The following is a 115,343-nucleotide window of genomic DNA, read 5'->3' on the forward strand; positions in this document are numbered from 1 at the left end:
AAGAGCCAGGCACCAGGTGAGAAGAACCCAACCACCGCAACGCGGCACCGTCGAGACTGACACTGAGTGTTTGCACAGCGACACGCCGCAAATGGTGGCATTCTGCGCACGCTCGCGGCCGCGATCAGAGCCGCCCGGCGGCCTTCATCGCCAGATAGGCATCGGCCAGCGCCGGCGCCAGGTCCTCCGGTGGGGCGTCGATGACCTGCACGCCGCTGCGGCGCAACTGGGCCGCCGCCGCACGGCGATCGTTGCGGGCTCGCTCGGCGGCCCCGGCGTCATAGACAGCGGCGGCGTCGCCGCGGCCTTGCGCCAGCCGTTCCACTCGCGGATCGGCGACCGCGGCCAGGATCACCTGGTGTGCCGCAGTCAGTTTCGGCAATACCGGCAGCAAGCCTTCTTCCAGGGCGGAGGCGTTGAGATCGGTCAACAGCACCACCAGGTTCTGTCGGCGCGCCCGCCGGGACAAGGCGGCGACCATCGCCGCGGCGTCGGATTCGACCAGCACCGGCTGCAGCGGCGCCATCGCGTCGACCAACTGGGCGAACAACCGGGTTCTCGACGCCCCGAACACCTCGGCCCGGGTCACCTGATCGTGGGCGAGCAGATCGACGTGGTCGCCGGCGCGTAATGCCAATGCCGCCAACAACAGTGCGGCGTCCATCGACCAATCCAGCCGCGGCCAGCCCGCGGGGTCCCGCGCGGTCGGGTCGACCCCGATCCGGCCCGCCGCGGTCCGGCCGGTGTCGAGCACGATGACGACCCGCCGGTCACGCTCGGGCCGCCAGGTGCGCACCACGACGTCGGCACGCCGCGCGGTGGCCCGCCAGTCGATCGAGCGCACGTCGTCGCCGACGACGTATTCGCGCAGTGAGTCGAACTCGCTGCCCTGACCGCGCACCAGCGCCGGAAGATTCCCGTCGATCTCGCGCAGCCGGGCCAACCGTGCCGGCAGGTGCCGGCGCGACAAGAACGGTGGGAGCACCCGCACCTTCCCGGGCACCTGCCGGGATCGCTGGCGTCCGGCCAGCCCCAGTGGTCCGATCGAGCGCACGGTGACCCGGGCGGCCTGTTGGTCGCCGCGGCGGATCGGCCGAAGCTCGGTGCGCAGCCGGTATTGCTGTCCGGCTGCCAGCTCCAGCGGATGGGAGCGCGGCGTGGCACAAGCGCTGGGCGACCAGGAGTCCCGTACCTGACCGCGGAATCGGCTGCCACCGTTGCCGACCCACAACGTGGTCAGCACCGTCTGGCCGAGCCGTACCGCGTTGTCCATGGACCGCTCGATGCGCAAGGTCGCGGGATCGGTCGTCAACGCGACGTCGAGCACCACTGCCGCGATGAGCCCGGCCAGCAGCACCGTAAACGCCGCCGCCGGCCAGGGCGCCACCGTGATCGGCACGGCGCAAAGCAGTGCGATCAGCGCGGTGCGGCCCGTCAGAATCACCAGCGGGGCACCGGGACCGAGGCCAGGATGGCATCGAGAACGCCGTCGGCGGTGGCGCCCTCGAGGTCGGCCTCCGGGCGCAACATCACCCGGTGCCGCAGCGTGGAGCGGGCCATCGCCTTGACGTCATCGGGCGTCACGTAGTTGCGCCCGGACAGCCACGCCCACGACCGCGCCGTGGCCAGCAACGCGGTCGCACCACGCGGTGAAACACCCAGTTGCAGGGCGGGGGAGTGCCGGGTCGCCGCGACCACGTCGACGATGTAGCCCAGCACCTGGTCTGCCACCAGGACCTGGCGCACCGCGGCGCGACCGGCCGCCAGGTCCGGCGCGCCGGCCACCTGGGCCACCGCGGACAGATCGTGCGGGTCAAACCCCTGCGCATGCCGAGACAAGATGTCGATCTCGGCCTCGCGCACCGGCAGCGGCACGGTCAACTTGAGCAGGAACCGGTCGAGCTGGGCCTCCGGCAGCCGATAGGTGCCCTCGTACTCGATGGGGTTGGCGGTGGCCGCGACGATGAACGGGTCGGGTAGCGGCCTGGCCGCACCGTCGACGCTGACCTGCCCTTCCTCCATCGCCTCCAACAGCGCCGCCTGGGTCTTGGGGGGCGTCCGGTTGATCTCGTCGGCCAGCAGCAGATTGGTGAAGACCGGGCCGGGGCGGAACACGAACTCCGCGGTGTGGGTGTCGTAGACCAGCGAGCCGGTGATATCCCCGGGCATCAGGTCCGGGGTGAACTGGACCCGTTTGAAGTCCAGCTGCAACGCGGCGCTCAGGGTGCGGACCAGCAGGGTTTTCGCTACGCCGGGGACGCCTTCGAGCAGCACGTGGCCGCGGCATAACAGCGCGATCACCAGGCCGCTGACCACGGCGTCCTGGCCGACAACAACCTTGGCGACTTCGCTGCGCAACGCCAGCAACGCCTGACGGGCCGCGGCAGCAGCCGGATTCTCGGCGGGAGTGTGAGTCACGAGTGGGTGACCTGCCTTTCGATGTCGTCGAGTGCGTGGGCCAGGGCGACCAGGGCCTCGTCGGAATCCGGAGGTGGTCCGAACAGTAAGTGCCCCAGCCAGTCCGGGTGGGCGCCAATCCGCGCCGACACTGCGGCGATCAGCGCGGGTGGCTCTGGCCCCGGGCCCAATCCCAGTCGGGGAGCCAGTCGGCGCAGCGCCGCAGTACGCAGCGCGGCGGCGGCTCGGTCCCGGGCGCGGTGGGAGCGGTAGAGCCGGCCAAGCCCCTCGACGGTCTCCGACGCGCGGACGACGACGGGCAATGACTCGGCGACCAGCGGGCCCAGTCGGCGGCCCTTCCACAAGGCGGCCAGTGCCAGTGCCACACACAACTGCCAGAACAGCCATCGCACGTTTGACGGGATCAGGCCGGAAATCGCTGCCTTTCCCGACTTTGCGCCTTGAACATGTTGGGGCGCATACCAGATCAGGCGATTTGAGGTGCCGGCAAGATTCATCGCCAGTGCGGCGTTGCCCGCGCGGGCCAGGTCGGCGTTGGTCATGAAGGTCTCACTGCCGATCACGGTGATGGTCCGCTTGCCGTCCCGATAGCGCACCAGGGCGCCGTCATAGCAGCTGTCCACCGAATGACCTTGGATCGCAGCGTAGGTCGCGGTGGTGCGCAGGTCCACTTCGCCGGCCCGTTGCGCCTCGCGCAGGCTGCAACCGGGCCGGTGGGTGTATGCCCGGGCCGGCCCGGACCGGATGCCGGGTGCCAGGGCCTTGCGGGCCAGGGCATCGGGTGCCACCAGTAGCAGGTCGCCCGGCAGATCGGCCAGCCGGTTCATCAGCTCACTGCCGGCGATGCGTGGGGTCTGGGCCACCAGCACCAGCGTGTCGGGACGCGCCTGCAGCGCGACGTCATCGACGGTTCCGGCGGGCACAACCTCCACTCCGCGGTGACGCAGCAGCGCCACCAACGCGTGCGCGCCCTCGGGCCCGGTGGCATTGGGATCCATTCGGCCGCCCGGCCGCGGCGTGGTCAGGTAGGCGCCCACCGCCGAAACCGCCACGATCACAGCCAAGGCCGCCGCGACCCACAGCCACGTCCGCCGCCGGCTTGTCATCGGAACTGCCGCGCCGGCGTTGTGGCCCGCACCCGTTCGTCGAGGTCTGCGACGATCCGATATCCCTCCGGGGTCGCGGGCAGCTCGCCGTAGCTGACGTCGTTGAATGTCTCGGCGGCCCGGAACAACTCACCGGCCAGGCCCGGTAGCGCCGTACCGGCATCGCGGGCCAACTCGGTGGCGGTACGGCCCGTGGCGGGATGCAAGACGCCGGTCTCCTCGAGTTGGCGGGCCACCGCCCGCAGTCGGTGCCGGATCGCCTCGACCCAATCCCCCGCTGCGGCGTGCCGTTGCGCAGCGGCGCGGTGTTCGGCGGCGCTGAGTTGTGTTGCGCCGTACAACGGGTCGCCGCGGCGGCCGTCGTGCAGCATCCGGCGGCTGACGTGGACGGCAGTCACCACGGCCGCCGCGAGGACGATCAGCAACAGGCTGATGGTGAACCACCCGCCTGGCAACTCCGCACCCTTGAGCACCAGCCGCCGTACCAGCGTCTCGATGAAGTCGAGGAACTGTTGTTTGGGTGACGGCCGCGGGTACATCGGTTTTGCCAGCTCGCGTTCGGCCGCCTCGCGGGCGGCTTCGCGGTCGACGTCGACGGTGGGCACCGGAGAATCCTTACCCCGGGGGCCGGGTCAGCCAGAGGTTGTCGGTCCACCCGGCGCCGTACGGCCCACCGGTTGCGCCGGTGCGCAGCACCAGGTCGAACGCCTCGCCCCGGATACGGCGGTCGGTGTACAGCAGTACCGACACCCCGGCGCTGAACGGCAGCACGATGATCTGACCGAGCGTCGTTCCGATCCGGGAGAACAGGCTCAACTGTGCACCGCCGGTCAGGGCGTCGGTGCCATGGGTGACGATCATCCCGAAGATGTTGAAGGGAAACGCCACTGCGCTGCTGATCAGGGAGACGATCAACGCGGTCAGCGCCATGATGCCCAGCACCCGCCAGAAACTGTTGCGTACCAAGTAGAACGAGCGGCGCATCGCTTCGAACACGGGTTGGCGCTCCAGCACGATCACTGTTGGCGCGAAGACCAGCACGGTGTAGCCGTAGGCCAATGCTGCGATCAGCGCCGGTACCAGCGGCACAGCGATCAACACTGCGGCGCCGGTGCCGCCGGCCCCGGCGGCGAAGGTGACCAAGGCGGCCGCGAAGCCACACAGCACCGCCGCGGCCAGGCCGATCAGGGCGGTCAGGCCGATCAGCGGACCGAAGCGGTCGCGCACGCTCGCCCAGGCTTCGGCGATGGTGATCGGCGACCCGAACACCGCGCGACCGACCACGACGGTCAGCAGTCCGGTCAACACGATGGTGCCCAGGGCGGTCACGATGGCCGCGCCGACAGAACCGGTCAGCCACGCCGCCACGTCGCCGCCGGACAGCTCCGAGGACGACCTTCCCGGGCCCGACGGGCCGAGCGCCGACAGTAGGCCGAACAGGGCGATCCCGCTGATGATCTGGGTGGCCACCACGACCACGGCGGTGAGCCCGAGCACGGTCTTGGGGTTGGCCCGGATGTAGCCGACGGCGCCGTTGTAGATGTCGGTGAGGCTCAGTGGGCGCAGGGGAATGATGCCGGGCTTGAGTTCCGGCTGCGGATAGCCCTGCGGGGGGCCGTATCCCGGCGGCGGCCCGTAGCCGGGTGGGGGACCATAGCCCGGAGCCGGGGGACCATAGCCGGGCGGCGGGCCGTAGCCCGGCGGGGGTGGGCCGTGACCCGGCGGTGGCGGTCCGTAGCCGGGCGGGGGGCCGTAGCCGGGCGGCGGACCGTAGCCCGGAGGTGGCGGGCCGTAGCCGGGAGGCGGAAAACCGGGTCCGGGGTAGCCGGGCGGAGGCGGATTCACCATGTGGCTGAGCGTAGCGTTATGGGGCATGGCGGAACTCAAATCCCAGTTGCGTACCGATCTGACGGCGTCGATGAAGGCGCAGGACAAGCTGCGCACCGCAACCCTGCGAATGTTGTTGGCCGCGATTCAAGCCGAAGAGGTCGCCGGCAAACAGGCCCGGGAACTGACCGACGAGGACGTCTTGAAGGTGCTGGCGCGCGAGGCCCGCAAACGTGCGGAGTCCGCGACCATCTACACCCAGAACGGCCGGGGCGACCTCGCCGCCGAAGAGCACGCCGAGGCCCGGATCATCGACGAGTACCTACCTGCGCCGCTCAGCGACGCCGAACTGGCCGACGTCGTCGACACCGCGCTGGCGCAGGTCGCCGAGGCGATCGGGGAGCGGCCGCACATGAAGCACATGGGCCAGGTGATGAAGGCCGCCACCGCGATCGCCGCGGGCAAGGCCGACGGTTCGCGGCTGTCGGCCGCGGTCCGGGACCGGCTCTAGCGATTGACCGCGGCATCGGCGCCGATCAAGGCGGTAGCGCTCAAACCATTTTCGGGGCACAAGCCGTGATTGATGTAACCAGCACGGAGCACGCGAGCCCGGACTGGCCGCCATCGAGGCCGAATTTCGGTATCGATGGCGCCGAGTCGTCAACACCGCTCAGTCGTGGTTGAAATGTGCCGAAAGCGCAATCAGGATCGTCACGATGACGAGAATGACGATGATGGGAAGCGCCCACGGGAGTACCGCTTCGATCACCACACCAGCATAGGCCGGTTTCGGCTGGCGGTAGCGCGGCCGAGTGGAAGCACATGGGCCAGGTGATGAAGGCCGCCACCGCGATCGCCGCGGTCCGCGACGGGCTCTAGGAACCGGTTGCCGGCAGCTGCCAGCCCGTCAGAGCGGCGATGAAGCTGTCGGGGTCGGTAACGCTGACGTAGAGAACGCGGACCGGCCTGTTGAACCAGCCGGCCGTCGGCGCTTTGCTCGGTTTGACGGCGTGGGTCAGCCGTATCTGGACCACGCCGTGCCGGGATCCGTTGACCAGCCAGCCATTACACGCCTGATGGACCCCCCAGCCCCACATGCGTTCCGGTGCCGGCCGGGCGGATTCGATGTTGTCCAAGGCGATGTCCATGGCGAAGGCCCATCCGCTGCGGACTTGCAGCAGACCGTCGGCCACCCGGATGCTGGCGCGCCCGGGCCCCAGGCCGAACACCGTCGCCAGCGGTCGATACCACCGGTCATAGCGCATCGGGAAGTCCACAGCAGACATTGTCTACGGCCAAGGAGGCTGGGGGACTGGTTTCGATGCAACCAGTAACCGAAGGGCGTCCGCTATTCCGCCTGGCGGAAGTAGGGCTCAACCGTGCCGCTGAGCTTGACGACCATCGGATTTCCGCGGCGATCCTTGGCGGTAGGGACTTCCACACGCACCCAACCCTCGGCCACGTTGTATTCGTGCACGTTCGTTCTCTCGACGCCATTGAAGCGAATACCGACATCGCGGCGGAGAGTCTCTTCGTCATAGAAGGCGCTGCGCGGATCGATGGAGAGCTGATTCGGCGGAACGTCTGTGTTCGGATCCTCGGACAAGATGATGGCCTTCGTCGAATGCTGCGTGAAGTTCGTGGATTTGATTCGCTAAGAACCTACGCGACCAAGGCTGGCTGGATGAAATCACGGCCAACGCAGGTCACCGCGACATACGTCGCCCCCGACGAGAAAGGGCTCCGACTGGATTGACCAGTCAGAGCCCTCTACCGGCAACAACCTGAGTCGGGGTGGCGGGATTCGAACCCACGACCTCTTCGTCCCGAACGAAGCACGCTACCAAGCTGCGCCACACCCCGTGTGAAGCCACGACAGCGTATCGCACCGCGCGGCCGGTCACCCAAACGCCCAGTTCAGCCAACATCGAGGCCCAGCTCACTAGCTCCCGAGAGCATGAAACGCCCCACATTCCGGCGTGTGGAGCTCGCAAACATAGGCGGACTTAGGCAGACTGACTAATAAGGTTTAGTGCAAAGGGAGTCGAATCATGACGCTGTTAGGCGGAGCGGTGTATGCCGGTTTCTTCGCTCTGGCTGCGGTGTGGCTGGTAGCCACCAACCCCGACGCAGCCGAAGAGCGGGCTCAGGCGAACGCGAACCGGCAGGACCTCTCGAACTCGGCCAGAACGGCCGCCGGGCCCGTCGGATCGAGCCCTTGCTGCGCCAGCCAGTCGTCGTTGTAATAGGTGTCGGCGTAGCGGTCGCCGCTGTCGGCCAGCACGGTGACCACCGACCCGCTGCGCCCGTCGGAAACCATCTCGGCCAGTAGCGCAAAGGCACCCCAGACATTGGTGCCGGTCGAGGCACCCACCCGACGGCCCAGGACCGCGCTGACGTGCCGCGCAGTGGCCACCGAGGCGGCGTCGAGCACCGCCATCATCCGGTCCACCACGTCGGGCAGGAACGACGGTTCCACCCGCGGCCGGCCGATGCCTTCGATCCGCGACGATTCCTCGACCACGACGTCGTAGCGGCACTGTGAGTAGGCCCGGTAGAAGGCCGAGTTCTCCGGGTCGACCACGCACAGCCGGGTGGCGTGCCGGCGATACCGGATGTAGCGGCCGATCGTCGCGCTGGTGCCGCCGGTGCCGGCCCCCACCACGATCCACTCCGGGATGGGGTGGGCTTCCTCGCGCATCTGGGAGTACATCGACTCCGCGATGTTGTTGTTGCCGCGCCAGTCGGTGGCGCGTTCGGCGTTGGTGAACTGGTCCAGGTAATGCCCGCCGGTGTCGGCGGCGATCCGCTCCGCTTCGGCGTAGACGTCGGCCGAATGCGCCACGAAATGGCAGCGCCCGCCCTGCGCCTCGATCAGCGCCACTTTCGACGCACTGGTCGAGGACGGCATGACCGCGACGAACGGTAGCCCCAGCAGGGCCGCGAAGTAGGCCTCGGACACCGCGGTGGACCCCGACGACGCCTCGACCACCGTGGTGCCCTCGGCGATTCGGCCGTTGCACAGCCCATAGAGGAACAGTGAGCGGGCCAGCCGGTGCTTGAGGCTGCCGGTGATGTGGGTGGTCTCGTCTTTGAGGTACAGCGCTACGTCGGCTTCGGCGGCCCACGCAGCGGGCAGCGGGTAACGCAGCAGATGGGTGTCGGCGCTGCGCCGTGCGTCGGCTTCGATCAGCCGGATCGCGTTGTCGGCCCAGCGCCGTGGATGCCCGTGGTCGGCGATCCGCCCAGTCAACGGGCCGACACGGAGGGCTGGGTCGAGCCGCGGATGAGCTGCGAATCGTCACCGCCGGTCGGGGCGGCCACCAGGGTCAGCAGGCTCGCCTCGGGGCGGCAGGCGAACCGCACCGGCGCGAATGGCGAGGTGCCGATGCCCGCCGAGACGTGCAGGCGCATGTGCGCACCCCACTGCGAGGGTCCCTTCACCCGAGAGCGATCCAGTCCGCAGTTGGTCACCAGTGCGCCGTAGAACGGCACGCACAGCTGGCCGCCGTGGGTGTGACCGGCCATCACCAGCTGATACCCGTCGCCGGCGAATCGGTCGAGCACACGTGGCTCCGGCGAATGGGTCAACCCCAAGCGCAGATCGGCGGTCAGGTCGGACGGACCGGCGATGGTGTCGTAGCGGTCCCGCTCGATGTGCGGGTCGTCGACGCCGGCCGCGGCGATCCGGTGTCCGGCCACGTCGAATTCGCGACGGTTGTGGGTCAGGTCCAGCCAGCCGCGCTCGGTGAAAGCCGCGCGCAGGTCCTGCCACGGCAGCGGAACGCCGTGGACCCGATGCGTTGGCTTGGTCAGGTACTTCGCCGGGTTCTTCAGCCGCGGTCCGAAGTAGTCGTTGCTGCCGAACACGAACACTCCCGGCACCGACAGCAGATCACCCAGGGCCTGCACCACCGCTGGCACCGCCTTCGGATGCGCGAGGTTGTCGCCGGTGTTGACCACCAAGTCCGGCTCCAGGCGCACCAGCTCCCGCAGCCAGGCCTGTTTGCGGCGTTGGCCGGGACGCATGTGGATGTCGCTGATGTGCAGTACCCGCAGCGGTGAGGAGCCGGGAGCCAGCACCGGCATCGTCGCCTCGCGGACCACGAATGCGTTGCGTTCGATGATCGCGCCATAGCCGATAGCGAGGGCCGCCGGCCCGAGCGCCGCCGAAGCGGCGACGACGGACCGGGTCAGAGCAGGTGAGGCAGCCATGGCGTTCAGACTACTGCGCCCGGACCGTGTGGCCGCGATTACGGCGGCGGCGCAGGGGGCGGCAGCAGCGGAATGGTGATCGGCGGCAAGCCGGGAATCTCCACCACCGTCGACCCGACCGGGCCCAGCGGCGGCAGGCCGTCCGGCGGCGGTGGCGGTGGCGGTGGGATGCCGTTGCTGACGTCGATGGTGATGATCGAACCGGGAATGGTCTGCCCACTCGGTGACGTACCGACGACGGCACCGGAACGGGCGCTGCTGTTGACCCAGTTCGGCTGGTCGGCGACCTGGAACCCGACTTCCTTGAGTCGCGCCCGGGCGGCGTCCACGTCCAGGCCGGTGACGCTGGGCACCCGTGAGTTGGGGCCGCCGTCGACGTACCGGGGTTCGGTCGGCGGCATGATGACGTCGCCGAAGTCGGTGGCGATCGGTTTCATTGCCGCAAACCAGGTCCGGGCCGGCTCGTTGCCGCCGTAGAGGTCGCCGTCTCCGCAGTGCCGCAGCGGAAACGAGCACAGGTCCGACGGTGAGCTGGAGTCGTCGAAGATGTAGTTGGCTGCGGCGTACCGGTTGGTGAAGCCCAGGAAACCCGACGAGCGGTGCGCCTCGGTGGTGCCGGTTTTGCCCGCCATCGGCAGATCCCAGCCCACCGAACCCGCGGCGGGCGCCGCGGTGCCGCCGCCTTGGATGTCCTTGCTCAAGGCGTTGGCCATGGTGTTCGCGAGCCCTTCGGGAACCACGCGCTCACAGGTCTCGGTGGTCACAGCCACCTCGTTGCCGTTGCGGTCGAAGACCTTGTCGATCGGGTTCGGCGGGCACCAGACGCCGCCGGAGGCCAAGGTGGCGGCAACGTTGGACAGCTCCAGCGCGTTGACCTCGATCGGGCCCAGGGTGAACGAGCCCAGGTTCTGTCGCTTGACGAAATCGGCCAGGCTCTCGTTGCTGTCCGGGTCGTAGTCGCGGGCGGTGCCCGGATCGGCGTAGGAACGCAGGCCCAGCTTGATCGCCATGTCCACGGTGCGGCCGACGCCGACCTGGGAGATCAGCTTCGCGAACGCGGTGTTGGGCGAGGTCGCCAGCGCGGTGGAGACGTTCATCGGCGACCGATAGGGGGCGACGTTGACCACGCACCAGGTCTCCTTGGGGCAGCCCTTGGCGCCGCCGGAGCCCATGCCCTTGGTCTGGAACCGGCCGGGGACTTCGAGATCGGCGCTGATCCCCATGCCCATCTCCAGTGCCGCTGCCACGGTGAACGTCTTGAAGATGGATCCGGCGCCGTCGCCGACCAGTGAGAACGGTTGCGGCCGCATGGTTTCGCCGAGGTCGGCGTTGAGCCCGTAGGTACGGTTGCTGGCCATGGCCAGCACCGGGTGTGCGTCGCTGCCGGGCTTGATCACGCTCATCACGCTGGCGATGCCCTGCACGTTGGGGTTGGCGAAGCTGTCGATCGCCTCTTTGATCGGCGCCTGCACGTCGGGGTCCAGTGTGGTGTGGATGACGTAGCCGCCGCGGGCTACCTGCTCCTTGCTGATCCCCGCGCGCGTCAGGTACTCCTGCACGTAGTCGCAGAAGAAGGCCCGGTCGCCGGCCGCGATGCAGCCCCGCGGCAGCTCGTTGGGCTGCGGCAGGATGCCCAGTGGCTCGGCCTTGGCCGCTCGCAGTGCGTCGGCCTCGCCGGGGATGTTTTCGATCATCGTGTCCAGCACCAGGTTCCGTCGCGCCAGTGCGCCCTCGGGATTGGTGTAGGGGTTCAGCGTGCTGGTCGACTGCACCATGCCGGCCAGCAGGGCCGACTGCTGCCAGTTGAGGTCTATGGCGTCGACACCGAAGTAGGTCTGGGCGGCGTCCTGGATGCCGAACGAGTTGTTGCCGAACGAGACCAGGTTCAGGTAGCGGGTCAGGATCTGCGGCTTGGTGAAGGTCCGGTCCAGGGTGAGCGCCATCCGGATCTCGCGGAGCTTGCGCGCGGGGGTGGTCTCGATCGCGGCGCGCTTCTCGGCATCGGTCTGGGCCAGTACCAGCAGTTGGTAGTTCTTGATGTACTGCTGCTCCAGTGTCGACCCGCCGCGAGTGTCGATGTCCCCGGAGGCGTAGCCGGCCAGCCCGGTCAGCGTCCCCTTCCAGTCCACCCCGCTGTGCTCGGCGAACCGCTTGTCCTCGATGGAGACGATCGCCAGCTTCATCGTGTCGGCGATCTTGTCGCTGGGCACCTCGAACCGGCGCTGCGAGTACAGCCACGCGATCGTGTTGCCCTTGGCGTCGACCATCGTCGACACCGCGGGCACGTCACCGCTGACCAGCTGGGCCGACCCGTTGGCCACCACGTCGGAGGCGCGGTTGGACATCAGGCCGACACCGCCGGCGACGGGGAACAGCAGCGCCGCGAGCAGCACGGCGGCGAGCAGACAACACCCGGCCAGTTTGAGCACAGTAGGGCCGGTCGGGGGGCGCTCCGACATGGCTACACACTAGCGGTGGTCGCAAGCGCGGCTGAGCCGGGCGATGGGGGCGGCTCCCGCTTGCGGGGGACGGGCCACCGCCATCAACCCAGCCCCGGGGCAGGCGGGCGCTCGCCGAAGACGCCGAACACCGTGGGCGCCCCGGGCCGATTTAACTGACATAGGCGTCAAAAACTGTCGTGTTCAGGCAAGGCTTTGCTGCTGATCGCGGCGCAGATCATGATCGGACGGCACGGTTGTCCCAAAAATGTGCCGATCAACCTGTTGCGCAGACAGCACCTGACCACCTAACTTGGACATCAAGTGCGATTCAGGTAACACTGATGACACGATGTGGCGTAGATCGCAATGTTGGATCGCGTCGATGTTGAATAGGTGGCTGCCGGGGCGGCCGGGACGGAGGATCGTCAGTGTCTGTTACGGGGACAGCGGTTCATAACGCCAGCATGCCAACGGATTCATCCCAACCCCCCCGAACCGTCCTGCGCGGCGTGCAGGACGAGGGGCGAATCGCCTGGGTTTCCAAGGCCGTATGCCGCGGTGCGGATCCCGACGAACTCTTCGTACGTGGTGCGGCACAACGCAAAGCGGCAGTGATCTGTCGGCACTGCCCGGTTGTGCTCGAGTGTTTGGCCGACGCCCTCGACAACCGGGTCGAGTTCGGTGTGTGGGGCGGCATGACCGAGCGGCAGCGCCGAGCACTGCTCAAGCAGCACCCCGAGGTGACCTCCTGGGGCGAGTACTTCGCAGCTCAGCGCAAGCAGCGTGACGCCGGCTGACGCCCGGCTGAGTCCCTCTTCGCTTCTACTTCTACTTCTTCGCCGTCAGCTGATCGGCGATCGCGCCGAGCGCCTCCAGATCGGAGACGTCGAACGGCAGTGACGGCACCCCCACGATGGGAACCCGCGGGTTGGCCCGGGTGAAACGCGACAGCAGTCGGATCTCACGCTTGGCGGTAGCGCCGCGTTCGGCGTGAATCTGCAGCGCCGCGGTGGTGAGCGACTTCGTCCCCTCGGGCAGCGACGCGCTGACCTCGGGCTCCTGCAGCGTCTCGATCGCGTCGATGGCGCGCTCGATGGGCAGGTCGCACAGCATCGGATGGGTGCGGTTGAGGATCAGCCCCGCCAGCGGCATGTGCTCTTGGGAGAGCCGGTCGACGAAGAACGACGCCTCCCGCAACGCGTCAGGTTCGGCCGCCGACACCACTACGAACTGGGTGCCGCGGCGCTTGAGCAGGTCATAGGTGCGGTCGGCCTTCTCCCGGAAGCCGCCGAAGGTGGCGTCGAGGGACTGCACGAAATTCGCTGCGTCGGAAAGCATTTGCGAACCCAGCACGGTCGAAAGGGCTTTCATCGCCAGACCGACAGCGCCGGCGACCAGTTTGCCGATGCCCCGGCCGGGGCCCAGCAGCAGCTTCCACAGCCGGCTGTCCATGAAGCTGCCCAGCCGCTTGGGCGCGTCCAGGAAGTCCAGGGCGTTGCGCGACGGCGGGGTGTCGACGACCACCAGGTCCCAGCGGTCCTCGCTCAGCAACTGGCCGAGTTTCTCCATCGCCATGTACTCCTGCGTGCCGGAGAGCGAGGTGGCCACCGTTTGGTAGAACTGGTTGCCCAGGATCGCCTCGGCCCGCTCCGGGCCGGAGTACTGCGTCACCATCTCGTCGAAGGTGCGGCGCATGTCGAGCATCATCGCGTACAGCTGACCAGGTACTTCCGCAGGCAGCGTCACCTGCTGCGGGTTGTTGCCCAGGTCGTCGATGCCCAGCGCCTGCGCCAGCCGGCGGGCCGGGTCGATGGTCAGCACCACCACGGTGCGGCCGTATTCGGCGGCCCGCAGCGCCATCGACGCGGCGGTGGTGGTCTTGCCGACGCCGCCGGCGCCGCAGCACACCACCACACGGTTGGAGGTGTCGGCCAGGATGGCCGCCAAGTCCAGCGCCAGCGGCTTGCCGGTCGTATCGGGTGTCATCGAACCCCCTGTTGGCCGAGAACTTCGGAGAGCTCATAGAGGCTGCCGAGGTCGACCCCGTCGGTGATCGTCGGCAGATGCAGGCGCGGCACGTCCAACTGCTGCAGCTGCTCGGCCGTTTCGGTCCGGGCGCTGATGCGGGTGGCGTGCTGGATGGTTTCGGTCAGCAGGCCGGCGAAGTCGTCGTCGGTCAGCGTGATCCCCGCCGCGGCCAGTCCGCTGCGAAGCGCGTCGGCGTCGACGACGCCTTCGGCTGCCTTGGCCAGATCGGCGGGATCCAGGTGTGCGGGGATGTCGCGGTTGACGATCACGCTGCCGATCGGCAGGTCCAGCGCCCGCAGCTCGTCGATGGCCTCCAGGGTCTCCTGCATCGGCAGGGCCTCCAGCAGCGTCACCAGGTGAATGGCCGTCTGATCGGAGTGCAGCAGCTTCACCACGCCGTCGGCCTGGGAGTGCACCGGGCCGCCCTTGGCCAGCTGCGACACCGCCTTGGTGACGTCGAGGAATCGGGAGATCCGGCCGGTCGGCGGCGCGTCCACCACGATCGCGTCGTAGACCGGCTTGTTGTTCTTGTCGGTCTGGATCACGTGGTACTTGATCTTGCCGGTGAGGATGACGTCGCGCAGGCCGGGCGCGATGGTGGTCGCGAACTCGACCGCCCCGACGCGCCGCATCGCCCGCCCGGCGATCCCCAGGTTGTAGAACAGGTCGAGGTATTCCAGGAAGGCGGCCTCGATGTCCATCGCCAGCGCGTCGACCTGCCCACCGCCCTCGGCGGTCGCGACCTTGAGTGGGGTGATAGGCAGCGGCGGTACGTCGAAGAGCTGCGCAATGCCTTGGCGCTCTTCGACTTCCACCAGTAGGACCCGACGTCCGCCGGCCGCCAGCGACAACGCCAACGCGGCGGCCACGGTCGATTTGCCGGTACCGCCCTTGCCGGTCACGAAATGCAGCCGGGCCTTCGTCAATCGCGAAGGCCAGCCGAGAGCAGGCTCGCTGCTGGATGTGGCTGTCACCACTGCATGCTAACCAAACGCTTGGACGTCCTAGCGATAAGCTCGCTCCCATGAGTGAACGCACGGTCTGGGAGTACGCCACGGTCCCCTTGATCACGCACGCCACCAAGCAGATCCTCGACCAGTGGGGCGAAGACGGCTGGGAGCTGGTCTCGGTGCTGCCGGGGCCGTCCGGTGAGCAGCTCATCGCCTTCCTGAAGCGCCCGAAATGAGCTGGCGGGCCCGGCTGACCGAGCTCGGGATCGAGCTGCCCGACGTGGTGGCGCCGCTGGCGGCCTACGTGCCGGCAGTTCGCACCGGCAACCTCGTCTACACCTCCGGTCAGCTGCCGATGCAGTCCGGGGCGTTGCCGCACACCGGCAAGGTCGGTGCGCAGGTCAGCCCGGAGGAGGGCCACGCGCTGGCGCGGATCTGCGCTCTCAACGCGCTGGCCGCCGTGGATGCCCTGGTCGGGCTCGACGCGGTGGCCCGGGTGGTCAAGGTGGTCGGATTCGTCGCGTCGGCGCCGAACTTCAACGGGCAGCCCGCCGTGATCAACGGGGCCTCCGAGCTGCTGGGTGAGGTGTTCGGCGACGCCGGCAAGCATGCCCGCTCGGCGGTCGGCGTCTCCGAGCTGCCGCTGGATGCCCCGGTGGAGGTCGAACTGATCGTCGAGCTGAAGGCCGCGGCGGAGTAGTCGAGCGGTGTCCGCCAGTCACCCCGCCTACGGTCGGTTGCGGCCGGTCACCCAGACCGCGTCGGTGCTGTTGGCCGACAACCCGGGCTTGATGACGCTGGAGGGCACCAACACCTGGGTGTTGCGTGGCCCGGGCAGCGACGAGGTGGTGATCGTCGATCCGGGGCCCGACGACGACCAGCACATCGGCCGGTTGGCCGAGGTCGGCAAGATCGCCCTGGTGCTGATCAGTCACCGGCACTTCGATCACACCGACGGCATCGACAAGCTGGCCGACGCGGTCGGTGTGCCGGTGCACTCGGCGGGCAGCGGATTTCAGCGCCGGCTCGGCGGCGGCCTGGCCGACGGTCAGGTGATCGACGCAGCCGGACTGCGCATCAAGGTTTTCGCCACCCCCGGCCACACCGCGGACTCGCTGTCGTTCGTGCTGGATGACGCCGTCCTGACCGCCGACACCGTGCTGGGCCGCGGCACCACCGTCATCGATACCGAAGACGGCGACCTGACGCACTACCTGGACTCGCTGCGGCGCCTCCGCGGTTTGGGTGGGCGCACGGTGCTGCCCGGGCATGGGCCGGAGCTGCCCAACATCGAGGCGGTGGCCACCGGCTATTTGGAGCATCGCGAACAGCGGCTCGACCAGGTGCGCTCGGCGCTGGCCGCGCTGGGTGAGGACGCGACCGCCCGTCAGGTGGTCGAACACGTCTACACCGACGTCGACGAAGAGCTGTGGGGTGCCGCCGAATGGTCAGTGCAGGCCCAGCTGGACTACCTGCGGGGCTGACTCACCGCCGCGAGCCTGTAGTTAACGCGGGAAAGTGCGAGCAGCGGCCACGCTAACTACAGGCTCGGCGAGCAGGTACCTAGCGCGCCCGGCGGGCCAGCCGCTCGGAGTCGGAGATCAGCACGCTCTTGCCCTCGAGCCGGATCCAGCCGCGGTGGGCGAAGTCGGCCAGTGCCTTGTTCACGGTCTCCCGCGAGGCCCCGACCAGCTGGGCGATCTCTTCCTGGGTCAGGTCGTGGGTGACCCGCAGGGCCCCGCCTTCCTGGGTGCCGAACCGTTGCGCCAGCTGCAGCAGCTGCTTGGCGACCCGGCCGGGCACGTCGGTGAAGATCAGATCGGCCAGGTTGTTGTTGGTGCGACGCAACCGGCGGGCCAGCACCCGCAGCAGCTGCTCGGCGATCTCGGGCCGATCGGAGATCCACGACCGCAGGGCGTCACGGTCCATCGAGACCGCGCGCACCTCGGTGATGGTGGTCGCGCTCGAGGTCCGGGGGCCCGGGTCGAAGATCGACAGCTCACCGAACATGTCCGAGGGGCCCATGATGGTCAGGAGGTTCTCCCGGCCGTCGGGAGACCGTCGGCCGATCTTCACTTTCCCGGAGACGATGATGTACAGCCGGTCGCCGGGCTCTCCCTCGGCGAACACGGTGTGTCCGCGCGGAAAGTCCACGGGCTGAAGCTGCTTGGTCAGCGCGGCTACGGCGCTGGGCTCAACTCCCTGGAAGATTCCGGCCCTCGCCAGGATCTCGTCCACGATGCCCCTTAGATGTTTTTGATGAAGGTTTGAAATCGTAAGTGCGGGCCGCTACCCGGCCAGCCACCTGAGTCTAGAGCCACGCGTCAAGCGAGATTACAACGCTATACACGGTTGGCATGCCGATTCGGAGGAAACTGCGGATTGGCCTTCTGCTCCTGGCTCAGCCCCGTTTCGATGCGTTCCAGCCCGACTGCTGACAGCATCAGCAGCGTCGGGATGGCGGTGATCAGCAACCAGGACACAAGTCGTCAGTAAACATGGGCAAGATCTCGTTGGGGTCACAAATTAGTACCCTGTCGGAGGTGACAGTGGACAAAGCCTCCCGCGGGGCGCGGACGGAGACCCGGACCGGACTGGTCCGGCGTGCTCGTCGGATGAATCGGACTCTGGCGCAGGCCTTTCCCGACGCCCACTGCGAGTTGGACTTCACCACGCCGCTGGAGCTGGCCGTCGCGACGGTGCTGTCGGCCCAATGCACGGACGTGCGGGTGAACCTGACGACGCCGGCGTTGTTCGCCCGGTATCCGACGGCGCTGGACTACGCCCAGGCCGACCGCACCGAGCTGGAAGAGCTCATTCGGCCCACCGGCTTCTACCGCAACAAGGCGTCTTCCCTGATCAACCTCGGCCAGATGCTGGTCGAACGCTTCGACGGGGAACTGCCCGACACCATGGAAGAGCTGGTGCGCCTGCCCGGAGTGGGCCGCAAGACCGCCAACGTGATTCTGGGCAATGCGTTCGGGGTCCCGGGCATCACTGTCGACACCCACTTCGGCCGGCTGGTGCGGCGCTGGGCCTGGACCAGCGAGGAAGACCCGGTCAAGGTCGAGCATGCGGTTGGTGAGCTCATCGAGCGCAAGGAATGGACGTTGCTGTCCCACCGGGTGATTTTTCACGGCCGACGGGTCTGTCACTCCCGCAAACCGGCCTGCGGAGTGTGCGTGCTGGCCAAGGACTGCCCGTCGTTCGGGATCGGGCCTACCGCCCCGATGGAGGCCGCTGCGCTGGTCAAAGGCCCCGAAACCGAGCATCTGCTGGCTTTGGCCGGGTTGTAGGGGTCCCTGGATCAGATGGCGCCGATGAGCGGGTCGCGAGGATGGACCCTGACCGGGATAGCGGTCCTGGCGGTGGTGGCCGCGCTGCTCACTGGGCTGGTGACCGAACTGCGCCGTGAGCCGACCGCCGTGCGGGCCGACCCGCATCGATCCAGCACAGCCGTGGCCGCCGGCGCGGACCTGACCTCGCTGCGGCAGCGCGCCGACCTGCCGCCCTGTCAGGTGGGGCCGGGAGACACCGGGCCGAGCGCCCTGCGCGGCGTGACCGTCGAGTGTGCCGCCGACGGTTCGCCCGTCGACGTGGCTGCGATGTTCGCCGGCCGCAAGGTGGTGCTCAATCTGTGGGCGTACTGGTGCGGGCCCTGCCGCGACGAATTGCGGGCGTTCGCCGAATACCAGCGCCGGGTCGGGCCGACCGTGACGGTGGTGACGGTGCACCAAGACGACAACCAAGCGGCGGGCTTGGCCCTGCTGGCCGAACTGGGCGTGCGGCTGCCCACCCTGCAAGACGGCCGCCGGCAGCTTGCGGCGGCGCTGCGGGTGCCCAATGTGATGCCCGCGACTGTGGTGCTGGCCGCGGACGGTAGCGTTGCCCGCATCCTGCCGCAGCCCTTCGCCAATGCCGAAGAGATCGCCGCTGCCGTCGAGAACAGCGGCCGCTGATGTGGGGCGATCAGGATCCGGCACGCAAGGGAGGCGCGGTGAGCGCTGGCGAGTCCCAGTCGTGGGCCCCGTCGCGCGCCCCGTCTTGGCTCCGCCCGCTCGTCGACAACGTCGAGAAGGTGCCGACGGCCTACCTGCACCGGCTGCCCGCCGATGTTCGCGCGATGATCACGGCGGCCAACGCCAAGGCCAGCGTCACCGGTCGCGGGCGCGACGCGGCCGTACTGGTGCTGTTCTCCGGGCCGCCGGGAGGCCCACCGGAGGCGATATCGGAATCGGCTGACCTGCTGGTCACGGTGCGGGCCTCGACGCTGCGCCACCATGCCGGCCAGGCCGCGTTTCCGGGTGGGGCAGTCGATCCCGGCGACGACGGGCCGGTTGCCACGGCGCTGCGGGAGGCCAACGAGGAGACCGGAATCGATCCGGTCCGGGTGCATCCGTTGGTCACGATGGACAAGATCTTCATCGCCCCCTCGGGATTCCAGGTGGTGCCGGTGCTGGCGTACTCCGAGGATCCTGGGCCGGTGACCGCGGTGGACCCCGGCGAGACCGCTATCGTCGCTCGCGTTCCAGTCCGGGCATTCATCAACCCGGAGAACCGGTTGATGGTTTACCGTGATGCGCGCAGTCGGCGATGGGCCATGCCGGCGTTCCGGCTCAACCAGATGCTGGTCTGGGGATTCACCGCCCAGGTGATCTCGGCGATGCTGGATGTGGCCGGCTGGGCACAGCCCTGGGACACCAGCGAGGTGCTTGGGCTGGACGAGGCCATGGCGCAGGTTGGAGGAGAAGGCGAGATATGACGTCGTCGCAGTGGCTGGACATCGCCGTCCTGGCGATCGCCTTCGTTGCCGCAGTGTCTGGCTGGCGCTCCGGCGCGCTGGGCTCCCTGCTCTCTTTCGTCGGTGTTGCGTTGGGGGCCATGGCCGGCGTGCTGCTGGCCCCGCACCTGATCGAGAGCGTCTCGGGTGCTCGGCTGAAACTGTTCGCCGCACTGTTTCTGATCCTGGCCATGGTCGTCATCGGTGAGGTCGCCGGCGTGGTGCTGGGGCGGGCGGTGCGCGGGGCGATCCGCAGCCCGGGTGTCCGGGGAGTCGACTCCGTGGTGGGCGTGGTGTTGCAGCTGGGCGTGGTGCTGATCGCGGCCTGGTTGCTGGCCACCCCCCTGACCGCGTCCGATCAGCCGAACCTGGCTGCTGCCGTCAATGATTCACGCGTGCTGCGTCAGGTCGACGACCTCGCGCCGCGTTGGCTCAAGAACGTGCCTCGGCGGCTATCGGCGGTGCTCGACGACTCCGGGCTGCCCGCCGTGTTGGAGCCCTTCAATCGCGCCCCGATCGCTGCGGTGGATGCGCCGGACCCGGAACTGGCTGCGAGCCCGGTCGTGGAAGCCACTGCGCCGAGTGTGCTGCGGATCCGCGGCGTGGCGCCCAACTGCCAGAAAGTGTTGGAGGGCACCGGATTCGTCATCTCACCTACTCGGGTGATGACGAACGCGCACGTGGTGGCCGGTTCGGACAGCGTCACCGTGGAAAGCGGCACCAAGTCGTACGAGGCCACGGTGATCTCCTTCGACCCCAAGGAAGACATCTCCATACTGGCGGTGCCCGATCTGCCGCTGCCGCCGTTGGCGTTCGCCTCCTCGCCCGCCCAGGCTGACACCGACGCACTGGTGCTGGGCTACCCCGGCGGCGGCGTCTTCGAGGCCACCCCGGCGCGAATCCGCGACGTGATCAATCTCGAGGGCCCCGACATCTACCGCAACACGACCGTCACCCGCCGGGTGTACACCATCAGAGGCACTGTGCAGCAAGGCAATTCCGGTGGTCCCATGATCGATATGGACGGTCGGGTGATCGGCGTGGTGTTCGGTGCCGCGGTCGACGACGCCGACACCGGGTTCGTGATGACCGCCGAGGAGGTGGCGGGTCAACTCGCCCGCATCGGCGACACCCAGCCGGTCTCGACACAGACCTGTGTCGGGGGAGAGTGATCAGGCGAGAAACCGCAGCAGGTGCTCGTTGACCACCTCGGGCGCCTCTTCGTGAGCGAAGTGCCCCGCGCCGGCCACCGACACGTACTGCCCGTGGGGCGCGTACTGCCGGGTCTTGTTGACCGGGTCGGCCAGCACATAGGGGTCGTTCGCACCACGTAGGTGTAGCAGGGGAATGTTCAGCGTGCGCAGGTCCAGCGCCTTCATGAACCGCCGGCCCTCGGCGCGGAGCTGACTGCGCACCGCCCAGCGCTGGTACTCCAGCGCGCAGTGCGCCGCCGACGGAATCTGTACCGCGGTGCGCAGGTGCCCGATGGTTTCGGCGAAATCCTGACTCGCCTGCCAGCTCGCGCCGGCCCGACTGCGCACCAGTCGCTCGAGCTCGGCTCCGCCTCGGCGGGTCAGGGAGCGCTCCGGCCAGAACGGCACCTGGTAGCGCAGCAACCACGGCAACAGCGCTCGGCCCTGATCGGCATGGGTCAGCGCCGAGTGACGCAACGCCGCCGGATGCGGTGAGCTGACCACGGCGATATCGCGCACCAGGCGGGGGTGCAGCAGCGCGGTGGCCCAACACACCAGGCCCCCGTCGGCGTGGCCGACCAGGGTCGCCGAGGAGTGCCCCAGGGCGCGGATCAGCCCGGCCGTGTCACCGGCGAGGGTCCAGCCGTCGTAGCCGCGGGGAGGCTTGTCGCTACCCCCGTAGCCGCGCAGGTCGACTGCGACGACCCGGGCATCGTCGCTCAGCCCGCGCAACTGATGACGCCAGGTCCACCAGAACGAGCCGAACCCGTGCAGCAGCATCACCAGCGGCCGTGAGGTCGGCGGGGCGTCGGCGGCGTTGGCCGTGTCCTTGCCGACCGTTGTCGCCTCGACGACATGGAAGCGAATGCCGTTGGCGTGGATGTCCCAGTGTCGCCACGGCCCGTCGATGCGGGTGATCGACGGATCCGGTGGCGGCACTACCAGCCCGAGGGATCGGTGGTCGGCCCGCCGTCGGGCGAGCCCGCCGGTGACGCCGACGAGCCGTGCAGGCGGTCCGGGTCGGGGCGAAGCGCATCGCGGGTCTCACGCACCGATTCGATCGTTTGGCGCGGCCCGCGGATACGGCGCACCCGTAGGAAGCCAAGCAGCGCCAGGGCCACCGTCACCACCAGCATGATCCCGAACACGATCAGGTAGGCCGCCCAGTCCTGCAGCCACATGTTGAGCAGCTCGGCGACGAAGAAGAAGAAAAAGAAGGTGGAGTAGAACAGCACGACCAGGGCCGCGATGAAGAAAATGCTGCCGGTCAGGCCCTTCTTGACGTCCCGGGTGATCTCGGCGCGGGCCAGCTCGACCTCCGCGCGCACCAGCGTCGACATCTGCGCCGTGGCGTCCTTGACCAGCTCGCCCAGGGATGGGTCGGCGGGCAGCGCGTGCGGGTCGGCCAGCGGGATGGTCGCCAAGGTGTTGGGCACGCCGTTGCGGTCCGCCCTAGCTGCGGCGCGTGATGCATTCCTGCGGTCGCCCTTGCTCACTGGCTGTCCTCCCGTTCGCCGTCGTCGCGGCTTAATGTTGCCATGCGGTAGCCGACCCGACGAGTGACCCCGGAAAGCTGCGGCAGATCGCGAGCCACCGCGCCCCCGACGGCGCTGGCCCGCGGCGCGCCCAGCCCCGCCACGTCACCTACCGCCGTTAGGCTGTTTCTCTACCACCGGGGGTGGAGTTGATCGACGGGAGAACCGCTGTGCAGATCGCACACCGCTGGTCGTTGCGTGCCGCGACGGTGCTGTTGGCCTGGGTGACCTGTGCCGGCTTGTTCACAGTCGCCGCACCGGCGGGCCGGGTAGCCGCCGACGACAAGGTGGTGATGGGCGGCGGCGCGGGCATCGTGGTCGACGAGGACACGCTGTGCACCCTGACCTCGATCGGCCACGACAAGACCGGTGCGCTGATCGGTTTCACCTCGGCACACTGCGGCGGGCCCGGCGCGCTGGTGGCCGCCGAGGGCTCCGAGGGCAACGGCACGATCGGCCACATGGTCGCCGGCAACGACGGCCTGGACTACGCCGTGATCGAGTTCGACCCCAACAAGGTGACGCCGGTGCCCAACTTCGGCGGCTTCGTGATCGGCGGCATCGGGCCGGACCCCATGTTCGGTCAGATCGCCTGCAAGCAAGGCCGCACCACCGGCAACTCCTGCGGCGTCACCTGGGGGCCGGGCCAAGACCCGGGCACCATTGTGATGCAGGTGTGCGGGCGGCCTGGTGACTCCGGCGGGCCGGTCGTGGTGAACAACATGTTGGTCGGCATGATCCACGGTGCGTTCAGCGATGCGTTGCCGACGTGCGTGGTCAAGTACATTCCGTTGCACACACCCGCGGTCGTGGTGTCGATCAACGCCGTGCTGGGCGACATCAACGCCAACGACCGGCCGGGCGCGGGCTTCGTCCCGATCGGCTAGGCGGGGCTCAGTCGGCCGCCCGGATCGCGTCGAACACGCTGGGGTCCACCAGGGTTGAGGTATCGCCCAGTTCGCGGCCGTCGGCGATGTCGCGCAGGAGCCGGCGCATGATCTTGCCGCTGCGGGTCTTGGGCAGCTCCGGGACGATGTGGACGTTACGGGGCTTGGCGATCGGGGAGATCTCCACGGTGACCCGCTCGCGCAGGTCGTCCACGATCGTGCCGCCCACGTGGCTGTGGGATGCCGCCAGTACCACGAATGCGCAGATCCGTTGGCCGGTCTGCTCATCGATGGCGCCGACGACGGCGGCCTCGGCCACCGCTTCGTGACCGACCAGAGCGGACTCCACCTCGGCGGTGGAGATGCGGTGCCCGGAGACGTTCATCACGTCGTCGATCCGGCCCAGCACCCAGATGTCGCCGTCGGCGTCGTAGCGGGCGCCGTCGCCGGCGAAGTACCAGCCCTGCTCGGCGAAGCGTGACCAGTAGGTCTCGATGAAACGCTCCGAGTCACCCCAGATCCCGCGGGTCATCGACGGCCACGGCTGATCGATGACCAGGTAGCCCGAAACCGGTTCCCCGGCAGCGTCATCCGGAGACAGCAGGTCGCCGTGATCGTCGACGATGCGAGCGGAAATCCCGGGCAGCGGGGTCATCGCGGCACCCGGCTTGGCCGCGGCCACACCGGGCAGCGGGGTGATCATGGCAGCGCCGGTCTCCGTCTGCCACCAGGTGTCGACCACCGGGACGGCGTCCGCGCCGATCACACGTCGGTACCAGCGCCAGGCCTCCGGGTTGATCGGTTCACCGACTGAACCCAACAGTCGCAGACTGGTCAGGTCGTGGGCGTCGGGGACCTCGCGGCCCCATTTCATGAACGTGCGGATCAACGTGGGCGCGGTGTAATAGATGGTCACGCCGTACTTTTCGATGATCTGGAAGTGCCGGTGCTGGTCCGGGAAGTCCGGGGTCCCCTCGTAGATTACTTCGGTGGCGCCGTTGGCCAGCGGCCCGTATACCGAGTAGGTGTGGCCGGTGACCCAGCCGACGTCGGCGGTGCACCAGAAGACGTCGGAGGCGGCCTTGAGGTCGAAGACGTAGTGGTGGGTGTAGGCCGCCTGCGTCAGATAACCGCCACTGGTGTGCACGATGCCCTTGGGCTTGCCCGTGGTCCCCGACGTGTACAGCAGGAACAGCGGCTGCTCGGCTTCGAACGCGTCGGGGGTGTGCTGCGGTGCGGCCGGATCCACCACCTCGTGCCACCACAGGTCGCGGTCGGGGTCCCAGGCCACTTCGCCACCGGTGCGGCGCACCACCAGCACGTGCTCGACACTGCTTTTCTCCGGGGCTGTGCCTAAAGCCTCGTCGACGGCAGGTTTGAGCGGCGCCGGCTGGCCGCGGCGGAACTGCCCGTCGGAGGTGATGACCACCTTCGCCTGCGCGTCGTCGATGCGGGAACGCAGCGCGTGCGCGGAGAACCCGGCGAACACCACCGTGTGCAAAACGCCCAGCCGCGCGCACGCCAGCATCGCGATGACCGCCTCGGGGATCATCGGCAGGTAGATCGCCACCCGGTCACCGGCCACCAAGCCGAGCCCGGTCAGCGCGTTGGCCGCCCGGGAGACCTCGGCGAGCAGGTCCGCATAGGTGATGGTGCGGGCGTCGCCGTCCGGCTCGCCCTCCCAGTGGATCGCCACCCGGTCGCCGTGGCCGGCTTCGACATGGCGATCCACGCAGTTGTAGGCGACGTTGAGTTTGCCGTCGGCGAACCAGCGTGCGAACGGAGCGTCTGAGTAGTCGAGCACCTCGGTGAAGGGCGTTGCCCAGCTCAACCGGTTGGCCTGCTCGGCCCAGAAAGCGAGCCGATCGGATTCGGCTGCGCGGTACAACTCGGGACCCGCGTTGGCCTGGGCGACGAACTCGGCGGCGGGTGGGTACGACGGCGCTGAAGCGGCGGGTGTTGCGGTCACGGTCAGGAGCCTAATCACCTCGCCGGTAGTGTCACAGCCCGTGACCACTGCGGAGGATCCACTGGCCCCGTTAGCTGCGCTGCCCGGTGTCGCCGAGGCCAGTGAGCAGGTTCGCGACGAGCTGGCTCGGGTGCACCGGCACAAGACCAACATGCGGGGCTGGCCGGTCAGCGCCGCGGAGGCTTCGCTGCGGGCGGCCCGGGCGTCGTCGGTGCTCGACGGGGGCCCTGCGGCGGTGGACGCCGCCTCGACCTCCGATCCGGTGTTCGCCGGTGCCCTGCGGGTGGCCCAGGCTCTGGAAGGCGGCGAGACCACGCTGGTCGAGGTGTGGCGGCGTGCCCCGCTGCAGGCCTTGGCTCGGCTGCATGTGCTGGCCGCCGCGGACTTGGTCGAGGAGGAGCGCCTCGGGCGGCCGGAAGGCGGCGCGGCCGTCGGGCGCCGGCTGGAGATGCTGGCCGACCTGGCCACCGGCGGCACCTCGGTGGCCGCCCCGGTCTTCGCCGCGGTGGTGCACGGCGAACTACTGACGTTGGCGCCGTTCGGCAGCGCCGACGGGGTGGTGGCCCGCGGCGCGGCCCGGCTGGTCACCATCGCCAGCGGATTGGACCGTCACGGGCTGGGCGTCCCCGAGGTGACCTGGATGCGCAACGCCCGTGACTATCGACGGGCGGCGACGGAATTCGCGAGCGGTTCGGCAGAGGGTGTCACCGCCTGGCTGCTGCTGTGTTGCGGCGCGATGCGTACCGGTGCGCTCGATGCGCTGGGGATAGCTGAGGCGGGTCGCTAGGCCCCGATTCGGGCCGCTGGACGCGGACGCAGAACGAACGAAGCGGGCGGCGTGCCGAATGATTCGGCTCGCCGCCCGCTAGCACGGTACACGGTTACCAAGCGTCCAACTTGGGCTGCGTGGGTGGCCTCGGCGCTCCTGCGGTGTTCTTCGGCTGCAACCCCACCCAAAGGGCTGACAACACCGATCACGTTCCGCAATTACGCAGGCCCGCAACACTTCTGCCATCTTCGCGGCTGTGGCTCCGCGTGGGTACCGCTCTCCGTACTGGGAAGTGCGGTTCGGGAGGTCGATCCTTCTCTTCCGGGTCGACCCTGGCCTTACCGGCTTCCGTGCTTCCTTTGTACTACGTGACGCACGGCACAGCAAGGGTCAATCGCATACGGCGTGTGTCGTGTCATCGGATTGTGATCAGCGATGTTTGCTGGAAGCGAGTTCAGGGCACCAGTCGGCGCAGCAGGGAGTAGGTCAGCGCGCCGGCGGCCAGTGCGCTGACGCCGACCGCGGCGGTGGTGGCCAGCGCGGCACCGGAGGGCGCCGGGATGCGGTCACGCAGCGACACCGGCCGCGAGAAGGTCAGCACCGGCCAGCCGTTGGCGATCGCCTCTTTGCGCAGCGCGCGGTCGGGGTTGACCGCCGATGGATGTCCGACCACCTGCAGCATCGGTAGGTCGGTGATCGAGTCCGAGTAGGCGTAGCAGTGCTCCAGCGGGTAGCCCTCGCGGGCGGCCAGTTCGCGGATGGCCTGCACCTTGCCTTCGCCGTAGCAGTAGAACGCGATCTCGCCGGTGTACTTGCCGTCGGCGACGACCATCCGGGTCGCCATGGCGTGGGTGGCGCCCAGCGCCCGGGCGATGGGCGCCACGATCTCCTCCCCGGAGGCCGAGACCACCACCACGTCGCGGCCGCAGAGTTTGTGATCGGCGATCAGCTCGGCCGCCTCCGCGAAGATCAGCGGCGTGACGATGTCGTGCATCGTCTCGTTGACGATGGCCTTGATCTGTTCCACGTTCCAGCCGGTGCACATGTTGGTCAGGTGGGCGCGCATTCGCTCCATCTGATCGTGGTCGGCGCCGGACAACAGCATCAGGAATTGCGCGTAGCTCGACTTGAGCACGGTACGACGGTTGATCAGTCCCTGATCCATAAAGGGTTTGCTGAAGGCCAGCGCGCTGGACTTGGCGATCACCGTCTGATCGAGGTCCAAGAAGGCGGCTGTGCGGGTTCGTGGAGCCCCGGAAGGGTCGCCAGATGCCGCAGGTGAGGTAGGCGGTGACTGCGGCTGCGGGGTGGGTGCGGACACCGCCACAGCATAGGTCCGGGAGGCCGACCAACCCGGTGCTACGGCAGAAAGAGCACTTCACACGTAGTGCGAGATTTGAGTCGCCATTCGATAGCAACACTCGCAAACACTTGCGCCGGACCACCCTGTCGTGTGTATAGTGGCATCACTCGGCTTATGCTGAGGGTGTATCGGCCCGACCCCCCGGGGTTGATACGCGACGACCTCCGCCTCCTCCCCCCCTGGCGGGGGTCGTCTTTTTTAACCGGTAATTTGTTCGCCGGAGCCCCCTCTCGCTGACTGGAACGTGTTACAGATCTGGCTTCTCATACCATTAGTTTGGTTTTTTCGATAACGCATTACTTCAAGTTATCCACAGTCGGGAATTTCATCCACACTTGGCGTGAATTGGCTGGCGTCGCGGGGCGTAGCGCACCACGGTGAGGCGGTGAACACCGCCACCGGCCTGTTGGCCCTCGTCACCCAACCGGCATTACGCGACGAAGTGGACCGGGTGGCCGCGGCCGTGGGTGTCCGCGTGATTCACCTGGGCGCCGCCACACCGAACCGCAGGGCCTGGTCCGCTGCTGCCGCCGTAGTACTCGACGAGCAGGCTGCCGCCCGCTGCGGCCCGGCCCGGCTGCCGCGCCGCCCCCACGTCGTCGTGCTCACCACCGGCCGGCCCACCACCGTCGCCTGGCAAGCCGGCGTCGTCGTCGGGGCGCAACGGGTCCTGGCGCTGCCCGCCGAAGCTGACGAGCTGGTGGCCGAGCTGGCCGAAGCCGCCGAGTCGGTGCGGGATGGGGCGCGCCGCGGCGACGTCATCGCGGTGATCGGCGCACGTGGGGGAGCGGGCGCATCGTTGCTGGCAACGGCGCTGGCCCAGCAGGCCGGTGATGCGCTGTTGGTCGACCTGGACGCTTGGGGCGGCGGTATCGATCTGCTCGCCGGTACCGAGAACGCCGCCGGACTGCGCTGGTGCGACCTGACGCAGCACAGCGGGCGGCTGACTTGGCCGGCGCTGCGCGGAGCCCTGCCCCGACACCACGGGGTGAGCGTCCTGTCCGGCGCTCGGCGGGGCGACGCGGCCCAGGAGTCCCTTGGAGTCGGAACCGGCCCCGTCGATGCCGTCGTGGATGCCGGCCGTCGAGGCGGGGTGACGGTGATCTGCGACCTGCCCCGGACGTGGGCCGATCCGGTCGAGGCCGCGCTGAGCGCCGCCGATCTCGTCGTGGTCATCAGTCCCTGCGACGTGCGGTCGTGCGCGGCCGGTGCCTCGATCGCACCGCGTCTTCGCGCGCTGAACCCCAATGTCGGCCTGGTGGTACGGGGGCCGGCTCCCGGCGGACTCCGGGCCGCGGAGGTGGCCGAGATCGTCGAACTGCCCTTGCTGGCCGCATTGCGGGCCGAGCCGCGACTGGCCGAGCGACTCGAACATGCGGGCCTGCAGTTGCATCGGCGTTCGGCACTGGCGGCGGCGGCCGGACGAGTTCTCGAAATGTTGCCCCAGCGGAAAGCTTTGGCATCATGAGGGATTCGTTGATCGACCGGGTCCGGGAGCGGCTGGCGTCGGAGTCCGGGGGATCGTCGGAGTTGCGCCCCCGGACGGTGGCCGCAGCGATCCGGGCCGAATCCGGTGGGGTGCTCGGGGATACCGAGATGCTGTCCAGCCTGCGAGTGTTGCAGACCGAACTGACTGGCGCCGGGGTGCTGGAACCACTGCTGTGCGCGTCGGGCACCACCGACGTCCTGGTCACCGCGCCCGATGCCGTGTGGGTCGACGACGGGGCAGGCCTGCGGCGCACCGAGATCCGGTTCGCCGATGAAGCGGCCGTGCGCCGGCTGGCTCAACGACTGGCAGTGGCGGCGGGCCGCCGGCTCGACGACGCCCAACCCTGGGTCGACGGGCAGCTGCACGGCTTCAACGTCGGAGGCGCCGGCGAGTTCACCGTGCGCCTGCACGCGATCCTGCCGCCCGTCGCTGCCGACGGCACCTGCCTGTCGCTGCGGGTGCTGCGCCCGGCCACCCAAGACCTCGCCGCACTGACCGCCGCGGGCGCCATTGCGCCGCCGGCAGCGGCGCTGCTGACCGACATCATCGCCGCCCGACTGGCGTTTCTGATCTCCGGCGGTACCGGCGCCGGTAAGACGACCCTGCTGGCCGCCCTGCTCGGCGCGGTCAACGAAGGCGAGCGTGTGGTCTGCGTCGAGGACGCCCCCGAACTGCAACCCCGCCACCCGCATCTGGTCCGGCTGGTGGCCCGCGCGGCGAACGTTGAAGGCGCCGGCGAGGTGGGGTTGCGCGAGCTGGTCCGGCAGGCGCTGCGGATGCGGCCGGATCGGTTGGTGGTCGGCGAGGTCCGGGGCGCAGAAGTGGTCGACCTGCTCGCCGCATTGAACACCGGACACGACGGCGGCGCCGGGACCGTGCACGCCAACAACCCCGCTGAAGTCCCGGCCCGCCTGGAAGCGCTTGCCGCACTGGGTGGTCTGGACCGTGCGGGCCTGCACAGCCAGTTGGCGGCGGCCGTCTTATCTGGTGTCGCGAGCATGTGTGTATGACTGTTACCGATTAGGTGCGTCCCGTGCCGATCAGCCTAATCGGGAACGATTGAATCGCACGGTGTGCCCGCCTAGGGATTGCGCGGCTGCCATCCCGGCCCGTTTCTCCTGTCGCCTGCCCGGTTGCACTGATTGCGCCCCGGGAGAGGGCTCACCCCGGGCGGTTGTCGTCTGTGCCCCTTTGACCGTCGGGCTGTGGAACTGCGGATTGGGCTTCCTGGGTCCGGTGAGTGGCCAGGAAGTCGTCGACGATGCGGGCGCAGTCGTGTGCGGTGATGGATCGCAGGCCGGTCATTCGTGCGAACGCGAGTGGTCCGATGAGTTGGCACAGTGCGAGATCCGGGTCCAGGCCGTCGAATTCAGCAGCGGCCTCAATGTCTTGCAGGATGGCGTCGAAGGGCTGCCGGTATTGGTTGATGACCCGCGCTCGCAGCGCCTGCGGGGCATGTTCGGTGCTGGCGTGATCGATTGTGGTCGGGCCCAGGGCGAGCCAGGCCAGCATGGTGATGTGTGCTGGGGCGTCGGCGAACAGCGCAGACTGTCGGGTGAGCAGTTCGATGAGTCGTTCGCGCAATGTCCCACTGGCCGGCCCGGGTGGGGTTACTTGAGGTAAGAGTCGCTCGAAGGTGGCCGCGAGCAACTGCGATGAGCTGCCGAAATGGCGGTAGAGGGTGGTGCGGGCCACCTTGGAAGCTTTGGTGACCGCCTCGATGGTGACGGCTTCGATGCCACCGCTGCTGAGCAGCGCGGTCGCGGCGTCGAGCAAGCGGTTGCGCGACCGGGTCCGGCGGGGGTCAATATCGTCGTCATCGGGCACCGGCGGTACCTGCTCGCTGCTCACACCCACTCACCCCTCGCCTCATTCCAGATTCCCGACCAATTACCCGCGTCACCGCCCGTAACGGGTACCGTACCAACGGTAGCGCAGCGAAACTATGTGTACCGAAGGTGTCGTTGGTGGCCGATCACTCACCGCATCACGATGTCGCGTCCGGCCGCTCGGGTGCGGCACGGCCTGAGCTGCTGCCCGCACATACTCGGACGTGTATGGGTTGCGGACCGCAGAATCCGCACGGTCTGCAGCTGGTGGTTTACCGCAGCGGCGACACGGTGTACGCGGACGTGACTTTCGACGAACGCCACGTCGGCGCGCCCGGTCTGGCGCACGGCGGGGCGGTCGCCGCCGCCTGCGACGACGTGCTGGGGTTCGCGCTGTGGATTGCCGGCGCGCCCGCTGTGACACGCAGCCTGACCGTCGAATACCTCCAGCCGGTCGTGCTGCATCGATCCCACCGCATCACCGCGCACATTGCCTCCCGGGAAGGCCGCGTGCTGCACATCGGCGCAACCGGCACCGACCCCGAGGGGGCCACCCGATTCACCGCAAATGCGGTGTTCGTCGTGGTCACCGCCGATCACTTCGCCGCCTATGGCGACGTAGCAGCGTTCGAACATCTTCTTCGGCGGCTCGGGGACAACGGGGCGCCGAGCGATCCGGAATCCTGACCCGCAACCCGTAACGCTATTACTAGTAGCGCAGCGCTACTTGCCGTACCATTTCAGTGCAGACCGGTTGGGCGTCGACGGAGGTGCGCGATGTACACCACGTGGATCGAAGGTTGCACCGTGCAGCGGATGTCGTTGCAGGGTGATCTGGTGTTGAGCTTTGATGACGCCAACGAGGTAGTCATCAGTTGCCTGCTGTGGCTTGCCCTGCCGGCTAGCGGTGAGTTTCCGGCCGAGGAAGTGCTCATCGACCCGCGCGAGGTCGCCGCCCACCAACGTCCGCTACTGGATCTGGCGGGTGCGGTGTGCACGAAGGCATGCCACGACGATTCCGGTCGGCTACTCCTGAGCTTCTCCAACGGCCTGCGCATCGAGGTCAGCGCCAACGAGCGCGCCACCGCCTGGGAGCTCTACGGCAAACACCACGGTTACATGGCGTGCCTGCCGCACGGCAGGGTCAAGGTGGTCCGCCATGACATCCCCTACGACGAGGACGACAATGCCGGTGCAACGACCCCCAACTAAGGATCTTCGTCATCGCCGGCAGCCGAGTCATTGTGACCGGCGGCAGCGTCTTTCGTGGGCGCAGGCGCGGTGAGTGCGGACAACCCGGGCGGTGCGGGCACGGCAACCCTGCCTGTGCGGGCCCGCAACGGGGTGGCCGATCCGGGCCAATCCAGTGAGTACAGCAGCCGGTTAGCAACACTGGCCGGGTTCACGGTGCGTCATAAAGCACTGGTCATCGGCGGCTGGATCGCCGTCGCCGTGCTGCTTGCACTGGTGTTCCCGCAGCTGGAAACGGTGGTACGGCAGCAATCGGTGAACCTGATCCCCCGCGACGCCGCGTCGTTTCAAACCGTGGACCGCATGAGCGCGGCCTTCGGTGAACAGGGCTCCAAAACGATGCTGGTCGTGGCGATGGAAGACCCCGACGGCTTAACCGCGCCGGTGCGCAACCGCTATGAGCAGTTGGTGGTGCAGCTGCGCGCCGATACCGACCACGTCTTGCTGGTTCAAGATCTGCTCGCCGACCCGGTCACCGCGGCGCATGCGACCAGCAATGACGGCAAAGCCTGGTATCTGCCGGTGGGTGTGGCCGGCACCCTGGGTGACCCCAAGGCCGCCGAATCCGTCCAAGCCGTGCGCGACATCGCCGCCGGTTTATTCGCCGGTTCACCGACGACCGTGCACGTGACGGGCCCGGCGGCCACCTTCAACGACCAGATCGCTGCCGCCGAACACGACCTGCTGCTGATCTCGATCGCCACCGCCGCGCTGATCGCACTGATCCTGCTGATTGTCTACCGGTCGGTGTTCACCGCCTTGCTGCCCCTGCTGGTGATCGGGGTCAGCCTGGCCGTCGGCCGTGGTGTGCTGTCTGTCCTCGGCGAGAGCGGCATGCCCGTCTCGCAGTTCACCGTGGCGTTCATGACCGTGATCCTGCTCGGGGCGGGCACCGACTACACGGTGTTTTTGATCAGCCGCTACCACGAACAGCGCCGCGCACATGTCCCCGCCGATCAGGCCGTCATTCATGCCACCGCCAGCATCGGGCGCGTGATCCTGGCCTCGGCGGCCACCGTTGCGCTGGCCTTTTTTGCCATGGTTTTCGCTCGCCTCAGTGTTTTCGCCGGGCTCGGCCCGGCCTGCGCGGTCGCCGTGCTGGTCGGATTCCTGGCCACCGTGACCCTGTTGCCGCCGGTGCTGGCGCTGGCCGCCCGCCGTGGAATCGGCGAGCCGAAATCCGATCGAACCCGCCGCTACTGGAACAGTGTCGCTGTCGCGGTGGTCCGCCGGCCGGTGCCACTGTTGGCCGTGAGCCTGGTGATCCTGCTGGCCCTCTCGGCCATCGCCACCACGATGAAGATCAGCTACGACGACCGCAAAGGCCAGCCTGCCACCACCGCCAGCAACCAGGGTTACCAACTGCTGGATCGCCACTTCCCCAAAGACGTCGTCATCACCGAATTTCTCGTCGTGGAGAACCCCGACGACATGCGCACCAGCAAAGGTCTGGCCGACCTCGACGAGATGGCCTCCCGGGTCGCCCAAGTATCCGGGGTCACCAAAGTCATCGGGATAACCCGCCCCACCGGCACCCGTCTCGAACAAGCCCAACTGTCTTGGCAGAACAGGCAGATCGGCGACAAGATGGCCGACGCCGTCGCCGATGGCGACGCACGAAAAGGCGACCTCACTCAACTCACCGACGGCGCCGATCAACTCGCTGGCGGCCTGGCCCAGCTCGATGCCGCCCTGCACGCGATCTTGACCCCGCTGTCGGGCGTACTGGCCCGAGCCCAATCCGGTGACACCCTGCTGTGGTCATCTCGACCGTTGCTGCAAGAACTTTCGGCCTCCGCACCCACCGTCGACCAAGCCATCCAATCCGGCCCCGGGCTGCGGTCGCGGGCGGATCAAGCCGAAACCGCCCTCGCCGTGCTGGCCCCCCTCGTCGATGGCCTGAACACTTCCGAGTGGTGTGCCACCACGCCGCAATGCGCGCAAATCCGTAACCAGGTCCGGATCCTGGTGAGTTTGCGCGATAACGGATTCTTCACCGAAGTCGCCACCCTCGGCGATCGCTACAACCCTGACACCGACGCCACCATTGCTGGCACCCTTGCCGACATACAAGCCGCTGCCGCAGCACTTGACAAGGCCTTCGGAACTCAGGGTGATCCCGCGGACCCGGCCGGCAACATCGGCCGGCTCCAAGAGGGCGTCGGCCAACTCGCTTCCGGGGCGCAAGCGCTGGCCGCCGGTGTGCACGCCCTGGCCGACAGCAACATCGAAATGTTGGCTCGGATGGGCCAGGTCGCCGCCCAACTGCAGAACTCGGCCCGCGCCAGCGCCGGCTCTGACGCAGCGAGCGGTTTCTACCTGCCCGCCAGTGCCTTCGATAACCGTCAATTCACCGACGTTGCCAAACAATTCCTCTCACCCGATGGCAAAACCGCCCGCTTTGTCGTCGAATCCAGCTACGACCCCTACAGCGCGCAGGCGATCACCCTCGCCCGCCAGATCGTCGAGACCGCCGACACCGCCCGCCCCAACACCACCCTGGCCAACGCCACTATCGCCGTTGCCGGGTTCCCCGCCGTCAACTCCGACATCCAACGGCTCCTGTCGGCTGACTTCACCCAACTGGCCATCAGCACCCTGGTCATCGTCGGACTCATCCTCATCCTGCTCTTGCGCGCCCTGCTCGCCCCGCTATACCTGCTGGGGACGGTCGTGCTGAACTACCTGGCCTCACTGGGCATCGGAGTGCTGGTCTTCCAATGGGGACTCGGCTACGAAATCGCCTGGCCCGTCCCGTTGCTGGCTTTCATCATCCTGGTAGCCGTCGGCGCCGACTACAACATGCTGCTCGTCTCACGGCTGCGGGAGGAATCCAAACACAACATTCGCGTAGGGGTACTGCGCACCGTCGCCCGCACCGGCTCGGTCATCACCTCGGCCGGAATCATCTTCGCCGCCAGCATGTTCGGACTGATGTTCGGCTCCATCGCGATCATGATCCAAGTCGGCCTCATCATCGGCTGCGGACTCCTACTCGACACATTCCTCGTTCGCACCCTCACCGTCCCCGCCATCGCCACACTCCTGCGCGAAGCCAGCTGGTGGCCCAACACGCCGCGCTCTATCCCACCTCCACACCGTCAGGCCCGCCTGAGCGATCCGTATTACGACACAGGCACCCTGTAACCGCCGCAGATTGGGGGATTACGGCTACGGGTGCGTGGTTTCGGCGCCACAATGGCTGGAATCGCGAGTGAAGTGCAGGCGGTGCCCCAAGCCGTTGTTGCGATGGCACCCATTAGCCGCCGCCCCCTGCACCGTTTCCGGCGTCGAGTTGTCCGTAGAGCAGTGCGATTGTCGATTCTTGTTCGGCAAGCTTGGTTCTCAGTGCGCGGATCTCACCGTCCTTGGCGACCAGTTGGGCACGTAGGGCGGCTACGACGGTGCTCTCGCGGCCCGTCGCGGCGTCGAGCGAAGGCGGCTGGCGTCGGTAGGCGTCGATGATCGCGACGAGGTCGCGGTGCTTGTAGACGGTCTTGCGTTCTACGCCGGCGCGGGCAGCGACGGTGGATATGTTGATGATGGCGTTGGTCTTGCGCAGGTGTTTGATGGCGCGTTCGATATCCCGGCGCTTGGTCTGGGAGATGTTCTTACGGTAGTCGGCCAGGGCGCGGCGGGCGTTATCCGAAGGGGGAGGGGGGCGTTGCCTCATCCGGGTGCGTTGGGGTCGGCTTTGCGTAGAACAGATTCGTGGCTGCCGCGGGTCTTGACCTTCAACAGCGGCAACCGGTTTGAGGCACCAGCACCGCCCACACTGGCTCCGTTCGCGAGGCCCTCGGTGTCGGTGTGCAGACGCTCGATGATCGCGTCCAGAGAGGCGATCTCCCGGCGCCGTTCGTGAATCCACACGTTGTCGTCGGTGAGTTCCCGCCCGCTACGTCGCCGGTACTGTTCGCGGCGGACCTCGATCAAGTTGACGGTCTTGGCGCGCTGCGCGATCAATTCGTCGAGATGAGTGGCGTCGGTGGCGAAATGCCCGCATGACAGACAAGCATTTCCTTTGTCACAGCTCTTCAGCGGAGGAAGCAGGCACACGCCGTTGGGAAGTACCCGATCCGTGCGGGCCGCCAGTTGAGTCATGTCATAAATATCGGATGGACTGATTGCGATATCGGTGCCGTGTGCGCCGACCTTCTTGTGCCGCAGGAATTCTGACTCAGCTGTTGCAGCAAGCGTCGCAGCGTAGCGCAGGGTCATCTCAGGGGATGCGTGCCCAAGGTATCGCTGTACCACGTGAATGGGAACGCCGTCGTTTAGCAACTCGGTGGCCCGGGTATGGCGCAGCCGATGGGTCTGGCTGAACCGCAGCGGACGCCCGGCCGAGTCGGCCAGGCCGTGAACCTTGTCGAGTTTGTTCAGTGCCACACCGTAGGACTGGTAGGTGCGGGCCCGGTGGCCCTGATGCTGGTGGCGCAGTCCGAGGAACAGGTACTTCGGGCTCAGCCCAGGGTAGCGGCGGCGAACCCACTGTTGCTGTTCGGTGATCACGTTGACCACCGCCTTCTCAACCAGGATCGACGGCAGTACCCCGTCGACCTTGGTCTGCTGGTAGCGCAACTTGGCGACGAATGCGTTGGGGTCATCGGAATCTGTGGGGCGTTCCGGGCCGGGAATAGCGGTCAGAGGGTCGAAGTCGAGCATCAGTATCTCCGAGGCTCGGCGTCCGGTCAGCGCCTGCAGCAGCCAGACGCGCGCGGCTTGCGGGTCTCCGAGGCCGGCGACAACCGAGATCGTTGCATCAGGGTGAGTGATGGCCACCGGCATACCGCGATCGGCCGCCAGCACATCGAGGTAGCACAGCATCTGCTGCAATTCCGACGTGGAGAACCACGTCAGCTCCCGCTGCCGGTTGGCGCGGCGCGTTCGAAACGCCGCGCCCCACAGACGCGTGTAGGTGTCGGTGATCTGAGCCCACCGGGGGTCGCCGGTCGCCGCAGCGGCTTCCTCGGCGTGATCAACCATGAAGGCGTAGAACACCTGGGCCTGCGACTGGGTCGAGTCCACCGCGGATGCTGACAACGGCCGGTCTGGTTTGAACTGTGCGGATGGGGATTTCAGGTAGTTGGAGAACTCGGTGAACAACAACCGCAGGGCGGCGCGGTCATCGGCCAACAGTGGGGTGCTGATGTTGCGGGCGGCCAAGAACGGGCCGAGGTGCCTGGCCATGTTGCGAGCACGATCGGCTACCGATGACCAGCGCAGCAATTCCGCGGTTATGGAGGTGCGCAGCCAGAACCGCACGCCCTCACGCAGCCAGGGCGGGTGGATCGCGGCAAGTTTGACGACTTGGTCATGGCTGGGTTCATGTTCGCGCTGTGGTATGCGGGGATCAGCCCGTAGATCCCAGATGTCATGGGCCCACCACGGGGCATCGGTGCAGCGCACCGATACGTAAAGATGCAGGTGCTCGATCAAGGCCACGACCTGGCGCCGAGCCCCCGCGGAGGGCAGGCGGGCGTTGCGGCGCTCAAAGCGCACCACGGCGTGACGTACGACATCCTCGGCCGCGAGGTCTGCAATGCTCACTGGAGGCCGGTGATACCGCTGCTGGTGCTCGGCGGCGGCGTCGGTCAAGGCGACGGCCGTCCACTTCAGCAGGAACGGCTCGATCTTGCGGATTCCTTCGTGGCCGCACAACCACACCCACCACGCCATTTCTTGGCGAAAGCGTTCTGGGACATCGGCGGGGGTGAAGTCGTGGCCGTCGGGATTGTTCAGGTAGCGCTGGTTGCGCACGAACACGGCGTCGAACGGTGCAGCGTCGATGCGGTAGTGCAAAGTTCGCCACGATTCAGGGACCTGCTGCCATTGCCGATCCCACACGGTGGCCGCCGCGGATCCTGCAGAATCGACGTGACTGTTACGGGGTTGAGTCATGGCTCACCTTCCAGCCGGCGACGAAGCTCTTCCACTGCGCGACCGTGCGCATCTCGGCGTCGGCGGTCACCCACCCGTAGATCGACAGCGTGGTCTGCACATCGGCGTGGCCGAGACGGCGCATCACCACGTGTTCAGGCACCCCAGACAACAGCAGAGCTGTAGCGTGGGTGTGGCGCAGCCAGTGAGGAGTCCAGTCCTGCGGCAACACATCAGCATGGGCGGCCGTGAGGGTGTCCACCTTGTCGTAGACGGTTTCCGGGCGCAACGGTGCATAGCGCTGGCCGCGTGCCAGATTGACGAACACGAAGTGCGACGCCAGATCGGCAACCGCGACGTCGGCGGCCCACCCGATCAGCTGCCACACGTACTCGCTGTAGAGGGCTACCAGATCATCGCCGATGTAGATCCGGCGTGCACCGGACTTGGCTCGTACCCCATGGGGGTGATCGTCGCGGCCGGCCACCAGAATCGACGGAGTCTCACCCCCGGTGATATGGAAATCATTGTGGCGCAAAGATAATGCTTCACCTATTCGCATTCCGGTCTCGGCCAGGACGGCGAAGAATAACCGGTCACGCAAACCCGCCTCGCTGCCGGTCCACTCACCCGACGGCGACTGCACACTGCAGCCATCCAGGATGGCGTTGACTTGATCGGGCAACAACACCGGCGTCTCGCTGCGATTGGGTGCACGCCGGCGGTGCACAGGCACCTCCTGATCACGTCGCGGTCCGACACCAGCCAGGGTGGGGGCATAGCGGCGCCGCGAGGATCGGGCGTGGGAGGAAAACAAGCGGCGGTACGGGCGGGTCAAATCGTGGGCGTCGGCGAAGTACCGGTACATCGACAACACCGCAGCCCCCCGCGGCTGCAACGACGACTCGGCCATCCCAGGCCCGGGCTCACCGATACGGACCATGCCCGGCAGATCCCCAGTCCGCAGATAACACAGGAACTCGCCAAACAGGCTAGTGGGAAAATCATCCCAGGCCGCGCCGGTGTGTTCGAGCACCGTCCACCACGCCGATAGCCCGTATGCGTAGGCACGCACCGTATTTGGAGACGCGCCCTGATCTGCGAGGAACCGCAAGTACTCTCGGGCAGGTGCAACGGGTAGCCGATCGGCGCCGACCACCGTGTAGGTATCAGGCCGGTCCGGGAAACACAGCCGCTGCACCCGCGCCACGTTCAGCAGCCTCTCGCGCCGTTCATGGAGTTTTACCGCGACGGAAATCGTCGAGGCGGACCACTTGATGCCGCTCTTCCGGGGCTGATCCGCTAGCACCGCGCATCCCGACGGCAGCCATCGGGCGCCTGTCAGATGCAGGTGAAGGCCGTTGCGTAGCCAGGAACCATTCGAGCAGATCCGATGGAAATATCATTGACTCGCGTGCGGCCAGCATCGGCACCGAGGCATCCCCGTAGCAGCGTTCCACCCACTTGCGCAGCAGCCTGGGCCGCTCGGGGTCACGTTCGTTCCATCCGGGTTCCGTCATACCCCAGGTATGCCCAGTCTCAGGATTGATCCGTGAATACAGTTGTGTGGTAAGCATTTTTGCGCGATCAGCGTCGATCAATCCCGAGTCACGCATGTGCATGATCAGCGAACCCAACGACAAGCCCCACTTGTCCTTGAGCGGTTTGAGGTTCAACAGTGACATCACCTGTGGCAACTCCGGCGCCAGCGCGGCGACGGGCGCCAACAACTCGGTGGCGAACCGGTTGGCCTCCAACTCCTCGCCCGAGTTCACCGAGCAGTGCCCACGGCTGTGCAACACCAAATGCCCCAACTCATGGGCAACGGTGAATCGGGTCCGTTCCCACGACTCGGATTCGCGCAACACTACGAGCGGGCGATCCCGGTGTCGTCCCACCCAACTCGAATAACCCAAGTGCTTCTCGTCACGCGCTCTCCCCGGTGTGGCCGCGAACTCGCTCTCCCACTCACCCGGAGTGCGCCGCCGGACGATCACCGGTGCACCCAATCGCTCAGTTTCATACATCAAATCATCCAGTGGCTCATGAGGTTCTAGCCCCATCGCCTCGCGCAGCCACCCTGCGGCCTGGACCGCGCTCGGCCGGTGATGATCCTTGCCGCAGATCGACGGGACCTTCACATGAGGCAATTTCGACCGCTCATCCAGGTCGCCGAGAAAATCGCCGGCGAGCGAAGCGAACGTCGCCAAGAAGTCCTGCTCGCCAACAGTCATCGACTTTGGCGCCCGGAAAAGCAACTCACCCGCCGATACGCGAGACTGCGGTTCCGAGCTGAAAAACCGTGCAGGAAAGCGGAACAACTCCGACAGCCCCGCAACCTCATCAACGGACAACATGATCGTCGAAGACTTCTCGATCTTCGTCTGGCGGGCATTGCTCCAGCCAACCAGGCCCACCACAGAAGTTGCCGTCATGCGCCGCAATAGCCGGGCCTGCCGGACCCGTGCACCAAAAACCTCGATCATCGTGCGCTCGATTCAACATCACCCGAGTGGGAGCCCCGCATGCACCCAGCAGTGTGCACGAGGGCTACGACGATTCCGGCGGCGCTTCGTTCAGTGTCTCCTCGGTGACGCCGTCGGCATCCGCGAAGTCCTCGTCCCGGCGCCGCTTTCCGGGCATTGCAACCTCGGTAGCCTGCGTGAACGGATCCATGGTGGGTGCCGTTTTCGCACGCTGCTCCATGATCGGTGGCGGCAGCGGAGTGCTGGCGTAGAGTACCTGAACCTTGTCGGTGAGTATGCCCGCAGCCAAGACCGCACCACCCAAGCCCAGATTGCCTGGCCACCACAGTACGTATTGCCGATACCCGGGAGGCTCCGGAATGCCATCCCCGCCGCCGATTGGGTACCCCAATTCCTCCTCGATACTCAGCTGATGCTCGCCGGGCACATACTCCACCGATTCGAGCAGGCTGCCGTCCCAGTTGCGTGGATGTTTGCGCACCCCGATACGAGACCCCTTCCCGTCGACCAGAACAATCCCAAACCCGTTGCCCTTGATCGCCTTCAAAGTCGAGTCCTCGGTCTGGCGACGCCACCTCGAGAACAGCAACGTCTCCAGCAGCGTGCATGACACGGTGATTCCTCGGGGATCGTTCCCCTGATCGACGTACCGGTCCGGAACCTCCGCCAACCTCGCACACAGATCGCCATGCGTTTCGCCCAACACGAGAGCATGCTGCTCGACGAACTTCTCCACCAGCAGTTGTGGATTGTCGTGTAGGTCCATGGGGTGAATTTTTACCCCGGTATCCCACATCGGCCGGCGCGCCACGCCGTGCAAACTTGGAAAATGTTTGGCCAACCATACCTAAGAGGATACATGTATACGATGATTAATGTGCAGGTAAACACGCTGATTGACCAATAGAACGTGTTAAACCTCTGATAAAGTGTGCAGGTGCTGGTGCACGTGGCGCGGGATCGCGATGGCAGGCGGCGACTCACCGACATCTCGATGCTGCGCCGCGCCGCCGACGGGCAGGTGCAGGCCGCGCCGGTATGGCAGGCCGGGCGTGGTCTGGTCGACCACGCCGTCGAGTTCCGCGGCATGCTGCGCGATCGGATGCCCGCGTGAGCGGCCCCGCGGCCGCAGCGCTGGCCTTGGCCGCGGCGACGCTGCTCGGTGTTTCACCGCGCGGCCGCATCGCACCGATCGTTCGCCGCCCCGGCGCTCCGATCGTCGGCCGGGCCGGCCGGTGGAGCCTGATCGGCGCGGCGGCCGGAGCCACTGCGCTGGCCGCACTGGCACTGCCGCCGAGCACGTGGCTGGCCGGGGTCGTGTTGGCGGCCACTGTCGCAGTGCGGCACCGTCGCGGTCTGCGCCGCCGTCGGGCCGGCGCGGAATCGCGCGCCTTGGAAACCGCCCTGGATGTCTTGACCGCGGAGCTGCGGGTGGGAGCACATCCGGTGCGCGCGTTCGCCGTTGCGGCGGCAGAATCCGACCACCCCGCGGTGGCCGCCGGCCTGGGCGGCGTCGCCGCCAGGGCCCGCCTGGGCGCCGACGTGGCGACCGGCCTGCGTGATGCAGCCGGATCCTCGGCGCTGCCCTCGCAGTGGGAGCGGCTTGCCGCCTACTGGGAGCTCGGGGGACAGCACGGCTTGGCGATCGCCACCCTGATGCAGGCCGCGCAACGCGATATCACCGCCCGGCACAGGTTCACGGCGCGCGCCGAAGCCGGTATGGCCGGCGCCCGCGCCTCGGCAACGCTCTTGGCCTGTCTGCCGTTGCTCGGTGTGTTGCTGGGGCAGTTGATCGGCGCGCGGCCGTTCGGCTTTCTACTTGGCGGAACGGGTGGGGTGCTGTCCCTGATCGGGGTGAGCCTGGTCTGCGCCGGGCTGCTGTGGTCCGACCGGATCACCACGCGGGCAGGTGGTGTCACATGACTGCCGCCGCGATGTTGCTGGCTGTGGCGGTGCTCGCCGCTGCCGGACCGGCGACGGTGCGGACCCGCGCCGGGCTGCCCCGGCCAGTCAGTCCGCCGCCCGGTCGGCCCGTCGCGGGCGGGGACGCGCTGGCGCTGGCCGCCGACCTGGACGTGTTCGCGCTCTGCCTGACTGCGGGGATGTCCGTCTCCGGTGCGGCCGTGGCCACCGCCCGGCACGCGCCGCCGCCACTGGCGGGGGCATTGAGCCGGGGCGCCGACCTGCTGGCGCTGGGGGCCGAACCGGCCATTGCCTGGTCGGCGCCGAAGGGCCCGGCTGCCGGGGCACTCGACCCGACCACCACCGCGGTATTGCGTCTGGCTCGAAGGTCGGGGTCATCCGGCGCTGCGCTGGCCGCCGGGCTCGGCGAACTTGCTGCGCAGTCCCGTGACGAGGCCGCGCATACGGCCACGGCCGCTGCCGAGCGGGCCGGGGTGCTGATCGCCGGGCCGCTCGGGCTGTGCTTTCTGCCCGCATTCGTGTGTCTGGGCATCGTGCCGGTGGTGGCCGGGTTGGCCGGCGACGTGCTGCGGTCGGGGCTGCTGTGATCGCCGAGCTTCGCGGACAGGCCGCGAAGGCCGAAGAGGGTTACCGATGAGGGAGGCTTTATGAGAACGCGGGTATTTCAGGCGCGCAACATGTTTCGTGTCATCTCGCTGAAGATGGTGCTGCTGGCATCCGATGATTCCGGGATGTCGACGGTGGAATATGCCATCGGGACGATAGCTGCTGCGGCCTTCGGCGCGATCCTCTACACCGTGGTCACCGGTGATTCGATCGTGTCGGCACTGAACCGCGTCATCGGACGCGCGTTGAACACCAAGGTCTGACGGGTGGCGACCGGCCGTGCGCCACTTGCCGAGGATGCCGGCGCCAGCACGGTCGAGGCGGCGTTCGCGCTGGCGGCCCTGGTCTCGGTGCTGGTGCTGTGCCTGGCCGGGATCGCCGCGGTGTCCGCCCAGATCCGCTGCGTCGACGCCGCCCGGGAAGCGGCCCGGCTTGCGGCGCGCGGAGACGCTTCCGCGGTCACCGCGGTGGTGCGGCGAATCGCACCCGACGGTGCGACGGTCCGGTTGCGCTCCGAGGGCGACCTGGTGGTGGCACGCGTCACCGCTCGGCCGGTTCTGTTGCCCGGCATGGCGATCACCGCCGAGGCGGTCTCGGCAGTCGAGCCGCCGCGGTGAATCGGGCGGGGCCACCGTGGCGGCCGCCGCGATGATCGCGGTGCTGCTGAGCGTCACCGGCGGCGGCTTCATCCTCGGCGCCGCGGTCATTGCCCGGCATCGCGCGCAGGCCATTGCCGACCTGGCAGCTCTGGCCGGTGCGGCCCGGATTCCCGCCGGGCCCGCGACGGCCTGCGCGCACGCCACCATGCTGGGCTCGCGGATGCATGCCGCTGAAATCACCTGCGCGGTCGACGGACTCGATGTGGTGATCGCGGTCGCGATGCCAGTGCCAGGCTGGGGGCTCGGCCCAGCCCGGGCGGCGGCTCGCGCCGGGCCGATCGCGACGGCCTAGGGAGCCTCGAGCGCCTGTTCCAAACCGGCTTGATCAGAATCGGTGGGGCCCAACCCCGCCTCGGCGAGTTCGGCATCGGTGGGCAGGCGCAGCGCGATCAGTCCGGCGACGGTGCCCTCGTCGAGATCCACCCGGTTGACCGTCACGTGCACCGGCGCCCAACCGCCGTCCGTCTGGCGCAGTCGCAGCACTCCGCTTGCCGGGGCCTGGGAACGGGCCAGGTCGCTTTCCATGCGGGCGATCTGCACCTGGTCGTCGGGATGGGCCCGCGAGACGTCCGCCGGACCGCGCCAGTCGTAGTACGGGCACGGGTCGTCGAGCCACTTCAACAGCCGTCGGGTGGCCAGATCGACCAGGGCCCGGTGCACGCCCGGCTGGGCCAACGCGTGCAGGATCTGCTGCGCCAGGAAGTCGGGGCGCTGCACTGCGCCGTCGAACTGGCCGCGCCAGTTCATCCCCCGTGTCACCAGATGCTCACGCCCGCCGGGGACGGCCTCGCGGGCGGTGCGGACCACGAAGCCCACCCGAATGTTCTCACCATTGAAATCGGTGACATCCCAACTGCTGCAGATGGTCTGGCCGGGTTCTGCCCGGATCGCCAGCGCCAGCACCTTGTTCTCGTTGGGGCTGAACTCGCGGGCGGGCAACTCTTCGACGAACGCCCGTCCGTGGGTGGCCTCCACCTCCGGGTCTTTGCCGCTGTTGATCAGCGACTCTCGGGTGTCGGTGGCCACTCCCTGGGTCAGGTCCCATTTCAGCGGTCCCGGGATGGGGCGCTCGGACGGCTCCATGTCGGCCGGCCCGGTCCAGACGTGCACTCCGTGCACCCGGCCGTCGGACATCACCACGGGTTCGGTGCGGATCACCCGATCGCGGCGGGGTGTGATGCTGGCCAGCGGCTGCCCGGTCCGCACCGATTCGGCGATCGCGGTTTGAATCGCCGCGAGGTGTGGGCTGCGTCGCAGGAACTGGGTGAGCGGCACCAGGTTCTTCAGCTGACGGCCTTGGGCGACGACTACCGGTTCACCCCCGAGGGTCTCCACCAGCAACCAGTCGTGCGCCATAATCCACCGATATTACGGCCACCGCGCTTCTACCAGCGTCAACAGCGAATTATTTCCCGGATCCGACGAGCGCTTCTCCCAGGCCGGCGCCCTGCCAAGTTGCGGAGGATCCGGTGCAGCCGGTAACTTACGGCCGCATCCGATCATGTATCGGGTTGGGAACGGATCGCATCTCTCGACCGTTCGTCTTACTGGTCCCGCGCGCCTTTTCGCGTGGTGACGCCCGTCACTGCGACGCAGTTACCGGGGTAAGGGCTCGGGGGAGTCGGCCGTTCGGGGGGTCGGCCGACTCCCGCAGTCATTCCGCACTGATGCGCCAGCCGTCGAGCTTGCCCAGCACCAATCGCAGCACGCGCACCGCGCCTTCCTTGTCCAACGGGTCATTGCCGTTGCCGCACTTGGGTGATTGCACGCACGACGGACAGCCGTGCGGGCATTCGCAGGATTCGATCGCCTCCGCGGTGGCGGTCAGCCAGGTGGCCGCCGCGCGGAATCCCCGCTCGGCGAAGCCGGCACCGCCAGGGTGGCCGTCATAGACGAAGACGCTGGGCAAGGCGCCCAGCGCTTCGGGACCTACCGCGGTGGACAGCCCGCCGATGTCGCCGCGATCGCAGCTGGCCACCAGCGGCAGCAGCCCGATCGCCGCATGCTCGGCGGCGTGTAGCGCCCCCGGGATCGCAGGTTCGGCGACTCCGCAGGCGGCCAGCGCGTCGGCGGTGATGGTGTAGACCACGGCCATGGTGGGCAACGTCGCCGGCGGCACGTCCAGGTCGATGAAGTCCAGCACCTCCCCGGTCGGCAGCCGTCGCAGGTAGCCGACGATCTGGCGGGTCACCGTGACCGGCACCAGGCCCAGGCTGACCGGGCCGAACCAGGCACGCTCACCGTCCCCCGTCACGTCGATGTCGGTGATCTCGCGCGCGAACGTGGCGTAGCCGGGATCCTCGGCGTGCACAAACGCGATCTGGCGCTCGGTGTCCAGCGAGTCGACCACATAACTCTCGCCCTGATGCAAATACACCGCGCCGGTGTGCACCGTGGCCGGCGCCCGCCCGGCGTCGACGCTGCCCAGCAGTCGGCCGGTGTCGGCCTCCACGATCACCACCTGCCCGCCGGCCGAACCGCGGATCTCTACCGTCGCGTGCGGCTCCAGTCCGGGCGCCGGGAAATATCGGTCGGACCGCCGTCGCAACAATCCATCGTCGACCAGGGTGTCGGCCACCTGCTCGGCGCCCAGTTGCGCCACCTCGGCGGCGGTCAGCGGCAGTTCGGCGGCCGCGCACAGCAGCTGCGGTCCCAGCACGTAGGGGTTGGCCGGGTCGATCACCACCTGCTCGATCGGCTTGTCCAGCAGCGCCGCGGGGTGGTGCACCAGATAGGTGTCCAGCGGGTCGTCGCGGGCTACCAGCACGATCAGCGCCGTCTGCCCCCGTCGTCCCGACCGGCCGGCCTGCTGCCAGAACGAGGTCACGGTGCCGGGGAAGCCGGCCATCACCACCGCGTCCAGCCCGGCGATGTCCACCCCGAGTTCCAGTGCGTTCGTGGTGGCCAGGCCATACAACTGGCCGTCGGCCAGCGCGCGTTCCAGGGCGCGACGATCCTCGGCCAGGTATCCGGCCCGGTAGGAGGCCACCTTCTCGACCAGGGCCGGGGCAACCGATTCCAGCCGGGTGCGGGCCGCCAGCGCGGTGAGCTCCGCTCCTCGGCGCGAGCGCACGAAGGTCAGGGTGCGTGCGCCCTCGGCGATCAGATCGGCCATCACGCGGGCCGCCTCGGTACCGGCGGCGCGACGCACCGGTGCGCCGTTCTCCCCGGTCAGGTCGGTGCGCAGCGCCGGCTCCCACAGGGCCACCGTTCGGGCCCCGTGCGGTGAGCCGTCCTCGGTGACCTCCGCGACGGGTTGTCCGATCAGTGCCGACGCGCTGGCTCCCGGCGATGCGGTGGTGGCACTGGCGAAGATCACGGTGGGACCGGCAGGTGCCCCCGGTGCCGAGTAGCGCGCACACAGTCGCAGCAGCCGTCGCAGCACCATCGCCACGTGCGAACCGAAGATCCCCCGGTAGTAGTGGCATTCGTCGACGATCACGAAGCGCAGCCCGCGCAGGAAGGCCGCCCAGCGGGCGTGGTTACGCAGTAGTGACAGATGGATCATGTCCGGGTTGGAGAACACCCAGCGGGATCGTTCCCGGGCGAACCGGCGGATCTCGGCGGCGCTGTCGCCGTCATAGGCGGTGGGGGCCACCGCTCCGGTTGCGCCACCGAGTCGCGGAACCGCCGTGCTCAGCGTGTGCGCTGCGCGCAGCTGATCGTGCCCCAGTGCCTTCGTGGGCGACAGATACAGCACCCGGGCGCGGGGATCGGTTGCCAGCGCCTGCAGCACCGGCAGCTGATAGGCCAGCGATTTCCCCGACGCCGTACCGGTGCTGATCACCACGTGACTCCCGGCGTGCGCCAGTTCGGCGGCGGCCAGCTGATGCGACCACGGCGCCTCGATCCCGCGTTCGGTGAAGGCAGTGATCACGTCGGGCTCGGCCCAGTCCGGCCAGGCGCTGGTGCGGCCCGCTGACGCCGGCAGATCGGCGACGTGACGCAGCGGGTCTTCACCGGACTCGACCCCGGCGAGCGCGGCGGCCAGCAATTCACCACCGAAACTCGCCGTCATTGGCCCCGTCCTCAATTGCCTGGTTTATGCGGCGGTCCCAGCTTCGCCTCTCCTACGTCGAGTCTCGCTGAACCGCCGGCCTCGAATGCCCGCCGCCGTATTGTTCACCCTGCCTCAAACCTTCGACAGGTCATTTAGGCACCGCAGTCTGTCCTAAGGGCCACGAACATGGTTGACTGATGGGCGGTCGTAGCTTCTGTGTTCGTGTTAAGCCTTCGCAGGATCTGTGGTTGCGGCCGCAGTGCCCGCGAGGGAGTGTCGGTGTCCGCACCGGCCGACCGCCAGGGTACGGCGGTCGGAACAGGCCCGGGGCAGCGAAATGCGGTGCCCCGAACAACGGTGCGTACCGCACCGGGCAAGAAGAGTAAGGAAAGATCGACAAATGCCACAGGGAACTGTGAAGTGGTTCAACGCGGAAAAGGGCTTCGGCTTCATCGCACCAGAGGACGGCTCGGCAGACGTGTTTGTCCACTACACGGAGATCCAGGGAAGCGGCTTTCGCACCCTTGAGGAAAACCAGCGGGTGGAGTTCGAGGTCGGGCAGAGCCCCAAGGGCCCCCAGGCCACGGGCGTCCGCGCCGTCTGAGCCACGGAATTTGACGTCACCCCCCGGGCAGCTCCCGCCAACGGAGCTAAGCCGGGGGGTTTCGTTTCGGGCGGGTAAGACCTCCCCGGATGCCGCCGGACGGTGGACCGGCTTACTGTCGGTGACGTGAGCCAGCTTTCCTTCTTTTCGGCAGAGTCGGTGCCGCCCAGCGTCGCCGACCTCACCGGGGTGCTGGCTGGCCCGGGGCAGATCGTCGTGGCGGGCGATGGAGCGCGACTGTCGGTCGTGGTCGACGCCCAGTGGCGAGCTGTGGCGCTGGCCGAGCTGATCGGCCAGGCCGGTCTGTTGTCCGAGGTCACCCGCACCGAGGAGGACACCCCGCTGGTGCGGACCGCGGTCGACACACGCTTGCGTGTGCTGGCCCAGGCGTGGACCCGCGGTGCGGTCAAGACCGTCCCGCCGCAATGGCTGCCGGGTCCGCGTGAACTGCGGGCGTGGACGCTGGCGGCCGGCTCCGCCGAAGGCGACCGATACCTGCTCGGGCTCGACCCGCACGCGCCGGACACCTTCGAGCCGCTGGCTTCGGCCATGATGCGGGTGGGCATCGCGCCCACCCTGATCGGCACCCGCGGGGGTCATCCGGCGTTGCGGATCACCGGCCGCCGTAGGTTGTCGCGGCTGGTAGAAAACGTCGGGGAATCACCCGCGGACCCCGAGGCGTTGAGCCAATGGCCGCGTGTCGGAGCCACGATCCCGGGCTATGCGGACGGGTTTTGAGAGAATGCACTGCTGAACGCCGGTTTGCATCGGCGCGGTCGTGAGTGCGAGATTGTCAGGTGTCCACTGGCGGCGTGACGCGGCGGTGCGGACAGAAGTGGAGTGGTAAGCGCAAGGTGGCTGACTCTGAAACGGTGAGCGCCCGCAATGGCGATAAGACACCCGTGCGGCGGCTCGTCATTGTCGAGTCGCCCACCAAGGCACGGAAAATTGCGGGTTACCTGGGCCGTAACTACGTTGTCGAGTCCTCCCGAGGGCACATCCGGGACCTGCCGCGCAACGCCGCCGACGTGCCGGCGAAGTACAAGACCGAAGCGTGGGCGCGCCTGGGCGTCAACGTCGACGCCGACTTCGAACCGCTCTACATCGTCAGCCCCGACAAGAAGAGCACCGTTGCCGAGCTCAAGGGCCTGCTCAAGGACGTCGACGAGCTCTATCTGGCCACCGATGGTGACCGGGAGGGCGAGGCGATCGCCTGGCACCTGCTGGAGACCCTGAAGCCGCGCATCCCGGTCAAACGGATGGTGTTCCACGAGATCACCGAACCGGCGATCCGCAACGCCGCCGAGAACCCCCGTGACCTGGACATCGACCTGGTGGACGCGCAGGAGACCCGGCGCGTCCTGGACCGGTTGTACGGCTACGAGGTCAGCCCCGTGCTGTGGAAGAAGGTCGCGCCGAAGCTCTCGGCGGGCCGCGTCCAATCGGTCGCCACCCGCATCATCGTGCAGCGTGAACGCGAACGGATGGCGTTCCGCAGTGCCTCCTATTGGGACGTGGTCGCCCAACTGGACGCCAGTGTCTCCGACCCGACGGCGTCCCCGCCCAACTTCACCGCCCGGCTGGTCGCCGTCGACGAACTGCGGGTGGCCAGCGGACGCGACTTCGACTCGCTGGGGGCACTGAAGAAGCCCGCCGAGGTCCGAGTGCTCGACGAAGCCGCGGCCACCGCCCTGGCGGCAGGGCTGCAGGGCGCGTCGTTGTCGGTGACGTCCGCGGAGGAGAAGCCGTACACCCGGCGGCCCTACGCACCCTTCATGACCTCGACGTTGCAGCAGGAAGCCGGCCGCAAGCTGCGGTTCTCCGCCGAGCGGACGATGAGTATCGCCCAGCGGCTCTACGAGAACGGCTACATCACCTACATGCGTACCGACTCGACGACGCTGTCGCAGTCGGCCATTGATGCTGCACGGAACCAGGCCCGCCAGCTCTACGGCGAGGAGTACGTCTCGCCGTCGCCGCGGCAGTACACCCGCAAGGTCAAGAACGCCCAGGAAGCCCACGAGGCGATCCGGCCCGCCGGCGAGACGTTCGCGACCCCCGACGCGGTGCGCAACGAGCTGGGCAGCGACGAGTTCCGGCTTTACGAGCTGATCTGGCAGCGCACCGTCGCCTCGCAGATGGCTGACGCCCGCGGCACCACGCTCAGTCTGCGGATCGGGGGGCAGTCCGGCAGCGAGCAGGTGACGTTCGCCGCCAGCGGCCGCACCATCACGTTCCCCGGCTTCCTCAAGGCCTACGTGGAGACCGTCGACGAGTTGGCCGGCGGCGAAGCCGACGATGCCGAGCGCCGGCTGCCGCAGCTGACCCAGGGCCAGCGAGTGGACGCCAGCGAGGCGAACCCGGATGGCCACGCCACCAACCCGCCCGCGCGCTACACCGAGGCCTCGCTGGTCAAGGCGCTCGAAGAGTTGGGCATCGGACGGCCCTCGACGTACTCCTCGATCATCAAGACCATCCAGGACCGCGGCTACGTCTACAAGAAGGGCAGCGCCCTGGTCCCGACCTGGGTGGCGTTCGCCGTGATAGGCCTGCTCGAGCAGCACTTCGGCCGCCTGGTCGACTACGACTTCACCGCGGCGATGGAAGACGAGCTCGACGGGATCGCCGCCGGGCGCCAGCGTCGCACGGACTGGCTGCACAACTTCTACTTCGGCGGCGACTACGGGGTGGAGGGCTCGATCTCTCGGGCCGGCGGCCTGAAGAAGCTGGTCGGGGTGAACCTGGAGGGCATCGACGCCCGCGAGATCAACTCGATCAAGCTGTTCGACGACGCCGAGGGACGACCGGTCTACGTGCGGGTGGGCAAGAACGGGCCCTACCTGGAGCGCATGGTCACCGGTGACGACGGCGAGCCGACCCCGCAGCGGGCCAACCTGGATGACTCGCTGCCGCCGGATGAGCTGACTCTGGCGTTGGCCGAGGAACGCTTCGCCACCCCGCAGGAGGGCCGACCGCTCGGTGTCGACCCGGCCACCGGGCACGAGATCGTCGCCAAGGACGGCCGCTACGGCCCGTATGTCACCGAAGTTCTGCCGCCGCCGCCCGACGACGAGTCCGGCAGCACCGCCAAGAAGGGCAAGAAGCCGGTCGGCCCCAAGCCCCGCACCGGTTCGTTGCTGCGCAGCATGAGCCTGGAAACCGTGACACTCGACGACGCCCTGAAGCTGTTGTCGTTGCCGCGGGTGGTCGGCGTCGACCCCGAGTCCGGCGATGAGATCACCGCTCAGAACGGCCGCTACGGGCCATACCTGAAGCGCGGCACCGATTCTCGGTCGCTGGCCACCGAAGAGCAGATCTTCGAGATCTCCCTCGAAGAGGCGCTGAAGATCTACGCCGAGCCGAAACGCCGTGGCCGCCAAGCAGCTGCGACTGCGGCGCTGCGGGAGCTGGGTGCTGACCCGGCGAGCGGCAAGCCCATGGTGATCAAGGACGGCCGGTTCGGTCCGTACGTGACCGACGGTGAGACCAACGCCAGCCTGCGCAAGGGCGACGAGGTGGCCACGATCACCGATGAGCGTGCCGCCGAGCTGCTCGCCGACCGGCGGGCGCGGGGACCGGCGAAGAAGGCTGCCAAGAAGACCGCCCGCAAGGCGCCCGCGAAAAAGGCACCGGCAAAGAAGGCAGCCGCGAAGAAGGCTTCGAAGAGCTGAGTCAGTCCGCGGCGGCTGCGGTCTCGGCGCCCTCGGCCGGGATCACTTCCAGCGCTGCGAGATTCAGGGGCCGCGCCAGCTGAGTGGGAGCGGCGCGCCCGCGCAGCTCGACGATCTCGCCGACTTCCCAGCACAGCGCCTCGGCGTCGACCGCGCCGCTGACCGCGACCGCCGAAGCCAGCACGTGGCCGTCCTCCAGCTTGGCCAGCTCGGTCAGCCGGGCGGCCTCGTTGACCGGGTCGCCGATCACGGTGTACTCGAAACGGGCCCGGGCGCCGATGTGGCCGGCGATGGCCCGCCCGGCCGACACCCCGATGCCGAACTCTTCGGAACCGAGCACCGGAAGCAGGCCGTCATGCAGTTCGCGGGCCGCCGCCAAGGCCGCGCTTGAGGCGTCCGGGTGCTCGATGGGCGCACCGAAGATGGCCAGCGCCGCGTCACCCTGGAATTTGTTGACGAAACCGCCGTGGCGTCCGACGGCCTCGACCACGACCCGGAAGAACTCGTTGAGCAGGTTGACGACCTCGCTGGGCGGCCGTGTCGCGGCCAGTTGGGTGGAACCCACCAAGTCGATGAAGAGCACCGCCACGTCGCGCTCCTGGCCGCCCAGCTCGGTGCCGCGCTCCAGTGCACGCCGGGCTACGTCCTCGCCGACGTAGCGGCCGAACAGGTCGCGCAACCGCTGCCGCTCGGCCAGGTCACGCACCATGTCGTTGAACCCGGCCTGAAGCAGGCCGAGCTCACTGGCGTCGTAGATCTGCATGTGCGCGTTGTAGTTACCGCGCTGCACCTCGCCCAACGCCCAGCGCAACTGGCGCAGCGGGTCGGCGATCGACATCGACACCAGCACGGTGCCGGCCAGCCCGATGACCAGTGCGGCCAGCGCCATCAGCAGGATCGGGGTGAACAGCTTGTCCGGTGAGGCGTTGAGCAACGACGCCTTGCCGGCCAGCACCGACAGCACGATCGCCAGCACCGGCACCCCGGTCGACAGCAGCCAGGTCAGCAGCTGGCGCAGGATCACTCCGGGCGCCCGCAGCTTCTCGGGGGTGCCGTCGCGCAGGGCCGCAACGGCGACCGGCCGCAGCACGCGCTCGGACTGCAGGTAGCCGATGATCGCGGTGGCGGCGGCACCCAGGGCGGTGGCGGTGACCACGACCGGCACCACGTCGTGCACCACCTGCCAGCTGATGACGACGAACACCACCCCGCCGACCGTCCAGTAACAGATGCTGATCAGGGAGCGGTAGAACGGCATCCGCAGCGCCCGGGACCGGGCCAGCTCGGTATCGGCGGGATCGGAGTCGCCGTTGGTCTCGAGATCGGCGAGCAGCGCCTCCCGGCGCTGCCAGCGGAACACCGGCATCAGCAAGGCGGTGCTGATCGAGAACCCGAGGCCGAACAGGCACAGCAGCACGATCGCGAAGAGCGCCAGGTTCAGCCGCGGCAGGTCCTGCAGGTTGATCCGGTCTTCCTCGGGCAGGCCGAAGCGCAGGAAACCGAACACGAACAGCGAACCGATGATGTCGGCCTGCAGCATGCTCAGTGTGAAAACCGGCCAGGGTGTGCGCACGACCCAGCGGACGAATCGGTTGATCCGCCCGACCAGGGTCGTGGTGCTCACCAGCACACCGTATCGGGCCAGCCGACAAAGCCCGAGTCCGAATGTCCGGTCAAGCCACTACTGTGACCGATGATGTCCGGGGTTTTCGCGCGTTTGGTGGGCCAGCAGTCGGTCGAAGCCGACCTGCTGGCTGCCGCGCGGGCATCGCGACGTGATTCAGCACACAGTGGCACGACCGCCGGCGGTATGACCCACGCCTGGCTGATCACCGGCCCGCCCGGTTCGGGCCGGTCGATCGCGGCGGTGTGTTTCGCCGCGGCGCTGCAGTGCACCGCCGACGAATCCGACGGCGGGCCCGGCTGCGGACAGTGCCGGGCCTGCACCACGACGATGGCCGGCACCCACGCCGACGTGCGGCGGGTGGTGCCGGAGGGACTGTCCATCGGCGTCGACGAGATGCGGGCGATCGTGCAGGCCGCCTCCCGCCGGCCCGGCACCGGCCGCTGGCAGATCGTGGTGGTCGAGGACGCCGACCGGCTCACCGAGGGCGCGGGCAACGCCCTGCTGAAGGTCGTCGAGGAGCCGCCGCCCTCGACGGTGTTCCTGCTGTGCGCCCCCTCGATCGACCCCGAGGACATCGCGATCACGCTGCGGTCCCGGTGCCGCCACGTGGCGTTGGTGACGCCGCCGCCGGCGGCCATCGCCCAGGTGCTGATCGAGGCCGACGGGCTCGACCGCGAGACGGCGGACTGGGCGGCCGCGGTCAGCGGCGGCCACGTGGGACGGGCCCGGCGGCTGGCCACCGATTCCGAGGCCCGCCAGCGCCGCCAGCGCGCGCTGTCACTGGCGCGCGACGCGGCGACCCCGTCGCGGGCGTTCACCGCGGTCGACGAGTTGGTGGCCGCGGCGGAGTCCGAGGCCCGGGATCTGACCGCCGAACGCGCCGAGGTCGAAACCGAGGAACTGCGCACCGCGCTGGGGGCCGGCGGCACCGGCAAGGGCACCGCCGGAACACTGCGCGGCACCGCCGGGGTGATCAAGGACCTGGAGCGCCGGCAGAAGTCCCGTCAGACCCGGGCCTCACGCGATGCGCTGGACCGGGCCCTGATCGATCTGGCCACCTACTTCCGCGACGCCCTGCTGGCCGCCACGGCCTCGGCCGGCGTCGCCCGGCCCAACCACCCGGACATGACCGATGCGGTCGCGGCGATCGCTGCCCACGCGTCGCCGGATCGGCTGTTGCGCTGCATCGAGGCGGTGCTCGAATGCCGCGACGCCCTGGCGGCCAACGTCAAGCCCCGCTTTGCCGTGGGAGCCATGGTGGCCACCGTGGGGCAGGCGCTGCGAGACGACCTGTAGACTGACCCGGCCCGGTTTAGGCGGGGCGCGCCACCTTAGCTCAGTCGGTAGAGCAATTCACTCGTAATGAATAGGTCAGGAGTTCGATTCTCCTAGGTGGCTCCATTCTTCTTCCAGTTCCGGCCGTCGTCAGCCGGCCAATCGATCCCGCAGCACATCGACTCCGTCCCCGTGGAGATGCTGAAGCGCCCACGGGCGGCCCGCGAGTACCGAGGCCAGGTGTGCGGCGTTCCCGGCGACGGTGGGCCCGTCGCCGTGCCTCCAGTCCAGGTCTTCGGCCCGCAGTGACAGTCCCCGGGCCCACGCCCGTGAAGGGATGAACGGATTCGGTAGGTGCACCTGGGTGTCGAGCACCGCGGCCAGTTGCACCGGCCCGACGGTGGAGTCCAGTCCCAGCGCGAACCGGATGTCCAACTCGTGGATCACGTGATCGCCCAGCAGCAGCCTTCTGGGGAAGATCCTGCCCAAGCCGCGCGGGGCTGACATCCCGATGGCAAAGTCCTCGAGCAGCTCCGCCGGTGACCGACGTTGGGCAAGTCGTTGCGCAAGAACCGCATTGGACCAGTCGAACGAGCCGCCACGGCGCAACATCGACACCGCCATTTGGGTGCCCGAGGCGCGATAGCCCAGTGCCAGATGCGCCAACACATCGTGGTTCCTCCAGTGCGTACACAGACTCGGCTGCGCCCACTGTGCCGGTGTCCATTCCCCGGCTGCCGCGAGAAACCGGATGTCGTTCTGGTAGAGCAACTTACGCGATTGCATGGAAGCACCCCCGCAAGAATTCGGTCTGATCGAGCAGAATTCTGTCCAGCAGGGGCGGGTGGTAGACCTCGAAGTGATCACTGTCGTAGTGGCGGGCCTGTCCGCGCGGGGCGCGCTCTGCCACGGTGACGGCGTGACGCGGGTCCATCAGGTTGTCACGCTCGCAGACGCACACCAGCAACGGTGCCGCAATCTCACGGGCCGACCGCAGGGCACTGCTGAACGCGATACCGAGTACATCCGAGGTGCCGACCCGGTTGTCGAATGACCCGCCTGGCGACACGACGCCGTTCCAGCCCTGCAAGGACCCGGCGACGGTCACCGCGGCCGTGCTCCCCGGCGGACCCACGATGGGCACGTAATACGGTGTGGCATCGACCAGTCGCCGGGCCGCATCCGCGAGCATCGCCGGCCCGAGTCGCAGCGCTGCCCCGAGTCCGAGCCGACGCAATGTTGCCGGTCCGTCGACGATGGGGCATTGCACCACGACCGCGGCCAGATCGGCCCGCCCGACCGCGACCTTGAGCACGTGCATCGCGCCCAGGCTGGTGCCCCACAATGCGATCCGGGCGGAGTCCAATTCGGTACGGCTCCGCGCGAAGTCGATCGCCGCGCGGATGTCCTGACGGTGGCGGCTCAGGCTGAGACGCTGCCGAGGTAGCCCGCCGGATTCACCGGTGTGGCGGTAGTCGAACGCGAGCGTCGCGATACCGGCCCCGGCGAAGTGCTGCTCGTACTGACCGAGGGACATCGTGTGATTGGCGCCGAACCCGTGCGCGAGTACTACCACCGGGTGTAGGCCGGGCCCGTCGGGCAGTGTGAGCCAGGCCGCGCAGTGAGTTCCTTCCGAGTCGAATCCGATGCTGACAGTGGTGCACGACATGTCGCCTCCTTTTATACGTACGCTGTACGTGTTGTATATTGCGTACACCGTACGTGTCAAGAGGGGAGGTGGCGATGCGAGCCCGATTCACGCTGGCTCAAGTTCAGGCGGCCGCGCTGCGCATCGTCGACGGCGAAGGCTTGTCCGGCCTGAGCATGCGGTCGCTGGCGACAGCGTTGGGCACCGGCCCGATGACGCTCTACAACTACGTGCCCAACCGTGAAGGCCTAGAGGACCTGGTTGCCGAGGCGGTCATCGCCGGCGTCGAGATTCCGGTGGCGAGCGACGATTGGGTCGACGATGTGCGGTCAATCGCCACGGCGCTGTGGCGGGCAGTTCGCAGTCACCCCAACGCGATACCGCTGGTCCTCACCCGCCGCACGATGTCGCCGTCGAGTTATTCCGCGGCTGACTGTCTGATCGAGGCGCTGAGTCGTGGCGGGTTGTCCGAGGATCGGTTGCTTGTCGCATTTCGGGCGGTGCTGAGCCTGGTGATGGGCAGTGCGCAGGTCGAGCTGGCCGGTCCGGCAGCCGGCGGCGATCGCGATCAACGGCAGCGCGAGGTCGCCGGGCGGATCGGTGAGCTGGCCGGCGACGAGCATAGCCACATCGCCGCGCTGAGCAGAGTCAGTCAACGCACGACGGCGACCGCCGACTTCGCCGGCGCCTTGGAGCTCCTGCTGGCCGGAATCCAAACGCGCGCCTGAGCCATTATTGATAATGATTGTCAATAAGGGTCAAATCGCGCTACGCTGAGACCGCGCAACGCGGCCCTGGTCCACACGGCTGTAGACGTGCGGACACCACGACGCGAAGTGAGCGATTTCCTTGTACGCCAATCCCAAACCCGCAGTGTCGTCACTGTTTCGCTACGTCGAGACCCTGCACGCCGATCGAGCATGGGGTGCCATGTTGGATTCCGGCGCTGGAGTGAAGTCCCTGCAGTGGATCCAGGCGCTGTCGACCGACCGATGGACGGCGATCACCGCGGCGCCCGGCATGGCCGACGCGGTACGTGCGGCACTCGGCGACGGAATCCGGTCACAAGACCGGCTGTTGGTCGGCAACTGGATCGATGACGGCCTGCTCGCCGGCGAAACCTTCGACACCGTGCTGGTCGACTATCTCGTCGGCGCGATCGAGGGCTTTGCCCCGTACTGGCAGGATCAGGTGTTCGCCCGATTGCGTCCCCTGGTCGCCGACAATGGCCGGCTCTATGTCATCGGGCTGGAACCCTACGTTCAGTACAAGCCCAAGACCGAAAGCGGCCGCATCATTTGGGAAATCGGCCGGGTCCGCGACGCGTGCCTGTTGCTGGCCGGCGAGCGGCCCTACCGTGAGTACCCCCTCGAATGGATGCTGCGCCAGCTCGAACGGGCCGGGTTCCGGGTCGTGGAGAGCCGACGTTTTCCGATCCGATACGGGTCCCGTCATGTCAACGGCCAGCTTGATATGTGCCGCAGGCGACTTGAACGCTTCAATTCCTCTGCAGTCGGCAGCTCGATGCTCCAGTATGTCGAAGAGCTACGGCTTCGAGCGCTGATCGTCCTCGCGCGCGACGGTGGCCTGCGGCACGGTCACGACTACGTGATCGCCGCGGAACCGCTGCCCTGAACGTGGCTTTAGATGTACATCGCCGGGTCGATGTAACTGGTCGGGTCCACCAGCGGCTCCCGCTGTTTCTCGGTGCGATGGCGCACCGCAGCCGGGATTCCGGTGGCGATGCAATCCTCCGGGACATCCTGGGTGACAACGGCATTGGCGCCGATCGCACTGCCGTCTCCGACGGTGATAGGACCGAGGACCTTCGCGCCGGCGCCCACGGTGACACCGTTACCGATGGTCGGGTGGCGCTTGCCGTGACTCAGCGAACGTCCGCCGAGGGTGACGCCGTGGTAGACCATGACGTCATCGCCGATCTCGGTGGTCTCGCCGATCACCACGCCCATGCCGTGGTCGATGAAGAACCGCCGCCCGATGGTCGCGCCCGGGTGGATCTCGATGCCGGTGGCGAATCGGGTGGCCTGAGCCAGCAGGCGGGCTACCCCGCGCAGTGCCGGCCTGGCCCACAGCCGGTGCGCGATTCGATACGACCAGATCGCGTGCAGACCCGAATAGACCAGCGCGTTCTCGAAGTCCCCGCGCGCGGCCGGGTCATGCTCGCGCGCGTTGCGCAGGTCCTCGCGCAGCCGCGCCATCACACCACTCATCGGTGTGATCATTCCCGAATGTGTTCGAACAGCGGCGTGGAGATGTAGCGCTCGCCGAAGTCGGGGACCACCACCACGATCAGCTTCCCGGCGTTCTCGGGGCGTTTGGCCAGCTCGAGGGCGGCCCACACGTTGGCACCGGCCGAGATTCCGCCGAGGATCCCCTCCTCGGTGCCCAGCGCGCGAGCCACCCGGATGGCGTCGTCGAACTGCGCGTCGATGATCTCGTCGTAACAGTCGCGGTCGAGCACCTCGGGGACGAAGTTCGCGCCCAGGCCCTGGATCTTGTGCGGACCGGGGTCGGCGCCGTGCAGGATCGCGGAGTCCTTGGGTTCCACGCCGACGATCTGGACCTCGGGCTTGTGGGCCCGCAGGGTGTGCGAGACGCCGGTCAGCGTGCCACCGGTACCGATGCCGGCGACGAAGATGTCGACCGCGCCGTCGGTGTCCTTCCAGATCTCTTCGCCGGTCGTCCGTTCGTGGATGGCCGGGTTGGCCGGGTTGGCGAATTGGTCTGCGGACAGGGCGTTATGGGTGTCGGCGACGATCTGCTTGGCCTTGGCCACCGCACCGGCCATGCCCTCCGAGCCGGGAGTCAGCACGATCTCGGCGCCGTAGGCGCGCAGCATCACCCGGCGCTCGGTGGACATGGTGTCCGGCATGGTCAGGATCACCTTGTAGCCGCGGGCGGCGCCGACCATCGCCAGGGCGATGCCGGTGTTGCCGCTGGTGGCCTCGACGATGGTGCCCCCGGGGCGTAGCTGGCCGGATTGCTCGGCGGCGTCGATGATCGCGACGCCGATGCGGTCCTTGACGCTGTTGGCGGGGTTGTAGAACTCCAGTTTGGCCGCCACCTGGGCGCCCAGGCCCTCCGTCAGCCGGTTGAGTCGCACAAGCGGGGTATGACCGATCAACTCGGTGACGTTGTCGTAGATCCTGCCCATCAAATGCCCTTTCCTGCCAAGGCCGCCATAGGTGCTAGGCGCTCCCTTCGGCGATACGCCGTACGGCCTTGATGAAGACGTCGATCTCTTCGAAAGTGTTGTAGAACGCGAACGACGGTCGCACGGTGGCCTCCAGGCCGTAGCGGCGCAGGATCGGCTGCGCGCAGTGGTGACCGGCGCGCACCGCGATGCCTTCGGAGTTGAGCGCCTTGCCCACTTCCACCGGGTCGTGGCCGGCCAGCACGAACGACAACACGCTGGCCTTCTCGTCGGCGGTACCGACGAGCCGCACCCCGGGGATGTCGGCCAGGCGTGGGGTGGCGTACTCCAGCAGGGCGTGCTCGTAGGCGGCGATGCGTTCGATGCCCACCCGCTCCACATAACGCAGGGCTTCGCCCAGGCCGACCGCGTCGGCGATGTTTCCAGTGCCCGCCTCGAATTTGTTGGGCGGTTCTTGATAGATAGAGCGTTCCAGGGTGACGTCGGCGATCATGTTGCCTCCACCCTGCCACGGCGGCGTCTCGGCCAGCGCCTCGGCGGTGCCGTAGAGCGCTCCGATACCGGTGGGACCGAAGATCTTGTGTCCGGAGAACGCGAAGAAGTCCGCGCCCAGTGATTGCACATCGATGGGAATGTGCGGGATCGACTGCGCCCCGTCGATCAGCACCCGCGCGCCGTAGCGGTGTCCGAGTTCGACGATGTCGTGCACCGGGGTGACGGTGCCCAGCGCGTTGGAGACATGCGTGGCGGCAACCAGTTTGGTCCGCGGGCCCAGCAGGTCCTCGAATTCGCCCAGCAGCAGGTTGCCTGCGTCGTCCACCGGGGCTACCTTCAGAATCGCCCCGGTCTGCTTCGAGATCAATTGCCACGGAACGATATTCGCGTGGTGCTCCAGATGGGTGATGACGATCTCATCGCCGGGGCCCAGATTCTTGCCGCCCCAGGCATAGGCAACCAGGTTGATCGCCTCGGTGGTGCCGCGCACGAAGACGATGTCCTCGCTGCGCGCTGCCCCCAGGGACCGCCGCACGGTGTCGCGGGCGTCCTCGTAGGCGTCGGTGGCGCGGGCCGCGAGTTCGTGTGCGGCCCGGTGGATGTTGGAGTTCTCGTGGGCGTAGAAGTACGACAGCCGGTCGATCACCGCCTGCGGCTTCTGTGTGGTGGCGGCGTTGTCGAACCAGATCAACGGCTTGCCGTTGACCGTCTCGCGCAGAATCGGGAAGTCGGCCCGCACCGCGTTGACGTCGAAGACCTCATGCGAGTCCGGCACCGTCGGAGCCGGTTCGGCGGCCGGCACGGAGGGGGACAAGAAGGCGTAGTTCGCCTCGTCGCCGCCCGCAGCCGGCGCGGGCGTGTCGTGCCAGTTCAGCTGGGGAATCGCGGGGGCGCCCCCGGGCCAGCCGGGGGCCGATCCGCGCGGCGCGACCGGGACAGCCCCGGCCGGGAAGCCGGCCAGCACCCCGGGCACGGTCGGCACGATGCCGCTCGGCACCGCGAACGCCGACAGGTCGGCCAACCCGGGCGGCAGCAGCCCGGACGGGTCGGGCACACCGCCCCGCGGTGCCACCGCGGTGGTCTGCGGCGGTGAGTCCGGGCCGGGCCGGGCGGCATACAGCTGATTGGCCAGTACCTCCAGCTCAGCGGCGCTGACCGGTGGGTTTACCGGCCCGCGATCACTTGTACTCATGGAAACGGTCCACCGAGACGTCGTCGAGCACAGCGAGTGCATCGTCGGTGAGCACGGCCAGCGAGTTGTACAGCGTGACCAGGTAGGAGGCGATCGCCGACCGGTTGATTCCGGTGAACCGGACCGACAGGCCCGGGGCCTGCTCGCCGACCAGGCCGGGCTGGAACAACCCGACGACGCCCTGGCGCTCCTCGCCGGTGCGCACCAGCAGGATCTTGGTCTTGGAGTCCTCCACCGGCACCTTGTCGCTGGGCACGATCGGAATGCCGCGCCAGGTGATGAACTGGGCGCCGAACAGGTTCACCACCACCGGTGGCACTCCGCGGCGGGTGGCTTCGCGGCCGAAGGCGGCCACACCGAGCGGGTGGGTCAGGAAGAACCCGGGGGTCTTCCACACCTTGGTGATCAGCGAGTCCAGGTCGTCGGGGGTGGGCGGGCCGGTCAGGGTGGAGATGGTCTGCTCCGGGGTGACCTGGGCCAGGAGGCCGTACTCCGGGTTGTTGACCAGCTCGAACTCCTGGCGTTCCTTGATGGTCTCGATCGTCAGGCGCAGCTGCTGAGCGACCTGGTCGTGCGGGCTGGAGTACAGGTCGGAGACCCGGGTGTGCACATCAAGCAGCGTGGAGATCGAGCGCAGGGTGTACTCGCGCGGGCTGGTCTCGTAATCCACGAATGTCTGCGGCAGCGGTTCGGTCGAACCGGCGCCCTGCTCGGCAGCGATGGCGACCTGGCCGGGGTTGACCACCCGGTTGACCCGGTAAATACCGGCTTCGACCGGGACCCAGTTCAACAGGTGCAGCAACCAGCGCGGCGTGATGGTGGCCAGTTGCGGGACAGTCTTGGTCGCATTGGCGAGTTGCCGTGCGGCGAGGTCCCCGAGCGCCTGAGATTCGTTCTGAGCGGACGTCATTGCTTTCCTCCTGATGAGTGACGGCGCCAATCATGGACCATGGTCCGGGTTTGCCCACCAGTTGCGCTCAGGGCGAATTGAATCCCTCGCAGTTCGCGCCGCTGCGGTACATGTCGTAGGGTATGTGTATGTCGAACATCACGCTGCCACAGCCGCACGCTTTGTGCCGCCTCGCCGCGTGTTGTTGTTGTTGATTCTCTGACGCCCTGATTCCTTAGCGTCGCAGCCCGCCCTTTTTCTCGGCGAGATGCTGCCGTGCGCGCTTCAGACCAGAAAGTCGACTCGGCATGACCGTTTCAACCTCCCTATTTCCCGTTCTCGACACCGAACCGACGGTGACCGTCCGCCGCAGGGTGCAACCCCGCCCGGCCGTCGATATCGATCGAATGACCCGCTATCACGGCGGCACGTATTCGCACACCGTCGACCGGATCGTGTTTACCGACGGGACGAGCGCGCGCACCGATCTGATTCGGCTGAACCCCGGCATCGCGGCCTATTCGCTGGACTTTCACGGAATCGCCCCGACCCGCCCGTCGGCCTACCGGATCGATACCTGGTCGGCGGTTCCGAATCTGCGCTCCGGGGACCGGGACCCCCGCGAAGTTCAGGTCGATTGGATCCTGCGCAACTCGGTTCCGCGGCTGACCACCGTCGAGTTGAGTCGACGGCTGCGGGAGGCCGGCCACCGGCTGGGCCGCGGCAACATCACCGAGCACGAGGCGATAGCCGGCACCCAGGCCGCGATCTGGCGGCTGACCAACGGCTTGAAGCTGGACACCCGTGCCCGCACCGAGCCGGTGCGGGTGTTGCGCGACGCCGACGGGGTGACCGTCGAGTTCGAAGAGGCCCTCGAGTTGGGCGGCTACACCCTGGAACTGGTCGCCTCGGAGCCGGTGACGGTGACCCTGCACAAGTCCGACGACGGCCGTAGCTGGCGAGAGGTGCCCTCGTCGCGGCTGGCCGCCCCGGCCGCCGGCGCTCATCGCAAGGCGCTCGGCGTGGGTGCCACCGTCGGGGGCCACCGGTTCTACCGCCTGTCGGTGGCCGGGCCCGGGACGTCGGCCACCCTCGGCGACGTCGACTTCTGGCTCAACGGCACCAGCACCTATCGCAACGCCGACCGCATCGTGGCCCTCTACCGGTATCTGCTGGCCGGGGCGGCCCGGGCGCGCACCACCGCACCCGGACTGAACGTCTCCTCTGCCACCCTGTCCGACGGTCTGGTGGGGCCGCTGCGCCTGTCCGTCGCCGACTCTGCCGCCCTGAGCGCCGAGGGTGCGGTGCTGCTGGACGCCGACGGCAACGAGTTGACCGGCCCGGTGGAGCCGGGCAGCGTTTTCTACCTGCGCCCGCGCCCGGGTGCGGTGTCGGCGCGGGTACGCGTCACGGTGCCCGGTACCGACGACGGCTACGGCGGCCGGGTCCTCACTGGCATTGCCGGAGAACAGGACTCGCAGATGTTCACCCCGGTGGCGCTGGCGGTTCCGGCCGCGCTGGTCGTCGACTTCGACCTGACCTGGTCCCAACGGGCCTTGCCGCACCGGTCGCGACGGCCGCGGTCAGCGGCCCGATCCGCCTAGCGGCGGATCCACCAGCGGCAGTCGCACCCGAAACACCGTCCAGCCGTCGGTCGACTCCACACCCACCGAGCCACGGTGGGCGTCGACGATCGAGGAGACGATCGCCAGACCCAGCCCGGTGCTGCCCAATTCGCCGGAGCGGGCCTTGTCCGCCCGGACGAACCGCTCGAAAAGGTGCGGTACCAGGTCGGGGTCGATACCGGGCCCGTCGTTGGCCACCGTCAACTCCGCGGCAGGCCCACCGACTCCGCCGTGGTCCGCGGTGATGGCCGTCGTTACCGTCACCCCGGGTGGTGTGTGCACCCAGGCGTTCTTCAACAGGTTGGTGACGACTTGGTGCAGCCGCGCGCGATCGCCGCGAACCCACACCGGGGTCTCGGGCAGGTCGTTGATCCAGTGGTGGTTCGGTGCGGCGGCGGCCGCGTCGTTGACCGCGTCGAGCACCAGATCGGCCAGGTCGACATCTTCGAGCTGCAGGTCCTGGCCTTCGCCGAGCCGTGACAGCAACAACAGCTCCTCCACCAGCGAGGCCATCCGCTGCGCCTCGGACTCGATGCGGGCCAGGGCGTACTCGGTGGTCGGCGGCAGGGCCGCGCTGTCCTGCCGAGTCAGTTCGGCGTAGCCCTGGATCGCCGCGAGCGGCGTCCGCAGTTCGTGGCTGGCGTCGGTGATGAACTGCCGCATGCGCCGGTCGGCATCACTGCGATAGGCCAGGGCGCTGTCGACGTTGTCCAGCAAGCGATTCAGGGCGCCGGCGACGATTCCCACCTCGTTGTTCGGGTCGACGTCGCCGGAGGCCACCCTGATGGTGATGCGCTCGTCACCCTCGGCCAGTGGCATCGCCGCAACCGAGGCGGCAGTCGCCGCGACCCGGCGCAGCGGCCGCAACGCGTAGCTGACCACCGTGATGGTCAACCCTGCGGTGACCAACAGTGCCAAGGTGTAAAGCGCTGAGGCAGCGACCATTCGGCGATCGACGGTACGGTTTGCCAGGTGCATCGATCCGCCGATGAACAATAGGTCGTCGTCGACCGCGCGGGTGCTCACCCGATAGGAGCCCAGACTGCCCAGCTCCACCGTCTGCGGCGGACCACTCGTCCAGTGCCGCTCGGCAATCGTGGCCACCACGTCGGCGGGCGCCGGATACGGATCGCGCTTGGTGAACACCACCGCCCCGATCACCACGCCGTCGCGTAGCACCGCGAGTACGTTGCCCGGGGTCTGATCGCTGAAACCGAGCATGGCCGCACCGATGTTCGACTGGCCGTCGGGTCTCACCACGTTGTCCACGTGGCGATAGTCGGCGAAATAGTGGCCGAAGGCGTTGAGCGACTCGTAGAGATCGGCGTCGATCGTGGCGGTGACATAGGTGCGCAGGCTCAACACCGACACCGCACCCACCGCCACGAACACCACCGTGACGACCGCCGACACCCCCAACACCAACTGACGGCGTAAGCCACGCGGACGCCAGCGGGGTGGGCTCGGAGCGGCGGTCATTCCGGCGGCTTGCACATGTACCCCACACCGCGCACGGTGTGGATCATCGGCGCCCGGTCGGCGTCGACCTTCTTACGCAGGTAGGAGATGTAGAGGTCGACGATGCTGGTGCGGCCGGCGAAGTCGTAGTTCCAGACCCGGTCCAAGATCTCCGCACGACCCAACGCCCGCCCCTGGTTGCGCATCAGGAAACGCAGCAGTTCGAACTCGGTCGTGGTCAACGCCACCGCGGTGCCGCCGCGGGTGACCTGCCGGCTTGCGCCGTCCAACGTCAGATCGCCGACGGTGAGGACCTCGTTCACCGGTGGTGTGAGCTGGCTGGACCGGCGCAGCAACCCCCGCAGGCGGGCCACCAACTCCTCCAGGCTGAACGGCTTGGTCATGTAATCGTCTGCGCCCGAGGTCAGTCCGGTCACCCGGTCGGTCACCGAGTCGCGGGCGGTGAGAAACAGTGTCGGCGTGTAGGGGTCGGATTCGCGAACCCGCTGCAGAATCTGCAGCCCGTCGATATCGGGCAGCATGATGTCCAGAACCAGCAGATCGGGAGCACCGCCGTGGAACTTGGCGACGGCATCGCGTCCGTTATGGGCGACGTCGACCACCCAGCCCTCGTAATGCAGGGCCATCGTCACCAGGTTGGTCAGGGCCGGCTCGTCGTCAACCAGCAGTACCCGAATCGGTGATCCGTCGTGTCGATAGATCCGCGGAAGCTGCCCGAGGATCGCCTTGCGCGGAGGCTGACCGTCCGTGTTACCCGCCATCGGTCGCCATTTTCCACCGATTCGGGGTCATTCGCCGAGCAGACGTTGCTTTCGCTGGGCGAATTTCTCCGGCGACAGAATGCCCGAGTCCCGCAATTCGACCAGCGCGCGCAGTTCGGCGACGACACCGATGGCTTTCGACTTGTCGGCTTTGCCGAGCTTGACCGAGTCGTCCGGATCTTCGGGCTCTGCTGCCCGCTTGGGCGTTGCGGTGAGATGGGGCCGGGTGGTTCGGCGTTCGGTCCCGACTGGGTTGGTCAAGGCGCCCCCGGCCGCGCCGGCCAGGGCCATCTGGGAGTACGGGAGCTTGGCGGCGGTCGCCATCGGCCCCGCTGCCGCGGAGGCGCTACCGGCTGGTGCCGATACCAGGGTGGCTTCGCGCAATGCCGAGGGAACGGCCGCCGCCCAGGCTCGCGGCACCGACATTCCGCCCAGCGGCATCGCCTTGCCGGTACTGGCCCACGCCGTGCCAGTCCCGGCCAGGCTCGCGGTAGGAACCAAACCGCCTAGGGTGGGCGCGGTTTCACCGATCAGGCCCAGCGCTCCCAGTTCGGCTCCTTCGGGAAGGGCGAGTTCTCCCAGCGTCATCGCCAAGCCGCCGAACGCGCCGCCCAGGCCGATCGCCCCGAACGGCCCGACACTGCCGACCTCGAAAACCGCGCTGATCATGTCGAACAGCAGGCCCGGCGACACCGCACCGTCGCCGGTGTCGGCGGCGGTGTTGGGTACGGGTGCGGTGAAGGTGCGCAGTTGGGTGGCTGCTGCGGCGTTGGTGGCGTAGTCGTACATGGCGGTGGCGTCTTGGGCCCACATTTCGCTGTAGTGGGCTTCGGTGGCGGCGATGGCGGGGGTGTTGTGGCCGAGGAAGTTGGTGGCGATCAGGGTGGCCAGTTGGGCGCGGTTGGCGGCGATGACGGCGGGGGGCACGGTCATGGCGTAGGCGGTTTCGTAGGCGACCGCGGCGGCGGCGGCTTGGGTGCCGGCGTGGCCGGCTTTGGTGGCGGTGGTGCTCATCCAGGTGGCGTAGGGGGTTGCGGCGGCTGCCATGGCTGCTGCGGAGGGCCCTTGCCAGGTTTGGTCGGTGAGTCCGGCGATGATGGTGCGGTAGTTGTTGGCGGCTGATTCGAGTTCGGCGGCCATGGTTTTCCAGGCTGTTGCGGCGGCGCGGATGGGTCCTGAGCCCGCTCCGGTGTACATCAGCCCGGAGTTGACTTCAGGTGGCAGCGCCGCAAAATTCACTGGCCACCCGCCGCCCCGCCGACGAACGTGTCGATGACACGTTCGCGCTGCCGGTGGAATTCCTCGTCACTGAGGACGCCCGCGTCGCGCAGTTCGGCAAGCCCGCGCAGTTCGGCAAGGACCTCCACACCCGTCACGGTGTCTTCCGGCTCCTGGACTGGTTCCGGGTCCGCCTGTTGCGGCGTGGTCACCGACGCGGTAGTCGACGGGGAACGGCGTTCGGCGCCGACGGTGCCGGCCAGCGCCCGGCCGGCCGCGCCGGCCAGAGCCATCTCGGCGAAGGGGAGATCGGCTCGGGCCGCAGTCGCCGCTGCTGAAACAGCGCTGGATTGTGCTGAGAGCAAGGTGATTTCGCGCAGTGCAGCGGGCGCGGTCGCCGCCCAGGCCCGCGGTACCGACAATCCGCCCAGCGGTAACGCTTTGCCCACACCGGCCCAGGGCATTGTCGCTCGGCCGGCACTGACCAGGCCGGCGGAGGGCGCCGTTCCCATGGCGACCGGGCCAATACCCAGGGCACCACCGATGGGCACCGCTTCGCCGAGCAGGCCCAGGCCGCCGGCGGCGCCGAAATCGCCGGTGAAGCCCAGGCCCGCGAACGGCGCCAGGCTGGCTGTTTCGATCGCCAGGCCGCCGAATTCCAGTCCCGCCCCGCCGCCTTCGAAGGGCGCGATGCTGTCCACCTCCAACAGTGCGACCAGGATGTTCAGCAACAAGCCTTCCTCGCCGGCGCCGTCGTACGAGCCGCCCGAAGTGTCCTCGGCGGGTGCGGTGAAGGTGCGCAGTTGGGTGGCTGCTGCGGCGTTGGTGGCGTAGTCGTACATGGCGGTGGCGTCTTGGGCCCACATTTCGCTGTAGTGGGCTTCGGTGGCGGCGATGGCGGGGGTGTTGTGGCCGAGGAAGTTGGTGGCGATCAGGGTGGCCAGTTGGGCGCGGTTGGCGGCGATGACGGCGGGGGGCACGGTCATGGCGTAGGCGGTTTCGTAGGCGACCGCGGCGGCGGCGGCTTGGGTGCCGGCGTGGCCGGCTTTGGTGGCGGTGGTGCTCATCCAGGTGGCGTAGGGGGTTGCGGCGGCTGCCATGGCTGCTGCGGAGGGCCCTTGCCAGGTTTGGTCGGTGAGTCCGGCGATGATGGTGCGGTAGTTGTTGGCGGCTGATTCGAGTTCGGCGGCCATGGTTTTCCAGGCTGTTGCGGCGGCGCGGATGGGTCCTGAGCCCGCTCCGGTGTACATCAGCCCGGAGTTGACTTCAGGTGGCAGCGCTGCAAAATTCATCGGCTACTCCTCGATCGCCGATATCTGACGCTATTTTCGGCCGCTACGACCGGGCAACTCTGCAGCGATGACTCATACGAAACACATATCTGCCGGGCGGGTTTGGTTAACGCGGCGCTGCCAGCGGGGGAACTGCAGTGGAATACAGCCAGGCCTGCCACAACGACTGCAGCGGTTCGCCCGCGTATCCGGCGGCCAGCGCGGTGAAGTCTTCGGTGCCGGCGTTGCCGTGGCGGTAGCGCGACGTCCAGTCGCGCAGCAGGGCGAAGAAAGCATCGTCGCCCAGCCGTCCGCGCAGCAGATGCAGGGTGATCGCGCCGCGTTTGTAGACCCGGTCGTCGAACATGTCGGCAGGCCCGGGATCGGCCAACAGCAGGTCTTGTGGCAGCCCTGCCAGTTGCCGGTGATATCGCCGAGCCAATTGGTCGGCGCTCGGCCCGCCGGAATGCTCGGACCACAGCCATTCGGCGTAGCAGGCGAAGCCTTCGTGCAGCCAGATATCGCTCCAGCGCCGCAACGTGACGCTGTTGCCGAACCACTGGTGGGCCAGCTCGTGGGCGATCAGTCGTGTCGATGCCCCGGTGCCGTCGCAGTGGTTGGCCCCAAAGATCGAAATCCCCTGTGCTTCAAGGGGGATCTCCAAGTTGTCGTCGGTCACCAGCACCGTGTAGCCGGCCGCCAGCGGGTAGGGACCGAACAGCCGAACGAACAGCTCCACCATCTGCGCCTGGTCGGTGAAATCGCGCTCGAACTCGGTCTGCAGCCGGGCGGGCAGCACCGCACGGATTGCCACCGCCGACCCGGGCAGCTGCCGGGTCACGTACCGGCCGATCTGCAGGGTGACCAGATAGGTCGGCGTCGGCTCGGGCTGCTCGTAGGTCCAGGTGGTACGAGTCGCCCGGGTCCGCCGCGATATCAGTTCGCCGTTGGCGACCGCGTAGTAGGGACTGTCGGTGCTGATCTGGATCCGGTAGCTGGCCTTGGCGTAGGGGCGATCGTCACAGGGGAACCACGACGGTGCTCCGTTGGGCTGTCCGGAGACCAGCGCGCCATCGGATAGCTCCTCGAAACCCACTTCACCCCAAAGTGTTTCGCTGGGGCGGGGTGACCCCGCGTACCGGACGACGATCACCAGCGCGGCACCGGGCGGCACCGTGGCGGCCAGCGTGATTCGCAGCTTCGCCGACGAGGTGGCGAACCGGGCGGGGGGGCGACCGTTGACCCACACCTTGGCCACCGACAGTGCGTCGGCAAGGTCCAGGGTGATCTCGCGCAGTGCTACCAAGGCGACTGCGGTGATGGTCGCGGTGCCTGAGAGTCGGTTGCTGCTGACCTTGTACTCCAGGTCGAGCTCGTAGCGCGAGACCCGGTAGCCGCTGTTGCCGCTGCTGGGCAGATAGGGGTCAAGAACAGGCACCGGGGCCTTGGCTGCCTTCGTGGGTTTGCTCATGCCGCGGGCTCCTGGCTCGCGGCGGCCGACGAGCCGCGCTTCTTGCCCGACACCTGCCACGGCGCAATCGGATTGCCCTGCCAGCGGGTCGCCGCCGGCACCTCGTCACCGCGCATCACCAGCGAGGCCGGCCCGACGGTGGCGCCGGCGCCGACCCGGGCCGCGGGCAATGCCACGCAGTTGGGCCCCAGGGTGGCGCCCGCGTCCAGGGTGACGGTGTCCATCTGCATGATCCGGTCGTGGAACAGGTGGGTCTGCACCACGCAGCCGCGGTTCACCGTCGCGCCGGCACCCAGCGTCACCAGGTCGGCTTCGGGCAGCCAGTACGTCTCGCACCACACGCCGCGGCCGATGGTGGCGCCGAGGGCCCGCAACCACAGGTTCATCACCGGGGTGCCGGTCGCGGCCCGGGCGAACCACGGGGCGGCAACGGTTTCGACGAAAGCGTCGGAGACCTCGTTGCGCCACACGAACGACGACCACAGCGGGCGCTGTGACGCCCGGATCCGGCCCACGATCAGCCATTTCGCCACCACCGCGCTGCCGCCGGCCACCGCGCCCGCGGCCAGTAGCGTGACACCGCTGCCCAGCGCGGTCCAGCCGTAGCCGAACCGTGTTGCCCCCCACTGCAACGTGCCCAAAACCGCGGCCCCGATCGCAAAGGTGACCACCACCGGGATCAGCCGGAACGTCTCCATGACGGCGCGCATGATCTTCAGCCGCAGCGGTGGTTCGAAGGTCCGCTCGGCGTCGAGGTCGGCGGCCTTGCGCCGCAGGCGCACCGGCGGGCTGCCCAGCCACGACGAGCCGGTCTTGGCCTTGTGCGGTGCCGTCGACAGCACCGCCACCAAGGAGTTGTCGGGGACCCGCCTGCCCGGCTGGGTGATCCCGGAATTACCCAGGAATGCGCGCTTGCCGATGGTGGCCGGCGCGACGTGGATCCAGCCGCCGCCCAACTCGTAGGAGGCCACCATGGTGTCGTCGGCCAGGAAGGCGCCGTCGGCGATCGTGGTGAACTTCGGGATCACCAGCGCGGTGGAGATCTCGGTACCGTCGCCCACCTTGGCCCCCAGCAATCGCAGCCACCACGGCGTGATCAAGCTGGCGTACACCGGAAAAAGGTAGTCGCGCGCGGCGTCCATCAGACGTTCGGTGGCCCACAGCTGCCAACCCACCCGGCTGCGCACCGGGTGGTAGCCCTCCGTCAGCCCGATCGACAACAACCGCACCCCGATCACGGTCAAGGCGGCGTAGCTGAGCATCGCGATCAGCGCGGCCGGCGGGGTGGCCAGCATCGCCGGCCGGATCGCGTCGGCCAGCGTGGCGCAATCGCGCACCGCCCAGCCGAGCACCGCCAGCCCGACACCTAAAGCCAACAACGGCAAGCCGGCCAGCAGGATCGACGTCAATCCGTACACCGCGGCCCACACCGGGCGCGGCGGCGGCCGGTGATCCGGCCAGGGATGGTGCGCCTTACCGGATTTCACCGCCGGCGAGCCGGTCCAGTACTGGCCCTTCTTCACCTCGCCGACCACACCGGAGCCGGGAGCGACATCGGCGTCCTTGCCGACCGAGGCAGCGGGCAGCAGCGTGGTGCGGGCACCGATGGTGGCGTCGTTGCCGACCGTGACGGGACCGACGTGGAACGTATCGCCGTCGATCCAATGCCCGGTCAGGTCCACCTCCGGCTCGATGGAACACCGGTGGCCCAGCGTCAACATCCCGGTCACCGGCGGGGCGGAGTGCAGATCCACACCCTCGCCGATCTTGTTACCCAGCGCTCGCGCGTAATACACCAGCCACGGTGCGCCGGAAAGATTCTCGGCGCCGCCGGCGGTGGCGAGCCGTTCGGCGATCCAGACCCGAAGGTGCTCGGGACCGCCGCGCCGATAGGTTCCGGGCTGCAGGTTGGAAAGCAGGGCGCGCGCCCCCAGCGCGGCGATGCCCATCCGGCCCAGCGGGGTGACGAACAGCACGAAGGCGGCGATCACCCACCACCAGTCGAGTCGCGCCAGCCAGGGCAACGGGTGCACCGCCGCCACCACGTTGTTGATCAGTGCCAGCCAGGTCACCCACTGCAACCCGGTCAGCGTGGCCAGCGGCACCGACAGCAGCACCTGTGCGGCTTGGGTCTGCCACGGCGTAGGCTCCACCGCGCGGGATGGCCCCTCCGCGCCGGGATCACTGCGGCCCATGTCATCGAGAAAGCCGGCCAAAGAGCCCAGGCGCGGACGGTCGTAGAGCTGGGCGACGGTGGTCTGCGGGTAACGCTGCCGCACGGCGGCCACCAGCTGTGCGGCTTGCAGCGATCCGCCGCCGAGGGCGAAGAAGTCGGCCTGCTCGTCGTCGACCGGGGCGCCCAGCACGTCGCGCCACAGTCCGGCCAGCCAGCCCAGGGTGCTGTCCGGGTCGTCCCCGAGAACTCCGCAGCCGGCCGGGGCACCCGGCTCCGGCCCCACCGGCCACGGCAGCGCCTCGCGGTCCACCTTGCCCGATGTGCGGGTAGGCAGTTCGTCGACCAGCACCAACCGGGGGACCAGCGCCGCGGGCAGCCGCCGGCCCAGCTCGGCGCGGGCGGCTGCGAGGTCGAAGTCCGGATCGGTGCTGACCAGATAGCCGACCAGCAGTGGGGTCCCGGCGGCACTGGTCCGCACCGCCGCCGCGGCGCCGCTGACGCCGGGCAGTGTCACCAGCGCGCTGTCCACCTCGCCCAGTTCGATGCGGCGGCCGCCGACTTTGACCTGGTCATCGGCCCGGCCGCAGAACACCAGTCCGTCGGCGTCCAGCCGCACCAGATCGCCGCTGCGGTAGGCCCGCGGCCATTCCAGGGTGGGCAGCGGCGCGTACTTCTCGGCGTCTCGGTCGGGGTCCAGGTAGCGGCCCAGTCCGACACCGCCGATCACCAGCTCGCCGACTTCGCCGGTGGACACCGGCGCCCCGTCGGGGCCGAGCACGGCCAGGTCCCAACCCAACAGCGGCAGTCCGATCTGAACCGGGCCGGTGCCGTCGAGCTGCGCCGCGCAGGCCACCACGGTGGCCTCGGTGGGGCCGTAGGTGTTCCACACCTCGCGGCCGTCCACTGCCAGCCGAGACACCAGCTCCGGCGGGCAGGCCTCGCCGCCGAAGATCAGCAGCCGTACCGCTTCCAGTGCCTCGGCGGGCCACAGTGCCGCCAGGGTGGGCACGGTGGACACCACGGTCACGTCCCGCGCCACCAGCCACGGGCCCAGATCCATGCCACTGCGCACCAGCGATCGCGGTGCCGGCACCAGGCAGGCGCCGTAGCGCCAGGCCAGCCACATCTCCTCGCAGGACGCGTCGAACGCGACCGACAGTCCGGCCAGTACCCGGTCGCCGGGCCCGATCGGGTTGTCCTGCAAGAACAGCTGAGCTTCGGCGTCGACGAAGGCCGCCGCGTTGCGGTGCGTGATCGCCACGCCCTTCGGGGTGCCGGTCGATCCCGAGGTGAAGATGATCCAGGCGTCGTCGCTGGTCTGCGGTGCCGTGGCCCGCCAGCCGCGGGACGCGCCGGGGCCGCGGGTCAGGCCCTGTTCGGTGATGACCGCCGCGACCTGGGCCTCGTTGAACACCAGCTCGGCGCGCTCGGGCGGATCGTCGGCGTCCACCGGCACGTAGGCCGCGCCGGTGGCCAGCGCGGACAGGATCGCCACGTACAGCGCGTAATTGCCCGACGGCATCCGGATGCCGATGCGATCGCCACGGCCCAGTCCGCGGGCGGCCAGCCACGCGACGCTGTCGGCGATGTCCTCGATCAGCTCGCCATAGGTCAACACCACGTTGCCGTCGTCGATGGCGGGCGCATCGGGGTAGCGGGCAGCGGTCTCTTGCAGGATGTCGATCAGGGTGCGGGGCTGCGGCGCCGAGGAGCCGCGCAGATATTGCGCGGGGACTTGCAGTGAGGGCACGACTGTAGAACGTACCCAGCACGGTCGGGGCGTGCAGCGCGTCACCGTCCGCTCGGCGCGTTGTTCGCGGGCGCTCGGGTCTACCGGCGCCCGCCGAGCCGCGCCAACCGGCGGTGGGCGCCGTAGGCGGCAACACCGACCGCGAAGACCACAAGGCCCGCCAGGACCGAGGTGAGGGGCAGGGCGAAAGCGACAACGACGCAGCCGAGCATGCCGATGATGGGGATCGGGCGCGGGGGACGGCCTTCGGCGGGGGTCAGGGTCCAGGCCGCGGCGTTGGCCACGGCGTAGTAGATCAGGACCGCGAACGAGGAAAAACCGATGGCGCCACGGATATCGGTAGTGGCGGCCAGAACGGCGATTACCAGACCAACGGCGATCTCGGCGCGGTGCGGCACCCCGAACCGGGGATGCACCGCGGTCAAATACGCGGGCAGATACCGGTCACGGGCCATGGCCAGGGTGGTACGCGACACCCCCAGAATCAGGGCGAGCAAGGACCCGGTCGCCGCGAGTACCGCCGCGATCTGGACTGCCACGGCCAGCTTGCCCGCCCCGGCGACCGTCGCCACCTGCACCAGGGGCGCCGAAGCGCCGGCAAGACCTTCTGGGCCAAGAACATTCAGTGCCGCCGTCGCCACCAGCGCGTACACCACCAGGGTGATGGCCAAGGCGATCGGGATCGCGCGCGGAATGGTGCGCGCCGGCTCCCGGACCTCCTCTCCCAAGGTGGCGATGCGGGCGTAGCCGGCGAACGCGAAGAACAGCAGGCCCGCTGCCTGCAGCACCCCCGGGACCGACACCGGCGAGTGGTCGAACCGAAGAGGGGCAAGACCCGGAGTGTCCACGGCGGTCACCACAACCGCTGTCAGGACCACCAGCACCACCGCCACGATCAGCCGGGTCAGCCACGCTGATTTCTGCACGCCCAGCACGTTGATGGCGGTCAGCCCCAGCACCGCCGCCACCGCGATCGCGTGTCCGTGCGCGGGCCACGCGTAGAAACCCACGGTCAATGCCATCGCCGCGCACGACGCGGTCTTACCGACGATGAATCCCCACCCGGCCAGATAGCCAAAGAACGGGCTCAGCCGCTCGCGCCCGTATATGTAGGCACCGCCCGAGGCCGGATACCGTGCGGCAAGCCGCGCCGAGGAAATGGCGTTGCAGTAGGCGATCACCGCTGCCACGACCAGACCGATCAGCATCGCCGCACCGGCCGCCCGTGCCGCAGGCGCCAACGCCACGAAAATTCCGGCACCGAGCATCGAGCCCAGTCCAATCGTCACCGCGTCGAACATGCCCAGCTGCCGGCGCAGCTCGCCGGAATTGCGCTGCCGGTCAGGTGTGGCGTGATCCTCCATCAACCCAGCCCACTGTCGCTATCGCGGCGCGAGGTAGCCGACCGGGCCGACGGCGATGCAGACCGACAGCGCTGCGGTGTCGGCGCGCGCGGACACGTTGTGCCCGGCGCCCGGCAGCCGCACGAAGACACGGTTGAGGCCCGGTCGCACTCGGACCCGCACGTCGGGGCCATCGGACAATGACAACGTCATCGCACCGTCGACGTTGGCCAGATAGTTGATCTCGGCGGTCCAGTCCGCGGGCAACAGCGGGCCGTCGAGTGCCAGTGTTGCCGGCAGGTCCGGTTGCACCAGATACCCACAGCGGGGCACCGGTCCGGCCACCAGGGAGCGCACCCACGTCACCTGGGCGTCGGTCACCGTTCCCGAGTTGGTCAGCATCCGCAACTGCGTTGTCGCCGAGGCGAACTCGGGACGGTCACGAAGTAGGGCGAACATGTGGCTGGCCAGGTTCTCCGGGTAGACGACCCGCTGCAGCACCAGCGGGTCGACCTCCTGATCCAGCATCGGCGCGTCGGAGGCGGCGTGGGCGGCGGCCAGGCCGTGCCGGGCGTTCTGCAGATACGCGCGAGCCGGATCGTCCCGCCAACAGGTCAAGAACGTCACCGTCGAGTACAGGCTGCTCGCAGTGAACGCGACCGCCAGGCCGGTCACCGCCACGGTGCGCGGGCGGGCGGCGTCCAGCCACCGCGACGAGTCCCGGTTGGGGGCGCACAACCCGACGGCCCCCAGGATCGCGAGCACCACGACGAGGTCGGCCAGGTAGCGCAGGGTTTGGGCCAGTTCTAACGCGGTGAACGCCGAGGACCGCATCAGATAGATCGGCACCTGGCAGGCCGCCGCGTAGCCGGCCGCAGCCAGCCACACCGGGGCCAAGCGGTGCTTGCGCGCCAGCGACACCGCCACCAGCGCGGCCAGCACCAGAGCGCCGAGTGCCATCACCACCGGCCCCGGCAGCGCCCACGGCGAGGCCGGTGCCCAGCGTGCCCACGTCCAAGGGCCGCCGGCCAGGCTCGGGACGATGCCGTGGGTGATCGAGCGCAGCAGCAGGTCGCGGGTCATCTCGAGATCGAAACTCCACCGCTTCTGATTGACCACCGCCAGATAGACCCCGATCCATCCCGCGGTCACCGCCAGCATCGCCGTCCACATCCGGGAACCGGCCCGCCACGTCCCGGCGATCGCGCTGGTCAGCGGCGATCCGCAGACGTACCCCAGCAGCGCCACTACCGCGAACGCGACGAACGGGATCACCGCAGACTTCTCGAAGAACAGCAAGCCGCCCAGGTAGGTCAGCGTGGCGGTGTACGCATAGCGCCGGTTGCCGGTGCGCGCCAACAGGATCGCGTCGGCGCACACCCAGGCCATCGCGGCGCACAGCGGAAGGGAGTTCAGCGCCGCCGACCACCAGGCGAAGGCCGGCAGGCCCAGCGGAGTCCACAACGCGAAGGTCAGCGGCACCAGCAGCACCGGCCGCCAGCCCAGGATCACCCACAGCACGCGCAGCAGTGCGCAGGACGACAACAGCTGCAGCACCACCAGGCTGACCGCCGGCGCCGCCCACTGCAGCGGCCACAGCTTGGCCAGCGCCCCGGCCACCAGGAACGCGCCCGGCATCACATGACCGTCGTGGTCGTCGAACAGGTATGCCGGCGACCACAGCGGATGGGTGCCCGCCCGGCCGACCAGGATCAGGTCGTCCCAGTAGAAGTAGCCCCCGAACGCCACCACCGCCCGCACTACCAACTGGGCGGCGATCAGCGCCAGCGCCGCCCAACAGACCCAGGGCAGGGCGGCAGTCCGGGTGCGCATGGGTCTTTCTTACCTGTCGGTATGGTGGGCCGGTGCGAGCACTGGTCACCGGGGCAGCCGGATTCATCGGATCGACGCTGGTCGACCGCCTGCGGGCGGACGGACACCAGGTAGTCGGGTTGGACAATTTCGCGACCGGGCGTGCCGGCAACATCGAGCACCTGGCCGACGACGCCGACTTCAGCTTCGTCGAGGCCGACATCGTCTCCGCCGACCTGAACGCGATCGTGGCCCAACACCGACCCGAGGTGATCTTTCACCTGGCCGCCCAGATCGACGTGCGCCACTCGGTGGCCGACCCGGTCTTCGACGGCTCGGTGAACGTCATCGGGACCATCCGGGTCGCCGACGCCGCGCGCGCCGCGGGGGTGCGCAAGATCGTGCACACCTCCTCGGGCGGGTCGATCTACGGCACCCCGCCGCGCTATCCGACCGGTGAGGACGTCCCCACTGATCCGGCGTCGCCCTATGCCGCCGGCAAGGTGGCCGGTGAGATCTACCTCAACACCTATCGCCACCTCTACGGGCTGCAGTGTTCGGCCATCGCGCCGGCCAACGTCTACGGCCCCCGCCAGGACCCGCACGGCGAGGCCGGGGTGGTGGCGATCTTCGCCCAGGCGCTGCTGGAGGGCCGGCCCACCAAGGTGTTCGGGGACGGATCCAACACCCGCGACTACGTATTCGTCGACGACGTGGTGGACGCCTTCGTGCGGGCCTCGGGGGAGCACGGCGACGGGCAGCGGTTCAACGTCGGTACCGGCGTGGAAACCTCGGACCGGCAACTGCATTCGGCGGTGGCCGCCGCGGTCGGAGCGCCCGACGACCCGGAGTTCCACCCGGCCCGGCTCGGCGATTTGCGACGCTCCTGCCTGGACATCGAGCGGGCGCAACAAGTACTGGGATGGAGCCCGCAGGTCGGGTTGGACGACGGCGTGACACGCACCGTCGCATATTTCCGGCAGATGAAGACCACCTGAAGTTTGTGGCATACTGGCCGGTCGGAGGGGAGTATTCCCCAATTCGCAGTGTCGTCATCACGTCGCCCGTCATCGGGTGACCGGGGCTGTGGGCCGGGCAACCGGCGGAAGAGACCTCCAGCGCTGCAATAACGCTGGAGGCAATCCATGGATGTGTTCGCAATCGGTCGTTTCGGACTGGACGCCGTCGGCGCCGTCGCATCGGCCAGCCTGGACCTGGCCGCCATCCCGCTGCGCGAAGGCGCCAAGATCCTGGCCGGTGAGCCCTCCGATCTGACCAGCCGCCGCAGCTGGCGCGGCGCCGGACGGGCCTGGATCGAGGTGCACGGGCTCGACGACCCCGACGGCGTGGACATCGGTGCCGAGGTTCTCGAAGCCCTGCGGGCCGAGCCCGGTGTCACCTCGGTGCGGCTGAACCGACCACTGTCCCGGGTGGTCGTCGAGATCGGCGACCACGTTTCGCTGGCCGATCTGTGCGCCAAGGTGGAAGCCCTGGAAAAGGAAGCAAAGAATGCCGAATTGACCGAAACCGCGGCGCTGCCGGGCGACGGACTGCTGCTCGCCACCAAGGGCGCGATGGTGGGCGCCAACGCGGTCGGTCTGGCGATCGCGACCCTGGGCAGCGCGATGCGCCTGCCCGCCGCGCCCAAGATCTTCGACGCCGCGGCGTCGGTGGCCCGCTATCAGCCGCTGGTCCGCAGCGCGCTGGAAAGCCGGATCGGCCCGGCCAAGACCGAGAGGGTGCTTTCCCTGGTCTCGCTCGGGTCGCACGTCATCACCATGTCCCCGGCGATTCTGGCGGTGGACCTGATGGTGGAGGGGCTGAAAGCCTCCGAGACCCGCGCCGGGGCGCTGGCCTGGAACCGCTACGAGCCGGAGCTGGCCCGCTACGCGGACCATCCGGACGTGCACCCCTCTGCGCGACCTGTCCCGCGGCCGGCCGGTGCGGCCGAGCGCTACCTGAAGCGCACCGCGGTGGCGCAGGTGGTGGCGGCCGGGGCGGTGGGCGCGCTGACCCGCAATCTGGACATGACCTCGAGTGCGATCCTGGCCACCTCGCCGAAGGCGGTGCGCACCAGTTGCGAATCGTTCGCCGCGACTCTCGGGCAGGGGCTGGCGGACACGCACGGAGTGCTCCCGCTGCGGCCGGACAGCCTGCGCCGCCTCGACAAGATCGACACCGTGGTCATCGACCCGCGGGCGCTGACCGGTGAGCAACGCCGGGTGGTGCAGATCCGCGGCGCGAGCGAGCACGAGCTGCCGAAAGCCTGGAACAGCGCGCAGAGCCTGCTTGACAAGCCCGGACTGCGTCCGGGCTGGCACCGGGTTCCCGGGATGACAGTCCGCGGGTCGGCCCGCAAGGAGCCGGTGGACGCGCTGATCTTGCCCGCGCACCACGCGCTGGCGTCGGCGGTGGTGCTCGAAGGGCGTGCCGCGGGCGTTGAGCTGGTCACGGTGGACACCGAGATCCTCGGTGAGCTGCGCCCCGGCTTCGATGACATCCGCCCGGTCTCCGGCGACGATCTGGACGCCGCGCTGGCCGCGGCCGTGACCGACCTGCAGCAGGCCGGCCGGACCGTCGCGGTGCTGTCCACCTCGGCGGCGCAGGCGCTGGCGTCGGCGGATCTGGCGCTGGGTGTGATGCCGACCAGCGAGCACGCCGACACCCCACCACCCTTTTATGCCGACCTGTTGCTGGCTGACCTGGCCGGAGCATGGCAGGTGCTGCGCGCGCTGCCGGCCGCCCGGTCAGCCACCGAGCGCGGGGTGGCGATCTCGATCGGCGCGTCGTCTATCGCCGGGCTGCTGCTGGTCCGCGGGGTCCGGGCGACCATCCCGGGGGTCGGGGCGGGGCAGAGCCGCGGTCCGGGGCCGGTGACCGTTGGTGCCGGCGCCGGAATGCTCTCGGGGTATCTGCTGGCCCGCCGGGTGCTGCGGGCGCACGCACCGAAGCCGGCCCCGGCCTACGAGTGGCACGCCATGACGGTCGAGCAGGCGCGCGAGCTGTTGACGCCGGACGCGGTGACGCCGCTTGCCGAACGCGCGCCGGTCGACACGGAAACCCAAGGCATGTTCTGGCCGTACTTCCACGCCGTGCGTGAGGAGTTGTCCGACCCGATGACGCCGATCCTGGCGCTGTGCTCGGCGGCGACTGCCATGCTGGGTTCGCCGATCGACGCGGTGATGGTGGGTACGGTGCTCACCGGAAACGCCATGCTGGCCGCCTACCAGCGGCTGCGGGCCGAGAGCCGCCTGAACATCTTGCTGGCCCAGCAGGCCCCGCCCGCCCGGGTCGTGCAGATGGGTGCCGACGGAACACCGAATTACCACGAGATCGTCGCCGAGCAATTGTTGCCCGGTGACCTGATCGAGGTGCGTAGCAACGAGGTGGTGCCCGCTGACGCGCGCGTCATCGAGGTGTCCGACCTCGAGGTCGACGAGTCCGCGTTGACCGGCGAATCGCTGTCGGTCGGCAAGCAGCTCGACCCGACTCCCGGCGCCGAACTGGCCGAGCGCAGCTCCATGCTCTACGCGGGCACCACGGTGATCGCCGGCAAAGCGCTGGCGATGGTGACCGCGGTGGGTGCCGACACCCAGGCCCGCCGGGCCTCCGAACTGGCCTCCGGCGAGCTGCCCGAGGTCGGTCTGCAGCACCACCTGTCCCAGCTGATGTACCGGACCTTCCCCTACAGCGCCGCCGGTGGTGTGGCGGTCGGTGCGCTCGGCCTGCTGCGCCAGGGCGGGCTGCGCGTCGCGCTCGGCAACGCGATCGCGGTCGCGATCGCCGCCGTCCCGGAGGGCATGCCGTTGATGGCCACCCTGGCCCAGCATGCGTCGTCGCAGCGGTTGAGCAAAACCGGTGCGCTGGTGCGGATCCCGCGGTCGGTGGAGGCACTCGGCCGGGTCGACGTGGTCTGCTTCGACAAGACCGGAACGCTGTCCGAGAACCGGCTGCGGGTCGCCACGGTGCGCCCGCTCGCGGGGTATTCCGACGAGGACGTGCTGGGCACCGCCGCGCAGGCGGCGCCGGCCCCCGACGGTGCGGCCCACGCGCACGCCACCGACCAGGCCATCGTGGAAGGCGCGGCGGCCGCGGCCGGTTCCCGGCCGTGGATCGAACCCGACGCGCACCTGCCGTTCCGCTCCGGGCGAGCCTTCTCGGCATCGGTGCTGGGATCGGAGCTGCTGGTCAAGGGGGCACCGGAAGTGGTGCTGGGAGCCTGCAAGAACGCCGGCGCCGCGGTCGAGCAGCAGGTGGCCGCGATGGCGGCCCAGGGGCTGCGGGTGATCGCGGTCGCCCAGGGCAAGCTGACCGCCGGCCAGGTGCGGGCCGTGCAGGAAGATTCCGACCGTCTCTCGGAGGTCAGCGCCGCCGGGCTGACGCTGATCGGGTTCCTCGGCCTGGCCGACACACCCCGGGCCGACGCTCCGCAGCTGCTGGCCGATCTGGCCGCCCGCGGCGTCGACATCCGGATGATCACCGGCGACCACCCGATCACGGCCACCGCGATCGCCGCCGAGATGGGTGTGACCGTAGCCGCCGAGCAGGTGATCACCGGCTCGGAGTGGAATGCGTTGAACCGCAAGGAACAAGAGCGCGTGGTCTGCGAGCGGGTGATCTTCGCCCGGATGTCACCGGAGAACAAGGTGCAGATCGTCCAGACCCTGGAGCGCGCCGGCCGAGTGTCGGCGATGGTCGGGGACGGTGCCAACGACGCCGCCGCGATCCGGGCCGCCACGGTGGGGCTGGGTGTCGTTGCGCACGGCAGCGACTCGGCGCACGCCACCGCAGACGTGGTGCTGACCGACGGCAAGATCGGCGCTCTGGTCGACGCGATCGACGAGGGCCGGCGACTGTGGCGGGGCGTGCAACTGGCGATCTCCGGGCTGCTGGGCGGCAATGCCGGCGAAGTGATGTTCTCGGTGATCGGCACTGCGATCACCGGGAATTCACCGCTGAACACCCGGCAGTTGCTGTTGATGAACACCCTGACTGACGCACTGCCGGCCACCGCCGTGGCGGTGAGCACGCCGGCCGGCCCGATCGGTGACGCGGTGCCCGGACTCGACGAGGGCAAACTGTGGCGTGCGGTGGCGTTCCGCGGCGGTGTCACCGCCGCGGCGGGCACCGCCGCCTGGGCGATGGCCTCAGCAACCGGTTTGCCGCAGCGGGCCGCAACGGTGGCGCTGATCTCGCTGGTGACCACCGAACTCGGTCAGACCGTGGTCGACTCGCGGGCGCCGATGGTGCTGGCGACCGCGGCCGGATCGTTCGCGCTGTTCGCGGCGATAGTCTCCACCCCCGGAGTCAGCCAGCTGTTGGGTTGCACGCCGGTCGGCCCGATCGGCTGGGCGCAGGGTCTCGGCACGGCCGCGGCGGCCACCGCCGCGGTGGCCGTGGCGAGCAGGTTCTCGACCCCGGCTAAGGAGATCGCTGCCCCGGCCAAGGAGATTGCGGCCCCCGCCAAGGCGGTGGCGGCGGTCCCGGCGAAGAAGGCCCCGGCTGCCAAGAAGGCCCCGGCTGCCAAGAAGGCCGCGGCTGCCAAGAAGGCCGCGGTCAAGAAGGCCCCGGCGAAGAAGGCCCCGGCTGCCAAGAAAGCTCCGGCTGCCAAGAAGGCCCCCGCCGAGAAGGCCGTGCCGGCCAAGAAGGCACCGGCCAAAAAGGCCGCCGCGAAGAAGTCTTCCGCCAAGCTAGAGCTGGTGCGCTGAGGCTGTCCCGTTACGCCGGCTGAAGCACCGACACCTGCGAAAGCGGTCGTTTGGATGCGCGAACTCGCGCCTCGAGCAGCCCGGCGCGCCAGAGCACCGCGTACAACTCGACCATCGGCACTGTCAGCAGTGCCGCTGTGGCGTCGGCCAGAGGTTCTGCCAGGATGTCGGTCCCCCGCATACCTGCAACGGTGAGGGCTCGAATCGGACGAGCGGCAAACCCGTTGTTACCACAGGGACAACTGTTGCCGAATTACTGTGTTTCAGGCGGTTCCAGCTTCGCCTCTCCTGCGTCGAGCCTCGCTAAACCGCCGGTTCGGCCGGCTCGGGTGGTTGGGCTTGCCCGAGCGCTATCACCCGTGCCAGCCGGGCATAGCGCAGCTCCAGATCGCGGAATCGCATGTAGGTGCTCAGTGTGGTGAACGCGAAAACCATGATCAGCACGTACAGCATCAAATCGGTACCGCGGCGCACCCCGAGCCAGTTGGCCAGCACGGTGGTGTCGTCGGGACGCAGCACCGCATAGATACCGGCCACCACGAACACCAGGTAGCCGACTTTCACCCAAGCCCGCGACTGGGCGGATCGTCGCGACAGCAGCAGGTAGATCAGCAGCACCAGCACCGCCGCGATCAACAGCACCTTGATCCAATTCACTGAAAAACGATCCTATTCATTGAATGGCGATCCTGTTCATCGCGACATCCTCTTGCGTAGCAACCCGTCGAAAAGGATGTTGACGCCGTTGAGCAGCGGCTGACCCTTCGACTTCGAGTAGTCGGTGTAGAGCACCTCGACCGGCTCTTCCCCTACTCGCCAGCGGTTCTCGGCGATCAGGGCGATGAACTCCCCGGCGTGGCTCATGCCGTTCATGGTGAGGTCGAGTCGATCGGCGACCCGCCGGTTGAACACCCGCAGACCGTTGTGGGCGTCAGAGAGCCCGAGCCGGCGGATCCGCGGGTTGAGCAACACGGCGGCCCGCAGCACCACTCGTTTGAGCGGAGGCACCGACGCGGCAGCTTCGGGTGCGCCGAACCGCGTGCCGATAACGATGTCGAGGTCGGTGGCGTCGAGACGGTCGATCATGCGCACCAGATCGGCCACCCGGTGCTGGCCGTCGGCGTCAAAGGTGGCGAACAGCCGGGCGCCGGGCTGGCGGCGGGCGAACTCGACCCCGGTCTGGATGGCCGCTCCCTGGCCGAGGTTGACCGGATGGCGCACGACATAGGCGCCCGCACGTCGGGCTGTGACGGCGGTGTCGTCGGCGCTTCCGTCGTCCACACAGACCACGTAGTCGAAAACCGAACGGATCCCTGCGATCACGTCACCGATGACGGTCGCCTCGTTGAACGCCGGGACGATGATCCAGACATCGGGGTAGCGGGTATCGATGGTTTAGAAAATACACGCCCGTCCGGCTTAGGAATCGGTGCGCAACGCGGCCAGATGCACGGCGATTCCCACCAGCGGACCGCACAGCAGGGCCACCACGGTCCTGGTGGGCAGGTCCAGCGGGAGCAGCAGGAGCAGCGTCGAGGCCACCGTGGCACCCACCCAGCCCAGCGCGTAGGCGCGATGCAGTGCCGCGGCGACGGTCGCTGCCCCGGTCAGCGTCAGCAGCGCGATCGCGGTGGCCGCCGTGGTCAGTCCGGCCAACAGCAGCCCGTCGGCGCGGTAATCCGGGCCGAACACCGTGCGCAGCAGCCACGGGCCGAGCAGGCCCGCCGCCACCGCGCCGGCCGCGCCCAGCGCGGCAACGGCGGCGGCCGGCGTGCTCAGCGCCCGCAGTCGGCGACCGCGTTGGTCGACGAAGTGCGCGATCAGGTTGCCCTGCATGGCGGTCAGCGGCACCAGCAGCGGCGCGCGGGTCACCGTGACCGCCAAGATCACCACACCGCCCGCGGCGCCCAATTCGCCGTAGGTGGCCTGCAACAGCACCGGAAAACCCATCACCAGGATCGCGCTTGCCCCGGCGGCGGTAATCGAATGCGCCGCACCGCGCAGGAACTCCGCTGTGCTCACCGGAGTCAGCAGTCGCGCCGCCGAGCGGGCCGCGGGCGAGGCGGCCAGCAGCAGCAGCCAGGCCAGCGCGCCGGCCACGGTGGCCCACAAGAACCCGAGCAGGCCCCAGCCGATGACGAACGTCGCGGTGGCCACCGCCACCCGAATGGCCGCATCGGTCACCATCAGGGCGCCGTACTGCGTCCACCGGTTGGCGCCGGCCAGCACGCCGAGCAACGTGGCGTGCACCGCGAAGTTGGCCAGACCGAAGCACAGCAGCCCCACCGACAGCCAGCGCGCCTCGACGAACACGTGGCCGCTCCACAGTGGCGAACTGGCGGCAACCACACCGGCCGCCACCAGCCCGGTCAGCCCGGCAACCCGCAGCGGGCGAGTGTGCGCGGTGGCGGAGGGCCCGGCCTCGGATTCGCCGGCGCGCCGGACTTCCCTGGTGGTCTCCTGCAGCAGGCCGTTGGCGGCGCCGTTGACCAGGCCGAAGGCGCCCCAGAAGACGCCGAACACCGAGAAACCTGCCGGATCCAGGTCGCGTGCCGCCAGGTACAGCACCGCGTAGCCGCAGAGGGCGCTGAGCAGGGTTGCGGTGCCGACCCGGGCCATACTGGCTCGGGCGACGGGGCCCGTGGCCACCCCACGAGGGAACCCGGGGGATCCGGTACCACCGACATCGGTCACCACGGCGAAAATACTAAGCGGGTCGCGGGGTACGGTCGGTCAGCCCGCTGAACTGACTCGACGACCGGAGGCTCCCCGATGGACCCGTCGCTGTGGGAATGGCTGGTGACATTCGCGGGCCTGGGCGCGGTGCTCGGTTTCGACCTTTTCCTGGTGGCCCGCCGCGTACACGAGCCCACGATGCGCGAGGTCGCGATCCGGCTGTCGTGCTACATCGGGCTGGCGGTGGCATTCGGCGTCTGGGTGTGGCATTTTCACGGCGCAAAGTACGGGATGCAGTTCTACGCGGGCTGGCTGACCGAGTACAGCCTGTCGGTGGACAACCTGTTCGTGTTCGTGATCATCATGAACAGCTTCAACGTGCCCAAGAAGTACCGCCAGGAGGCGCTGTTCGTCGGCATCATCCTTGCGCTGTCGTTCCGGGCGGTGTTCATCGCGCTGGGCGGAGTCGCCGTGCAGCGGCTGTCGTGGACGTTCTATGTTTTCGGCGCATTCATGGCCTACACCGCGATCAAACTCCTGCGCCACGAGGACCCGACCGGTGAGGGTGCGGGCGAGGGCGGCAACAACGCCGTGGTGAGGTTTGCACGCACCCACTTCAACGCCACTGATCGGTGGGCCGGCGTGCGGTTCTTCGTCCGGGACAACGCCGGGGCGTGGGCCGTCACCCCGATGTTTCTGGTCGCGCTCGCGTTGGGCACCACCGATCTGGTGTTCGCGATGGACTCCATCCCGGCCATCTACGGGCTGACTCGCCAGCCCTACCTGGTGTTCACCGCCAACGTGTTCGCCCTGATGGGGCTGCGGCAGTTGTTCTTCATCCTCGGCAAGCTGCTGAGCCGGCTGGTGTATCTGTCGCAGGGGCTGGCGGTGATCCTGGGCTTCATCGGGGTGCGGATGGTGTTGCACGCGCTGCGCACCAACGACGTCTGGTTCATCAACGGGGGCCGCAACTTCAACGTCCCGGAGATTCCGACCCCGGTCAGTCTGGGGGTGGTGGTGGGGGTGTTGCTGCTGACGACGGGTGCGAGCCTGTACCGGACCCGCGGATCGACCTCAGTGGAGTGAGAAGACCGGAATGGACGGCGCCGCGATCCGCAGTTCGTCGTCGCTGGAATCCGGCGTCAGCCCCGCCACGTAACCCTTGACCTGCCAGTACCACCGTTGTAGATACCGCCGCAGCACCGCCGGCTTGTCATCGTCGGCCACCTCGCTGACCCGGGCTGGCCTCGGACGCCACCGCGGCCCGATCTGGATTTCGCCGGCGGCGCGCACATTGCGCACCCACTCGGTGTTGCCGCGCGGCGACACCAGGTAGTCCACCCCGTCGACGGTCAGGAGATTGATCACGACGCCGCGGCGCTTGCCGCTCTTGCGGCCTCGTACGGACAGGGCGCGGGTGCCGGCAATGCTGATCCCTGCCTCGGCCAGCTTGCGGATCAGTGCGTTGGCCAATCGGGCGGCTGCATTGGGTCGGTCGTATCCGGCGGCCATGGGTCGTCCCCCTTAGCGGAAGTTTCGAGAGCACCGCTCTTGTTTATTTGAGGGTGACACACTGGGCGGATCAAAACAAGAGCGGTGCTCTCGGATCTGTCAGACTGGCGCGATGGGCCGACGGCAGGAATCGCGCGAACGTATCGAGGCGCAGATCATCGAGGTCGGGCGGCGGCAACTGCGCACCCACGGCGCGGCCGGGCTGTCACTGCGCGCCGTCGCCCGCGATGTGGGCATGGTGTCCTCGGCGGTCTATCGATACGTGGGCAGTCGCGACGAGTTGATCACCCTGTTGCTGGTCGACGCCTACAACGATCTGGCCGACGCGGTGGCGCGGGTTCGGACGCGGACGTCGTGGCACGCGGACATCCAGGCCATCGCTCACGCGGTGCGGGACTGGGCATTGGCCAACCAGGCCGGGTGGGCACTGCTGTACGGCAGTCCGGTTCCCGGCTACCACGCGCCTGCCGAGCAGACCGCGGCCCCGGGCACCCGGGTGGTCGGGGCGTTCTTCGAAGCGGTCGCGGCGGGCATCGCGGTCGGCGACATTGCGTCCGGCAACAGCGGTGCCGCGCAACCACTATCGGCAGACTTCGAGCAACTACGGCAGGAGTTCGGCTTCCCCGGCGACGATGCCGTCGTCGGCAAATGCTTCCTGCTGTGGGCCGCCCTCGTGGGCGCGGTCAGCCTGGAGGTGTTCGGTGGGTATGGCGAGGACACCCTGTCGGCACCACGGGCGGTGTTCGACGTCCAGCTCGCACTCCTGCTGGACGTACTGGGGCGGCCGCAGCCGCTCGGCTGATGCGACGGTCCCAGCTTCGCCTCTCCTGCGTCGAGGCTTGCTGAACCGCCGGGCTGATGCGACGGTCCCAGCTTCGCCTCTCCTGCGTCGAGGCTTGCTGAACCGGCGGGTTGGTGCGGCGGTCCCAGCTTCGCCTCTCCTGCGTCGAGGCTTGCTGAACCGCCGGGTCAGTGACCGGAGGTCTTGAACCGCTCGATCGACCGGGTGATCTCGGCCTCGGCTTCGGCACGGTCCACCCAGTCGGCGGCCTTGACGAACTTGCCCGGCTCCAGGTCCTTGTAGTGCACGAAAAAGTGCTTGATCGCGTCCAGCTCATAGGCGGGCACGTCGCTGATGTCCTGAATGTGGTCCCACCGGTGGTCACCGGCCGGCACGCACAGCACCTTGGCGTCGCCGCCGGCTTCGTCGGTCATCTGGAACATCCCGACCGGCCGTGCCTCGACCAGCACACCGGGGAACACCGACTGCGGCAGCAGCACCATCGCGTCCAGCGGGTCGCCGTCCTCGCCGAGGGTGTCCTCGATGAAGCCGTAGTCGGCGGGGTAGCCCATCGGCGTGTACAGGTAGCGGTCGAGCTTGACACGCCCGGTGGCGTGGTCGACCTCGTACTTGTTGCGCTGGCCCTTGGGGATTTCGATGGTCACGTCGAATTGCACCGGGCCAGTCTAGAGCGGCCCGCATTCACGCTCGGACTCCGCCCGTCCGGCACAATTGCGCCTGAGAAGGCAGGAGAGACATGCAACCCACTCGGTGGCGACACAGCAGCGCCCATCTGGGTATCGCGGCAGCGGTACTGGCACTGGCCGCCGCGGTGGTGGTCATCGCGGTGGTTGTGCTCCCGGATGAATCCGGCGCCGGTGCGCGCGTCGTGTCGCCGGCACCGGTGGCGACCGCCAAACCCGGGGTGGTTCCGGTCTCCGACGACGCCCCAGTGCCGGTCGGCAGCGCCCTGGCGGCAGCCATGGCGCCTGCGCTGGCCGACCCGAATCTGGGCCGGCTCACCGGGCGAATCACCGATGCGTTGACCGGCAAGGCGCTGTGGACACAGCAGGAAGATCTGCCGGTGCAGCCGGCGTCGACCAACAAGGTGCTGACCGCCGCCGCCGCCCTGCTGGCGCTGGATTCCGGCGCCCGGGTCACCACCCGCGTGACGGCCGGCGACCAGCCCGGGGTGGTGGTGCTGGTGGGCGGCGGAGATCCCACGCTGTCGACCGCCGAGGTCGGTCAGGACACCTGGTACCGCGAAGCCGCGCGCATCAGTGATCTGGCCGAGCAGGTTCGGCGCAGCGGGGCAAGCGTCTCCGAGGTACAGGTCGACGTGTCGGCGTTCACCGGCCCGACCATGGCCCAGGGTTGGGACGCCGAGGACATCGAAGGCGGCGACATCGCCCCGATCGAGGCGGTGATGGTCGACGGTGGCCGCGTCCAGCCCACCACGGTCGAGTCGCGGCGGTCCCCGACGCCCGCGCTGGACGCCGGGAAGGCGTTGGCCGCGGAGCTGGGCGTCGACCCCGACAAGGTGAGCATTGCGTCCTCGACGGTGACCGGGCGCGAACTGGGGGCGGTCCGATCGGCGCCGCTGGTGGTCCGGCTCGGCGAGATGATGAACGCCTCCGACAACGTGATGGCCGAATCCATCGCCCGGGAGGTGGCCGCGGCGATGGGCCGGCCTCGCTCGTTTGCCGGCGCGGTCGACGCGGTGACCAACCGGCTGGCCACCGCCCACATCGCGGTGAGCGGAGCCGCCCTGCAGGACTCCAGCGGGCTGTCGGTCGACGACCGGCTGTCGGCCCGGACCCTCGATTCGGTGGTGCAGGCGGCTGCCGGGCCGGACCTGCCCGAGCTGCGTCCACTGCTGGACATGCTGCCGGTCGCCGGCGGCAGTGGCACGCTTTCCGAGCGGTTCCTCAACCCCAAGACCGGGCGCGGCGCGGCCGGCTGGCTGCGGGCCAAGACCGGCTCGCTGACCCGCACCAATGCGCTGGCCGGCATTGTCACCGACCGCGATCAGCGGGTGCTGACGTTTGCGTTCATCTCCAACGACGCCGGACCCACCGGGCGGACCGCAATCGACGCGCTGGCCGCGGTCCTGCGAACCTGCGGGTGCGGATGAGCGAGTCCGACGTCGGCAGCGCGGTGGACTTCGAGTTCGCCGCGACGGTCGGTGGTTGGCTGGCACGTCCCGCGCCGCCGATGACCGACTACACGCGCCGTCAGGTCGTCGAGGAACTGCACACCAGCGCTCGCGCGGCAGAACCCCTGGTCCGCGAAGTCACCGGCCTGGGCGACGACGGTCCGGTCCCCGACGCCCGCGTGGTCGACCGGCGGCAGTGGGTCGCCGCCGCCGCCGAATCGATGCGGGTGATGATGGGCGCCTCCGAGCGGCCGGCCGGTTTCCTCACCAGCCGGCTGACCGGGGCGCAGACCGGCGCGGTGTTGGCGTTCGTCTCCTCGGGCATCCTCGGCCAGTACGACCCGTTCTGTGCTGACGGTGGCGCGCTGCTGCTGGTCTACCCCAACGTGGTCGCAGTCGAGCGTCAGCTGCAGGTGACTCCGGCCGACTTCCGGTTGTGGGTGTGCCTGCATGAGGTGACGCACCGCGTGCAATTCAGCGTCAACCCGTGGCTGGCCGGCTACATGTCCGAGGCGCTGGCGGTACTGACCGGCGACAGCAGCCCGGACCTCACCCAGGTGGTGGGCAGGCTGGCCGACTACCTGCGGGGCCGCCATGACGACGCCGAGTCGCCGGGCCCGTCGGGGATCCTGGGCCTGGTGCGGGCGGTGCAGTCCGAGGAACAGCGCACCGCGCTGGACCAGCTGCTGATGCTGGGCACGCTGCTCGAAGGCCACGCCGATCACGTGATGGACGCGGTCGGGCCGCTGGCGGTGCCGTCGGTGGCGACCATCCGGAGCCGCTTCGAGGAACGCCGCCAGCGCAGCCAACCCCCGCTGCAACGGCTGCTGCGGGCGCTGCTGGGCCTGGACGCCAAGCTGAGCCAGTACACCCGCGGCAAGGCCTTCGTCGACGCCGTGGTCGGCCGCGTCGGCATGGACCGGTTCAACGCGGTGTGGTCGAGTCCGCAGACCCTGCCGCTGCCCGCCGAGATCGAAGAGCCCCAGCGGTGGATCGACCGGGTGCTGTAGCCGCGCTGCGGGCCGCGCTGGGGGCGTTCGCCGAGCAGCATCTGCCGCAGGGGGGAGGCTGGGCGGTCGCGTTGTCCGGTGGGCCCGACTCGCTGGCGCTGACCGCCGTCGCCGCCCGGCTGCGGCCGACCACCGCGCTGATCGTCGACCACGGCCTGCAAGCCGATTCGGCGCAGGTGGCCGAGACTGCACGAAGTCAGGCGCTCGAACTGGGATGTGTTGATGCGCGGGTTATTTCGGTGACTGTCGGAGCTCAAGGAGGTCCGGAAGCCGCGGCGCGTACGGCCCGCTACGCCGCGCTGGCCGATGCCCGCGGCGCAGGCCCGGTGTTACTGGGACACACGCTCGACGATCAGGCCGAGACCGTGCTGCTCGGGCTCGGCCGCGGTTCGGGCGCCCGGTCGATGGCCGGCATGCGGCCGTACGACCCGCCATGGTGCCGGCCGCTGCTGGGGGTGCGACGAGCAGTGACCGGACAGGCCTGCGCCGAACTGGGGCTGGCGCCCTGGCTCGACCCGCACAACAGCGACCCTCGATTCACCCGGGTGCGGTTGCGCGCCGAAGTGCTGCCCCTGTTGGAGGACGTGCTCGGCGGCGGGGTGGCCGATGCCCTGGCCCGGACCGCGATCGCGCTGCGGGAGAACACCGAGCTCATTGACGCCTTGGCGGAGCAGGCGCTGCCCGGCGCCACAGCCGGTGCCGGGTTGGACGCTGCGGCCCTGGCGGCCCTGGCGGCTCCGGTACGCCTCGCGGTGATCCGGCGCTGGCTGATCGATGGAGGCGGGCGCGGCCTGACCGACCTGCAGATCCGCGCGGTGGACCGACTGGTCACCGCATGGCGCGGACAGGGTGGGGTGGCGGTCGGATCAGACCTGCGGGGACAGCGACTGTTCGCGGTCCGCGGCGACGGATTGCTACGGCTGCGCCGCGAGCCGGTCTGAGCCCCGGACGTGAATTTGTCCGCCGCAGTTGGTTGTCGAACTCCCGCCATGGCACGCTGTGCTGGTGGCTGAGAACTCGCCTGGGGAGGGACCCGAGTTGTATGCGGGTGACATCAAATCGGTATTGCTGAGCGAGGAGCAGATCCGGACCCGCACTGCCGAACTCGGCGCGCAGATCGCGGCCGACTACGCCGAGGGACGTGCCGAGAGCGGCGATCTGCTGCTGATCACCGTGCTCAAGGGCGCGGTGCTGTTCGTCACCGACCTCGCCCGGGCGATTCCGTTGCCCACCCAATTCGAGTTCATGGCGGTCAGTTCTTACGGTTCGTCGACCTCGTCATCGGGTGTGGTGCGCATCCTCAAGGACCTCGACCGCGACATCAGCGATCGCGACGTGTTGATCGTCGAGGACGTCGTCGACTCCGGCCTGACGCTGTCCTGGTTGCTACGCAACCTGGCCACCCGGCGGCCGCGGTCCCTGCGGGTCTGCACCCTGTTGCGCAAACCCGACGCGCTGGGGGCCGGCGTCGACATCTCCTACGTGGGCTTCGACATCCCGAATGACTTTGTGGTCGGCTACGGCCTGGACTACGTCGAGCGGTACCGCGACCTGCCCTACATCGGGACCCTGGACCCGCGGGTCTATCAGAGCTGAGCCCCGCGGGGAGTGGCCAGCCAGGTCTAGTGGGCGACCTGGGCGCGTCGGCCGCGTGACAGGAACCGCGCCAGCCCGGCGATGCGCTTCACCGGACCTCCGGGAATCGCGGCATCCGCAGGGGTGCGGAGCCGTTCGTCCCGCAGCTCGGCGTGGTAGCCGGCATCTTCGATGGCCGCGCACAGGTCGGCGACGGCCACGGTGGGGTCTGCGTCGATCGTGGCGGTCGCAGTCGGAAAGTCCACCGATGCTTGCACCCCAGTGATCGTGTTCAGTTTCAGGGCGATATGCGCCTCGCACATCCGGCACGTCATGCCGGTCACGTCGAGTTGGATCCGTCGAATGTCAGACAAGGCATCTCCTTCTTCAGGTCCTCTGTGAGTGGTCGTCAGAAAGGGTCGTCCGGTTCCACTCCGCAACCGTGAGCCACCAGCTCGGCCAGCCGCGAAGATGGGGCGGTCACTTCGGTGACCGCATCGACCTGCAGGTCGAAACTGGCGTGGCCGGCGAGGTATTGCGCGTAGGACCGCTCGCCCAGGCGCAACCCCAAGGTGAGCCAGGCGTCGATAACCGCCCACCGGCGTGGGTTGCGTCTGGCCCAGTCGCTGGCGTCCAAGTGCTGCTTCCACTGTTGGACTTCGTACTCGCGGGAACCGAAGTGAGCCAGAAATTTCGAGTACTCGACGGGTGTTCCGCGCAGCGCGGTCACGGTGCGTCCCAGCGGCGCCGACAACATGCCCAGAATCGCCGCCGCTGCCGACCGGTTGCTGGTGACCTCCTCGGTCAGGTGTACGGCGGGATAAGCGCGCAGCGCTGTGCAGGCATCGGCGAGTGCGACCAAAATATCGGCCGACGTCCGCAGCTGGTGGGGCTCGCCCAGCACCCGGGGTAGCCGTACTAGCGAGAAGGCGAGGTGACCTGCGCTGCGCGCGACTATCAGCTCGGCCAGCGCCTTGGACGCCGCGTAGGGGTAGGGCGCGGCACGCGGATCGACAACCTGCGGTGTTGCCGGTTGCGGGCTCACCACCGACGTCGACAAATGCACCAGCCGGGCGCCGTGTGCGGTGCAGGCCGCAACGATGGCCGCTACCGCTTCCACATTGGCCGGCCGCAGCTCGCGATATGGCACCACCACATTGGTATTGCCGATGGCGTTGACCACGGTTCCAGCGTGAGTGGCGCGGATCAGTTCAGGGATCCGTTGCGGGGAAATGTGTTCTACCCGAACACCGTCGACCCCGGGCAGCTCTCGCCAGGGACCAACGTCGGGCAGTGTAGAGGTGGTGGCCAAGACCAGCTCCGAGTCGAATCCGTGGGTGCGCAGCTCGGCCGCAGCTCGGGCAAAGCCGGTGCCCAGGATTCCCGACGCGCCAAACACCACAACGGTGCCGGCGCGCTCGGAGTTCGGGCTTGGTGCTGGGTAGGGCAGCGACGGGGCCAGGTTGGCGAGATCGTCGTCGATCTCGGCGGCGGCGCCTTCGTCCATCCCCATCCCGTCGGAGCTTTCGATCAGCCGGCTGGCGCTATCGGCGCTGATCACATCCAGCAATGACAGCTGTCGGCCGAGGTAGCTGCGGGTGGCAGGCAGGATGCGGATCAGGTCCAGCGAGCCGACACCCTCGGCCAGCAGCGACGAGTCCGGGCGCAGGTCACGGTCCAGATGCCGACTCCATAACTGAGCCAGGCCGTTTGCTTGGGCCGGCGCTGTGCCGGTGTCGTCGAGTTGGGTCTTGGGCAGACGATCGGAATCGACCTTGCCGCTGGGCTTACGCGGGATCTCCGAGACCGCCGAGATCGCAAATCCGGTGACCCGGGCGGCCCTCAGGACTGCGCGAATTCGTTCTTCGGCCGCGGGGTCGGCGGCTCCATCACGGGTGAGCAGGCTGGTGAACCAAACTTCAAGACGGGTGTCGTCGGGCTCCATGGCAACATCGCAGATCGCGGGATCCTCGGCGATCAGCCGCATGAGTTCGGCAGTGTCGACGCGCCTGCCGGCAAGCTTCACAACGGCGTCCTTGCGACCCGCAAGTACCGGGAAGCCCGCGCTGTCAAAGCTCACGCGGTCGGCGGTGGCAAACGCGTGCAGTGGCGAACCGTCGACGGCGAGTACGGTGCCAAAGTTGGGGCTGGCGATACCCACGTAGCCCGCAGACACCTGGTCGCCGAGCAAGACCACCTCACCGAATGCGATGAAAACGGTGTTTGGAGCCAAGGGTTTCCCCAGTCGCCGTTGGCAACTGGGCTCGGCCACAGTCTCCTCGTTCAGCGGCAGGTACGTCACCACCACCGTCGCCTCGGTGGGACCGTAGCTTGAAATCAGCGCGACGTCTGAAACACCGCTGGACGCATGCCACCGCTCGACGGCGCGGGGGCGAACTGCCTCTCCGCCGATCACGATTTGGCGCACGCGCGATGCCGCCAAGGCGGCAAGCATGTCGGGTTGGTCGCAGCACAGATTCCAGATGGCCGTAGGCAGGTCAAGGACCGTAGCTCGGTGGCGCGTCAGGTCTGCCCCCAGTTGCGTGAGATCTCCGGTCCGCGTTGCCGCCGAGCGAACCAGCGCGGCACCGGTTTGCGCGGCGCCGAAAATCTCCTCGACACTGATATCTGATGTCAGAGGCGCACATTGCAGGACCCTGTCGTGCTGTCCCCAGCCGTAGGCCTGGTGCGATCCCCGGCAGAAGACCGCCAGTGCGCCGTGGGTGATCGGGACCAGCTTAGGGCTGCCGGTGGACCCAGAGGTCGGCATGATGTAGGCGATCCGTTCCGCCAAGTGATCGTCTTCGCGGACCTGTTGAAGGCGGTCCCGCACGCGCAGGGGCTGTCCCGGCAGGTCGGTATTGCCGATGTCGATCAATCGTGCTGACAGCCCGCATTCCGATTCGATGGCCGCTGTACGGCTTTCGATTTCGCCGTCGTGCTCGCAGACGCTGTAGCCGCAACCGGCCAGATGGCAGGCGACCAAGAGGTCGATGGTCTTATCGGTCTGATCGTCAGTGAATACCAACACCTCGCCGGGCTCGACGCCCGAACTCGCCAGCCAATCGATCCAAGGGTCGACATACCGACGGCGTTGTCGCCAGGCTTCGATGTCGGTGTTCGGGTCCAGAAACCATGCCGATGCGGTCGGCCCTGTCGGGCTGGGTGCGATGTCGGTGGCATGGCAGGTGCCGTCGGAGTGAACATCGAACCACTGGCCCACAAGCATCGCGACCGGTTGATTCCACTGAGCCGGCATCTTCAGCAGCACCCGGGCAGTCAGGGCTGCGACGCCCGTGGTTTGGGGTCGGTCTCTTCGGTGATCGGCATCCCAAATCGACAGCGTCAGGGTGCGGTTCGGATCGTCTTGAATGGCCGCCACGGTCAGGCCTTCGACCGGCCCGATATCGGTGGTAGTCGGCATGCCGTCCAGGAACGGACGCAGCTCGGGTGCACAGGGGTCGGGAAGAAAGTTGAGCGCCAATGCGTCAGTTTGGGGAGTCCGGTTGATCGTCAGATGGATGCGGCGATACAACTCCTCTCGAAACCAGCGCCGCCGCACGGCTTTGACGTATCCGCGGTCCACATTGGCCACGAGATCTCGCACTGATGCGAATGCCGGGAAGCGAACGGACTGGGCAACCGAGTTGACGATGCAGGTGGCCACATCCAGAGCGGGCTCACCGAACCGATTGTCGATGGCGTGCACCACCAGGGCATCGGTACTGCTTCGACGTCCTGCATCGACAGCGACAGAGGCCGCCGTCACCAACACATGCAGCGGCACTTGTGCCCGAGCAGCCAGCGTCGTGATCGCTTCGTAGTCGGGTCCGGTGATCTGGATTGACTCGTGCATAACCCCGCGGTGAGCACTACCTGACGTCGGTGGCGATTGTGGATAGCCGCCGGTGCTTGCCTCACCTGCCACCTCCCGCTGCACCGATTCGGTCAACCGCTGCTGTGCGGCGTCAACGTGTTCGGCTTCGCGGCGGTGGGCTTCGGCCAGGCGCTCGAGGCCGGCGGCCATGTCGGGCGACTCGGAGCTTGAGGCCGACAGGTTGCGACCAAGGTCGGCTTCGATCAGACCGGTCGCACCACCGTCGAGCAGCAGATGATGTGCGTACATATCCAGACCCACGACGTCGCCGCTCGAATTGACCTCCATGGTGTAGCGCACCAGGGGGCGGGACAGAATTCCCGAGTTCCATTCCCGCACCAGTGGTTCTGTGCCGTCATGGGACATTCGCATGAGATCATCCGCCCGCAGCCGCGGAACCAGGTGAGGATACTGCGCTTCGGCCTGTTCGAGAACGCACAATTGCACCGGGTTGCGTTGGACAGCGGCTGCCAATGCGAGCCGGAATCGGGGAAGCGGTATGGGCGACAGGCGATACCGGCGGCCGATCAGATACAGCGAAGGATCGACATCCTGCAGCACGCCCCGGTAGATGTTCTGTTGGGAGATGGAAAGCGGGATGGTCACCGGGGGATGCGAATCAGGCATGTGAACCGGGATCTCCCAGTTCTGCAGCCCAGCCTGCGATCGACAGGTCACGCGCCAAGCGTGCCGGCAGTTCAGACTCGCGGTCCACTCCGAGGCGCTTCATCAACAAGACGAATCGAACCGAGTCCAGACCCAGATCGCGAAGGTCGGTGTCATCGCCGTCGAAGAGGTCGTCTTCGTCGATGTACAGCACATCGCAGACCACAGCGAGGATCCGCTGCCGAACACTCTCAACCATGTGCGCGAGCGCCGATCGCCGCGGCCAGCGACGTGCGCATGACCTTTCCGGACTGGGTTCGGGGAATGCTGCCGACTAAGAAGATCCGTGACGGGCGGGCGGCGGATTCCACTTCGCTGCGGTAGCGGGCGGCGATTGCCTGCTTGAGGCGTCGCCCAGCGGCCTCGTTCAACTCTTCCGACGCGATCACCGCCAGGCCGACGAGAGCTCCGAACTCTGGGTCTGGGATCTCGTAGCACGCTGCCTCGCGGACCCCCGGGACGGATTCTGCGACGCGGTCAACCTCGTCGGGGGCGACATTGACTCCGCCGCAGATGATCATCTCCGAGGCCCGCCCCCGGATGTAGAAGTAGCCGTCGCTGCCTTCGTCGAGCAGGTCGCCGGTGTTCACCCACCCGTCGCGCAGCACCTCGTGGGTCCGGTCTGGATTGCTCCAGTACCCCAGCATGTTTGCCGGCGATTTGATCCACAGAGTGCCCGATGCGGCCGGCGGACCGGCCGGCCCGCTACCGTCGCCGTCGAGGTGAACTTGCACCCCTGGATAGGGTCGACCGACCGCCCCTGCCTCGATGGCGGCGATCGATCCCGGTGCGGTGGGCAGACATAGTGCGGTGCAGCCGGTTTCGCTCAATCCGTAGACCTGTGCGGTCCGTATACCGGCGTTCTCGACGAACTGCACGTCGGATGCGATAGCTCGTGATCCGCCGTAACCGAGAAAACGCAGCGAAGGCGGCACGGGTGTGCCGGTTGCATTCAGCTCGGCGACCAGACGTGAGAGCAGTGTCGGGACAAGGCAGACCGTAGCGACCTCATTGGTCGCGAGTATCTCCAGCAGCGACGCTCCGCCTTCGCCGCCGGTGACGCACGTACCACCTTGCATCAGGCAGTTCAGAATCCACCACAGGCCACCGATGTGCGTGGCCGGCAGCGGCGAGTACGCGACTTCGCCTATCACCCAATCGATCCACGTCAAGCCCGTCGCCCGCAGAATATCGGCGACCGCATAGAAGGTTCGATTGGCCAGCAACACAGCCTTCGGTTCGCCGGTCGTACCGCTGGTGAAGATCATCGCCAGCGGGTGATCGGCAACGTCGTTCGGCCTGGGGTGCGCACCGACAGCGGCCAATGTGGGGTTGCGTTCGGCAACCGACATCGTCGGTACCGCGGCGAGGGACTCCGGCGGGTCCGACAGGGACAGTCGAGCACCCTCGGTACTCAGAATTGCGGCGGGTTGGGTGAGTTCGGCGAACCGTTCGACGGTGGCCATGGGCAGATTGCCGTCCGCCAGAACAGCAATGGCGCCCAGTCGGGCGCAGGCAAGCACCGCCAGGTATGTCTGTGGCCCGTTGTCGGAAATGATAAGTACGCGAGAACCCAGTGATACCCCACTCGCCTGCAGTACTGAAGCCAGGCGCTCCCACTCGGCAGCCAATTCGCCGTAGCGAAACAGACTGCCTCCATCGCAACGGCGTAACGCGATGGCATCGGGGCGCTGGCGCACATGTTCGAGAATGCGATCCAGTACGGACGTGGGGGCCGGTCCCGTCATATCTGCGTGCCTCTTCTGGGTTGTCAACCGGGGATGTTCAGAGCGGCGAGTTCGAACTCGCCGAACGCCGAGCCGCCGTGTTCGTCCCAGAACTCGATGGCGCAGGGCACGCGCAGATACCGCACCGTGCGTTGCACGATCTCGAAGTTTCGGCATTCCAGCCGGGCACTGAACTTGTTGGCATCGATCGGCCTTTTGAACCGCGAAGACGATCTTCTGATGAACATGCTGGAGAGCTGGTGCTTGCAATAGTCCTCGAGCCCCCAACCGCGGAAGGCCGGGATGATGCCATCGCCGATTGCCGGCGCAAAAGCGCTGTAAGCGAGCTGATTGAAGCACAGCACCAACTCGACCGCGTTGAAATGCCCAGTACTACGAATATAGGCGGATTCAGCGATCGCAAAGTTGCCTTGAGCCAGAACAGAATCAGTGCCCGCTTGCGACACCGCATCGACCAGATATCGGCAACCCTTGTAGGTATACGGCTCCAGTACGGTGGCTAGCACGTCCTCGTCGATCGGTGTTGCATCACTTAGCGCTGGAGGAGGTGAAACGATGGCGCTCACGCTGCGTATCCCGGGGTCTGGTGGCCGTCGAGCATGGTCAGTCGATACGTGGTCAGCGTTCCTTCGGAGCTGCCGTGCTTGGCGCGATGCATAAGAACTCTGTTGTCCCACAAGATGATATCTCCGACCTCGTAGTGTTGGGTGTGGATAAAGGGATGCGCGAAATCCGGATCAAGCTGCCCGGTCGCCGCCATCAGCTGTTGCAGGATCGCCGGATCCAGCACCTGGCCGTCCTGACCTTCGATCCGGGTGGTCCCCGACGCGCAGATATACAGAATCTCTTCCCCGGTCCGTGGATGCCGGATCACGGTCGGCCATTTGATGGGCGGCGTGGTCCGGGTAATCTCGTCCCACACTTCCCCGATCGGCCGGTATATGTCATCGGGGCGGATCTTGATGTGCCGCCGGGGATCATGAGTGCTCAACGTCCCTCGGGCGGCGTCCTGTAGCGCGGCGGGAACCGAGGCCCAGGCCTGGTTGAGGTCGATGAAGTAGGTTCCCCGGTCAGGCCCGGGAACGGTCAGGGGCAACACCATCGAGAACGCGAACGGCTCGGGCATGAACATGTAATCGATGTGCCAGAACGCGCCGGTTCGCGGAACGCCCTGGTGTTCCTCGGTGGAGGATACGAAGATCTCCGGAAACTCGTGATGGTGGTACATGGATTCGTAATACGGCACGATGTCGCCGACTATCCTGCCCAGCTGCAGGTACTGCTCCGGCGAGGGGTGAACGCCCTTGAGGATGACGAGCTTGTTGGCGTAAACGATTTCGCGAATCTCTTCGCGGGTGATGGTGCTCAGATCGTTGGGGTCGACCCCGGTGATCTGCGCTCCAAGGCCGGCGCCGGTGACGGTCAGCGTCATCCGATGTTGCTTTCCGTGCTCATTTATCTTTTCCTTCATTCATCGGTTGGGTCAATTGCTCTACCTGTTCGGAGGCGCGCCAACTGGCGGGCAACATCGGTACTCGCCGGATTTCGTCGGCATGGCCCGCGAATCCAGCGGCGCGGGTGGAGGCGACCACTGCTGCGATGGCCTCGGGTCCTTCGGCGGGGACGGCATCGGAATCCGCGGCCACGACAGCGCCGTCGCCAGCCTGGAGGAACTCGTAACGGTTGCCGTGCATGCGAATCCGGCCCCTGCTGCGACGACTGCGTTGTCTGCGGGCATCAGCGGCGACGACCCGCGGAGAGGCTGCGCGACGGGACGCCGCAGCGCTGTTGGACGCAGCCATATTCTCTTTGGGACCGGTCTTGACGCCGGGTGGTCCCCAGCCGGAGACGAGATAGGGGATCAGCGCGGCAACGCCGTCGGCGCTCGGGATGATGGGTGTGCTCGGTCCCGGAGAACTGGCCGCGCCGCCCACGCCAGCGGAGGAGCCGGCCGCAGCGGGCGGCGCCACAATCGCCGCAGCGGGGATGTCCACGCTTGCTTCACCGATCAACGCAGCAATGATGTCCGGTCCTTGATCGGCCGGGATCTGTTGGCCGTTCAGCAGCGGTAGCAACCTCAAGGCGCTCAGCGCGCTGAGGGCGGGAGCGAAGAACGGCAACAGCAACAGGGCGTATGACGCGTAGTAGGGGTACCACAACACGTCGTAGGCGATCAATGCGACCACCGCCAGGAAGGCAGCGACCGCCGGGTTGAAACCGAGGCCCTGGAAGAACTCCTCGAAGATGCGCGACAGTTCTTCGACATTTCCGGCGTTGTTGAGAAGGTCGGTGATGAGTCGTGAAAGTTCCTGCAGCCATTTGCCGTCTCCAACGCTTTCTGGGGAGGTGGCCTCGGCGGGGGAGACGATGGGCGGCGCGGGGAGGAGCTGCGGGGTCGCGGCGACTGCCGCAGTGGCGGTGCCCTGATATACGGACATGGTCTCGGCAGCCTGCACCCACATCCGCGTGTAGTCGGCCTCGTTGGCTGTAATCGGAACGGTGTTCACACCGAAGAAGTTTGTGGCGAGTAGCACCGCGTGGACAGCGTGGTTGGCGGCCAATTCTTCGAGGCTGGGCATCGAGGCCACTGCGGCGCCGTATGCGGCAGCGGCCGTTTGGTGTTGTGCGGCGGTCGTGGCACTGTCGGCGGATGCGTGCTCCAACCAGGTGAGGTACGGCGCGTGCGCGGACAGATACGCCGTTGCGCTGGGGCCCTGCCAGTGACCGGTCTGTACAGCGGCCAGTACGTGGGTCAATTCGGTGGCGGTGTCGTCGTACATGACACTGAGCTGCTGCCATTGTGCGGCTGCCGCCAGCAGAGGCCCTGGCCCTGGGCCAGTGGCGAGCATGGCGGAATGTGTCTCGGGAGGCATTGCCATCCAGATCGGGGCGGTCAGGATGGCACCTCCTGTGATGTCGTGGATTGCGCGGAACGCAAGGCGCGGGCCAGTTCCCGCCAACGAGGTGGTCGGAGACGGGAATCAAAAAGTTCCGTTCGATCGCGGTTAGATTTCTCGCAGCGACTCTCGGGGGCCCGGCGGGTACGGTCTGAAGGCGTGCCAGTCATTGACGCTCGTCATCTCGATGGGATATCGGAGACCGCGTTACTCACGTTGTATCAGCGGGCGGCCGAGGCGAAGCGGCCCGACGGGCTGATCGTTGACCCGATGGCGATCGAGTTGCTCAACAGCCTTGATTACGATTACGCCGACTTCGGCAGGACACACCAGGCCACCGCTATGCGGGCGTTGGCGTTCGACCAGGCCACGCGGGAGTACTTGGCGGTGCATCCGCGCGCGACCGTGGTCGCACTTGCAGAGGGATTGCAGACCAGCTTCTGGCGGGTCGATAACGGCGAGTTGAGCTGGCTTTCGGTGGATTTGGAACCCATCATTCGACTTCGTCAGCGGCTACTGCCGGTATCAGATCGGCTGCGGTACTGTGCCCAGTCGGCGCTTGACTACTCGTGGATGGATGAGGTCGGCGGTTGCGCTGAGGTGTTGATCACAGCAGAAGGGCTATTGCAGTACTTGGACCGCGAGGCGGTGTTCGAGCTGTTCGCCGCCTGCGCCGGGAGGTTTCCCGGCGGGCGGATGATCTTCGACAGTGTCCCGCGTTTGTTGAGTGCCTACTCGCGCTCGCGCCGTGGATTCAAGCTCAGTGACAACTACACGGCGCCACCAATGCCGTTCTGGTTCACTGCGCATGACTACGACGAACTGCGTGCGGTGCCCGGGGTCAGGGCCGTCTCTGAACTCGGCATTCCGCGTGGACGAGGCAAGGTGCTTGGAGCGGCGGTCCCGCTGATCTACGGTATGCGTGGTCTGGCGAGGTTTCGTGCGCCAACCACTCTGGTCGAGTTCGGCTGACGAGAAGTCATACCTGACAGCAAGATTGAAAATGTTTCAGAATCTCGTCTCCGCTCAGGAACTTATCCTGCCTCCGGCTCGACAAACTAGGCATGAAATCGTCTCATCACGCTCACGACCTCGCATCGCAACTCGGCATCGGTGGCCTCATGGCCGGGGGGACCGCACTGGCCCTTACCGGAATAATCGCAGTAAGCCCGGTGGCGCCGGCGCTGGGTAGGGCCGTGCCGCCGTCCGTGCAACTGACCGCGTCACTCGACCTGTTCGGGCCATGGGCCGACGTTTTCAACACCACGCTGGCCAACGCCACCGACGTCTTCGACGCAATCAAGGAAGCTGACTTCGGTTTCCCCGGATCGCTGCAAGAGGCTTTGGCCGCAACAACGTTCATCGGCGTCGACGTGGCAACGCCCGAGGGCTCGGACTTGGCCGCTCAAACTCTGGACTGGAGTCATCTCTGGGGCCTGCAGTATCTGGCCGGGATGGACATGGGTATGGGTGTCGTGCCGGTAGACGCTGCCGAGCCCGCGGCCACAATTCTGACGCTCTTGTCGTCACCGTTGAGCGGCGTCCTGATGGGGCTGATCGGCCCGCTGGTGAGCCCCGGGGTAGAGCTGATCAACAGCATCGGGTCGATCGTCGACAGTATCGGCGATGGCGACTTTGAGGCTGCGCTGCAAGGGCTTCTGGCCGCTCCAGCCAACGTTGTCGGTGCGTTCTTCAACGGCGCCACCTTGAACCTTGATGCCTTGGTTCCGTTGCTGAATGATGCTTTGCAAGTTCCGGAAGGCAATGCGGTCCTCGGTGCCAGCTTCGATTTCGGCGGTCTTTTCACGCCCGGGGTAACAGATTCCGGCAGCATCGGTGGTTCGATCTACAACTCGCTCGGTCTCGACCTGCAGATGGTAGGGATGGGCATGCCGTACTCGGCCCCGGGTGAGGGTATTGGTCTCATCGCGTCGTTGGTCAACCTCTTGGATATGTTTGTGGCCGGGACGGACTGACGCCGAACTGCAGTGCGCTGAGGGAAGCGGGCGCTCGGACTCTCGTCGGGGCGTCCGCTTCGTCGCAACCGATGGTGGTCAGCTCCCGATCGATACCGTCGGTCTTGAGTGGTCTTCCAGGTCAACCAATTTCGCAACCAGCGAGCGATCTGGGGTTGGACGTGTCCGAACCGCCTGCGGCCACCAGAACCACTTGCCCAGCAGCGCGGCGATCGATGGCGTGACAAACGAGCGAATAACCAAAGTGTCGAACAGCAGCCCGAGTGCGATAGTGGTGCCGATCTGTGCCACCACCATCAGAGCACTGACCGCCATCGACAGCATCGTCAAGGCGAACACCACTCCGGCCGAGGTCACCACCGAACCTGTGCCGCCCATCGCTCGAATGATTCCGGTGTTCAGCCCGGCGTTGATCTCTTCTTTGAACCTGGCGACCAGCAGCAGGTTGTAGTCCGAGCCAACAGCCAGCAGGATGATCAGCGACATCGCCATCACCATAAAGTGCAGCTCCAAACCGATGATGTGCTGCCACAACAAGATCGACAAGCCAAACGACGCCCCCAGCGACGCCAGCACGGTGCCGACGATCACTGCGGCGGCGATCACGCTGCGGGTAATGATCAACATGATGATGAAGATCAGGCACAGCGCGGCTATACCGACTGCCAAGAGGTCGTAGTTGTTGCCCACCTGCATGTCCTTGAACACCGACGCCGTACCGCCGACGTAGACCTTCGAACCTTCCAGCGGAGTGCCTTTGATGGCCTCCTTGGCGGCGTGCTTGATGCCGTCGACGTGTGTGATCCCTTCGGGGGTTAGGGGATCGCCGTCGTGCGTGACGATGAACCGAACGGCGTGGCCGTCCGGTGACAGAAACACCTTCAAGCCGCGTTTGAAGTCCTGGTTGCCGAAGACCTCAGGTGGCAGATAGAACGTGTCGTCGTTCTTCGAGTCGTTGAACGCCGTGCCCATTGCGGACTGGTTGTCCAGCATCGCCGCGGTCTGATCCAGCAGGCCGCTCTGGGCCGAATACATGGTGAGCATCGCCGTCTGCGCCGACGTCAGTGACTGGATCTGTGCGGGCAGTTGCCGGAGCAGCTGTGGCATCAGGGCGTCGAGTCGATCGAGGTCGGGCAGCACCTGGTCGATGTCGCCGCTCAGTACATCGGTGCCGTCGAGGGCATCGAAGACCGATCGCAGGGCCCAGCAGGTCGGGATGTCATAACAATGCGGATCCCAGTACAGGTAGCTGCGCAGCGGTCGCAGGAAGTCATCGAAGTCAGCCAGATGATTCCGCAATTCCGAAGTGTCAGAGGCTAGCCGATGTGTCTTGCCGACCATGCTGTGGGTGGTGGCGGCCATCTCGGTCATCAACAGCTGCATCTGCTCCATGGCGTCGATGCCGCGCTGCAGATCTTCGGCACTGGCGCGGAGTTCCTTCATGCGGTCCTGCAGGTATCCCTGATTGAGTACCTGCACGGTGCCCTGCAGGCTGAGCTGAGCCGGCAGCGTGCTGAACGTCAATGGCGTCCCATCCGGGCGGGTGATCGTCTGGACCCGGCTGATCCCAGGTTGGTGCACGACCCGCTTGGCGATCTTGTCGATCACCAAGAAGTCTGCCGGATTGCGCAGATCCCGATCGGTCTCCACCAGCAAGACCTCGGGATTCATCCGCGCCGTGGAGAAGTGCTGTTCGGCTGCGGCATAGCCGGCGGTGGAAGGCAGATCCGAAGGAAGGTAGCGGCGTTCGTTGTAGCTGGTGCGATAGCCGGGCAGCGTCAGCAGCCCGATCAGGGTCAGCAAAGTACTGGCCACCAACACCGGAGCCGGCCATCGGACGATGACCGCACCGAGTTTGCGCCAGCCGCGGATTCGCATGGCGCGCTTGGGTTCCAGGAGTCCTCGACGGCTGGCCACGGTGATGATCGCTGGGCCGAGCGTCAGCGCCACCAGCGTGGCGACGACCATTCCGGCGGCCAGCGGAATGCCGAGCGTCTGAAAGTAGGGGAGCCGGGTGAAGTGCAGACAGAACGTGGCACCTGCGATCGTCGAGCCCGACGCCAGGATCACGTGCGCCGTTCCGTCGAACATTGAGTGGTAGGCGGTTTCGCGGTCTTGACCGGCTGCCCTGGCTTCCTGATAACGGCCGACCAGAACGATCGCGTAGTCGGTCGCGGCGGCGATAGCCAAGGTGACCAGCAGGTTGGTTGCGAAGGTGGTCAGACCGATGAGATGGAAGTAGGCGAGCCAGGCCACCACGCCGCGCGCCGCTGCGAGGGCGAGAAACACCAATGCCAAGACAATCAAACCGGTGCTTATCGACCGGTACACCAACAGAATCATCGCAGTGATGACCAAGAACGTAAGACCCACGATGACTTGCGCGCTGTGGTCACCGGCTACCTGCTCGTCGGCGGCCAGAGCCGCGGGGCCGGTGACATGGGTGCGCGTTCCCGGAGGGGCTTCGACCTCGGCGACGATTCTGCGGACCGCCTCAAGCGACTCGTTCGCCAGTGTCTCGCCCTGATTTCCGGCCAGGTAGACCTGCACGTAGGCCGCTCGGCCGTCGTTGCTCTGCGCGCCGGCTGCAGTCAGCGGATCTGCCCAGAAATCCTGCACATGTTCGACATGAGCGGTATCGGCGTTGAGCCGGCTAACCAGTGCGTCGTAGTAGCGGTGCGCACCGTCGCCGAGTGGTTGCTGGCCCTCGAGGAGGATCATCGCCGAGCTGTCGGAGGTGTATTCGCCGAAGACCTGGCCGACGCGCTTGATCGCGGTTACCGATGGTGCAAAGTCTGGGCTCATGGGCACCGAGCGCATCTGGCCGACGATCTCGAGCGGCGGCACCGCGGTGCTGAGGACGACGACGACTGCGAGCCATCCGAGGATGATCGGGACGGCGAGCCGCCGAATCCAGGTGGCGACGGCGGAGTGTTCTGCCCGTGGTAGCGGCGCCGGTGCAGGAGAGGTGATCTCAGGACCAGCAGCGGCTGTCATAGATGGCGCAAGCGTTGGGACAAGTCATCGCCCAATGAGTCGGACGAGGCACGTGGAAAGTTCCCACGCCCGCAGCTCGAACCCACGGGGCCGTTAGAAGGGCGGTGGCTCGTCGGGGTCGATGCCGGGGGCTACTTTCGGGAACCAGATGGCGTCGAGTGCGGCGCGTCGGGCTTGGCGGGCCTTGTGGTTCTGGTTGCGTTCGGTAGCGATGCGGGCCGCGCGGTTCTGAGCCCGGGTGCGCCGGCGGCGGGGCATCATCGCGGTGCGCTCCCCACAGCGGTCATCATCGCGGCGCAACGGTGCCGGCAGCTCCCCGGTAGGTGCGCACAAGTGCGGGAAAAGCAGGGAACTGCCCGGGGTGGTGACATAGGTCTGCCCCGACGGCGAAGTCAAAATCACCGTCCCATCGGGCAGCTGCTGATCCCGCCACCCCCAAAACGTCTTCACCAAATGATGCGTACGGCAATAACATTTGAGGTTCGACGCATGCGTGGACCCACCGTCACCGTAGGCAACCGTATGGTCCAGATCGCACTCTGCCGCCGGACGGTCACACCCCGGCCAACGGCACGTCATGTCCCGGCACCGCACAAAATCAGCCAACGCCTTCGAGGGCACATACCCCGGCTCGGGCGGGGCATCGCTGGGGTGCACCAACGACACCAACCGGGCCGATCGAGCCAGCTCGGCAATCAACTCCGGCGGGATCAATCCGTCAGACCCGACTAACGAGCCCGGCCCATCACCAGTCCCCTCGACGGTGGCCCGCTCGGCCATCACATAAATCACCACCGGCGAGGCCGCCGCACGCCCCCCGGCGGCGCAATCCGGGCGCCCGCAGCGACACCCCAGCCGATCCGCCCGCGCCGCCAACGCCCCCATCGCATCGGCACGGCGCTGCGCACGACTGCGCGGATCATGCTCACACACCGTGGCCGCCAACCCATCCAGCGCCTTGTCCAGGGCACGGGCATCAGGGGTGAACACGCTGCCGTAAACCTCCGAAAGCCCGCCCTCTTGGTCCGCAAACCCGATCTTGCGCTCCACCTGGCGCTCCTTGCGGCGCCGCACCGCATCAGCATCGGCCTTGGCCACGATCTTGTCGACCTTGCCGGCCAACCGACTCCTAGTCAGCGACGGCCAACGCACCACCTGCGCCGCCAACTGCCCATCGACCAGCGCCAACACCTCACGATCCGCAATCAGATCCGTGCGATACACCAGCGTCTGAAACAGACGAATATCGATATCACCGGCCTTGAACACCTCAGCCACCTGCGGCAACTGCTCCCGCATCGCCCGCGCATACCGCAACCGGCTCGCCGCCAACCCCTGACTGATCCGCAACGCCGCCGCCACCTCAGCAGCCACCGCCGCCTCGGTATCAACCGCCCACTCCTCGGTCTCACTACACCGACTCAAGCGCAGCACGAACAACTCCCCGATCGCCACCAACTGCGCCGCCGCCGCCCGATTCTCCGCCCGCCCCGCCACACAAACCCGCTCCACCAACACCGCCGACTCCGGCGTCACCGACGGATACCGCCGCTCAAACCGCTCACTAAGCCGATCAACCGACTCGGCGGAGGGAAGCGTTCCTTCGAACATACGTTCGATTCTACGCGTCTCCACTGACTCAAGCTATTTGGCAGGGTCGCCAGTTGTGGATAACTGCGGCCACAGTTGGAAGGCTGTGGAGTGAGATCTGACTACGGATCAGAAGGTTGGGAGTCCTAGCTCAGCTCCCAGACCGCCGTCACGGTGAAGCTCACGGTCTGCTGACCGGGCTCGACCGGGGGAGCGGCGGCCATCGCGCGGGGCATCGGCATCCCCACCGGTGACGGCGGCGGCGTCCCGCCGGCGATCTCGGAGATCGAGATCACCTGACCGAGCCGCAGGCCCGACAACTGGGCGTACTGCTCGGCGCGGTCCTTGGCGTCGTTGAAGGCCCGCTCCCGGGCGCCGCGCACCAGCGCCGAATCGTCCTCGATGGAGTAGCTCACTCCATTGATTCGGGTGGCGTCCCCGCCGGCCCGCACGATCACTGCCAGCACCTGGGAGGCGGAGTCGCGCTCGACCCTGACCCGGATGGTGTTGCCGGCGCGGTAGCCGGTGATGTTCGCCGACCCGCTGGCGTCGGGATTGCCGTACTGCGGCTGCAGGCTGACGCCGGTGGTGCTGATGTCCTTGCGGTCCACGCCGGCATCCACCAGTGCATCGATCACCGCCTGCTGACGCTCGCTTGTCTGGTTCATCGCGCTGGTGACGTCTCCGGCGACGAACTCGATACCAGCCTCCGTGGTGAGCGTGTCCGGAACTCCCTGGACCTCGCCGGTGCCCACCACGGTCACCTGACGTGGGATGTCCGTCCCGCCGCTCGGTGCGGCGTCGCAGCCGGCCATCGCGAGCGTGGCCACGCCGGCCAGCGCCAGCGTCATCGACCAGCGGAGAACCATCCGGGCACTGTGTGTCGGCATGAGTGGCACCTTATCGGAGTCGACGCAGACACCGGCGGAAAAGATCCATGCGGCACACTGAGGTGATGACCTCCGCGCCGTCGCGAGCACTGTCCAGCGCCATCGAGCCGTTCGCCGGCCAGGTGTACTTCTCCCCGGAGTGTCACCGCGGCTACGCGGCGCTCGGTTTCGGTGCCAGCCCCGCAACAACCGATGGGGTCGAAATGCCGGACGGGCCAGCGTACTTCTGCAGCAGGGGTTCCGCGCTGGGACAGGCGCCCGGCGACGTGATCGCCGCGACGTTCGGGGTGTTCAATCCGGCCGTGGTCGTTCCCGCCGTCGGTTACGGCTGGAAGCTGACCGATGCGCCGACCATCCGGGCGGCGCGTACCGAGGGTGCGCTGGCTCAGCTGCGCCGGGTCCTGGGTGCAGCCCCCGACGGCATCGAGCGCGCCGTGGAGCTGCTGCGCCGCGCCGTGGATGGTCTCTCGGTGGCGGGCAAGCCGCTGTTCGCCGGGCTGGTTGCCGACGGGCTGGTCGGTGAGCCGCTGACCGATGCCTGGCTGTTGGCCGACCAGCTCCGCGAATTCCGTGGCGACGCGCACGTGAACGCCTGGGTCGCAGCGGGATTCGATGCCGTCGAGATCGGTCTGATCACCGAGCTCTATCGCGGATTTCCGCCGCGCACCTACGTCCGGTCCCGGGCGTGGAGCGATGACGACTTGACCGGGGGTGAGGCCCGGCTGGCCGAGCGCGGCCTGGCGCGCGACGGCGTGCTCAGCGATGCCGGACGCGCCGCGCGCGAGGCGGTCGAGACGTCAACCGATGCGGCATGTGCCCGGATCGTGGCCCGCCTCGGTGACGACCTGGGTGAACTGGTGGAACTGGTGGGCGGGTGGTCGAAGCAGCTGGTCGACGCCGGTGGTTTCCCGAAGGCGTGGCTGGGCGCTTCGGCTAAGGGGTAACCAGGATCTTGCAGTGCCGGTCGGGGTCGGCCAGCTCCTGGAAGGCCGCACCCACGCCGTCGAGTCCGACCTCGCCGGTGATGAGCGGCGCCACGTCGATGTGGCCCTCGGCGATGGCCCGCAGCGACGCGGCGAACTCCGCCGGCTCGTAGGCCAGTACGAACTGCACGCTGATCTCCTTGGCGATGCCGTAGAACGGGTGCACGGTGTCAGATTCCATGCACACGCCGGCCACCACCAGCCGGCTGCCCACCGGCGCTCGCCGCAGCACGTCGTCGATGATGCCCGGCACCCCGACCGCCTCGAAGATCACCTTCGGGGTAACGGTGTCGAACGGCGAGCCCTGCGCCGGATCGAGGGTGCGATGCGCACCCATCGTGGCCGCAAGCTCTCGCCTGGCGGGCGAATAGTCAGCGGCCACAATGTCTTCCACGCCTTTGGTGCGCAAGGCGGCGATGATCGCCATCCCGATCGGTCCGCAGCCCAGCACCAGCGCAGTCTCGCCAGCCGCGATGCCGGATTTGTTGACCGCGTGCAGGCCCACCGCCATCGGCTCGGTCAGCGCGGCGTGACGGGGATCCAGCCCGTTGGGGATCGGCACCAGCAGCGGGGCCGACAGCAGCATCTTCTCGGCGTAGCCGCCCACCGTGGTGTTGGAGTAGACGATCGGTTCAATACCCTTGGCGGCCAGCAGGACCGGTATGGAGGTGATCGGCGTTCCAGCGGCAAACGTGTCGGTGCCGGGACCGGCTTCGAGCACCGTCGCGCTGAACTCGTGGCCCATGAAGATATCGGCGCCCAGATCGACGGACGCACGAGAGGACGGGCTGCCGGACATGGCCTGCGTCGCGGCCAGCACCTGCTCGCCATGCGAGGCGAAATGCAGGTCGGATCCGCAGATGCCGCAGGCGGTCACCTCGACGAGCACCTGGCCCGGACCGGGCGTCGGCTCCGGCACGTCGTCGCGATAGACCATCCGCCCGTCGCGCAGCACCGCCGCGCGCATCAGCGTGACCCGCCACCCGACTCGGTGACGTGCTCGACGACGGCGTTCTTGATCGCCTCGCCGGCCCGGCCGAACAATGTGTCGCGCATGCCCCGGGCCCATTCGTGTGATGCCTTGGGTGCGGTGAGCTGACCCTTGAAGTGCGGAATCACCTTGCGGGCCAACAGCTCGTAGCTGTGATAGGTGGCCTCCGGTGAGGCCCAGTCGTGCCCGAGGAACAGCAAGGTGCCGAACCCGCCGGAGCGCTCCAGCAGGCCGGTGATGTGTTCGATGGCGTCGTCGGGGGTGCCGATACAGCAGCTCCCGGCGGCGGCGTAGGCCTCGACGAACTCGGTCGGCGTCTGCGGCGATCCTTCGACTTCGCTTGCCAGCGGTACGAACCCGGCCGCGCCGAAGTAGTTCGCGAAATCCTGCAGCCCGTAGGTGCAGTCGGCCACCGCCTGCTCGCGGGTGTCGGCGATGTGCATGATGCTCAGCACCCGCCAGTCACCCCGATCCGGCTCGTCGCGGCCGGCCTTGGCGGCCTGATCACACACCACCTGCCAGGTGTTCTCCAGTGCGGCGAAGCCGCCCGGCACCGACATCGACAGGGACAGCAGTGAGGTGCCCAGCGCGCCGGCCAACCGCGGTCCGGACGGCGAAATCATCGCGGCCGCAGAAATTTCCGGGTACGGCCAGGTGTAGGGGCGAATATGCAGGGCCGCGTCGCGCAGGGTGAACCAGTCCGAATGCCGGGTGATCAATTCGCCCGGCTCAGCCCGGAACAGCGCCAGGATCGCCTCCAGGGACTCCTGCATCATCCGGCGCTGCTCGACGGGGTCGATGCCCATCATGTGGGCGTCGGTGGGCAGGGCGCCCGGCCCCGCACCGAACATCACTCGGCCGCGCGTCAAATGATCCAGCAGTACCCAACGGTCGGCCACCATCAACGGGTGGTGGTAGGGCAGCGAAACCACGCCGGTACCCAGCCGGATGTGCTTGGTGCGTTCCGCAGCCGCGGCGATGAACACCTCGGGGCAGGCGATCAGCTCGTAGCCGCCCGAATGGTGTTCGCCGAACCAGGCTTCGTCGAAGCCCAGCCGGTCCAGAGCGACAACGCGCTCCAGGTCGTATTCCAGTGCGACGGTCGGTGATTGACCCAGTGCGTGAAACGGGGTGATGAAGACCCCGAAGCGCAGCGGCCGGGCGGTCACGATGCCGCTCCGGCCGGCAGGCCCGCCAGGAATTCCAGCAGCACCGTGTTGACCTCGTCGGGCCGCTCCTGCTGCAGCCAGTGGCCGGCGCCGTCGATGATCACCTCGCGGTAGGGGCCGGTCACCAGCTCGGCGGCCCGGTCGCGGCGGGTGAAGGTCAGCACCGGGTCGGCGGATCCGGCGATGAACAGGGTCGGGACGTCGATGGTGGCGGCGGCCGGATTGGTCATGATCTCCCAGTTGCGGTCGAGGTTGCGGTACCAGTTCAGCCCACCGGTGAAACCGGTGCGGGTGAATTCGGCGATGTAGTGGTCCAGTTCGGCGGCGCTGATCCAGTCCGGTCGCGCCGCCGGCTCGGCCAGTCGATCGATGAAACCCATCGGGCCGGGCGCGACCATCAGCAGCGCCGTGTCGTGGTCGGCCGGGCTGAGGCTGCCCATCATCCGGCGCATGGTGCGGGCGGGGTCGGCATCCAGTTCCGCATCGGCGACGCCCGGCTCCTGGAAATAGAGCATGTAGAAGAAGTTCTCGCCGAAGACCTTGGCGAACGCCTCAGTCGGCGGCAGTTGCGGGCGGGGCACCGGCGGCACGCTGAGCCCCACCACCGCGGCCACCCGCTCGGGGTGCAGCTGCGCGGCGTTCCACACCACCGGACCGCCCCAATCGTGGCCGATCCAGATTGCCTGCTCGGCGCCGACGTCGTCCAGCAGGCCGACCAGATCGCCGGTGAGCGCTGCCATGTCGTAGGCCGCGATCTCGTCCGGTCGCGACGAGCCGCCGTAGCCGCGCTGATCGGGGGCCAGTACGTGGAAGCCCGCGTCGGCCAGGGCCGGGATCTGATGTCGCCAGGAGAAGGCCAACTCCGGGAATCCGTGCGCCAGCAACACCACCGGGGCACCGCACTCGCCCGCTTCGGTGACCCGCAGGGTCACGCCGTTGGTGTCGACGGATCGTTGAGTTGCTCGTTCGATTGCGGGAGCCACCGTCACACCAAAGCACAACCGGGCCGGGATCGAACAGGGTTCCCGAGTCCGGCCAGGCAGGTTAACCGCAAGGGACGGTAGCCTGAACATGCCCAGCTGCATGTATTGGAAGGATTTGGCCGCGCCCGGCCGATGTCTGATGAATCGCAAAAACGTGATCCGCACCGTAACCGCGATCGCAGTGGTGTTGCTGCTCGGTTGGTCGTTCTTCTATTTCAGTGACGACACCCGCGGATACAAGCCGGTCGACACCTCGGTGGCGGTGGCCCAGATCCACAGCGGCAACGTCAAGAGCGCCCAGCTCGACGACCGCGAGCAACAGCTGCGGCTGGTCCTGAAGACTCCGCTCACCAGCGTCGAGGTGACCGACAAGGCCGGCCAGTCGGGCAAAGCCGACAAGCCCGGCCGGGCCGAGAAGGTCGACAAGCTGATCACCAAGTACCCGACCGGGTACGCGGTTCCGCTCTACACCGCGTTGACGGCGAAGAAGGCTCAGATCAACACCGTGGTGAACCAGGGCAGCCTGCTCGGGTCACTGCTGATCTACATGTTGCCGATGTTGCTGCTGATCGGGTTGTTCGTGATGTTCTCCCGCATGCAGGGCGGCGCCCGCATGGGCTTCGGCATGGGCAAATCACGGGCCAAACAGCTGGGCAAGGACATGCCCAAGACCACCTTCGCCGACGTCGCCGGCGTGGATGAGGCGGTCGAAGAGCTCTACGAGATCAAAGACTTCCTGCAGAACCCGGGCCGCTACCAGGCGCTGGGCGCCAAGATCCCCAAAGGCGTGCTGCTCTACGGCCCCCCCGGCACCGGTAAGACGCTGCTGGCCCGCGCGGTCGCCGGTGAGGCAGGCGTGCCCTTCTTCACCATCTCCGGCTCGGACTTCGTGGAGATGTTCGTCGGCGTCGGCGCCTCCCGGGTGCGGGACCTGTTCGAGCAGGCCAAACAGAACAGCCCGTGCATCGTGTTCGTGGACGAGATCGACGCCGTCGGCCGCCAGCGCGGCGCCGGCATGGGCGGCGGACACGACGAGCGGGAGCAGACCCTCAACCAATTGCTGGTGGAGATGGACGGGTTCGGCGAGCGGGCCGGGGTCATCCTGATCGCGGCCACCAACCGGCCCGACATCCTCGACCCCGCGTTGCTGCGGCCCGGCCGGTTCGACCGCCAGATCCCGGTGACCAACCCCGACATCGCCGGGCGGCGGGCGGTGTTGCGGGTGCATTCGGCGGGCAAGCCGATCGGCCCTGACGCGGATCTGGATGGGCTGGCCAAGCGCACCGTCGGCATGTCCGGCGCCGACCTGGCCAACGTGATCAACGAAGCGGCGCTGCTGACCGCGCGCGAGAACGGCACCGTGATCACCGGCGCGGCGCTGGAAGAAGCGGTGGACCGGGTGATCGGCGGTCCCCGGCGCAAGGGCCGGATCATCAGCGAACACGAGAAGAAGATCACCGCCTACCACGAGGGCGGCCACACCCTGGCGGCGTGGGCGATGCCCGACATCGACCCGGTCTACAAGGTCACCATCCTGGCTCGCGGCCGTACCGGCGGGCACGCGGTGGCGGTGCCCGAGGAAGACAAGGGACTGCGCACCCGCTCGGAGATGATCGCCCAGCTGGTCTTCGCCATGGGCGGGCGCGCCGCCGAAGAACTGGTGTTCCGCGAGCCGACCACCGGCGCGGTCTCCGACATCGAGAAGGCCACCGCGGTCGCGCGCGCCATGGTCACCGAATACGGCATGAGCGCCAAGCTGGGCGCGGTCCGCTATGGCACCGACCACGGCGATCCGTTCGTCGGACGAGCGATGGGTACGCAGGCCGACTACTCGCACGAAGTGGCCCGCGACATCGACGACGAGGTCCGCAAACTGATCGAGGCCGCGCACACCGAGGCCTGGGAGATCCTGACCGAATACCGCGACGTCCTCGACGTCTTGGCCGGCGAGCTGTTGGAGAAGGAGACGCTGCACCGCGCCGACCTGGAGAAGATCTTCGGCGACGTGAACAAGCGGCCCCGGCTGACGGCGTTCGACGACTTCGGCGGTCGGGTCCCGTCCGACAAGCCGCCGAT

The 115,343-nt window shown here is 67.9% G+C and carries 99 protein-coding genes, 2 tRNA genes and 3 pseudogenes (1 of these 104 running past the window's edge); 43 read left to right on the forward strand and 61 right to left on the reverse strand.

Annotated features, from left to right (window positions below; genetic code table 11):
• Positions 1 to 124: 124 nt before the first annotated feature.
• Genes ACJH5R_RS18290 through ACJH5R_RS18310 form a run of 5 tightly spaced genes read right to left on the reverse strand, consistent with a single transcriptional unit; the run spans position 125 to position 5,372 of the window.
• Complete coding sequence (locus ACJH5R_RS18290) at positions 125 to 1,444, reverse strand: DUF58 domain-containing protein (protein ID WP_406782537.1); 1,320 nt, start codon at positions 1,442 to 1,444, stop codon at positions 125 to 127.
• Positions 1,441 to 2,418 carry an AAA family ATPase gene (locus tag ACJH5R_RS18295; RefSeq protein ID WP_406756838.1) on the reverse strand — a complete coding sequence of 326 codons (978 nt, stop codon included), beginning with the start codon at positions 2,416 to 2,418 and terminating at the stop codon, positions 1,441 to 1,443. Before ACJH5R_RS18295 ends, ACJH5R_RS18290 begins: the two co-directional genes overlap by 4 nt.
• Positions 2,415 to 3,524, reverse strand: a complete 1,110-nt coding sequence (locus ACJH5R_RS18300; protein ID WP_406756839.1) for a DUF4350 domain-containing protein — start codon at positions 3,522 to 3,524, stop codon at positions 2,415 to 2,417. The genes ACJH5R_RS18295 and ACJH5R_RS18300 overlap by 4 nt, the downstream gene beginning before the upstream one ends.
• The gene (locus tag ACJH5R_RS18305) at positions 3,521 to 4,129 is read right to left on the reverse strand and encodes a DUF4129 domain-containing protein (protein WP_406756840.1); all 609 of its coding nucleotides are present in this window, start codon (positions 4,127 to 4,129) and stop codon (positions 3,521 to 3,523) included. The genes ACJH5R_RS18300 and ACJH5R_RS18305 overlap by 4 nt, the downstream gene beginning before the upstream one ends.
• A gap of 10 nt (positions 4,130 to 4,139) precedes the next feature.
• Positions 4,140 to 5,372, reverse strand: a complete 1,233-nt coding sequence (locus tag ACJH5R_RS18310; protein WP_406782538.1) for a hypothetical protein — start codon at positions 5,370 to 5,372, stop codon at positions 4,140 to 4,142.
• Positions 5,373 to 5,397: 25 nt separating this feature from the next.
• Between ACJH5R_RS18310 and ACJH5R_RS18315 the strand changes: the two genes are divergently transcribed.
• Entirely contained in the window at positions 5,398 to 5,862 is a 465-nt protein-coding gene (locus ACJH5R_RS18315) for a GatB/YqeY domain-containing protein (protein WP_406756842.1), read from the forward strand.
• 364 nt (positions 5,863 to 6,226) lie between these two features.
• Here ACJH5R_RS18315 and ACJH5R_RS18320 read toward each other — a convergent pair whose 3' ends face one another.
• The 6 genes from ACJH5R_RS18320 to ponA2 form a co-directional block, all read right to left on the reverse strand.
• Positions 6,227 to 6,628: a hypothetical protein gene (locus ACJH5R_RS18320; protein ID WP_406756843.1), complete on the reverse strand. Its 402-nt coding sequence runs from the start codon at positions 6,626 to 6,628 to the stop codon at positions 6,227 to 6,229.
• 71 nt (positions 6,629 to 6,699) lie between these two features.
• Positions 6,700 to 6,957, reverse strand: a complete 258-nt coding sequence (locus tag ACJH5R_RS18325) for a DUF3297 family protein (RefSeq protein ID WP_406756844.1) — start codon at positions 6,955 to 6,957, stop codon at positions 6,700 to 6,702.
• A gap of 183 nt (positions 6,958 to 7,140) precedes the next feature.
• Positions 7,141 to 7,214: transfer RNA gene (locus ACJH5R_RS18330), tRNA-Pro, on the reverse strand.
• Positions 7,215 to 7,497: 283 nt separating this feature from the next.
• Positions 7,498 to 8,604: a PLP-dependent cysteine synthase family protein gene (locus ACJH5R_RS18335; protein WP_406782539.1), complete on the reverse strand. Its 1,107-nt coding sequence runs from the start codon at positions 8,602 to 8,604 to the stop codon at positions 7,498 to 7,500.
• Positions 8,601 to 9,566, reverse strand: a complete 966-nt coding sequence (locus ACJH5R_RS18340) for a metallophosphoesterase (RefSeq protein WP_406756846.1) — start codon at positions 9,564 to 9,566, stop codon at positions 8,601 to 8,603. Before ACJH5R_RS18340 ends, ACJH5R_RS18335 begins: the two co-directional genes overlap by 4 nt.
• A gap of 38 nt (positions 9,567 to 9,604) precedes the next feature.
• Positions 9,605 to 12,025 (reverse strand): transglycosylase/D,D-transpeptidase PonA2, encoded by a 2,421-nt coding sequence (gene ponA2 / locus ACJH5R_RS18345; RefSeq protein WP_406756847.1) that lies wholly within the window; start codon positions 12,023 to 12,025, stop codon positions 9,605 to 9,607.
• Between the two features lie 446 nt (positions 12,026 to 12,471).
• Between ponA2 and ACJH5R_RS18350 the strand changes: the two genes are divergently transcribed.
• The gene (locus ACJH5R_RS18350; RefSeq protein ID WP_406756848.1) at positions 12,472 to 12,804 is read left to right on the forward strand and encodes a WhiB family transcriptional regulator; all 333 of its coding nucleotides are present in this window, start codon (positions 12,472 to 12,474) and stop codon (positions 12,802 to 12,804) included.
• 31 nt (positions 12,805 to 12,835) lie between these two features.
• On the opposite strand, the gene ACJH5R_RS18355 is transcribed toward ACJH5R_RS18350, so the two are convergent.
• Together ACJH5R_RS18355 and ACJH5R_RS18360 are read right to left on the reverse strand one after the other, a co-directional pair.
• Positions 12,836 to 13,993, reverse strand: a complete 1,158-nt coding sequence (locus ACJH5R_RS18355; protein WP_406756849.1) for an ArsA family ATPase — start codon at positions 13,991 to 13,993, stop codon at positions 12,836 to 12,838.
• Positions 13,990 to 15,012: an ArsA family ATPase gene (locus tag ACJH5R_RS18360; protein ID WP_406756850.1), complete on the reverse strand. Its 1,023-nt coding sequence runs from the start codon at positions 15,010 to 15,012 to the stop codon at positions 13,990 to 13,992. Before ACJH5R_RS18360 ends, ACJH5R_RS18355 begins: the two co-directional genes overlap by 4 nt.
• 47 nt (positions 15,013 to 15,059) lie before the next feature.
• Between ACJH5R_RS18360 and ACJH5R_RS18365 the strand changes: the two genes are divergently transcribed.
• Genes ACJH5R_RS18365 through ACJH5R_RS18375 form a run of 3 tightly spaced genes read left to right on the forward strand, consistent with a single transcriptional unit; the run spans position 15,060 to position 16,469 of the window.
• Entirely contained in the window at positions 15,060 to 15,221 is a 162-nt protein-coding gene (locus ACJH5R_RS18365) for a DUF4177 domain-containing protein (protein WP_109560444.1), read from the forward strand.
• Complete coding sequence (locus ACJH5R_RS18370) at positions 15,218 to 15,685, forward strand: RidA family protein (RefSeq protein ID WP_406756851.1); 468 nt, start codon at positions 15,218 to 15,220, stop codon at positions 15,683 to 15,685. The genes ACJH5R_RS18365 and ACJH5R_RS18370 overlap by 4 nt, the downstream gene beginning before the upstream one ends.
• Positions 15,686 to 15,692: 7 nt before the next feature.
• Positions 15,693 to 16,469: an MBL fold metallo-hydrolase gene (locus tag ACJH5R_RS18375; protein WP_406756852.1), complete on the forward strand. Its 777-nt coding sequence runs from the start codon at positions 15,693 to 15,695 to the stop codon at positions 16,467 to 16,469.
• A gap of 79 nt (positions 16,470 to 16,548) precedes the next feature.
• On the opposite strand, the gene crp is transcribed toward ACJH5R_RS18375, so the two are convergent.
• Positions 16,549 to 17,223 (reverse strand): cAMP-activated global transcriptional regulator CRP, encoded by a 675-nt coding sequence (crp, locus tag ACJH5R_RS18380; protein WP_013830875.1) that lies wholly within the window; start codon positions 17,221 to 17,223, stop codon positions 16,549 to 16,551.
• 104 nt (positions 17,224 to 17,327) lie between these two features.
• Positions 17,328 to 17,468: a hypothetical protein gene (locus tag ACJH5R_RS18385; RefSeq protein WP_406756853.1), complete on the reverse strand. Its 141-nt coding sequence runs from the start codon at positions 17,466 to 17,468 to the stop codon at positions 17,328 to 17,330.
• A 132-nt stretch (positions 17,469 to 17,600) separates the two neighbouring features.
• Between ACJH5R_RS18385 and nth the strand changes: the two genes are divergently transcribed.
• Genes nth through marP form a run of 4 tightly spaced genes read left to right on the forward strand, consistent with a single transcriptional unit; the run spans position 17,601 to position 20,937 of the window.
• The gene (nth, locus tag ACJH5R_RS18390) at positions 17,601 to 18,281 is read left to right on the forward strand and encodes an endonuclease III (protein WP_406756921.1); all 681 of its coding nucleotides are present in this window, start codon (positions 17,601 to 17,603) and stop codon (positions 18,279 to 18,281) included.
• Positions 18,282 to 18,305: 24 nt separating this feature from the next.
• Entirely contained in the window at positions 18,306 to 18,944 is a 639-nt protein-coding gene (locus ACJH5R_RS18395; RefSeq protein ID WP_406756854.1) for a TlpA family protein disulfide reductase, read from the forward strand.
• On the forward strand, positions 18,944 to 19,747 hold the full coding sequence (locus tag ACJH5R_RS18400) for an NUDIX hydrolase (RefSeq protein WP_406756855.1): 804 nt from the start codon (positions 18,944 to 18,946) through the stop codon (positions 19,745 to 19,747). The genes ACJH5R_RS18395 and ACJH5R_RS18400 overlap by 1 nt, the downstream gene beginning before the upstream one ends.
• The gene (marP, locus tag ACJH5R_RS18405) at positions 19,744 to 20,937 is read left to right on the forward strand and encodes an acid resistance serine protease MarP (protein ID WP_406756856.1); all 1,194 of its coding nucleotides are present in this window, start codon (positions 19,744 to 19,746) and stop codon (positions 20,935 to 20,937) included. The genes ACJH5R_RS18400 and marP overlap by 4 nt, the downstream gene beginning before the upstream one ends.
• Here marP and ACJH5R_RS18410 read toward each other — a convergent pair whose 3' ends face one another.
• Both ACJH5R_RS18410 and ACJH5R_RS18415 read right to left on the reverse strand, forming a co-directional pair.
• Positions 20,938 to 21,897, reverse strand: coding sequence for an alpha/beta fold hydrolase (locus ACJH5R_RS18410; RefSeq protein ID WP_406782540.1), 960 nt, complete (start codon positions 21,895 to 21,897; stop codon positions 20,938 to 20,940). It lies immediately after the preceding gene.
• Complete coding sequence (locus ACJH5R_RS18415; RefSeq protein ID WP_406756858.1) at positions 21,897 to 22,454, reverse strand: phage holin family protein; 558 nt, start codon at positions 22,452 to 22,454, stop codon at positions 21,897 to 21,899. Before ACJH5R_RS18415 ends, ACJH5R_RS18410 begins: the two co-directional genes overlap by 1 nt.
• A gap of 209 nt (positions 22,455 to 22,663) precedes the next feature.
• Between ACJH5R_RS18415 and ACJH5R_RS18420 the strand changes: the two genes are divergently transcribed.
• Complete coding sequence (locus ACJH5R_RS18420; RefSeq protein WP_406756859.1) at positions 22,664 to 23,380, forward strand: serine protease; 717 nt, start codon at positions 22,664 to 22,666, stop codon at positions 23,378 to 23,380.
• 7 nt (positions 23,381 to 23,387) lie between these two features.
• Here the strand turns inward: ACJH5R_RS18420 and acs are convergent, their stop codons facing one another.
• Entirely contained in the window at positions 23,388 to 25,349 is a 1,962-nt protein-coding gene (gene acs / locus ACJH5R_RS18425; RefSeq protein ID WP_406782541.1) for an acetate--CoA ligase, read from the reverse strand.
• Between the two features lie 40 nt (positions 25,350 to 25,389).
• Here acs and ACJH5R_RS18430 point away from each other — a divergent pair, with 40 nt between their 5' ends.
• Positions 25,390 to 26,136 carry an oxidoreductase gene (locus tag ACJH5R_RS18430; RefSeq protein ID WP_406756861.1) on the forward strand — a complete coding sequence of 249 codons (747 nt, stop codon included), beginning with the start codon at positions 25,390 to 25,392 and terminating at the stop codon, positions 26,134 to 26,136.
• 436 nt (positions 26,137 to 26,572) lie between these two features.
• Here ACJH5R_RS18430 and ACJH5R_RS18435 read toward each other — a convergent pair whose 3' ends face one another.
• Positions 26,573 to 27,439, reverse strand: a complete 867-nt coding sequence (locus ACJH5R_RS18435; RefSeq protein WP_406756862.1) for an HAD-IB family hydrolase — start codon at positions 27,437 to 27,439, stop codon at positions 26,573 to 26,575.
• Between the two features lie 427 nt (positions 27,440 to 27,866).
• On the opposite strand from ACJH5R_RS18435, the gene ssd reads away from it, so the two are divergent.
• Both ssd and ACJH5R_RS18445 read left to right on the forward strand, forming a co-directional pair.
• A complete protein-coding gene (gene ssd / locus ACJH5R_RS18440; RefSeq protein WP_406782542.1) occupies positions 27,867 to 28,949 on the forward strand; it encodes a septum site-determining protein Ssd in 1,083 nt (360 codons plus the stop codon).
• Positions 28,946 to 29,980, forward strand: coding sequence for a TadA family conjugal transfer-associated ATPase (locus ACJH5R_RS18445; protein ID WP_406782543.1), 1,035 nt, complete (start codon positions 28,946 to 28,948; stop codon positions 29,978 to 29,980). Before ssd ends, ACJH5R_RS18445 begins: the two co-directional genes overlap by 4 nt.
• Positions 29,981 to 30,131: 151 nt before the next feature.
• Here the strand turns inward: ACJH5R_RS18445 and ACJH5R_RS18450 are convergent, their stop codons facing one another.
• A complete protein-coding gene (locus tag ACJH5R_RS18450) occupies positions 30,132 to 30,821 on the reverse strand; it encodes a TetR/AcrR family transcriptional regulator (protein WP_046284848.1) in 690 nt (229 codons plus the stop codon).
• Between the two features lie 206 nt (positions 30,822 to 31,027).
• Here ACJH5R_RS18450 and ACJH5R_RS18455 point away from each other — a divergent pair, with 206 nt between their 5' ends.
• The 3 genes from ACJH5R_RS18455 (at position 31,028) to ACJH5R_RS18465 (ending at position 35,197) form a co-directional block, all read left to right on the forward strand.
• Entirely contained in the window at positions 31,028 to 31,486 is a 459-nt protein-coding gene (locus ACJH5R_RS18455; RefSeq protein ID WP_046284847.1) for a PaaI family thioesterase, read from the forward strand.
• A 90-nt stretch (positions 31,487 to 31,576) separates the two neighbouring features.
• On the forward strand, positions 31,577 to 32,011 hold the full coding sequence (locus tag ACJH5R_RS18460) for a DUF6188 family protein (RefSeq protein ID WP_046284846.1): 435 nt from the start codon (positions 31,577 to 31,579) through the stop codon (positions 32,009 to 32,011).
• 69 nt (positions 32,012 to 32,080) lie between these two features.
• Positions 32,081 to 35,197, forward strand: coding sequence for an MMPL family transporter (locus tag ACJH5R_RS18465; RefSeq protein WP_082108291.1), 3,117 nt, complete (start codon positions 32,081 to 32,083; stop codon positions 35,195 to 35,197).
• A gap of 112 nt (positions 35,198 to 35,309) precedes the next feature.
• Here the strand turns inward: ACJH5R_RS18465 and ACJH5R_RS18470 are convergent, their stop codons facing one another.
• From ACJH5R_RS18470 to ACJH5R_RS18490, 5 genes are all read right to left on the reverse strand, one after another.
• The gene (locus ACJH5R_RS18470; RefSeq protein ID WP_046284845.1) at positions 35,310 to 35,723 is read right to left on the reverse strand and encodes a hypothetical protein; all 414 of its coding nucleotides are present in this window, start codon (positions 35,721 to 35,723) and stop codon (positions 35,310 to 35,312) included.
• Positions 35,720 to 37,948, reverse strand: a complete 2,229-nt coding sequence (locus ACJH5R_RS18475) for a tyrosine-type recombinase/integrase (protein WP_046284844.1) — start codon at positions 37,946 to 37,948, stop codon at positions 35,720 to 35,722. Before ACJH5R_RS18475 ends, ACJH5R_RS18470 begins: the two co-directional genes overlap by 4 nt.
• Positions 37,932 to 39,137 (reverse strand): tyrosine-type recombinase/integrase, encoded by a 1,206-nt coding sequence (locus ACJH5R_RS18480; protein WP_109401152.1) that lies wholly within the window; start codon positions 39,135 to 39,137, stop codon positions 37,932 to 37,934. The genes ACJH5R_RS18475 and ACJH5R_RS18480 overlap by 17 nt, the downstream gene beginning before the upstream one ends.
• A gap of 22 nt (positions 39,138 to 39,159) precedes the next feature.
• Positions 39,160 to 40,413 (reverse strand): ImmA/IrrE family metallo-endopeptidase, encoded by a 1,254-nt coding sequence (locus tag ACJH5R_RS18485; RefSeq protein ID WP_052741218.1) that lies wholly within the window; start codon positions 40,411 to 40,413, stop codon positions 39,160 to 39,162.
• Between the two features lie 64 nt (positions 40,414 to 40,477).
• Entirely contained in the window at positions 40,478 to 41,179 is a 702-nt protein-coding gene (locus ACJH5R_RS18490) for a hypothetical protein (RefSeq protein WP_046284843.1), read from the reverse strand.
• A 171-nt stretch (positions 41,180 to 41,350) separates the two neighbouring features.
• Between ACJH5R_RS18490 and ACJH5R_RS18495 the strand changes: the two genes are divergently transcribed.
• From ACJH5R_RS18495 to ACJH5R_RS18520, 6 genes are all read left to right on the forward strand, one after another.
• Positions 41,351 to 41,527, forward strand: a complete 177-nt coding sequence (locus tag ACJH5R_RS18495) for a hypothetical protein (RefSeq protein WP_406782544.1) — start codon at positions 41,351 to 41,353, stop codon at positions 41,525 to 41,527.
• Positions 41,524 to 42,336 (forward strand): type II secretion system F family protein, encoded by an 813-nt coding sequence (locus ACJH5R_RS18500; protein ID WP_406782545.1) that lies wholly within the window; start codon positions 41,524 to 41,526, stop codon positions 42,334 to 42,336. Before ACJH5R_RS18495 ends, ACJH5R_RS18500 begins: the two co-directional genes overlap by 4 nt.
• Complete coding sequence (locus tag ACJH5R_RS18505; RefSeq protein ID WP_406756866.1) at positions 42,333 to 42,923, forward strand: type II secretion system F family protein; 591 nt, start codon at positions 42,333 to 42,335, stop codon at positions 42,921 to 42,923. Before ACJH5R_RS18500 ends, ACJH5R_RS18505 begins: the two co-directional genes overlap by 4 nt.
• A gap of 90 nt (positions 42,924 to 43,013) precedes the next feature.
• Positions 43,014 to 43,205 (forward strand): DUF4244 domain-containing protein, encoded by a 192-nt coding sequence (locus tag ACJH5R_RS18510; protein ID WP_406756923.1) that lies wholly within the window; start codon positions 43,014 to 43,016, stop codon positions 43,203 to 43,205.
• Positions 43,206 to 43,208: 3 nt separating this feature from the next.
• On the forward strand, positions 43,209 to 43,559 hold the full coding sequence (locus tag ACJH5R_RS18515; protein WP_406782546.1) for a TadE family type IV pilus minor pilin: 351 nt from the start codon (positions 43,209 to 43,211) through the stop codon (positions 43,557 to 43,559).
• Positions 43,560 to 43,575: 16 nt separating this feature from the next.
• Positions 43,576 to 43,893: an Rv3654c family TadE-like protein gene (locus ACJH5R_RS18520; RefSeq protein ID WP_406756868.1), complete on the forward strand. Its 318-nt coding sequence runs from the start codon at positions 43,576 to 43,578 to the stop codon at positions 43,891 to 43,893.
• Here ACJH5R_RS18520 and ACJH5R_RS18525 read toward each other — a convergent pair.
• Positions 43,890 to 44,957 (reverse strand): PAS domain-containing protein, encoded by a 1,068-nt coding sequence (locus ACJH5R_RS18525; RefSeq protein WP_406782547.1) that lies wholly within the window; start codon positions 44,955 to 44,957, stop codon positions 43,890 to 43,892. The genes ACJH5R_RS18520 and ACJH5R_RS18525 overlap by 4 nt on opposite strands.
• Positions 44,958 to 45,255: 298 nt before the next feature.
• On the reverse strand, positions 45,256 to 47,619 hold the full coding sequence (locus ACJH5R_RS18530; RefSeq protein WP_406756870.1) for a DEAD/DEAH box helicase: 2,364 nt from the start codon (positions 47,617 to 47,619) through the stop codon (positions 45,256 to 45,258).
• Between the two features lie 382 nt (positions 47,620 to 48,001).
• Here ACJH5R_RS18530 and ACJH5R_RS18535 point away from each other — a divergent pair, with 382 nt between their 5' ends.
• The 3 genes from ACJH5R_RS18535 (at position 48,002) to topA (ending at position 51,876) form a co-directional block, all read left to right on the forward strand.
• The gene (locus ACJH5R_RS18535) at positions 48,002 to 48,205 is read left to right on the forward strand and encodes a cold-shock protein (RefSeq protein WP_005138711.1); all 204 of its coding nucleotides are present in this window, start codon (positions 48,002 to 48,004) and stop codon (positions 48,203 to 48,205) included.
• 126 nt (positions 48,206 to 48,331) lie between these two features.
• Positions 48,332 to 48,943, forward strand: a complete 612-nt coding sequence (locus tag ACJH5R_RS18540) for a hypothetical protein (protein WP_406756871.1) — start codon at positions 48,332 to 48,334, stop codon at positions 48,941 to 48,943.
• A 116-nt stretch (positions 48,944 to 49,059) separates the two neighbouring features.
• Positions 49,060 to 51,876 (forward strand): type I DNA topoisomerase, encoded by a 2,817-nt coding sequence (gene topA, locus ACJH5R_RS18545; protein WP_406756872.1) that lies wholly within the window; start codon positions 49,060 to 49,062, stop codon positions 51,874 to 51,876.
• A gap of 1 nt (position 51,877) precedes the next feature.
• On the opposite strand, the gene ACJH5R_RS18550 is transcribed toward topA, so the two are convergent.
• Complete coding sequence (locus ACJH5R_RS18550) at positions 51,878 to 53,521, reverse strand: adenylate/guanylate cyclase domain-containing protein (RefSeq protein ID WP_406756924.1); 1,644 nt, start codon at positions 53,519 to 53,521, stop codon at positions 51,878 to 51,880.
• A 51-nt stretch (positions 53,522 to 53,572) separates the two neighbouring features.
• On the opposite strand from ACJH5R_RS18550, the gene ACJH5R_RS18555 reads away from it, so the two are divergent.
• Positions 53,573 to 54,799, forward strand: coding sequence for a DNA polymerase III subunit delta' (locus tag ACJH5R_RS18555; protein ID WP_406756873.1), 1,227 nt, complete (start codon positions 53,573 to 53,575; stop codon positions 54,797 to 54,799).
• A 29-nt stretch (positions 54,800 to 54,828) separates the two neighbouring features.
• Positions 54,829 to 54,904 (forward strand) — tRNA-Thr (locus ACJH5R_RS18560).
• Positions 54,905 to 54,928: 24 nt separating this feature from the next.
• On the opposite strand, the gene ACJH5R_RS18565 is transcribed toward ACJH5R_RS18560, so the two are convergent.
• Positions 54,929 to 55,564, reverse strand: coding sequence for a maleylpyruvate isomerase family mycothiol-dependent enzyme (locus ACJH5R_RS18565; RefSeq protein WP_406782548.1), 636 nt, complete (start codon positions 55,562 to 55,564; stop codon positions 54,929 to 54,931).
• A complete protein-coding gene (locus tag ACJH5R_RS18570; RefSeq protein ID WP_406782549.1) occupies positions 55,551 to 56,447 on the reverse strand; it encodes an alpha/beta hydrolase in 897 nt (298 codons plus the stop codon). Before ACJH5R_RS18570 ends, ACJH5R_RS18565 begins: the two co-directional genes overlap by 14 nt.
• A 74-nt stretch (positions 56,448 to 56,521) precedes the next feature.
• Here ACJH5R_RS18570 and ACJH5R_RS18575 point away from each other — a divergent pair, with 74 nt between their 5' ends.
• Together ACJH5R_RS18575 and ACJH5R_RS18580 are read left to right on the forward strand one after the other, a co-directional pair.
• Positions 56,522 to 57,154 carry a TetR/AcrR family transcriptional regulator gene (locus ACJH5R_RS18575; protein WP_406782550.1) on the forward strand — a complete coding sequence of 211 codons (633 nt, stop codon included), beginning with the start codon at positions 56,522 to 56,524 and terminating at the stop codon, positions 57,152 to 57,154.
• A 136-nt stretch (positions 57,155 to 57,290) separates the two neighbouring features.
• Positions 57,291 to 58,061, forward strand: a pseudogene (locus tag ACJH5R_RS18580) (class I SAM-dependent methyltransferase); the annotation flags it as partial.
• Between the two features lie 8 nt (positions 58,062 to 58,069).
• Here the strand turns inward: ACJH5R_RS18580 and epsC are convergent.
• Genes epsC through ACJH5R_RS18600 form a run of 4 tightly spaced genes read right to left on the reverse strand, consistent with a single transcriptional unit; the run spans position 58,070 to position 62,198 of the window.
• Positions 58,070 to 58,657, reverse strand: a complete 588-nt coding sequence (gene epsC / locus ACJH5R_RS18585; RefSeq protein WP_406782551.1) for a serine O-acetyltransferase EpsC — start codon at positions 58,655 to 58,657, stop codon at positions 58,070 to 58,072.
• A gap of 8 nt (positions 58,658 to 58,665) precedes the next feature.
• Positions 58,666 to 59,601, reverse strand: coding sequence for a cysteine synthase A (gene cysK, locus ACJH5R_RS18590; protein WP_406782552.1), 936 nt, complete (start codon positions 59,599 to 59,601; stop codon positions 58,666 to 58,668).
• 34 nt (positions 59,602 to 59,635) lie between these two features.
• On the reverse strand, positions 59,636 to 61,288 hold the full coding sequence (locus ACJH5R_RS18595) for a family 2A encapsulin nanocompartment cargo protein cysteine desulfurase (RefSeq protein ID WP_406782553.1): 1,653 nt from the start codon (positions 61,286 to 61,288) through the stop codon (positions 59,636 to 59,638).
• The gene (locus ACJH5R_RS18600; RefSeq protein WP_220694953.1) at positions 61,275 to 62,198 is read right to left on the reverse strand and encodes a family 2A encapsulin nanocompartment shell protein; all 924 of its coding nucleotides are present in this window, start codon (positions 62,196 to 62,198) and stop codon (positions 61,275 to 61,277) included. Before ACJH5R_RS18600 ends, ACJH5R_RS18595 begins: the two co-directional genes overlap by 14 nt.
• 287 nt (positions 62,199 to 62,485) lie before the next feature.
• Between ACJH5R_RS18600 and ACJH5R_RS18605 the strand changes: the two genes are divergently transcribed.
• Positions 62,486 to 63,781: a TQXA domain-containing protein gene (locus ACJH5R_RS18605; RefSeq protein WP_406782554.1), complete on the forward strand. Its 1,296-nt coding sequence runs from the start codon at positions 62,486 to 62,488 to the stop codon at positions 63,779 to 63,781.
• Here ACJH5R_RS18605 and ACJH5R_RS18610 read toward each other — a convergent pair.
• From ACJH5R_RS18610 to ACJH5R_RS18645, 8 genes are all read right to left on the reverse strand, one after another.
• A complete protein-coding gene (locus tag ACJH5R_RS18610; protein ID WP_406782555.1) occupies positions 63,761 to 65,281 on the reverse strand; it encodes a sensor histidine kinase in 1,521 nt (506 codons plus the stop codon). The genes ACJH5R_RS18605 and ACJH5R_RS18610 overlap by 21 nt on opposite strands.
• On the reverse strand, positions 65,278 to 66,042 hold the full coding sequence (locus tag ACJH5R_RS18615) for a response regulator transcription factor (protein ID WP_406782556.1): 765 nt from the start codon (positions 66,040 to 66,042) through the stop codon (positions 65,278 to 65,280). Before ACJH5R_RS18615 ends, ACJH5R_RS18610 begins: the two co-directional genes overlap by 4 nt.
• Positions 66,043 to 66,069: 27 nt before the next feature.
• The gene (locus tag ACJH5R_RS18620; RefSeq protein ID WP_406782557.1) at positions 66,070 to 67,281 is read right to left on the reverse strand and encodes a PPE family protein, SVP subgroup; all 1,212 of its coding nucleotides are present in this window, start codon (positions 67,279 to 67,281) and stop codon (positions 66,070 to 66,072) included.
• The gene (locus tag ACJH5R_RS18625; RefSeq protein ID WP_406782558.1) at positions 67,278 to 68,552 is read right to left on the reverse strand and encodes a PPE family protein, SVP subgroup; all 1,275 of its coding nucleotides are present in this window, start codon (positions 68,550 to 68,552) and stop codon (positions 67,278 to 67,280) included. Before ACJH5R_RS18625 ends, ACJH5R_RS18620 begins: the two co-directional genes overlap by 4 nt.
• A gap of 106 nt (positions 68,553 to 68,658) precedes the next feature.
• Positions 68,659 to 70,002 (reverse strand): M1 family metallopeptidase, encoded by a 1,344-nt coding sequence (locus tag ACJH5R_RS18630; RefSeq protein ID WP_406782559.1) that lies wholly within the window; start codon positions 70,000 to 70,002, stop codon positions 68,659 to 68,661.
• Complete coding sequence (locus tag ACJH5R_RS18635) at positions 69,999 to 73,928, reverse strand: Pls/PosA family non-ribosomal peptide synthetase (RefSeq protein ID WP_406782560.1); 3,930 nt, start codon at positions 73,926 to 73,928, stop codon at positions 69,999 to 70,001. Before ACJH5R_RS18635 ends, ACJH5R_RS18630 begins: the two co-directional genes overlap by 4 nt.
• Positions 73,929 to 74,008: 80 nt before the next feature.
• Positions 74,009 to 75,292, reverse strand: a complete 1,284-nt coding sequence (locus tag ACJH5R_RS18640; protein ID WP_406756885.1) for an APC family permease — start codon at positions 75,290 to 75,292, stop codon at positions 74,009 to 74,011.
• Between the two features lie 18 nt (positions 75,293 to 75,310).
• Complete coding sequence (locus ACJH5R_RS18645) at positions 75,311 to 77,104, reverse strand: hypothetical protein (protein WP_406756886.1); 1,794 nt, start codon at positions 77,102 to 77,104, stop codon at positions 75,311 to 75,313.
• Positions 77,105 to 77,136: 32 nt separating this feature from the next.
• On the opposite strand from ACJH5R_RS18645, the gene ACJH5R_RS18650 reads away from it, so the two are divergent.
• The 3 genes and pseudogenes from ACJH5R_RS18650 to ACJH5R_RS18660 all read left to right on the forward strand — a co-directional run.
• The gene (locus ACJH5R_RS18650) at positions 77,137 to 78,081 is read left to right on the forward strand and encodes an NAD-dependent epimerase/dehydratase family protein (RefSeq protein WP_406756887.1); all 945 of its coding nucleotides are present in this window, start codon (positions 77,137 to 77,139) and stop codon (positions 78,079 to 78,081) included.
• 2,184 nt (positions 78,082 to 80,265) lie between these two features.
• Positions 80,266 to 82,473, forward strand: a pseudogene (locus ACJH5R_RS18655) (cation-translocating P-type ATPase); the annotation flags it as partial.
• A gap of 177 nt (positions 82,474 to 82,650) precedes the next feature.
• A pseudogene (locus tag ACJH5R_RS18660) lies at positions 82,651 to 82,758 on the forward strand (hypothetical protein); the annotation flags it as partial.
• 43 nt (positions 82,759 to 82,801) lie between these two features.
• On the opposite strand, the gene ACJH5R_RS18665 reads toward ACJH5R_RS18660, so the two are convergent.
• From ACJH5R_RS18665 to ACJH5R_RS18680, 4 genes are all read right to left on the reverse strand, one after another.
• Positions 82,802 to 82,972, reverse strand: a complete 171-nt coding sequence (locus ACJH5R_RS18665) for an Rv1535 domain-containing protein (RefSeq protein ID WP_406782561.1) — start codon at positions 82,970 to 82,972, stop codon at positions 82,802 to 82,804.
• A 122-nt stretch (positions 82,973 to 83,094) separates the two neighbouring features.
• Positions 83,095 to 83,448: a DUF2304 domain-containing protein gene (locus ACJH5R_RS18670; RefSeq protein WP_406756889.1), complete on the reverse strand. Its 354-nt coding sequence runs from the start codon at positions 83,446 to 83,448 to the stop codon at positions 83,095 to 83,097.
• Between the two features lie 36 nt (positions 83,449 to 83,484).
• A complete protein-coding gene (locus ACJH5R_RS18675; RefSeq protein WP_406756925.1) occupies positions 83,485 to 84,183 on the reverse strand; it encodes a glycosyltransferase family 2 protein in 699 nt (232 codons plus the stop codon).
• Between the two features lie 27 nt (positions 84,184 to 84,210).
• Positions 84,211 to 85,410: a hypothetical protein gene (locus tag ACJH5R_RS18680; RefSeq protein ID WP_406756926.1), complete on the reverse strand. Its 1,200-nt coding sequence runs from the start codon at positions 85,408 to 85,410 to the stop codon at positions 84,211 to 84,213.
• Positions 85,411 to 85,563: 153 nt separating this feature from the next.
• Between ACJH5R_RS18680 and ACJH5R_RS18685 the strand changes: the two genes are divergently transcribed.
• On the forward strand, positions 85,564 to 86,553 hold the full coding sequence (locus ACJH5R_RS18685; RefSeq protein ID WP_406756890.1) for a TerC/Alx family metal homeostasis membrane protein: 990 nt from the start codon (positions 85,564 to 85,566) through the stop codon (positions 86,551 to 86,553).
• Here the strand turns inward: ACJH5R_RS18685 and ACJH5R_RS18690 are convergent.
• Positions 86,542 to 86,979, reverse strand: a complete 438-nt coding sequence (locus ACJH5R_RS18690; RefSeq protein ID WP_406756891.1) for a nitroreductase/quinone reductase family protein — start codon at positions 86,977 to 86,979, stop codon at positions 86,542 to 86,544. The genes ACJH5R_RS18685 and ACJH5R_RS18690 overlap by 12 nt on opposite strands.
• 112 nt (positions 86,980 to 87,091) lie before the next feature.
• Here ACJH5R_RS18690 and ACJH5R_RS18695 point away from each other — a divergent pair, with 112 nt between their 5' ends.
• Positions 87,092 to 87,781, forward strand: coding sequence for a TetR/AcrR family transcriptional regulator (locus ACJH5R_RS18695; protein WP_406782562.1), 690 nt, complete (start codon positions 87,092 to 87,094; stop codon positions 87,779 to 87,781).
• 167 nt (positions 87,782 to 87,948) lie between these two features.
• On the opposite strand, the gene ACJH5R_RS18700 is transcribed toward ACJH5R_RS18695, so the two are convergent.
• Complete coding sequence (locus ACJH5R_RS18700; protein WP_406756893.1) at positions 87,949 to 88,437, reverse strand: inorganic diphosphatase; 489 nt, start codon at positions 88,435 to 88,437, stop codon at positions 87,949 to 87,951.
• A gap of 80 nt (positions 88,438 to 88,517) precedes the next feature.
• On the opposite strand from ACJH5R_RS18700, the gene dacB reads away from it, so the two are divergent.
• Genes dacB through hpt form a run of 4 tightly spaced genes read left to right on the forward strand, consistent with a single transcriptional unit; the run spans position 88,518 to position 92,521 of the window.
• Complete coding sequence (gene dacB / locus ACJH5R_RS18705) at positions 88,518 to 89,894, forward strand: D-alanyl-D-alanine carboxypeptidase/D-alanyl-D-alanine-endopeptidase (protein ID WP_406756894.1); 1,377 nt, start codon at positions 88,518 to 88,520, stop codon at positions 89,892 to 89,894.
• Complete coding sequence (locus ACJH5R_RS18710) at positions 89,891 to 90,925, forward strand: zinc-dependent metalloprotease (protein WP_406756895.1); 1,035 nt, start codon at positions 89,891 to 89,893, stop codon at positions 90,923 to 90,925. Before dacB ends, ACJH5R_RS18710 begins: the two co-directional genes overlap by 4 nt.
• Complete coding sequence (gene tilS, locus ACJH5R_RS18715) at positions 90,904 to 91,866, forward strand: tRNA lysidine(34) synthetase TilS (protein ID WP_406782563.1); 963 nt, start codon at positions 90,904 to 90,906, stop codon at positions 91,864 to 91,866. The genes ACJH5R_RS18710 and tilS overlap by 22 nt, the downstream gene beginning before the upstream one ends.
• Positions 91,867 to 91,879: 13 nt before the next feature.
• Complete coding sequence (gene hpt / locus ACJH5R_RS18720; RefSeq protein ID WP_406756927.1) at positions 91,880 to 92,521, forward strand: hypoxanthine phosphoribosyltransferase; 642 nt, start codon at positions 91,880 to 91,882, stop codon at positions 92,519 to 92,521.
• Between the two features lie 26 nt (positions 92,522 to 92,547).
• Here hpt and ACJH5R_RS18725 read toward each other — a convergent pair whose 3' ends face one another.
• From ACJH5R_RS18725 to ACJH5R_RS18755, 7 genes are read right to left on the reverse strand one after another with little or no spacing between them, the layout of a single operon-like run.
• Positions 92,548 to 92,874 carry a heavy metal-associated domain-containing protein gene (locus ACJH5R_RS18725; protein ID WP_230987272.1) on the reverse strand — a complete coding sequence of 109 codons (327 nt, stop codon included), beginning with the start codon at positions 92,872 to 92,874 and terminating at the stop codon, positions 92,548 to 92,550.
• A 35-nt stretch (positions 92,875 to 92,909) separates the two neighbouring features.
• On the reverse strand, positions 92,910 to 97,004 hold the full coding sequence (locus tag ACJH5R_RS18730) for an AMP-binding protein (RefSeq protein WP_406782564.1): 4,095 nt from the start codon (positions 97,002 to 97,004) through the stop codon (positions 92,910 to 92,912).
• Positions 96,997 to 97,242, reverse strand: coding sequence for a phosphopantetheine-binding protein (locus ACJH5R_RS18735; protein WP_220694939.1), 246 nt, complete (start codon positions 97,240 to 97,242; stop codon positions 96,997 to 96,999). The genes ACJH5R_RS18730 and ACJH5R_RS18735 overlap by 8 nt, the downstream gene beginning before the upstream one ends.
• Positions 97,235 to 98,791 carry a fatty acid--CoA ligase FadD10 gene (gene fadD10 / locus ACJH5R_RS18740; protein WP_406782565.1) on the reverse strand — a complete coding sequence of 519 codons (1,557 nt, stop codon included), beginning with the start codon at positions 98,789 to 98,791 and terminating at the stop codon, positions 97,235 to 97,237. Before fadD10 ends, ACJH5R_RS18735 begins: the two co-directional genes overlap by 8 nt.
• Positions 98,792 to 98,814: 23 nt before the next feature.
• Positions 98,815 to 99,366: an FcoT family thioesterase gene (locus ACJH5R_RS18745; RefSeq protein ID WP_406782597.1), complete on the reverse strand. Its 552-nt coding sequence runs from the start codon at positions 99,364 to 99,366 to the stop codon at positions 98,815 to 98,817.
• The gene (locus tag ACJH5R_RS18750) at positions 99,354 to 100,223 is read right to left on the reverse strand and encodes a TauD/TfdA dioxygenase family protein (RefSeq protein ID WP_406782566.1); all 870 of its coding nucleotides are present in this window, start codon (positions 100,221 to 100,223) and stop codon (positions 99,354 to 99,356) included. Before ACJH5R_RS18750 ends, ACJH5R_RS18745 begins: the two co-directional genes overlap by 13 nt.
• A gap of 19 nt (positions 100,224 to 100,242) precedes the next feature.
• On the reverse strand, positions 100,243 to 101,670 hold the full coding sequence (locus ACJH5R_RS18755; RefSeq protein ID WP_406782567.1) for a PPE family protein: 1,428 nt from the start codon (positions 101,668 to 101,670) through the stop codon (positions 100,243 to 100,245).
• 177 nt (positions 101,671 to 101,847) lie between these two features.
• Here ACJH5R_RS18755 and ACJH5R_RS18760 point away from each other — a divergent pair, with 177 nt between their 5' ends.
• Both ACJH5R_RS18760 and gjpA read left to right on the forward strand, forming a co-directional pair.
• Positions 101,848 to 102,660: a class I SAM-dependent methyltransferase gene (locus tag ACJH5R_RS18760; protein ID WP_406782568.1), complete on the forward strand. Its 813-nt coding sequence runs from the start codon at positions 101,848 to 101,850 to the stop codon at positions 102,658 to 102,660.
• A gap of 92 nt (positions 102,661 to 102,752) precedes the next feature.
• On the forward strand, positions 102,753 to 103,664 hold the full coding sequence (gjpA, locus tag ACJH5R_RS18765) for an outer membrane porin GjpA (RefSeq protein WP_406782569.1): 912 nt from the start codon (positions 102,753 to 102,755) through the stop codon (positions 103,662 to 103,664).
• Between the two features lie 78 nt (positions 103,665 to 103,742).
• Here gjpA and ACJH5R_RS18770 read toward each other — a convergent pair whose 3' ends face one another.
• From ACJH5R_RS18770 to ACJH5R_RS18780, 3 genes are all read right to left on the reverse strand, one after another.
• Entirely contained in the window at positions 103,743 to 106,661 is a 2,919-nt protein-coding gene (locus tag ACJH5R_RS18770) for an RND family transporter (protein ID WP_406756902.1), read from the reverse strand.
• A 93-nt stretch (positions 106,662 to 106,754) separates the two neighbouring features.
• Positions 106,755 to 108,272, reverse strand: coding sequence for an HNH endonuclease signature motif containing protein (locus ACJH5R_RS18775; RefSeq protein ID WP_406782570.1), 1,518 nt, complete (start codon positions 108,270 to 108,272; stop codon positions 106,755 to 106,757).
• A gap of 125 nt (positions 108,273 to 108,397) precedes the next feature.
• Positions 108,398 to 109,141, reverse strand: coding sequence for an SIMPL domain-containing protein (locus ACJH5R_RS18780; RefSeq protein WP_406782571.1), 744 nt, complete (start codon positions 109,139 to 109,141; stop codon positions 108,398 to 108,400).
• Between the two features lie 65 nt (positions 109,142 to 109,206).
• Here ACJH5R_RS18780 and ACJH5R_RS18785 point away from each other — a divergent pair, with 65 nt between their 5' ends.
• On the forward strand, positions 109,207 to 110,085 hold the full coding sequence (locus ACJH5R_RS18785; protein WP_406759677.1) for an SCO6745 family protein: 879 nt from the start codon (positions 109,207 to 109,209) through the stop codon (positions 110,083 to 110,085).
• Here ACJH5R_RS18785 and ACJH5R_RS18790 read toward each other — a convergent pair.
• From ACJH5R_RS18790 to ACJH5R_RS18800, 3 genes are read right to left on the reverse strand one after another with little or no spacing between them, the layout of a single operon-like run.
• Entirely contained in the window at positions 110,075 to 111,091 is a 1,017-nt protein-coding gene (locus ACJH5R_RS18790) for a zinc-binding dehydrogenase (RefSeq protein WP_406782572.1), read from the reverse strand. The genes ACJH5R_RS18785 and ACJH5R_RS18790 overlap by 11 nt on opposite strands.
• A complete protein-coding gene (locus tag ACJH5R_RS18795; protein WP_406782573.1) occupies positions 111,091 to 112,284 on the reverse strand; it encodes an LLM class flavin-dependent oxidoreductase in 1,194 nt (397 codons plus the stop codon). The genes ACJH5R_RS18790 and ACJH5R_RS18795 overlap by 1 nt, the downstream gene beginning before the upstream one ends.
• Positions 112,281 to 113,255 carry an alpha/beta fold hydrolase gene (locus ACJH5R_RS18800; protein WP_406782598.1) on the reverse strand — a complete coding sequence of 325 codons (975 nt, stop codon included), beginning with the start codon at positions 113,253 to 113,255 and terminating at the stop codon, positions 112,281 to 112,283. The genes ACJH5R_RS18795 and ACJH5R_RS18800 overlap by 4 nt, the downstream gene beginning before the upstream one ends.
• 151 nt (positions 113,256 to 113,406) lie before the next feature.
• Between ACJH5R_RS18800 and ftsH the strand changes: the two genes are divergently transcribed.
• Positions 113,407 to 115,343: the 5' portion of an ATP-dependent zinc metalloprotease FtsH gene (gene ftsH / locus ACJH5R_RS18805; protein WP_406759680.1), read on the forward strand. It continues 448 nt past the right edge of the window; only the first 1,937 of its 2,385 coding nucleotides appear in the window; it begins with the start codon at positions 113,407 to 113,409; its stop codon lies beyond the right edge, outside the window.

The organism is Mycobacterium sp. SMC-19 (assembly GCF_045310815.1).
Classification (GTDB): Bacteria; Actinomycetota; Actinomycetes; order Mycobacteriales; family Mycobacteriaceae; genus Mycobacterium.

Coding starts and splice junctions, on each gene's coding strand:
- ACJH5R_RS18300 (WP_406756839.1), bottom strand. CDS start 3,524: ATGACAAGCCGGCGGCGGACGTGGCTGTGGGTCGCGGCGGCCTTGGCT.
- ACJH5R_RS18310 (WP_406782538.1), bottom strand. CDS start 5,372: ATGGTGAATCCGCCTCCGCCCGGCTACCCCGGACCCGGTTTTCCGCCT.
- ACJH5R_RS18315 (WP_406756842.1), top strand. CDS start 5,398: ATGGCGGAACTCAAATCCCAGTTGCGTACCGATCTGACGGCGTCGATG.
- ACJH5R_RS18340 (WP_406756846.1), bottom strand. CDS start 9,566: ATGGCTGCCTCACCTGCTCTGACCCGGTCCGTCGTCGCCGCTTCGGCG.
- ponA2 (WP_406756847.1), bottom strand. CDS start 12,025: ATGTCGGAGCGCCCCCCGACCGGCCCTACTGTGCTCAAACTGGCCGGG.
- ACJH5R_RS18350 (WP_406756848.1), top strand. CDS start 12,472: ATGCCAACGGATTCATCCCAACCCCCCCGAACCGTCCTGCGCGGCGTG.
- ACJH5R_RS18355 (WP_406756849.1), bottom strand. CDS start 13,993: ATGACACCCGATACGACCGGCAAGCCGCTGGCGCTGGACTTGGCGGCC.
- ACJH5R_RS18365 (WP_109560444.1), top strand. CDS start 15,060: ATGAGTGAACGCACGGTCTGGGAGTACGCCACGGTCCCCTTGATCACG.
- ACJH5R_RS18370 (WP_406756851.1), top strand. CDS start 15,218: ATGAGCTGGCGGGCCCGGCTGACCGAGCTCGGGATCGAGCTGCCCGAC.
- nth (WP_406756921.1), top strand. CDS start 17,601: ATGAATCGGACTCTGGCGCAGGCCTTTCCCGACGCCCACTGCGAGTTG.
- ACJH5R_RS18395 (WP_406756854.1), top strand. CDS start 18,306: ATGAGCGGGTCGCGAGGATGGACCCTGACCGGGATAGCGGTCCTGGCG.
- ACJH5R_RS18400 (WP_406756855.1), top strand. CDS start 18,944: ATGTGGGGCGATCAGGATCCGGCACGCAAGGGAGGCGCGGTGAGCGCT.
- marP (WP_406756856.1), top strand. CDS start 19,744: ATGACGTCGTCGCAGTGGCTGGACATCGCCGTCCTGGCGATCGCCTTC.
- ACJH5R_RS18445 (WP_406782543.1), top strand. CDS start 28,946: ATGAGGGATTCGTTGATCGACCGGGTCCGGGAGCGGCTGGCGTCGGAG.
- ACJH5R_RS18455 (WP_046284847.1), top strand. CDS start 31,028: ATGGGTTGCGGACCGCAGAATCCGCACGGTCTGCAGCTGGTGGTTTAC.
- ACJH5R_RS18460 (WP_046284846.1), top strand. CDS start 31,577: ATGTACACCACGTGGATCGAAGGTTGCACCGTGCAGCGGATGTCGTTG.
- ACJH5R_RS18470 (WP_046284845.1), bottom strand. CDS start 35,723: ATGAGGCAACGCCCCCCTCCCCCTTCGGATAACGCCCGCCGCGCCCTG.
- ACJH5R_RS18475 (WP_046284844.1), bottom strand. CDS start 37,948: ATGACTCAACCCCGTAACAGTCACGTCGATTCTGCAGGATCCGCGGCG.
- ACJH5R_RS18485 (WP_052741218.1), bottom strand. CDS start 40,413: ATGATCGAGGTTTTTGGTGCACGGGTCCGGCAGGCCCGGCTATTGCGG.
- ACJH5R_RS18490 (WP_046284843.1), bottom strand. CDS start 41,179: ATGGACCTACACGACAATCCACAACTGCTGGTGGAGAAGTTCGTCGAG.
- ACJH5R_RS18505 (WP_406756866.1), top strand. CDS start 42,333: ATGACTGCCGCCGCGATGTTGCTGGCTGTGGCGGTGCTCGCCGCTGCC.
- ACJH5R_RS18510 (WP_406756923.1), top strand. CDS start 43,014: ATGTTTCGTGTCATCTCGCTGAAGATGGTGCTGCTGGCATCCGATGAT.
- ACJH5R_RS18525 (WP_406782547.1), bottom strand. CDS start 44,957: ATGGCGCACGACTGGTTGCTGGTGGAGACCCTCGGGGGTGAACCGGTA.
- ACJH5R_RS18530 (WP_406756870.1), bottom strand. CDS start 47,619: ATGACGGCGAGTTTCGGTGGTGAATTGCTGGCCGCCGCGCTCGCCGGG.
- ACJH5R_RS18535 (WP_005138711.1), top strand. CDS start 48,002: ATGCCACAGGGAACTGTGAAGTGGTTCAACGCGGAAAAGGGCTTCGGC.
- ACJH5R_RS18555 (WP_406756873.1), top strand. CDS start 53,573: ATGTCCGGGGTTTTCGCGCGTTTGGTGGGCCAGCAGTCGGTCGAAGCC.
- ACJH5R_RS18565 (WP_406782548.1), bottom strand. CDS start 55,564: ATGCAATCGCGTAAGTTGCTCTACCAGAACGACATCCGGTTTCTCGCG.
- ACJH5R_RS18570 (WP_406782549.1), bottom strand. CDS start 56,447: ATGTCGTGCACCACTGTCAGCATCGGATTCGACTCGGAAGGAACTCAC.
- ACJH5R_RS18575 (WP_406782550.1), top strand. CDS start 56,522: ATGCGAGCCCGATTCACGCTGGCTCAAGTTCAGGCGGCCGCGCTGCGC.
- epsC (WP_406782551.1), bottom strand. CDS start 58,657: ATGAGTGGTGTGATGGCGCGGCTGCGCGAGGACCTGCGCAACGCGCGC.
- cysK (WP_406782552.1), bottom strand. CDS start 59,601: ATGGGCAGGATCTACGACAACGTCACCGAGTTGATCGGTCATACCCCG.
- ACJH5R_RS18595 (WP_406782553.1), bottom strand. CDS start 61,288: ATGAGTACAAGTGATCGCGGGCCGGTAAACCCACCGGTCAGCGCCGCT.
- ACJH5R_RS18600 (WP_220694953.1), bottom strand. CDS start 62,198: ATGACGTCCGCTCAGAACGAATCTCAGGCGCTCGGGGACCTCGCCGCA.
- ACJH5R_RS18605 (WP_406782554.1), top strand. CDS start 62,486: ATGACCGTTTCAACCTCCCTATTTCCCGTTCTCGACACCGAACCGACG.
- ACJH5R_RS18610 (WP_406782555.1), bottom strand. CDS start 65,281: ATGACCGCCGCTCCGAGCCCACCCCGCTGGCGTCCGCGTGGCTTACGC.
- ACJH5R_RS18615 (WP_406782556.1), bottom strand. CDS start 66,042: ATGGCGGGTAACACGGACGGTCAGCCTCCGCGCAAGGCGATCCTCGGG.
- ACJH5R_RS18625 (WP_406782558.1), bottom strand. CDS start 68,552: ATGAATTTTGCAGCGCTGCCACCTGAAGTCAACTCCGGGCTGATGTAC.
- ACJH5R_RS18630 (WP_406782559.1), bottom strand. CDS start 70,002: ATGAGCAAACCCACGAAGGCAGCCAAGGCCCCGGTGCCTGTTCTTGAC.
- ACJH5R_RS18640 (WP_406756885.1), bottom strand. CDS start 75,292: ATGGAGGATCACGCCACACCTGACCGGCAGCGCAATTCCGGCGAGCTG.
- ACJH5R_RS18645 (WP_406756886.1), bottom strand. CDS start 77,104: ATGCGCACCCGGACTGCCGCCCTGCCCTGGGTCTGTTGGGCGGCGCTG.
- ACJH5R_RS18665 (WP_406782561.1), bottom strand. CDS start 82,972: ATGCGGGGGACCGACATCCTGGCAGAACCTCTGGCCGACGCCACAGCG.
- ACJH5R_RS18680 (WP_406756926.1), bottom strand. CDS start 85,410: ATGGCCCGGGTCGGCACCGCAACCCTGCTCAGCGCCCTCTGCGGCTAC.
- ACJH5R_RS18685 (WP_406756890.1), top strand. CDS start 85,564: ATGGACCCGTCGCTGTGGGAATGGCTGGTGACATTCGCGGGCCTGGGC.
- ACJH5R_RS18690 (WP_406756891.1), bottom strand. CDS start 86,979: ATGGCCGCCGGATACGACCGACCCAATGCAGCCGCCCGATTGGCCAAC.
- ACJH5R_RS18695 (WP_406782562.1), top strand. CDS start 87,092: ATGGGCCGACGGCAGGAATCGCGCGAACGTATCGAGGCGCAGATCATC.
- dacB (WP_406756894.1), top strand. CDS start 88,518: ATGCAACCCACTCGGTGGCGACACAGCAGCGCCCATCTGGGTATCGCG.
- ACJH5R_RS18710 (WP_406756895.1), top strand. CDS start 89,891: ATGAGCGAGTCCGACGTCGGCAGCGCGGTGGACTTCGAGTTCGCCGCG.
- ACJH5R_RS18730 (WP_406782564.1), bottom strand. CDS start 97,004: ATGCCTGATTCGCATCCCCCGGTGACCATCCCGCTTTCCATCTCCCAA.
- ACJH5R_RS18735 (WP_220694939.1), bottom strand. CDS start 97,242: ATGGTTGAGAGTGTTCGGCAGCGGATCCTCGCTGTGGTCTGCGATGTG.
- fadD10 (WP_406782565.1), bottom strand. CDS start 98,791: ATGACGGGACCGGCCCCCACGTCCGTACTGGATCGCATTCTCGAACAT.
- ACJH5R_RS18750 (WP_406782566.1), bottom strand. CDS start 100,223: ATGACGCTGACCGTCACCGGCGCCGGCCTTGGAGCGCAGATCACCGGG.
- ACJH5R_RS18755 (WP_406782567.1), bottom strand. CDS start 101,670: ATGGCAATGCCTCCCGAGACACATTCCGCCATGCTCGCCACTGGCCCA.
- gjpA (WP_406782569.1), top strand. CDS start 102,753: ATGAAATCGTCTCATCACGCTCACGACCTCGCATCGCAACTCGGCATC.
- ACJH5R_RS18770 (WP_406756902.1), bottom strand. CDS start 106,661: ATGACAGCCGCTGCTGGTCCTGAGATCACCTCTCCTGCACCGGCGCCG.
- ACJH5R_RS18775 (WP_406782570.1), bottom strand. CDS start 108,272: ATGTTCGAAGGAACGCTTCCCTCCGCCGAGTCGGTTGATCGGCTTAGT.
- ACJH5R_RS18780 (WP_406782571.1), bottom strand. CDS start 109,141: ATGCCGACACACAGTGCCCGGATGGTTCTCCGCTGGTCGATGACGCTG.
- ACJH5R_RS18785 (WP_406759677.1), top strand. CDS start 109,207: ATGACCTCCGCGCCGTCGCGAGCACTGTCCAGCGCCATCGAGCCGTTC.
- ACJH5R_RS18790 (WP_406782572.1), bottom strand. CDS start 111,091: ATGCGCGCGGCGGTGCTGCGCGACGGGCGGATGGTCTATCGCGACGAC.